Genomic DNA, 115,343 nt, shown 5'->3' with positions numbered 1-115,343 from the left:
GCTCTTCGTGACCGGCGCGCTCGCCGCGCTGGGCGAGGCCAGTACCGACCCCCGCATCGTGACCGCGCTGGGCGTCAATCTCGCCGCGCTCGTCGGCACCCTCGCCAACATCCTCGCCGCCATCCTGATTGCCGTCTTTGCGGTGCGTTTCCGCCGTCCCGTCGGCCAGTTGATCTCGCTGCGCCCGCTGGCATTCCGGCAGGCCCACCCGGCCATCGTGGACCTGCTGCGCCTGGCCGGGCATACCTGGTATCTGCCGATGCTGGCCGTGGTGCTGTCCTCCGTGGTCGGCACCATCATGGCTACCGGGCATGCCGACGAGTTCCTGCGCCGCGCCGTGGTCACGGTGGCGCTGTTCGTGGCGGCGCTGCTGCTGACGCTGGTGGCGGGCCGCTCGCCCAAGGCCACGGTCCGCGCGCCGCGCCTGCGGGACCGCCGGCGCTCCGCCTATATCCAGCGTTTTGCCCGCTTCGGCATCGCGCTGGTGCGCGTCATCATCTGGATGGCGTTCGTCGAACTGGTGGCGCGCGTCTGGAATTCGTCGATCATCCGCCTGGCCGACTCGACCACGCTGGGCCGGCACATCACCGAATCGATCCTCAGCGTGGTCGGCGTGGTGCTGCTGGCGTGGCTGGTCTGGCTGCTGATCGACACCGCCATTACCCAGACGCTGACGCCAGGCCACGGGCGCGGCCAGCAGCCGAGCCTGCGCGCCAAGACCATCCTGCCGCTGGTGCGCAACGCGTCGTTCGTGGGGCTGCTGGTCATTGCGATGATCGCGGTGCTGGCCAATCTCGGCGTCAATGTCACGCCGCTGCTGGCGGGCGCCGGGGTGGTCGGCCTGGCCATCGGCTTCGGCGCCCAGAGCCTGGTGCAGGACCTGATTACCGGCCTGTTCATCGTGATCGAGGATTCGATTGCCATTGGCGATTCGATCGAACTGCCCGACCACGCCGGCGTGGTGGAAGGCATGACCATCCGCACGGTGAAGCTGCGCGACGGCAAGGGCGCCCTGCACACGCTGCCGTACAGCCAGATCAAGGCGGTGAAGAACCTGTCGCGCGGCTATGCGTTCGCCGTGTTCAGCATCGCGGTGGGCTATGAGAGCGACATCGACCGCGCCACCGAGGTGATCCGGGCGACCGGCGCCGAACTGGCCCGCGACCACCGCTACAGCCGCAACCTGCTCTCGGGGCTGGATATCCTGGGGCTCGACCGCTTCGACCCCAACGGCATCGTCGTGCTGGCGCAGTTCAAGACCAGGCCGCTGATGCAGGCCGAGATCACGCGGGGCTTCAACATGCGGCTGAAGCGAAATTTCGACGAAGCCGGCATCCGCATGGCCGCGCCACAACTGACCGTGCGCGTGGATGGCGGGGGGATCAGCCTGGACAGCGCCGGCGGCAAGCCTGGCGAGGAGGCCACGCCGCCGGGCGTCGGACTCGTCACGCGGACTGCCGGGAAATCGGCCTAATGCCCCCCGGTTGTGCAGCATTGTCCCCAGCCGTCACAAAGTTGTCGCTTTTGTGCAATGCAAAGCCGGAACATTCGCCAGGAATGCTTCAAATAACAGGGGCCGCGCATTACTATCACGCGAGCCCGCGCCAGATTGGCCGGGACCGCGCCCTTGCCGGCTCCCTCCCAAGGCGGGATGGCCCGATACAAGGCTTGTGCGGGATCATCGTCGTGACGGCCGGCCAACCCCCGGCCGGCAGTATCCAAACATAAAACAGGGGACCACGCCTCGCCGCAGTGGTCCTGAGGAAAAGGCGTTTGCCACCGGGGGAAATGAAAATGGGCGAACACCCGTCTGCCGACGATGTCTTCCATCGTCTGGTCGATAGCATCTATGAATCCGCCATGGACGTGGCGGCCATGCCAGAGGCGCTCGACCTCTTTTCCCGCTACACCTGCACCGGCAGCCCGCGCTACCTGATCTGGGACAAGCTCGCCGGCCAGGCACGCCTGGGCGTGACGCCGAACGGCTGCTACACCAGCGTCGGCACCATGCCGGACAGCATGCGCGCCCTCCCGGGACACTTCGCCACCGCAGACGCCGTACCGGCATCGGTCGCCATGGCATCCGGTGCCGACACCCAACTGCTGACAAAACCCGTGGCTGCCGGCGGCGGCTATGACTGCATGGGCCTCGCCCGGGGCGTGCGGCTCTTCGACACCTCCGAAGTCTGCGTGCTGATGAGCGCCACACCCGGCGGCTGCGATGACTTCATGCCCGCCGACCACCGCGAGCGCCGCCTGGCGCAGGTAATGCCCCACTGGGCTCGCGCCGCCCGCATGCAGCACCGCAATTTCGAGCTGAGCGGCCTGGCTTCGCTGGGACTGGCCGGCCTCGATACCCTCGACTTCGGCGTGATGGTGCTCCAGGCGGACATGCGCGTGCGCTACGCCAACAGCTGGGCCGAATCGCTGGTACAGGCCGACGCCAACCTGGCGCTCGACAACGGCCTGCTGCGCGCGCGGCCGGAATCCCTGCAAGGCGTGCTGCGCGACCTGCTCCAGGCCGCCGTCCATGGCGGCCGCAACGGCGGCGCCGCGGCGGGATCCTGGATGCACATCACGTCGGGCGGCCAGCCCGTGCCGATCATCGTCATGCCGCTGGTCTCGCGCCAGCCGGTCGAAGGCCCGTGGCAACTGCCGGCGGCCATGATGCTGCTGGGCAATTCCGAGTCCCGCTCGGTGCTGGACGCTGCCGTGCTGACGTCGCTGTTCGGCCTGTCGAAGAAGGAAAGCATCATCGCCATCCGCCTCGCCGCCGGCGAGACGCTGAACGAGATCGCCGAGCGCGAGTTCCTGTCGCCCCACACCGTGCGCGTGCATATCCGCGACACGCTGCGCAAGACCGGCACGCACCGCCAGTCGGAACTGGTGCGGCTGCTGCACCTGCTGCCGGGCGTGGATCTGGACCGGGCCGGGGCGTCGTCGACAGCCCGGCCGAGGGCGGCCAAGCTGCGATAACCCCTCGCACATCAGGCCTCGGCGGTGTCTTCCCGCAGCCGTGGCGCAAGCCACGGCGTCAGCACCAGCAGCGCCACCGATGCGGCAACCAGCACGCCATAGGATGCCTGGAAAGCCCCCGTCACGTCGCGCAGGAAGCCAAAGACAAACGGTCCAAGCGCGGCAACAAGGTAGCCCACGAACAGCATGAAGGCGGTCCATTGGCTCGCTTCATGATGGGACGTGGTGTTGTCCAGGGGCAGCGTCATGGCCAAGGCGAAGCAGACGCCCTGGCCCAGGGCGAGCGCCACCACCGGCATCACCCCGAACATGCCCGGCGACCACCAAAGCACGCCGGCGCCCCCTATCGAGAGCAGAGCCGCCCAGGCCAGCCAGCCGCGACGGTCCAATGACTTGCCGGTGACATAGCCCGACAGGAAGCTGCTGATCGCGATCATTGCGGCGAACAAGCCCAGATTGACACCCGGGCTCAGCGCGTTGATCTGCAATTCCCGGCTGCTCTCCCCTACCCAGGCGAAGCAGGCGTAGCAGATGAACTGACCGATCCCGAAATACATGGCAATCAGCCAGGCCCGCCCCGAGCGCCATGGCGCACGGCTGACCGCGGCTTCCACACGGGCAGCGTGCGACTTCGACGGAAATGCCGATGTCAGGCGGCGCCAGCTCACAATGGCGAGGACGCAGACCACGGCCCAGATGCCGGCGCCCAGCCGCCAGCCGCCACCGGCGTGGGCGATGGCCTCGCTACCCACCGCCGCCAACGTCGCCCCGATACCGAGCCCGGCGGCATAGATGCCCATGAAGAACGCGGCCTCGCCGGAGAAATGGCTCTTGATCCAGCCGCCGAGGAGCGGCCCGGAAATCGCGACCCCAATCCCAACCAGCAGCGTGGCGAACAACAGGCTGCCGGGCGATCCGGCGAATGCCCGCAGGGCCAACGCCACGCCCAACAACGCAAGCGAGAACAGCACCACCCGGTCGCCGCCGAAGCGGCGGCCGATTGCCGGCACGAAGATCGCGCAGATACCCATGCACAGGTCAGGAATGGCGGTCAGCAGCGCCGCCTCCGCGTGTTTCATGCCGAATTCCGACTGAATGGCATGCACCAGCGGCCCCATCGACACAATGCCCGGTCTCAGCGACAGCGCCATGATGAACAGGCCAAGTCCAGCAAACAGCCTGAGCGATCGGTCTTCCTGCGTGGTAGCAACCAACACTGGCTTCTCCTGGTTCTAAAAGGGGGGATCCAGCGTCAGGCGTCAGGCGCCGTCGGTGAACGGGCTGCGCTGGTCTTGCACCGAGCGGGCGCCGTCGAGATACGGGTCCGCCGAGCGGGCGCCTTCGGTGTACGGGTCGCGGGCCGCCGTCGCCGAGCGGGCACCTTCGCTGAACACATCCCGCGCGCTCTGCACGGCGCGGGCGCCATCGCTGTACGGGTCGCGGGCGCCAAGGACGGAAGCTTGTGCGCCGACAGCGGCGGCAGCGAGGGCAACGGCGAGAACGAGGCGGGAGGTGAAGGTCTTGGACATGATCGATTTCCTTGATGGATGCGTGAGCGGGTTGCAGTCGTGTGTGATGCCAAGGCAGCGATCCGCTGTGTCGTTGTCGCGTTGCACTGCCATGGATGCTATTTAAGCCCGCTCACGTATCGCGCTCGTGGCGTATTTGCCCCCTTAGTGTCGCGGCCAGTATCCCGCGCGTGGCCAGATACAAAGGCGTACAAAAGGACGGGGCGACGTGCCGGATCGGCAGTTCGCCCCGTACGGCCTACGCCGTCAGCCGCGCCGCCACAGCCACCTCCAGCATGTGCAGCCGGTCCTGGCCCCAGAACAGCTCCCCGTCGAAGACATACGACGGCGAACCGAATACCCCGGCGGCCACGGCTTCGTCGGTATTGCGCCGGTATATCTCCTGGGTGTCTGCCGAGCGCGCCCGCACAAGCGTCGCGTCCGCGTTGAACCCCTGCGCGGCGAGGATCTCGCGCAGCGTGGCCTCCGACGAGATATCGCGCTCCTCGCACCATTGCGCGCGGAGGATGGCCTTGTACAGCTCCAGCACCGGCAGCCCCTGCGCATCCACGGCGATGACGATGCCCGACGCGAGGTCCGCGTTCGGGCACATGGTTTTCGGCAGCGGATTGACCTGGATGTTCAGGTGCCGGCACCACCGCGCCAGTTCCGTGATGCGGTATTGCTGCCGCTCGGGCGAGCGCTGCCCCAGCAGTACGCCCCCTGTTCGCGCATACACCTCGGGCAGGTTCACGGGCTTGTGCCGGATCTCGACGCCCTGGCGCCGCGCCAGCGCATCGAGCCGATCCGCGCCCAGATACGCCCAGTCCGAATTCAGCCAGAAGTAATAGTCGATGACAGGTCGGTTCGCGCGGGTCATACGTGTCGGCTCCCGTTGACCGCCGCTACCGGCAAGCCGACCAGTGCTGTTTCCCGCATGCAGGCGGCGCTCACGAATGCGATGACACTCAGCGCACCGAGGTACCAGACGATATAGGTCGGGCTGCCGCCGCCGTACTTCAGCAGCGACGTGGCGACGATCGGCGCCAGCCCGCCTCCGATAGCGCCCGAGACCTGCACGGCAATCGAGATACCGCTGTAGCGCACCTCGGCGGGGAACTGCGCGGCAAAGAGGCTGCCTTCCGGTGCATAGAGACAGGCGTAGACCAGCCCGATGGCAATGGAGAGCGCGATGGTGATGTTGCGTGGATCCAGCGACTGCAGCAGGTCGAAGAACTGCGACGAGAACAACAGGATGCCGACCGTACCGGCCATGAACACCCACTTGAAGCCGATGCGATCCGCCAGCATGCCGCACAGGGGCATGGTGAACAGCGCGATGGCAGCGCCCCAAACCGTGGCGTCGAGCATCACTGTCTTGGGGATGCCCAACGTGCCGGTGGCATAGGCCAGCGCGAACGTGACCACCGTGTAGAACCAAGTCACCTCGGCCAGCCGGCCGCCCACCACGGTCAGGACCTGGCGCGGATACTGGCGCAGCACGACCATTGCCGGCATTTCCACCTTCTCGCCCTGCTTCTTCATCTGCTCGAAGTCCGGCGACTCGGCCACCTTCGCGCGAATGAACCAGCCTACCGCCAGCAGGACGACGCTCGCCAGGAACGGCACGCGCCAGCCCCACGTCAGCATGTCCTGCTCCGGCAGCGTCGCCACCATCCCCATCGCCAGCGACGACAGCACCAGCCCCGGCGCGACCCCGGCCTGCGGCAGGCTGCCGAAGAAGCCCTTCTTGCCTTCGGGCGCATGCTCCACGGCCATCAGCACCGCGCCGCCCCACTCGCCGCCGACCGCGATCCCTTGTAGCAACCGCAGCAGCACCAGGGCCACGGCAGCCCAGTAGCCGATGCTGTCGTACGACGGAATCAGGCCAATCAGGATCGTGGGAATACCCATCATGAACAGCGTGATCAGCAGCATCGACTTGCGGCCCATCCGATCGCCAAAATGGCCGAAGACGATGCCGCCGAGCGGCCGGGCGAAGAACCCCACCGAGTAGGTGGCGAAGGCCGCCAGCGTACCCGTCAGGGGATCGAATGACGGAAAGAAGATCTTGTTGAAGATCAGTGCGGCGGCCGTGCCGTACAGGAAGAAGTCATACCATTCGATCGTCGTGCCCATCATGCTCGCCAGGCCCGCGGTGATATACGCGCGGCGTGAGCGCGCGGCAGGAATCTTGTTCATCGTAACGCTCCTTGGATTCGGATAAGCCGTCGGCCATGCGCCGGCGGCAGGCACTCAGGCGGGTGGCAGCGGCGCGATGCCGTGCGTCTGGCGCGCCCAGTACGCGAAGGTGGCGTTGACGATGGAAGGCTTGAGCAGGTAGTCGTGGGCCTCGCGGGCGAGCGCATCGTCCACGGGCGTCAGCGGGCCGAAAGCCTGCGCACGGATCTGCATCCGCGCGGCGCGTTCGAGGTAGACCGAGAGATAGGTGGCTTCCTCGCAGGTCTTGCCCGCGGTCAGGTAGCCGTGGTGCGCCAGGATGATCGACCGTTTGTCGCCCAGCGCTGCGGAGATGATCACACCCTCCTGGTCCGCAATCGGCACGCCGGGCCATTCGCCCAGGAATGCACAATCGTCGTGCAACGGCGTCATGTCCATCTGCGCGATGACCAGTGGCTGGCGCGCGGCGGCCAGTGCCGAGGCCCAGGGCGAATGCGTATGGATGATCGAATTGACGTCCGGGCGCGCGTCGTACACCCACAGATGGAAACGCGTGGCGGGGTTGGGCATCCCATCGCCCGTCAGCGTATTGAGGTCACGATCCACCTCGATGAAGTCGTCCGGCGTCGCCTCGTCGAAACCGAGGCCGAAGCGCAGCGTCCAGTAGGCGCCGGGGCGCTCCGACCGCACGCTGATCTGGCCGGCCAGACCGGCTTCCTGCTCGGTCATCGCCAGGATGCGGCAGGCGTAGGCCATGGTCTCCTGCATGGTGCGCGGCCTGTTGCGCAGGTGTCTCGCCATCTCGTTGGTGGCGCGCGTGTCGAAGTACGACTTGTCTCTGAGGGGGGCGTTCATGTCTTCTCTTCTCCGTGGAATGCCATCCGGCAACCGGTGCGGGGCATGAAGGGAAGTATGAAAACCAGGCGCCTGCCGTGCTATGTAGCCACGCGCATAGCTGCTATCTCACTGCGTCACGGCTTGAGGGTGCGGGCCACCTGCAAGGCCGAGGCGAGCAGGACGTCCGCCAGCGGCAGCGCGTGGCGGGCGGCGTGAGTGACGGCCACCATACGGCGGCGCAGCAACGGGCTGCGGATCTTGAGCTTGTGCAGGCCGTACTCGTGGAGCAGCTTGTCGGGTAGCCGGCACGGCAGAATGCAATCGCCCACGCCAGCAGAGACCAGCTTCAGGATGGCATCGACAGTCTCGGCCTCGGCCACATACGTGGGCTGCAAGCCGGCGCTCTCCACCATCCGGCGTAGCGCGTAGCCGTGCGGAAAGCCGACCAGGCGCAGCGGCTGGCCGCGCAAGTCGAGCCCATCGTCGGGGGCGGCCTGCGGCGCATCGGGCCGCTGCAGCGTGACCAGGCACATCTCGTCCTCGAACAGCGGATGCGTGGTCAGCGTGGCCGTATCGACCGCGGTGTCGTAGACCACACCAAGATCGGCCTTGCCGCTTTCCACCAGCGCCACCACATCGGCCGAACTGCGTCCCATCAGCGAAAGATTGACGTTGGGATGGGCGCTGACAAAGCTGGCCACCACGTCGGCGATGAAGTAATAGCTGACCGTGTGGACGATTGCCAGCCGGACGGTGCCCTGCGTGGTGCCGTGGGCATCGCGGATCGCATCCACAGCCTGGTCGATCGCGCGGTACGGCCCTTCGAGGGCCTCCTGCAGCTTCTGCCCGGCCTCGGTCAAGGCCACGCCACGGCCAGTTCGCACGAACAGGGGCTTGCCGAGCTGCGCCTCCAGCGTGGCGAGTTGCCGGCTGACGCCCGACTGGGTCTGATCGAGATCCTCCGCCGCCCTGGACAGCGACTTGAGTTCGGCAATACGAAGGAAAATGCGGAGAAGACGGTCAGGCGTATCCATGGGGGAGCGGCTGGCTTCCCTGGAAGGGCCAGTTTAGTGATGTGTCGACACGGTACAGCAGCCGCGTGCGGCCGCAATGCGCAGATACCCGGCCCAGCCATGGGGCATGGCCGAGTGCGGGCTATCTGTACAGCAACGTTCGTGCCAGTTTTTTAAGCCGCCTTCCGATGCTGGTGCTTCCGCTCCGGCTTGCACTCGTACTTGAGTTCGCGACGGCCGTCCTCGTAGGCCACCTCGAGCCGCACGGTGAAGCCCCAGAGGCGCGTCACGTGGCGCACCACTTCGTCGAAGCTGTGTGCCAGCGGGCGGCGGTCGCTCTGCAGGTGGCGCAGCGTCAGGGAGCGGTCTCCGCCCACATCCACGTTCGTCACCTGGATATTGGGCTCCATGTTGGAGAGGTCGTACTGGTTAGCCAGCAGCTGGCGAATCGCGCGATAGCCTTCGTCGTCATGGATGGCCGTCACGCGCAGCTTGCCTTCGCGATCGTCGTCGAGGACCGAGAACAGCTTCAGCTCGCGGATCACGCGCGGCGACAGGAACTGGAGCAGGAAGCTTTCGTCCTTGAAGTTGCGCATCGCGAAGTCCAGCGTCTGGCGCCAGTCGCTGCCCGCGATCTCGGGCGCCCAGCGGCGGTCCTCCTCGGTCGGGTTCTCGCACATGCGGCGCAGGTCCTGGAACATCAGGAAACCCAGCGTGTAGGGGTTCAGGCCGCTGTAGTAGGGGCTGTGGTACGGCGGCTGGTAGATGACGTTGGTGTGGGCCTGCAGCAGTTCGAGCATGAAGGCGTCGTTGACGAGCTTCTCCTCGTAGAGCTGGTGCAGGATCGTGTAGTGCCAGAACGTGGCCCAGCCTTCGTTCATCACCTTGGTCTGGCGCTGCGGATAGAAGTACTGCGCGATCTTGCGCACGATGCGCACGATCTCCCGCTGCCACGGCTGCAGCTTGGGCGCGTTCTTCTCGATGAAGTACAGCAGGTTCTCCTGCGGCTCCGGCGGGAAGGCGATTTCCGGCTCCATCGCCTCCTCTTCCTCCTTGAGCAGATGCGACCGGTGCTTGGGCAAGGTGCGCCAGAGATCGTTCACCTGCATCTGGAGGTAGCTCTCGCGCTCGGTCTGGCGTGCCTGCTCCTCGGTGATCGACAGCTTCTTGGGCCGCTTGTAGCGGTCCACGCCGTAGTTCTGCAAGGCATGGCACGAGTCCAGCAGCAACTCCACTTCCTGCTCGCCATAGCGCTGCTCGCACTCGGCCACGTAGTTCTTGGCGAAGAGCAGGTAGTCGATGATCGCGTCGGCGTTGGTCCAGGTGCGGAACAGGTAGTTGCCCTTGAAGAACGAGTTGTGCCCGTAGCAGGCGTGCGCGATGGTCAGCGCCTGCATCGGCATCGTGTTCTCCTCCATCAGGTACGCGATGCACGGATTGGAGTTGATCACGATCTCGTAGGCCAGCCCCATGTGGCCGCGCTGGTAGCTGCGCTCCGAGGAGAGGAAATGCTTGCCGTACGACCAGTGGTTGTATCCCACCGGCAGCCCGGCCGATGCATACGCGTCGAGCATCTGCTCGGCGGTGATGATCTCGATCTGGTTCGGATACGAGTCGAGCCCGAACTCGCCGGCAATGCGGGCGATCTCGCGGTCATAGCGCTGGATCAGCTCGAAGGTCCACTCCGAGCCTGTGGATAGGTAAGCCATGAACTTCCTCCCTTATCCCATGAACGTACGCGGATGCGCCGCCGTGCCGGCGCGCCGCTACCTGCCGGGCCAGGCGGCCCGCTTCTGGAAGAGATCGTGCAGCACCGGGTAGATCTCGTCGGCACCGATGATGCGCTGCATCGCGAAGTGCTCGAACTGGTTCTTCACCGTGAGATATTCCTCCCACAGGTTCTGCGGCTCCTCGGATGCCACTTCCACATAGGCGTAGTACTGCACCAGCGGCAGGATCGACTCGCGCAGCAGCCGGCCGCACAGTTCGGAGTCCCCCGCCCAGTTGTCGCCATCGGACGCCTGCGCGCAGTAGATGTTCCACTGGCTCGCCGGATAGCGGTCGTGAATCACCTCCACCATCAGCTTCAGCGCGCTGGACACTACCGTGCCGCCCGATTCGCGCGAGTGGAAGAAGTCTTCCTCCTCCACTTCCTTGGCCACCGTGTGGTGACGGATGAACACCACGTCGATCCGCTCGTAGTTGCGCTTCAGGAACAGGTACAGCAGCATGAAGAAGCGCTTGGCCAGGTCCTTGCGGCTCTCGTCCATCGAGCCGGACACGTCCATCAGGCAGAACATCACCGCCTGGGCCTGCGGGCGCTTCTTGAGCACGCGGTTGTTGTAGCGCAGGTCGAGCTTTTCGATGAAGGGCACGCGGTCCACGCAGGCGCGCAGGTGCCGCATCTTCTCCATCATCTCCACCGCCGTGTCCGTATAGGGGCCGTGCGCCTCGATTTCCTCGCTGTAGGCAGCTTCGAGTTCGCGCAGACGCTTCTGGTACGGGCTCGACAGCGCGATCCGGCGGCCGAGCGAGCTACGCATCGTGCGCAGGATGGAGAGATTCGATGGGGTGCCGTCGATCGAGAACCCGGCGCGCACCTTGCGCACCTCGGCGATCTTGGCGAGGTGGCGCTTGGCCAGGTCCGGCAGCGCCATGTCCTCGAAGAAGAAATTCAGGAAGTCCTCGCGCGACAGGGTGAAGACGAAATCATCCTCGCCCTCCCCGCTGTCGCTGGCCCGTGAGCCGCCGCCACCACTGCCCTGCTGCTGGCGGTCGAAGCTGTCACCCCGGACGAACTTCTTGTTGCCGGGGTGAATCCACTCGCGCTTGCCGCCCTGGCCGTGATGAAACACCGGCTCGGTGATGTCCTTGACCGGAATGGACACCTGGCCACTTTGCTCGATGTCCATGATCTTCCGGCCGGACACCGCCTTCGCCACCGCTTGCCGGATCTGCTCGCGGTATCGCTTGATGAAGCGTTGCTGGTTGACGGCACTCTTGTTGCCGCCGTTTTCGCGCCGATCGATGACCGTAGCCATAAGCCGTCCGCCCGCCTTGATAAGCCGCAACCGCGAGGTCGCGTGGATGAAGGAGACCGCGTCCGGTTGCTGTTACGACGATTTCCTGACGCGCAGATACCACTCCACCAGTAGTCGAACCTGCTTCGGCGTGTACCCTTTCTCCACCATCCGGTTGACGAAGTTCTCGTGCTTGTCCTGGTCCTCCCGCGTCGATTTCGCGTTGAACGAGATCACCGGCAGCAGGTCCTCCGTGGTGGAGAACATGCGCTTCTCGATCACCATCCGCAGCTTCTCGTAGCTGGTCCAGACCGGGTTCTTGCCACCGTTGTTGGCGCGCGCCCGCAGCACGAAGTTGACGATCTCGTTGCGGAAGTCCTTCGGGTTCGAGATCCCCGCGGGCTTCTCCACCTTCTCGAGTTCATCGTTCAACGCGTTGCGATCGAGGATTTCGCCGGTGTTCGGATCGCGGTACTCCTGGTCCTGGATCCACAGGTCGGCGAACACCACGTAACGGTCGAAGATGTTCTGGCCATACTCGGAATACGACTCCAGGTAAGCGGTCTGGATCTCCTTGCCGATGAACTCCACGAACGGCGTGGTCAGGTACTCCTTGATGTACGAGAGCAGCTTGGCTTCCTGCTCCGGCGGGAACTGCTCGCGCTCGATCTGCTGCTCGAGCACATAGAGCAGGTGCACCGGGTTGGCCGCGACCTCGGTATTGTCGAAGTTGAACACCTTGGACAACACCTTGAACGCGAAGCGCGTGGACAGCCCGTTCATGCCTTCGTCGATGCCGGCGTAGTCGCGATACTCCTGGTAAGACTTCGCCTTCGGGTCCACGTCCTTGAGGCTTTCGCCGTCATAGACGCGCATCTTCGAGAACACGTTCGAGTTCTCCGGCTCCTTGATCCGCGTGAGCACCGCGAACTGCGCCATCATCTTGAGCGTGTTCGGGGCGTTGGGCGCCGCCGAGAGCGAACTGCTGCGCAGCAGCTTGTCGTAGATCTTGACCTCGTCCGACACGCGCAGGCAGTACGGCACCTTCACGATATAGATCCGGTCGAGGAATGCCTCGTTGTTCTTGTCAGCCTTGAAGGTCTGCCATTCCGCCTCGTTCGAGTGGGCGAGGATCACGCCATCGAACGGAATCGCGCCGAAGCCTTCCGTACCCTTGTAGTTGCCTTCCTGCGTAGCGGTCAGCAACGGGTGCAGGACTTTGATGGGCGCCTTGAACATTTCCACGAACTCAAGCAGGCCACGGTTGGCCAGGCAAAGTCCGCCGGAATAGGAATAGGCATCCGGATCGTCCTGCGGGAAATCCTCCAGTTTGCGAATGTCGACCTTGCCGACCAGCGAGGAGATATCCTGGTTGTTTTCATCGCCAGGCTCCGTCTTGGAAATCGCGATCTGCGACAGCACCGATGGCCTGAGCTTGACCACGCGGAACTTGGTGATATCGCCATTGAACTCGTGCAGGCGCTTGACCGCCCACGGCGAGGGAATGGTATTCAGGTAGCGCACCGGAATGCCATAGTCCTCCTCCATGATCTTGCCGTCTTCGTCGGAAGAGAACAGCCCGAGCGGCGATTCATGGATGGGGGACCCCTTCAGCGCATAGATGGGAATCTCTTCCATCAGCGCCTTGAGCTTTTCCGCGAGAGACGACTTGCCGCCGCCCGGGGGCCCGAGCAGATACAGGATCTGCTTGCGTTCCTCAAGGCCCTGCGCCGCGTGCTTGAAGAAGGAGACGATCTGCTCGATCGTGTCTTCCATTCCATAGAAGTCGCGGAAGGCCGGGTAGACCCGGATGACCTTGTTGAAGAACAGTCGGGACAGTCGAGGATCGTGGTGGGTATCCACCAGTTCAGGCTGTCCGATTGCGGCGAGCATACGTTCGGCAGCAGTCGCGTAGGCAGTAGGATCCTTCTTGCAGATCTCCAGGTACTCCTGGATGCTGTATTCCTCTTCCTTGCGTGCTTCGAAGCGCGTGGCGTAGTGGCCAAAAATGTCCATACCTCACTCCCGTCAGAGTCCCACGTCCGAGGCGAAGGCAGTTTGACTCCCCTAAGACATTCGCGGCAATTTTGCGTTCCACCACCCCGGCCTGGCGGAGTTGCCATGTTGCGAAGTCTTTACTTCATCATAGTCAAATAACGGCGTTCATGAGGACAGAGTTGACGTGTGATGCACGTCCGTTCGTTCCTTGCGACACGCAACGCAACACAACTCGCTTCGCGTTTCGCACTGCACGAATCCCTCGCTGTTCTCATCCCGCTGCGACGGGCCATTGACCATGCTTGTGACACACCTTACACCTTTCCGGCGTGAAGTGCACAACGCCGTGTGTAACGATGCATCGAATCCAGTAACGTCTGACACGTCTGTCGGTCATGCACCGACATCGCTTCTGCAGAGCGCTTTCACTATGCCGCGACACGTGGCCATCCGCCATCGTGCAAACGAACGATCCGCGCATGACGTCATGCGCAATGCGTGCGCACAGCCGCATGACGGGCAAGCTTCGCGCCTGCCTTCATGACATAGCTTTCGACCACCGCGCGCATGGCGATGATGACCACGCGGACGTTGGTTTTCACTGCGGCAAGTTGCCGCGTGAAGATTCATGAGGGGCCGTCAGCAGTGTCGACCACCGAGTGCCAATCGGACTTCGCATTGCACGCCCCACTGCACGCCCGACCCGGCGCGCATGCACCGACATTGCGTTTGCTCCCGGTGGCAGCCTGCGCCACGCACCGCGCAAGTGCGCGCGGCGCTGGCCCGCCACCCTGCGGGACGGTACGAGCACTTTGCGTGCCACGGTCCGCGCGCGCGGCGTTTTGCGTCGCAGCAATTTCCGAAGCGGGCGCACACACGATCACACGTGTGGCGCCGCCAACGGCTTGGCGTGGATCAGATCGGATCCCAGTTGATCACGTCGGGCGAGCGATCGAGCGCGAAGAAGCTGCTGCGCATGGCCGGCATGGCGATCTCCGCCACGGTCTCCGGCGTCCAGCCCTCGCTGGTATGCACCGAGCGCACCGGGCGCGGCTGGCTCATCAGCATGATCTCGTTGGCGCGTACGGCGAAGATCTGGGCGTTGACCTCGTGCGCGGCGTCGCTGGCCAGGAACACGGCCACGGGCGAGATCTTGCCCGCCTCCATCTTCTGCAGCCGCGCCACGCGCGCCTTCTCCTCCGGCGTCTCGGACGGAATCGAGCTGGTCATGCGGCTCCAGGCGAATGGCGCGATGCAGTTCGAACGCACGTTGAAGCGCGCCATATCCAGCGCGATGGATTTCGAGAGCGCCGCGATGCCCAGCTTCGCCGCCGAATAGTTGGCCTGGCCGAGGTTGCCGATCAGGCCCGAGGTCGACGTCATATGGACGAACGCGCCGCTCTCCTGGTCCTTGAAGTAGTTGGCCGCCGCGCGGCTGACATAGAACGTGCCGTTCAGGTGCACGTCGATGACCGAGCGCCATTCCTCCTCGTTCATCTTGAAGAACATGCGATCGCGCAGGTTGCCGGCGTTGTTGACGACCGCGTCGATGCGGCCAAAGTGGTCCAGCGCGCATTGCACGATGGCATTGGCCGAACTCCAGCCAGACACGCTGTCGGTGTTGGCCACGGCCTCCCCGCCCGCCGCGCGGATCTCCGCTGCCACGCGCTCGGCCGGGCCGGCGTCGCCGCCCTCGCCGGTCATGCTCACGCCCAGGTCGTTCGCCACCACCTTGGCGCCGGCCGCCGCCATGCCGAGGGCAATCCCGCGCCCGATCCCGCCGCCCGCGCCCGTCACAATCACCACCTTGCCTGCCATCAAACCGCTCATCGTCTCGCTCCTGTTCTGCGCACTGGCGCGCCATTGCCGCCGCACCGGGGAACATCCCCGTTTTATTGCGGCGCAAGATACGATAGATTGTCGGCGCTGACTTTGGAATTCACAAATCACAAAAGTGGCCTTTGGCACGAACGAAACCATGCACTACGATTTGACCGACCTGCGCCTCTTCCTCAACGTGGGGGAGACCGAGAACCTGACGCGGGCGGCCGAACGCAGCTTCCTGTCCCTGCCTGCCGCCAGCACGCGCATCAAGCAGCTGGAGGAGGCGTTCCAGACCCAGTTGCTGATCCGCCAGGTGAAAGGCGTGCGCCTGACACCGGCCGGCGACGCCCTGCTGCGCCACGCGCGGGAGGTGTTCCGTGAGCTGGAGTGCATGCATTCCGACTTGCGGCCCTATGCCAAGGGCGTGAAGGGGCGGGTCCGGCTGCTGGCCAACACCACGGCCACCAACTCCTTCCTGGCCACGGCGCTGTCGCGCTTCCTGTCCGAGAACCCCGATGTCGATGTCGAGCTGGAGGAGCACCTGTCCGCCGAAATCGTCTCGGCCATCGGCGCGGGCGCGGCCGACCTGGGCATCGTGGCCGGCGAGGTGGCCACCCAGGACCTGGACGCGATGCAGCTCTGCAGCGACGAACTGATTGTGATCGCCCCGGTCAACCATCCGCTGCCGGCGTTCAAGACGCTGCATTTCGCCGATCTGCTCGATAGCTGCCGCTTCGTCGGGCTGAACCAGTTCTCGGCGATCCAGTCCTTCCTGGACCGGATTGCCAATGGCATGGGCAAGCGCATCAGCCTGCGGATCCAGGTGGGCAGCTTCGACGCGGTATGCCGGATGGTGGAAGCCGGCGCCGGCATCGCCATCGTGCCGAACAGTTGCGCGCGCCGCTACGCCAGCCGCAAGGTGCTGCGCTTTATCCGGCTGGAGGACGACTGGGCGCGCCGCGAGCTGCGGCTCGTGCGCCGGCCCGGGCGCGAACTGCCCCAGTTCGCCGAAACGCTGATCCAGTATCTGGTGGAGGCGGCGCGGGAGCCTGTCTAGCCGGTCTCCGGCCGCCCCGGGGTCAGCGGGCCGTCAGTCCGCCTTCACCCCGGCTTCCTTGATGATCGGCGACCATTTGTCGATCTCCGCCGCCAGCCAGGTGCGCAGCCCCTCAGGCGTCTGCTTGTCCGCCGGCACGATCACCGCGCCGAGTTCCTGGAGCCGCGCCGCCACCGCCGGGTCCTTCAGCGAGGCGCGCAGCGCGCCGTTCAGCTTGTCGATCACCGCCGGCGGCGTGCCCTTGGGCGCGTAGATGCCGTGCCAGACCTTGACTTCGAAGCCCTTCAGCCCGCCCTCGCGCAGCGTGGGGGTATTCGGCAGCGCGGGAATCCGCTCCGCCGTGGTCACGCCGTACAGCTTCACCTTCTCCGCCTTGATATGCGGCAGCGTCTGCGTGGTCTGGTCGCAGAGTACATCCACCTGACCGCCCAGCAGCGCGGTCAGCGCCGGCGCGGTGCCCTGGTACGGAATCGTCTGCAATTCTACGCCGATGGCCTTCTGGAACAGCATGCCGCATAGCTGCGACACGGCGCCCAGCCCGGCGTTCGCCAGGTTCACCTTGTTCTGGTTCTGCTTGATATAGCTAATCAGCTCCGGCAGCGTGTTGGCCGGCAGGTCGTGCCGGCCCAGCAGCGTCATCGGCACGTCCGCCACCTGGCCGACGAAGCTGAAGTCCGTCAGCGGCTTGTACGACAGCTTGGAGTACAGCGCCGGCGCCGTGGCCATGCCGTTGTGATGGATCAGGATCGTGTAGCCGTCCGGCGCGGCCTTGGCCACGTAGGCGGCGGACACGGTGCCGCCCGCCCCGAGGCGGTTTTCCACCACCACGGTCTGGCCCAGCGACTTCGACATCGCCGCCGCCACCGAGCGCGCCACCACGTCCGTGGGGCCGCCCGCCGCGAACGGCACGACCATGGTGATGGGCTTGGCCGGATACGGGTCTGCCGCGTGGCTGCGTCCCGGCAGGGTCAGGGCCACGGCGGCGGCCATGCCAAGTGCCGCCCACAGCACGTTTCGGCAATGATGGGCGATCACGGCGGTCTTCGGCCTGGATGATTTCATGCAGCGTCTCCTGGGTGCGCGTGTTCCACGCGTCTGGTTTGAGAATCGATGGCCGCAGCGTGGAAGCAATCGCCGCGCGGCACAATTCCGATTTGCCGAAGGCGGAGCACGGCGCCCGTGAAGAGCAAGGGTTCCCCCTAATGGGTCCCCTGATCCCCCCGACCGGCCGGGCCAGATCTCCCAAACCCCCTGGCCCCGCCCCAAAGCCTCGCTTCGGCAAATCCGAATGTCCCCGGCGTGGCCCCTCGGGAATAATGGCCACACTTCGACACGGACCGACATTGCCATGCTTCCCGAACAGGACCAAGACCAGATTTACCCGGAAATCCGCGAAGCCGTGCGCGACCTCTGCGCGGGTTTCGACTCCGCCTACTGGCAGCGGGTGGAGGAACAGAACGCGTTTCCGGAGACCTTCGTCCAGGCGCTGACGCAGGCCGGCTGGCTCTCCGCGCTGATTCCCGAGGCCTACGGCGGCTCCGGCCTGCCGCTGACGGCGGCGTCGGTGATCATGGAGGAGATCAACCGCAGCGGCGGCAACTCGGGCGCCTGCCACGGCCAGATGTACGTGATGGGCTGCCTGCTGCGCCATGGCTCCGAGGCCCAGAAGCAGCGCTGGCTGCCGGCCATCGCCTCTGGCGAGCTGCGCATGCAGTCGATGGCCGTGACCGAGCCGACCACCGGCACCGACACCACCAAGCTCAAGACCACCGCCGTGCGCCAGGGCGACAAATACATCGTCAACGGCCAGAAGGTGTGGATTTCGCGCGTGCAGCACTCGGACCTGATGCTGCTGCTGGCGCGCACCACGCCGCTGGACCAGGTGAAGAAGAAGTCGGAGGGCCTGTCCGTGTTCGTGGTGGACCTGCGCGAGGCCATCGGCAAGGGCCTGACCGTCCAGCCGATCCGCAACATGGTCAACCACGAGACCAACGAGCTGTTCTTCGACAACCTGGAGATCCCCGCCGAGAACCTGATCGGCGAGGAAGGCCGTGGGCTCAAGTACATCCTCGACGGCCTGAACGCCGAGCGCATCCTGATTGCCGCCGAGTGCATCGGCGACGGCTACTGGTTCGTCGAGCGCGCCAGCAGCTATGCGCGCGAGCGCATCGTGTTCGACCGCCCCATCGGCCAGAACCAGGGCGTGCAGTTCCCCATCGCCCGCTCGTTCGTCAACGTGGAGGCGGCCAGCCTGATGCGCTACAAGGCCGCGCAGCTGTTCGACGCCGGCAAGCCCTGCGGCAAGGAGGCCAACATCGCCAAGCTGCTGGCCGCCGATGCCTCGTGGGAGGCTGCCAACGTCTGCCTGCAGACCCACGGCGGTTTCGGCTTCGCCGCCGAGTACGACATCGAGCGCAAGTTCCGCGAGACGCGCCTGTACCAGGTGGCGCCGATCTCGACCAACCTGATCCTGTCCTACGTGGCCGAACACGTGCTGGACCTGCCCCGTTCCTACTGAGATTGCCGAGATTCCCATGTCCGACCAAGCCGCACCGCAATACCCGACGCGCCAGCTTTGCGACTTCCTGGCCCGCCTGACGCTCGACGACGTCCCCGCGCCGGTCATCGAGCGCACCAAGGACCTGTTTCTCGACTGGATGGCATCGGCCATCGCCGGCAAGGACGCGCCCGCCGTGCGCCGCATCCAGGAATTCGCCGCCGCGATGGGGCCGCAGGGCGGCGACGCCGAGGTCTTTGTCGACCGGCGCCGCACCTCGCCCTACTTCGCCGCGCTGATCAACGGCGCCTCGTCCCACGTGGTGGAACAGGATGATGTGCATAACGGCTCGGTGCTGCACCCGGCCGCCGTGGTGTTCCCCGCCGTGGTGGCCGCCGCGCAGGCCGAGGGCAAGACCGGCGCCGAGGTGCTGCTGGCCAGCATCGCCGGCTACGAGGCTGGCATCCGCATCGGCGAATTCATGGGCCGCTCGCACTACCGGGTGTTCCACACCACCGGCACGGTCGGCACGCTGGCCGCCGCTGCGGCGGTGGCCAAGCTGTTCGGCCTGGATGCGGAAGGCATCAACCAGGCGCTCGGCTCCGCCGGCACGCAGGCCGCCGGCCTGTGGGAATTCCTGCGCGACGCCGCCGACTCCAAGCAACTGCACACGGCCAAGGCCGCCGCCGATGGGCTCCAGTCGGCCTGGCTCGCCCGCGCGGGCTTTACCGGCGCCCGGCAGATCCTCGAAGGGGCGCAGGGCATGGCTGCCGGCATGTCGAGCGATGCCAACCCCGCCGCGCTGACCGATGGCCTGGGCACGCGCTGGGCCACGGCAGAGACCTCGTTCAAGTTCTTCGCCTCGTGCCGCCATACGCACCCCGCCGCCGACGCGCTCAAGGCGCTGATGCAGCGCGATGGCCTGCGCGCCAGCGACATCGCCGCCGTCACCGCCCATGTACACCAGGGCGCCATCGACGTGCTCGGCCCGGTGGTGGACCCGCGCACCATCCATCAGGCCAAGTTCTCGATGGGCACCGTACTTGGGCTGGTCGCGTGGTACGCCCATGCGGGCCTGGGCGAGTTCGAGGAGCACGCGCTGCGCGACGCCGAGGTGGCCGCGTTCCGCGACAAGGTCACCATGGAGCTGGACGACGAGATCAACGCCGCCTATCCGCGCCAGTGGATTGGCCGCGTGACCGTGCGCACCAACGATGGCCGCACGCTAGGCGCCCGCGTGGACGTACCCAAGGGTGATCCGGACAACACGCTGTCGCGCCCCGAACTGGAAGCCAAGGCGATCCAGCTCGGGGCGTTCCGGCACGGCGCCACGGAAGCCGAGATGCGCACGATCATCGCGCGCGTCTGGCAACTCGAACAGGCGGCTGACGTGCGCGACTGGCTGCCGTTCGCCCGCTGACAGGAAGGAATCCAATCCCATGACCCAGACCCCCACGCTCGAACAACTGCGCGAATGGATCGGCCGCTCGGCGACGCGCACCGAGACCCTCGCGCCCGAACCAGTCCTCGCGCTGGCCGCCACGCTGGACCTCGATGGCGAAGCCGTCGCCAGCCAGCCCCTGCCGCCGCTATGGCACTGGCTCTACTTCCTGCCGCGCGCCCCGCAACGCGACCTCGGCGCCGATGGCCATCCCGCGCTGGGCGGCTTCCTGCCGCCCGTGCCGCTGCCGCGCCGCATGTGGGCCGGCGGCGAACTGACGTTCACGCGCGGCCTGCGCGTGAACGACACGGTGACCAAGACCTCCACCATCACCGATGTGCAGCACAAGTCCGGCCGCACCGGCGAACTCTGGTTCGTGACGGTGGACCACGTGCTGACCGTTGACGGCGAGACCGCGCTGACCGAGCGGCACGACATCGTCTATCGCGCCATGCCCGAGCGCGGCACCCCCCAGCCGCCGCGCCCACGCCTGCCCCACACGGCGCAGTTCGGCCGCACGCTGCAGGCCGATCCGGTCATGCTGTTCCGCTTCTCGGCGCTCACGTTCAACGGGCACCGCATCCACTACGACCTGGACTACGTGCGTGACGTGGAAGGCTATCCCGGGCTGATCGTCCACGGCCCCCTGCAGGCCATGCTGATGCTGGAACTGCTGCGGCACGCCCGGCCTGAGGCACGGGTGGCGCGCTTCGGCTTCCGTGGCGTGGCGCCGCTGTTCCATCAGGACACGGTGAGCGTAGGCGGGCAGGACGACCCGGAGCGCGATGGCCGGGTCATCCTGTGGACCGGCGACGATGCCGGCGGCCAGGCCATGCAGGCCTGGGCCGAGGTGGCGCGCTGACGCCGGGGGCCCGGCGCCAGCACGGTCAGAGCGGATTCAACGCGTAGAGGTACAGGATGGCGCCGTTCGCGCCCTCCTTGCTGTCGAACTTGAACGCGTTGCCGGACGAGTTGCCACGGATGCAGAACGACACCGTCTCCTCGCCGGCGGCAATGGCCGTCTTGACCAGATTCGTGACGTTGAAGTACCGGTAATGCTTGGCGGTATCCAGGTACAGCGTGGCCGATGTGCCGCCGCAAGTCGGCGCGTTATGGGAGTTGATATGGTCTTCGTGCCAGTGGGTCGCCGTGCTGTGCGCACTGATGATGGCCGTGGCATCCACGCCGCCGCCCCAGATCAGCAGCCGGTACTGCGGCGTGAACTCGGGTGGAATATCCAGGGCGCCCTTCGGAATCGGCATCATGATGTAGATCTTCGATTCCGGCTCGCCGCCGACCGCGCGCTGGGTAAACAGCGATTCCGCCTGCCCGAAGTTGTCGTTCGCGGTTTCGCCGCCGCGCACCGTGGCGTCCGCCGTGGGCCGGGTGAATGCATAGGCCACGGTGCTGCTGCAGGAACGGCTGAGGTTCATGCAGTACTCCACCATGTAGCGCATCGCGTCTTCGGTCCAGCCGTTGAAGAAATCGGCATGGGCGGTGTAGATCGACCCCCAGTTCAGGCTTTCCACGTTTCCGTGCTGGTCCAGCGTCGGGTCCATTGACAGCTGCGCGTCAGTCAGGTCCGTCACGGCGCCGATCTGGTAGGCGAGATTGAAGCTCAGGTGCGGCAGCGGCACCGGATAGTCCTCCGGGCAGACCCCATTGGCATTGGCATAGGCGATGTTGTTCCGGCCGCTGCGGAACGGATGCATGTGCACCCCATCCCAGCAGTTCGGAAACGCCAGCGCGATGTTCAGCTGGACGTTGCCGTTGCCGTCCGGCACGCAATCGTTCGGCGCCGTACGCGTGTAGCCTCTCTTCGACCCCGTGCAGAGGAAATTGACCGCCACGCTGGGCCCCGTGCCCCGGTGGTCGCCGGCCAACATCTGCAGCCCGGGCGGAATCACCGTGACCCGCCGGTGCGTGTTCGCCGGGAAGGCCCGATTCTGGTAATAGGTCTTGTGATACGACGGCGCCACCACGCGCCCATCCGGCAGCTTCAGCGAAGGCGCCCAGTAGGACGTGTTGTCCGCTGCGTTCTCGCAGGTGGAACTGTGCTCCGTGTACAGGTCTTCCGCCGTGGTGTTGCCGGTGGTGGTGGTGTGGCCGAAGAAGTCATGCGACATCGCGATCCCGGGCTTGCCGGGGTAGATGATCGGATCGTCCGGCAGCCGGTGCGAGAACGAGCAGCTGACGTTGGCGGCGCCCTCGCCAATCGCCTGGCCCCGCGCACTTGGGGCACCGAACCACACGGTGGCCAGCAACACGCCCCCGCAGAGCACCGCGATCGAGTAATACAGGCGACTTTTCATGATGGAACCCCCCTCGCTGTGTGGATGCGAAGGATGTTCGCGCCACGGCCCTGCCGGGACAATGGACGATGATGGGTCATCCCTCACCGCGTGCGGGGTCCCCCGCGCGGGTGAAGGATGCCGGTCAGAGCAGAATCAGAGCGCCGCCGCCGTACCCAGCAGCGCGGTGGACTGGCTGGACAAGGTCCCGCCGTTGCCGTGCACGAGCGCGATCTCCGCCCCCGCCACCTGCCGTTCGCCGCACTCGCCGCGCAGCTGCCGCACCGCCTCGATGGTGATGAACATGCCGTACATGCCCGGATGCACGCATGACAGGCCGCCACCGTTGGTGTTCACCGGCAGCCGCCCGCCCGGGGCGATGGCCCCGCCGCTGACGAACGCCCCGCCCTCGCCCTTGGCGCAGAAGCCCAGGTCCTCGAGGAACAGGATCGTGTTGATCGTGAAGGCGTCATAGAGTTCGAGCACGTCCACGTCGGACGGCTTGAGCCCCGCCATCGCGAAGGCCCGGGCGCCGCTTTCCTGCGCCGCCGTCACCGTTACGTCCGGCATCGACGAAATCTGCCGGTGCCAGGTGGCCGTGGCGTTGCCGAGCACGTACACCGGCGGCTTGGCCAGCGACTTCGCGCGGTCGGCCCGCACCATCACGTAAGCGCCGGCGCCATCGGTCACCAGGCAGCAGTCGCGCACCGAGAGCGGGTCGGACACCATGCGGGCGCCCAGCACGTCCTCGATGGAGAGCGGGTCGCGCATCATCGCCTCGGGGTTCATCCGCGCCCACTGGCGCGCCGCCACGGCCACCTCGGCCATCTGCGTGCGCGTGGTGCCGTACTGGTGCATGTGCCGCGCGGCGGCCAGCGCGTAGGAGGTGATCGGCGCCAGCGGCTGGTAGGGGTTCTCGTACGGCTGCGGGTCCAGCACGGCGCGCACCTTGCCGATGCCTGCCCGGCCCACCGTGGACGTGCGCTGGTTGCTGCCGTAGCAGACCAGCACGGCGTCGCAGAGGCCGGCTTCCAGCGCCATCATCGCGGGCAGCATGTGCGAGACGAAGCTCGAGCCGCCGATCATCGTGCTGTCGACGAACTTCGGCTGGATGCCGAGGTACTCCGCCACCGGCATGACCCACATGGTGGCGCCGACGCTGGCCGTGGCGATGCCGTCGATGTCGCGCATCGACAGGCCGGCATCCTTGACGGCCGCCTTGGCCGCCTCCACGAGGATTTCCATCTCGGTCTTGCCATGGGCCTCGCCGAGGCCGGCCTGGCCCACGCCGACAATGGCCACGCCGCCGCGCAGGTGCGATCCGTTGCTTGCCATGGTTCAGCCCTCCCCAACCAGATCGAACACGACCAGCGCCGGTTCGGTATCGCTCTTTGCCGGCGCCACACGCGCCTTGACGCGCATGCCGATGCGCACCTCGGCCGGGGCGATGCCCTCGACCCGGCTCATCATCCGCACGCCTTCGTCCAGGTCCACCAGCACCACGTTGTAGTCGCCGCCCGCGTCGGGCTTGCGGCGCACCACGCTGGTCGAGTAGACCGTGCCGGTGCCGGCGGGGGTGGTCCAGGCCAGCGCATCACCGCCGCAGTGCGGGCAGATATTGCGCGGATAGAAGACATGGCGATGGCAGCCCCCGCAAAGCTGGATGCGGAACTGGCCGGCGGCCAGCGCCTCGGCGTATTGCTTGTCCGGACCGGGATCGGTCACGGCAGGAATGGATTGCGGCATGGGGTCTCCGGAAGGCGGGTCAGATCACCAGTTCGATCAGGAACGGGCCCTTGCGCTGGTTGGCCATCGCGAAGAGGTCGGCGAAGGTTTCCATGTTGTCCGCGCGCGCGGCCTCCACGCCCATGCCGTTGGCCATCTTGACCCAGTCCAGGTCCGGATTGCCGAGGTCGAGCATGTCGAGCGCGGTCTTGCCCGGGTTGGCGCCCACACCGGCCAGCTCACCCAGCAGGATCGCGTACTTGCGGTTGGCCAGCAGCACGATGGTGACGTCGAGCTTCTCGCGCGCCATGGTCCACAGCGATTGCAGCGTGTACATGCCCGAGCCATCGGCCTGCAGGGCCACCACGCGGCGGTCCGGTGCGGCGATGGCGGCGCCGGTGGCCAGCGGCAGGCCGGCGCCGATCGCGCCGCCCGTCAGTTGCAGCCAGTCGTGCGGGGCGGCGTGCACGGTGCCCGGATAGAAGGCGCGGCCGAAGCTCACGCTCTCCTCCACCACCACGGCCTGCTCCGGCAGCAGCGCGGCCAGCGTCTGCGCCACGGCCTCGGAGGTCACGGCGCCCTTGGCGGTCTCGCGCGGCACCTGCGTGGCGGCAGCCGGCAGCGCGGCGTTACGGGCGCCCAGTTCATCGGCCAGCCGGGCCAGCGCCTCGGCCAGGTCTTCCTCGGCACGGGCCAGCACATGGATATTGGCGTCCTCGGGGTACGGGCGCGGCGACTGGCCCGGGTAGGCGAAGAACGTCACCGGCGCCGGCGCACCCACCAGGATCACGTTGCGGATGCCGGCGAGCTTGGCGCGCGCGACATCGCCCGAATACGGAATCCGGTCGACGGCCAGCCGACCCCGGCCACGCGTGACGCGGGCGTTGGACATCGGCGTGATCAGGCGGGCGTCCGTGGCGGCGGCGATGCGGTGGGCATCGGCCAGCGCGGCTTCGCGCAGCGCGCTGCCGGCCAGCACGATCAGCGTCGGCTGGCCGCTGCGCAGCACGCGCGCGGCGTTCTGCACGGCATCCGGGGAAACCTTGGGCACCGGCAGCGCCGGCAGCGGCGCGGCCACCTGGCCGCCGGCATCCCAGCACACGTCTGACGGCAGGATCAGGCTGGCGACACCACCCGGCGCGCCGCGCGCAGCCTGCACCGCCACGGCGGCGTCAGCCCCTACCGAGGCGGCACGGGTGGCCGTGCGCGTCCACACGGACACCGGGCGCGCCCAGCCTTCGGTATCGGCGGTCAGCGGCGCATCGAACGGCCGGTGGTAGGTCGCCTGATCGCCAATGATGTTGACGATGGGCGTCTGCGCGCGCCGTGCGTTATGGAGATTCGCCAGCCCATTGGCGAGGCCCGGGCCGCAGTGCAGCAGCGTGGCTGCCGGCTTGTCGGCCATGCGGGCGTAGCCGTCGGCGGCGCCGGTCACCACCCCCTCGAACAAACCCAGCACGCAGCGCATGCCGGGAATGCGGTCCAGCGCGGCCACGAAATGCATCTCGCTGGTGCCGGGGTTGGCGAAGCAGGTATCCACGCCGCAGGCCAGCAGCGTCTTGACCAGGCTTTCCGCGCCGTTCATCGGGGATTGGGTCGTCTCCATGTCTCGGGTTCCGTTCGGGTTATTTGTTGAGTGGGATCTGAATAATGTGCGGCATCAACCACGTGATGCCAGCAAGTCGAAATCTAGGCAGACGAATTCCGTCGGGAACTCGATGCGCGCGTAGTACACGATCACGTCGTCCACGCAGGCGAAGCGGCGCAACTCCGCCACCGGCGCGCCGACCGGCAGCTCCAGCGCCTTGGCCGCGTCGCCGCCGGCCGCCACGATGGACAGGCGCTGGCGCGCCGCCGAAACCTGGAGGCCGGGAAAGCGGTCCAGCACCGGCACCGAGGCGCCCTGGCGGAATGCCTCGGGCTCGCGCGCGAACACGGCTGCTTCTATATAGACCTCGCCCACGGCGAACGGCCGGCCGTCCAGCCGATGGGCGCGATGCAGGAAGTGATAGGCGGCGGCGCGGCGGGCGTCGCACGGCATGCCGAGGTCATCCGGCAGCGGCACGTCGGCGGTGGATTCGACGATGGCCTCGGTGGACAGGCGGTCGCCCACGGCCACGGCCTGATCCCAATTGGTCGGCAGCGCCAGCGGGCGACGGTCACGCCCTGCCGCCTTGACGAAAGTGCCCCGCCCGCGCGAACGCGCGACCAGCCCTTCGGCATCGAGCTGGGAGATGGCGTGGTGCATGGTCATGCGCGCGACGCCGTATTCGCGACACAGTGCTTCGAGTGACGGAATCTGCTCACCGGGCCGCCATGCGCCGCTCTCGATCTGCCGGCGGAAGATCGTGGCGAGCTGGAGATAGACCGGCTCGCGGCTGCGGGAGAGAAGTTGGGCGGCGGCGTCGGACATGCACGGCGCGAGATGCGCACTAATAAGATAGGGCGACTTTATAAAAGTCTAGTTGGCTAGACTACTAGGGTTTACGGCAAACCCCTTCCTCTCTCCCTTATCTGGCGCCGCTCTCGCGTGTGTTTACCCCTCCACGTCCGCCCATGGCCGGTGACAAAGCCCCGCAGAATGCCTCCATGCCCCGCGCGACGCCGGGGCGGGCGTGGCTGCCGCTTTGCAGCCATCTAAAGGAGTCATTCCATGTTGATGCGAGACGTGATCCCGCAAGTGCTGAACCGCGGTACGGCCCTGCTTGGCCAGGACGTACTGGAGACCCCGCCTCAAAAGACCTTCCACCATGCGATCGACATCTATCTCAAGGATTCGAATGCGTTCATGAACACTTACTTCGCCCGGTACTTCGAATGGCAGGGCATCTGCCGCGAGCGCTGGTTCCACGAGTGCATCCACGGCAACCTGCTGGCCGCCGGCGGCGTGTTCGTGACCAAGCGCGCGCACCAGGAGTACGTGGAGGAAACCTTCCCGTTCCAGCGCGTGGACTGCTACCTGAACACCTTCCAGGTGCGCCAGTGCTCGGCCTACCTGCTGTTCCGCTTCTGCGTGGAGGGGCGGCCGGTGTCGCTGGGCTACCAGCAGATCGTGTTCGCGGACCGGGACAAGCGCATCACGCGCTTCCCGAAGGAAATCATCGACAAGGTGAAGGAATACGAGCTGGTGCTGCCGCCGCTGACTAACTGATGAGTCGCGCGCCGTCGGGCTGGTTCAGCCGGTGGCGCGCGTGGGGAAGGGGCTGTCCGGCTCCACTGTGGCGTGGAAGCACGGCAGCCGCAGCGTGAAGGTGGTGTGCACGCCCGGCACGGACTCACAGTCGATGCGGCCGCCGAACGCCTCGGCCACGCGACGGCAGAAGGCCAGCCCGAGGCCGTTGCCGCTCCCGTGCGCCTTGGTCGAGAAGAATGGGTCGAAGATACGCGGCAGCACATCGGCGGGAATGCCCGAACCCGTATCGCGGCAGCGCAGCAGGTAGAAGCCGCCCTCGGCCGCGCCCGAGATCTCGATCCCGCCCTCGCCCTGCGCCCGCACGGCGTAGAGGCCGTTCTTCAGCAGATTGAACAGCACGTAGACCAGCAGCGTGTCCGAGCCGACGAAGCGCCAGCCGGCAGGCATCGGCGCCAGGTGCACGCGCTCGCGCTCGCCGGGCTGGAACGGGTAGCGCGCCAGCGCCGCCTCCACGCAGGCCGCCAGCCCGTGCGGGGCAAAGCTGCGTCGATCCACACGCTCCAGCGTGACGGAGGCCAGCGCCATGTCGATGACCGTGCTGGTGCCATCCACCTCGCGCGTGATGCCCTCCACCACCGTGCCCATGCGCTCGAGCTGCCCCGGCCGCAGGCGGTCTTCGATCAGCCCGTGCGCCACGGCCAGCCGGTAGCCCTCGATGACCTGCGGGAAGGTCCGCGCCATCTCCTGCGCCTGCATGCGGATGGTGGCCAGCGGCGTGCGCACCTCGTGCGCCACCGTGGCCGCCAACGAGTACGGATGCATCAGGTTGTAGCGCACCACGGTCACGGCGAGGATGCCCAGGCTCAGCGCGATGCACACCACGCCCGGCGGATAGAACGCGTAGCCGTAGTTGACCGCGTAGTCGACCGCAGCCAGCGAATAGAGGGCCAGGCTCACCAGACAGAGATTGAAGCGGCGGCGGCGCTCCACGGTGGCATTGGCGCGCGCCACCCAGAGCAGCCATGCGCACCGGCACGCCAGCACCGTGGTCTGCACGACGTGCAACGGATGCAGCGGCCCGGCCTTCGGATAATCGCCAAAAAACAGGGTGTAGTAGCCGGACACCACCTGGCTCGTGGTCAGCAGCAGCACGGCGAGGATCAGGCTCAGGCCGTATGAGGCCAGCACGGCGGGCCGCTCGCGGCGGCACTCGGTGACCTCGCAAATAAACTGATAGAACGTGGTCGGCAGGAACAGGATGAACAGGTAGCCGACCTTGGCGAGCACCACCGCCACGTCCGGGTGCGTGGCCTGGAACAGGAACGCCCAGGTGCCCTGCCACGCGAAAGTGGTCACGCACATCAGGAAGAACGCCGCCGACACGCGTGTCACGCCCTGGGTCACGAGCACATAGAGCCCATACCCAAGGAAGATCGCGGAAACGAAGGCGGGAAGGATCGCGTACATGCACAGCCGCGATGCGCGCGGCGCAGCAGGAGGGACCGCCATGGTACGGCGTGCGTGATCTGTCCGCACTAAAATTGGCTGTATTCAGACCTAAGCCGCGCTGAATTCGCAACGGTTACGGCCCTGCCCCACCGAAGGGGAATGGTGCTCCGTGGGGAAACAAAAACGGCGGGACTGATCGTCCCGCCGTGCGGAATGCCTGCCGGCATCGCTGCCGGCCCGCGCTGGATTACCAGCGCGTGTCGCGTTCCCAGGCCTTCAGTTCTTCCTCGGTGCGCTCCTTGGTGTAGCCATAGCGCTCCTGGATGCGGCCTGCGAGCTGGTCCCGCTTACCGTTGATGACCGTGAGGTCGTCGTCGGTGAGCTGGCCCCACTTCTCCTTGACCTTGCCCTTGGCCTGTTCCCACTTGCCTTCGATCTGGTCCCAATTCATGTACCACTCCTGTTGGCTATCCGACGGATTGGATTACTTGGCGTACTTGGCCTTCACGTTGGCCTGGCACTTGTCCTTGGCATCGCCGGACATCGCATCGCACTTTTCCTTGTCAGCCTTGTAGGCGGCGTCCACGGTGTCCTTCTTGGCGTCGGCGCGGGCTTCGGCCACATCGGTGCTGGTGCCCGTGGCGGCGGCCTTCTCAGTCTTGGCCGGGGCCAGGTTACGTTCGTGCGTGGCCTTGGCTTCCTTCACGCACACGTCCTTGTCGTTACCCTTCTTGTCGTCGCACATTTCCTTGGCGACGTCGTAGTCACGGTCGGCCTTGGTCTTCATGGCCTTGGCGTGGGCTTTCTCGGTGCCGTCGCGCTTGGCTTCGGCATTGGCCTTGGCCACGTCACGGTCACGCTTGGCTTCGGCCTTGCAGACGTCCTTGGCGTTGGCCTTGAGGCCATCGCACTTGCTGCTGGCCGCCTTGTAGTCCGCATCCGCCTGCTTCGTGGCGGCGTCGTAGTCGGCTTTGGAGCCGGCCTGGGCGTAGGCGACGCCTGCCGGGGCGGCGAACATCATCGAACACATTGCTGCGGCAAGCCACTTTTTGGTCATCATGTCGTGCTCCTTTTCTTGGTGGATCCTTTGGACGGAACCCTGTTCTAGCCACACGCTGCATCACACTCGCTGCGTCATGGCCACGCTGTACTTGCAGGTTACGTTTCCCCACCAGATCGAAGCAGAAGACCGCTGCTGAAATGTACGTAAGACAATTCCGACACTTCACATTTTTATTCAGTGGCGATGGAATAAAGTCGGGCATGGCGGGAATAAGCGCCCATGCCGTTCGTCTTACGCTGCAAGCGGTACAAGAACTTTTCCGGACACTCGCCATGAGCCAGACCCTGACCGACGACGCCCTGCGCGAAGTCATTCCGCGCCTGCGTCGCTTCGCCCTCACGCTGACCCGGCAGGAGGCGAGCGCCGACGACCTGGTGCAGGCGTGCCTGGAGCGCGCGCTGTCGCGCGGCGCCGCCCGCCACCACGACGGCGACCTGCGCGCATGGTTGTTCACAATCCTGTACCGCCAGTTCCTCGACGGCCAGCGCCGCGCCAAGCGCTACGCCGGCGTGCTGGCGCTGTTCGGCGTGGGTGACGATGCCGACATGGCGCCCTCCACCGAGGACGTGGTGCTGGCCCGCTCCGCGCTGCAAGCCTTCAACCACCTGCCGGCCGAGCAGCGTGCGCTGCTCACGCTGATCACCGTGGAGGGCCTGACCTACCAGGAAGCCGCCGATACGCTGGGCGTGGCCATCGGCACCATCATGTCCAGGCTGTCGCGCGCCCGCAAAGCCATGCGCGACATGACCGAAGGCCAACCCGCCCGTCCCACCGTCCAGGTCCTGAAATGACCATCCACAAGACGACCCAACACTCCCTGATGCCCGCCGACGCCGAACTCCACGCCTATGTGGATGGCGAACTCGACACTGCGCGCCGCGCCCAGATCGACGCGCTGCTGCCCACGCACCCGGACCTCGCCCGCCAGATCGACGCCATCCGGGCCGCCGCCCAGCAACTGCGCGCGAGCCTGCCGGAGCCCTCCCCGGCGGACACCCCGGCGCGGCTCGACCCCTTCCGCATCCGCCGCACCCTGCGCGACCGCGCGCAGCGCCGCATGGCCGTGGCCGCCTCGCTGGTGATGGCGCTCGGCATCGGCGGCGTGGGCGGCTGGCAGACCCGCGAACTCGCCATGCGCCAGAACTATCTGCCGATGGCCGACGCCGTGCAGGCCTACCGCATGTTCGCGGCCAGCGAGGGGCCACAGGTGGTGGATGTGAGCGCGACCGATCCCCGCGCGCTCCAGTCCTGGCTCGACCGTCACTTCGTCCAGCCCGCCCCGCTGCCCGATTTCACCCAGTACGGCTTCCGGCCCGCCGGCGGGCGGCTGATGCCGACCGAGCAGGGCACGGCGGCGATGGTCCTGTACCGCAACGACCAGGGCCAGACCATCGTCTATTACGTACGGCCGCCGGGCAACCTGCTGCGCTTCGGCAACGGCAACCGGCAGGACGGCAACCTGCTGGCGCAGTACTGGCGGCAGGGCCGCTACTCCTATGCGGTGGTCAGCCCCACCGATACGCCGGTGACGCGCACGCTTCAGCAGGCGATCGAACCGTCACGCCGCGATGCCACCTAAATAGATACCGCTCGATTCCCCGCTTGACGGGACTTGACGGGGCGCGCCATGCTCAATATTCTTTTTATGAACTCGTCGTTCATATTTGAACATTTCATTGAGCAGCCGGCCGACGCATGACGCATCGGCCACAAGACGGAGCGCCCCCATGGTTTCAGGAAAGATCGGCATCAACGGTGCCGGCATTGGCGGACTGGCCGCCGCCATCGCCCTGCGCAAGCTCGGCATGGACGTCGTGGTCTACGAGCAGGCGGCGCGGTTCGCGCGTGTCGGCGCGGACATCAATCTCACGCCGAACGCGGTGCGCGCGCTGGACGGCCTGGGCGTGGGCGCCGCGCTGCGCGAAACGGCGGCCCGGCCCACGCACCGCATCAGCCGCACCTGGGACACCGGCGCGGAAACCTCCCGCCTCGCCATGTCGGACGAAGCCGAGCAGCGCTACGGTGCGCCGCAGCTCACCATGCACCGGGGCGACCTGATGGCCGCGCTGGAAGCCGCCGTGCCGGGCGCCTGCGTGCGGCTGGCGCATAAGGCCACCCACATCGCGCCGAAGGACGGCGGGCGCGGCGCCACGCTGCGCTTCGCCAACGGCAATACCGAGGAGGTGGACGTGCTGATCGGCGCCGATGGCATCCACTCGATCGTCCGCACGGCCCTGCTGGGCGAGGAGCACCCGATCTTCACCGGCGTGGTGGCCTACCGCGCCGTGGTGCCGGCGGAGAAGCTGGCCGGCGTGCCGAACCTCGGCGCCTTCACCAAGTGGTGGGGGCCCGAGCCGACCAGCCAGATCGTGACCTTCCCGCTCAATCGTGGCCGCGAGATCTTCGTGTTCGCCACCGTGGCGCAGGACAGCTGGCGCAACGAGTCCTGGACCACGCCGGGCCGGGTCGAGGACCTGCGCGCCGCCTACGCCGGCTTCCATCCCGATGCCCGCGCGCTGCTCGACGCCTGCGACGACGTGCTGATCTCCGCGCTGTACGTGCGCGACCCGCTGCCGTCCTGGTCGACCGGCCATATCGCGCTGATGGGCGATGCCTGCCATCCGATGATGCCGTTCATGGCGCAGGGCGCCGGCATGGCGATCGAGGACGGCGTGGTGCTGGCGCGCTGCCTGGCCGAGGCCAGCGACGACACCATCCCCGAGGCGCTGGCGCGCTACCAGGCGGCCCGCCACGACCGCACCAGCCGCATCCAGATCGGCTCGCGCGGCAACGAGTGGCTCAAGGCCGGCGGCAATGCGGACTGGGTGTACGATTACAACGCCTGGAACGTGGCGCTCGGCTGATCCTGCCTGCACCCGTTCCGTTTTTCTTTTCCACGTGCCGATGCCCAAGACCGCCGCGCCAGACGACTCCCTCGACAACCCCAATGCGTTCGATAGCGACGATGCCAGCGGCGCGTCGCAGGCGCTCGTGACCCCGGTCATGCGCGGCCTGCGGCTGCTGCGCTTCATTGCCGAAGGCGGCTCGACGGCCAATCTGAGCGAGGTGGGCCGGCGCATCGACGTGAACCGCGTGACGGTGATGCGCCTGCTGGCCACGCTGGAGCACGAGGGCATGGTCGAGCGGCTGCCGCAGGGCGGGCACACGGTGGGGTTCTCGTTCCTGAAGCTGGCGTCACGCGTGCTGGCGGCGAACGACCTCACCACCTTCGCGCGGCGCGTGCTGGCGCAGCTGAGCGGCTCGCTGCAACTGTCGGCCTATCTGGCGGTACCGGACGGCGGCCACGTGCTCTATTTGCTGCGGGACATGCCCAACACCGGGCTGGTCAGCAACATCCAGGTCGGCAGCCGCGTGCCGGCGCACCTGACCACGCCGGGACGGATGCTGATTGCACACCTGTCGCCCGAGGCGCTGCGCGAGCGGCTGGGCGATGACCCGCTGCCCACCGTGACTGGCCAGAGCCCCGCCACGCACGCCCGGCTGGCGGAGATCCTCGGCGCGGACCTGGAGCGCGGCTGCGCGTGGAGCTTCTCGGCCTTCGAGCCGGGCATCGACGCCTGCGCCGCGCCGGTGATGGATGCCACGGGCGACGTGATCGCCGCAATCAGCGTGGCCGGCCCGCAGCAGCGCTTCGAAGCGGACGGCACGCTGCGCGAACGGGTGGAAAAGGAAGTGAAAGCGGCGGCGAAGGACCTGTCGGCGCTGCTGGGGTATCGGGCGGGCAAGCGCTAAACGGCTTCGGGATACGCCGCCCCTCTCCCCCGGCCCCTCTCCCGCTAGCGGGCCACCGTCAAGCCTCCAGCTTCATCGGCATCGACCTGCGCCGGGCCTTGGTCGCCAAGTACAGCGCGTGCGCCACGGCGGGCGCCACCGGGCCGAGCGACACCTCGCCGCAGCCCTGCGGGGGCCGGTCGCTCGGCACGATCACCACGTCGATCTTCGGCATCTCCGCCAGTTGCAGCAGCGGATAGTCGTGGAAGTTGCTCTGCTGCACCACGCCCGCCTTGAACGTGATCTCGCTCTTGAGCGTGTTGGTCAGCGCAAAGCCGATGCCGCCCTCGATGTTGGCGCGGATCAGGTTCGGGTTGATCGCCCGCCCGCACTCCACCGCACAGACCACGCGCCGCACCCGGAACGCCTTGCCGCTGCGCTCCAGCTCCAGCTCCAGCGCCATCGCCACATAGGTCTGGAACGCCTCGCCCCGCCCCGTGTAGAGGTTGAACGTGAACCCGCGCGACACCCCGGGCGCCGGCTTGCGGTCCCAGTTCGCCGCCTTGGCCGCCGCGTCCAGCACCCGCAGCGCCAGCGGGTTGTGCGCCAGCAGCGCGCGGCGGTAGCGGTACGGGTCCATGCCGGCCGCGTCGGCCATCTCGTTGACGAAGCTCTCCAGCATGAAGATGCTCGACGTGGAGCCCACGCTGCGCATGAAGCTGACCGGAATCGGCTGCTTCACGTCGATCATGTCGACCTTCAGGTTCGGCACGCGGTAGACGCAGTCGTAGATGGCCTCCAGCATGGTCTCGTCCCAGCCGCCGTTCTTCGCCATGCGCTCGGCCTTGATCACGCCGTAGAGCGACTGGCCGGTCAGCCGGGCATGCATCGCGCGCGGCAGGCCCTTGTCGTCGAGCACGGCGCGGAAGCGCCCCGACACCCCGGGCCGGTAGAAGCCATGGCGGATGTCGTCCTCGCGCGAGCGGATGACCTTGACCGGCTTGCCCACCGCCGCCGAGGCCCGCGCCGCGTGCACCACGAAGTCCGGCAGGAACTTGCGCCCGAAGCTGCCACCGAGGAAGGTGGTGTGGACGATGATCGTCTCGGGCTTGCGCTGGTAGAGCTTGCCGAGCGCGTTGCGCACGAAGTCCTGGCCCTGGATCGGCCCCCAGACCTCGATGGCGTCCTCGCGCACGTGCACGGTGGCGTTCACCGACTCCATCGTGGCGTGGACGATGTACGGCGTATGGTAATCGGCCTCGACGAGCTTGCCGCCGGCGGCCAGCACCGCGTCCGGGTCGCCCAGCTGCGTCGCCACCACGGCCTCGGGGGCGCCGAGCGCGGCCTGGCGCGCGGCCAGGATCTGGTCGCTGTCGAGCGACCTGGACGGGCCGGGATCGACCTCCAGCTCCAGCGCATCGGCGCCCTTCTTGGCGAGCCAGTAGCTCGTGGCGACCACGATGGCCGCGTCCGGCGCCTGCACCACGGCCTGCACGCCCGGCATGGCCTTGACGGCTTCGGCGTTGCGCAGGCCGGTGACCTTGCCCGTCACGGTGGGGGCGAACTTCAGCGCGCCGTACAGCATGCCCGGCACCTTCACGTCGATGCCGAATTCGGCGGACCCGTCGACCTTGGCCGGCGTGTCCAGCCGCTGCAGGTCCTTGCCGATCAGCTGGTGCGCGGCTTCGTTCTTGAGGCGCGGCGTGGGGTTCAGCGGCAGCTTCGCCGCCTCTTCGGCCAGCTCGCCATAGCTGAACGAGCGGCCCGTGGCGCCGTGATAGACGCGACCTTTCTCCGTGTAGCACTGGCCCGGGCGCACCTGCAGGCGCTTGGCGGCGGTCATCACCAGTACCTCGCGCGCCTGCGCGCCGGCCACGCGCAGCCGCTGGTAGAACAGCGTGGCGGACATCGACGCGCCAACGAACTGCTGCGGCTCCTCGTACGCGGCGCCGGTGCGGTAGGCGTCCCGGCCGGTGACGAAGGTCACGGCCACCTGCTGCCAGTCGGCGTCCAGTTCATCGGCCAGCACCTGCGGCATGCCGGTATAGACGCCCTGCCCGCACTCGCACTGCGACAGCCCGAGCGTGATCTTGCCGTTCGGCTCGATCCAGATCCAGTCCGTGATCTCGTGCGTGCCGTGCGGGCCGCTGTCCACGGTGCGGGAGGCCAGCGCCGGCAGCGGAATGCAAAGCGCGCCGGCCAGCGCCATGCCGCCCTTCAGGAAGCCGCGCCGCGCGGGGCTGGCGATGGGGTTACTTTGCGGCAGCATGAACGGCCTCCCGGATGCGGTGGTAGGTGGCGCAACGGCACAGGTTGCTGACCGAGGCGTCGATCTCCTTGTCGGTGGGGTGCGGATTCTGCTTGAGCAGCGCCGTCACCGCCATGACCATGCCGGACTGGCAGTAGCCGCACTGCGGCACGTCCTTGGCGATCCAGGCCTGCTGCACCTTGGACGAGCGGTCCGGCGAGAGCCCTTCGATGGTGGTGACCTTGCGGCCCGCCACGCTGGAGACCGGCGTCACGCACGACCGCTGCGCGTTGCCATCCACATGCACGGTGCAGGCGCCGCACGCGCCGATGCCGCAGCCGTACTTGGTGCCGGTCAGGCCGGCGTCATCGCGAATCACCCACAGCAGCGGCGTATCGCCGTCGCCGTCGAAGCGGGTCGCTTTTCCGTTCAACACAAAATCCATGATTGCCCTCGCTCGTGCAAGAAGTCACGCTGAAATGACGGCCGCAGGCCACCCTGCACGGCGCAGGGTGCGGCCAGGTACGACTGGGTTGGAAACTCGGGGAGGGGCGTCTGAGGGACGCCCGGAGGCTATTCCGCCGTGATGTGGTACGTGCGGATCAGCGTGGCCCACGCCGCGGTGTCATCGCGGATGCGCGCGGCCAGGGCGTCGGGGGTGCTGGCCACGGGCTCGAGGCCCTGGCGCTTCAGGTCATCGCGCACGCTCGCGGTGGCAAACAGCGTGCGCACATCGGCGGCCAGCGCATCGACCAGCGGCTGGGGCGTGGCGGACGGCACCAGCAGGGCGTACCAGGAACTGACGTCGATGCCGGGCATGCCCTGCTCGGCCAGCGACGGCACGTCCGGCGCCGCCGGGGAGCGCTTCGACTGGGTGACGGCCAGCGCGCGCAGCGCGCCGGACTGGATGAACGGCGCCAGCGTGGGCCACGTGCCGAACAGCACGGGCACCTGCCCGCCCACCACATCGGTCACGGCCTGGGTGGTGCCTTTATAAGGGACATGAAGCATGGTCACGCCGGCCTTGTTGCGGAACAGCTCGCCGGCCAGATGCAGGCCGCTGCCGACGCCGGGACTGGCGTAGCCGAGCGGCGACTTCGCCTGATCCGCCTGCTTCGCCAGCGCGATCAGTTCCGGCACGGTGCGCGCCTTCACCGCCGGGTTCACGGCCAGCACGTTGGGCGAGCTGGCCAGCAGCGAGACGGGCCGGAAATCGCGCGTGACCTGATAGGACAGCGCGGGGAACAGCGTGGGGTTGATGGTCAGGTTGCCGGCCGGCACCACCAGCCAGGTGCAGCCATCGCCCGCCGCACGGCGCACCGCGTCGATGCCGATATTGCCGTTGGCGCCGGGCTTGTTGTCGACGACCATCGTGGCGGCCTTGCGGTGGGGTAGCTGCTGGAGCCCCTGCGACAGCGTGCGGGCAAGCTGGTCGGCCGGGCCGCCGGCCGGGAACGGCACCACGATCCGCACTGTGTGACAGGCCGGGGCGGCCTGTGCCATACCCGCTGCTCCCATCACCACCATCGGCAGCACTGCCGCCATCCCCATCCACCGTGCTTTCCTCATGCCAGCCCCGTTCCTTCCGTGATTTCGCCATCCGCCGGGGCATCAGCCCGGCGTCATTCGTTGGCCACCCTGCCCTGCAGGGTCGGCCGGTAATCCAGCAGGCGCGACAGCTCCCCTGCCGCCTCGCGCACCTTCTCGACCATCGAATCGAGCAGCGCCGGATCGATCCGGGCTGCCGGGATGGTCGCCCCCAGCGCCGCCACCACGCGCGTGGTGCGGTCACGCACCGGCGCGGCGATGGTCGAGATGCTGGCCTCGAAGAAGCCTTCGTGCAGCACGTAGCCGCGCTGGCGGTCACGCTGCACCATCTCGTACAGCTCTTCCACGGTGCGCGGCGTGCTGTCCGAGTACACCTCCAGCCGTGGCTCCGGATACAGCTCCCGCAGCGCCTCCAGCGAGAGGTCTTCCAGCAGCACGCGTCCCAGCACCGTGGCATGCGCCGGCAGGCGGGTGCCGACGTTCACCGTGCTGGTGAACGGCCGCGCCGCCACCGACTTGGCCACGTACACGATCGACCGGCCATCCCGCACCACCAGGTTGCACGGGTAGTGGATGTCGTCGCGCAGGCGGTCCAGCAACGGCCGGCCCAGTTCGGTCAGCTCCAGCGAGGCCAGGTAGTCGAAGCCCAGCCGCAGCACCGCCATGCCGAGGCGGAACTCGCGCCCGCCGTCGGTCCGCTCCACGAAGCCCATCATCTCCAGCGTGGCCAGCAGCCGGAACACCGTCGAGCGCGGCACCTTCAGCCGCCGCGCCAGTTCCGCCGCCGACAGCGTGCGGTCCTTGCTGCTGAACTCGCCCAACAGCCTGAGCCCGCGTTCGAGCCCCGGCACGATGTACTTATCTTGTGTGTCCTGTACTTCCTGCTGCGTTTCCTGCTGCGTTTCCTCTCTGGGAAGGTCCTGGTTCATGGTCTCTCTCTGCGTAGCGTTCGGTCCTGCCGCCGGCTTTTCGCACTTCAGCCGGCTGGCAACGGATCCGTATAACATGCGGCGTCGCGCACAGCACGAGCCCCCGCACGTCTCCACTCCGAACCCTAGCAGATATGTTTTATCTATGAAACCCGGATTCACATCAGGAACGAATTCAGATTAAGGCGACTTTGTTGATGACTCAACTTAAGTTAATCCCGGATTGACATAGCCCTTGTGATCTGTCGTGTTTTGCTGCGTGGCACAAAGTTGCGGGCCCCGCCAGCTGTGAGACAATCGCCGCCGGTTTCCGGCCGTCTTGCGGCATCCCGCGACATTCCGCGGCATCCTTTCCCGCCTTCCACTTCGCCATGTCCAGCCCCACCTCCGCACACGAACAAGCCACTCCGGCCGCAGATCCCTGGTCCCAACTCGACGAGGCGGGCACAGGACTGACCGTCAACGACTTCCTGACGACGATGTTGAGCCAGCTAGTGACGGCGCTGCGCAGCAGCGTGACCGAGCCGTACGCCACGCAGTTCGAACTGACCGTGCCGGAATGGCGCATGCTGGCGCTGCTGGCGCATGGCAAGGAGCTGTCCTTCGCGGAGATGGTCAAGCAGTCCACCTCGGACAAGGCGCTGGTCAGCCGCACGCTGCGGCTGCTGGAGGACCGGGGGCTCGTCACACTGGAGTCGGAAGGCAGCACGCCGCGCCGGCGCCTGATCTGCCGCATCACGCCCGCTGGCGAGGCGCTCCATGCGCAGGTGATTCCGCTGGCGCAGCGCGGGCAGGCATCGGTGATCCGCCTGCTGACGCCCGAGGAGCGCCACGGCCTGTACACGGGCCTGCGCAAGCTGCACGGCATCTGCACCGGCGCCGGCCGCGACTGACCCCCCTTCAGCGTTGCCGAGGCTAGGCCTCCAGCGCCTCCAGCACCTGACCCCTGGTCTCGATGCCGAGGAAGAACACCGTCACGGCGGCCAGTAGCGGCACCACGGCCAGCCCGTAGAACGCCAGGCTCAGGTTGCCGCTGCCGATGGTGCTGGCGATCAGCCCCGGGGCGAAGATCGCCGAGATCTTGAGCCACGCGCCGCCCAGCCCGCAGCCCATGGCGCGGATGCTGGTGGGGTACAGCTCCGGCGTGTAGACATAGGCCGTGATGAAGCCGCAGGCCAGGAAGCCCATCGCCAGCGCGCAGAACGTGGCCACCACGTAGACCGTGGAGGCGTGGAACACGCCCGCCAGCACCAGCGACACCGCGCACAGCACGAAGGACACGTTGATCACCGGCTTGCGGCCCACCTTGTCCACCACCATCGCGCAGATCAGCGACCCGACCACGCCCAGCACCGAGGCGCCCGCCGCGAGGTTCAGCGCCAGTTGCAGTGGCGCGTGGTAGACCGTCTTGTAGACCGTGGGCAGCCAGGTCGACAGCCCGTACTGGATAAAGCCGCAGGTCGCCCACAGCATCCACACAGCCAGCGTGCGGCCGATATAGACGCGGCCGACGAGGTCGCGCACGCGGCGGCGCGGGTGGCGGGCCGCCATGGCGTCGAACGCCGAGGGATCGCCCACTGGTGGTAGCGGCTGCCTGGCGCGGGCCTCGAAGGCGCTCAGCGCCGCGTCGGCCTCGCCCAGCCGGCCCTTCTCGGCCAGCCAGCGCGGCGACTCGGGAATCAGCTTGCGCAGCACGAAGAACAGCACGATCGGCACCCCACCCAGGAAGTACATCACCTCCCAGCCGTAGCGCGGCACCAGGAAGGCGCCCATCGCGTTGGACACCATCAGCCCGATCGGGAACACCACCTCGTACAGCAGCACGAAGCGGCCCCGGCCATGCGCGCGGGTGACCTCGTTGATATAGGTGGCCGCCACCGGCAGTTCGCCGCCCAGCCCCAGCCCCTGGATGATGCGCAGCAGCGCGAAAATCTCGAACGACGGTGCGAAGCCGCAGGCAATGCTCATCAGGCCGATGATGCCCGCGCTCCAGCCCACCGAACGCAGCCGGCCAAAGCGCTCGGCCAGCGCCGGGAACAGCAGCGCGCCGACCAACTGGCCCACCGAGGGCGCCGCGATCAGGAAGCCGATCTGGCCCGGCGTGAGCGACCAGTTGGCAATCAGCAGCGGCAGCGTGGCCGCGATGGCGATCACGTCGAAGCCGTCGAAGAAGGTGGCGAGGCCGATCAGCAGCCGGGCGCGGATATGCATCGCGTTGCCGGGCATCCGCTCGATACGGGCGATGATCTGGCCGCGCGTAACGGCGCGGGGGTTGGCCTGGGGGTGTGCGGGGGCCGTGGCGCTGGCTGATGCCGCGCCGTCTACGCTATCGATATACATCGGTGGGGGTTTCCTCGGCGGCTCAGAGATCCAGCACGAGCCGCTGGCCCTTGCATCCGGATACGCACACCATCATGGTGTTGTTGGCGGCGCGCTCGCTGTTGCTGAGCACGCTGTCGCGGTGGTCAGGGCAGCCGTCGAGCACGGCGGTCTCGCACGAGCCGCACACGCCCTCCCGGCAGCTGTACTCCATTGCCACGCCGGCTTCCAGCAGGGCATCGAGCAGCGACTTGCCGGACGGCACGCGCACGTTGGCGCCCGTGCGTTGCAGCGTGACGCTGTACTCGCCCTCCTGCACCGCCTCGGTGGCCGGGTCGGCGGCAAAGCGCTCGATGTGGACGTTGGCGTAGCCGTGGGCCGCGCAGGCGGCCTCGAAGGCGTTGAGCATCGGGCCGGGGCCGCAGCAGTAGAAATGCGTGCCGGCCTCCTGCCCGGCCAGCATCGCCTGGAGGTCCGGCGGCGCGCCCTGCTCGTCATCGAAATGGAAGCGCACGGCGTCGCCATAGACCGACAGGGTGTCGACGAAGGCCGCCTCCTCCCGCGAACGGGCGCAGTACACCAGCGTGAACGCCCGGCCGCGCTCGGCCAGCCGGCGCGCCATGCAGACGATGGGCGTGACGCCAATGCCGCCGGCCACGAGCACCGTGTGCGCGGCATCCTCGTCCAGCGCGAAGTGGTTGCGCGGCGTCGCCACGGTGAGCGTGCTGCCCACGCGCAGCTGCTCGTGCACGAAGCGCGAGCCGCCCCGGCTGTTGCGGTCCTGCAGCACGCCCACGGTGTAGCGGTCGCGCGCCTCGGGCGCGCCGCACAGCGAATAGCTGCGCACCAGGCCGTTGGCCAGGTGGAGGTCGATATGCGCGCCCGGGCTGAATTCGGGCAAGGTGGCGCCGCTGGGGTCGCGCAGCTCGATGCTGACCACACCGCGCGCCTCGAACCGCATGGCCTGCACGCGCATCGTCAGGGATTGACTGGCACTCATGACTGCTTCCTTCTCAATGCTTGCCTCGCCAGAGGCAACAGCGACTTCAACACCGATTCAACGCTTTTCCGTGAGGAACTTGCCCTGCGGGCCGCCGGCGTTCTTCTGCCGGCGCGTATTGCCGTCGATGCCACCCTCGATGGCCCATTCGGCGAACACGGTCGGGCCCGGCTCGAACGCGCGCGGCTCCCAGTGGGCGTCGAGCTGGTCCTCGTCGGCGTAGTACTCGATCAGGCCGCCGGCCGGATTCTTGAAGTACCAGAAGTAGGCGGACGAGATCGGGTGGCGGCCCGGGCCGAGCTGGGTGTCCCAGCCCGTGCGGGACATGTGCATGCCGCCGCCGAAGACCTCGTGGATGTCCCGCACCGTGAAGGCGACGTGGTTCAGGCCGCGCTTGGGCTGCGGCAGCTGCAGCAGGAACAGGTCGTGGTGGCCGCCCTCGGCCGCGCAGCGCAGGAAGGCGCCGCGCTCCGGATAGTTGTCCGACTGCACGAAGCCGAACTTCTCCACATAGAAGCGCTCGGTGGCCTTCACGTCCGTGACGAAGAACACCACGTGGCCCACCTCGATCGGCGCGGCGCGCTCGTAGACCGGGCTGCGCTGGTTCAGGCGCGGCTTGTCGTTCCACGTGTTCATCACCGCGCATTCCACCTCCACCTCGCGCTTGCGCGAGACCTGGAAGCGCACGGCCAGCCCGTTCGGGTCGGTGCAGCCCACGCGCGCGCCGTCCTGCTGGCGCACGAAGGTCGGCTCGGCGCCGATGGCGTCGGCAATCGCCTCCAGCGACGCCTGGTCCGCCACGCCCCACACCACCTCGCGCAGCGTGGGGCCGTCCTCGATGGCCGGCGCCAGCGCCGGATCGGCGATCTTGCGCACCAGCACGCGGCAGCCGTTCAGCGTTTCGAAGTCCAGCGCCTCGGCGTCGTCGCGCTTGACCGTGAGGCCCCAGTCGCTGAAGAAGCCTCGGCACGCGTCGAAGTCGTCGGCGCCGTAGGTGATTTCGTCGATTCCCAATACCTTCATCTTGCTTCTCCGTCCTGCCGGTTGATACCCGGGCTCAGTTGGCCCACGGCAGCGGTTGTTCGTTCAGGCCCCAGTACACGGCCTTCTGTTCCATGTATTGCAGGATGCCCAGTCGTCCCTTCTCGCGGCCCAGGCCGCTGTCCCGCCAGCCGCCGAACGGTGTCGAGATCGAGAACTGCTTGTAGGTGTTGATCCACACGTTCCCGGCTTGCACGGATCGTGCCACCCGCCAGGCGCGCTTGTAGTCGCGCGTCCAGATGCCGGCGGCCAGGGCGTAGATGCTGTCGTTGGCCTGGGCAATCAGGTCGTCCTCGTCGTCGAACGGCATCGCCACCAGCACCGGCCCGAAGATCTCCTCCTGGCAGATGCGCGCGTGGTTATCGAGCCCTTCGATGATGGTCGGCGTGTAGAAGTAGCCGTTGGCCAGCCCCGCCACGTCCGGGCGCATGCCGCCCGTGCGCAGCTGGCCGCCGTCTTCCACGCCCGTCGCCACGTAGGACTCGATACTGTCGCGGTGCCGGTCGGTGATCAGCGGGCCCATCTGGGTGCGTTCGTCGGCCGGATCGCCCACGCGCAGCCTGGCGGCGGCGGCGGCCAGACGGTCCATGAACGGCTCGTACTGCGCGCGCGCCACGAACAGGCGCGAGCCGGCGATGCACGATTCACCCGACGAACTGAAGATGCCGTACAGCACGCCGTTCACCGCGTGGTCCAGGTCGGCGTCGTCGAAAATCATGGTCGGGGACTTGCCGCCCAGCTCCAGCGACACCGGCATCATCTTGTCCGCGGCGATGTGGGCGATGTGCTTGCCGGTGGTGGTGCCGCCCGTGAACGACACGCGGCGCACCAGCGGATGCTTGGTGATGGCGTCGCCGATCACCGAGCCCTTGCCCGGCAGCACGCTGATCAGGCCCCGGGGTACGCCGGCTTCCTCGCAGATCGCGGCCAGTTCCAGCGCCATCAGCGGCGTTACCTCGGCCGGCTTGACCACCACGGCGTTGCCGGCGGCCAGCGCGGGCGCCATCTTCTGTGCCTCGCTGGCAATCGGCGAATTCCACGGCGTGATGGCGGCCACCACGCCCATCGGCTCGTAGACGCTCATGGTCAGGCAGTCGCCCCGCTGCGGCGTGATGGATTCCTCCATGGTTTCGCAGGCGGCGGCGAAGAACTGGAACGTGCCGGCGGCGCTGGCGACGAGCGCACGCGTCTCGCTGATCGGCTTGCCATTGTCCAGGCGCTGGCGCTGGGCCAGCGGCTCGGCGCGCGCGCGGATCATCTCGGCCACGCGGTACAGCACGGCGGCGCGCTCATGCGGCTTGCGCTGCGCCCAGCCGCTGGTCAGGAAGGCGCGATGGGCGCCCTGCACGGCTTCTTCCACATCGGCCAGGCTGGCCGCGTTCAGTTCGGCCACGACTTCGCCGGTGGCGGGGTAGCGCGTGGCGTAGCGGTCGCCCGAACCCAGGCGCCAGGCACCGGCGATGCAGATCGGGAGGACTTGTTGTGTGCTCATGTCAGATTCACTTCAGATCGACACCGCGTGGGCGCGGTTGCCGAGGGCGCGCACCACGCTGAACACGGTCAGCGCGGACGTCTTGGGATTGGCCGCGAGCGGCTTGCCGCGCATGGTCAGCTCGAAGCCACCAAACGCGCCGCGTGCTTCCACGTGGTGGACGTTTTCCTCCGCGTGCGGGTCGGCCAGCAGCTTGACCGACGTGCGGTCCAGGCCGAGCCCGGCCAGCGAGACCGTTGCGGCCACGTTGGCGTTCTTCGGATAGAGCCGCGCGGCGTCGCGCGCGGTGCCTTCGAAGATGACCGTGGCTTCGGTCAGGGCGTCGAGGTCGAACAGGTCGGCCGCCGGCGTGCCGGCCCAGGCGCGGGCCGGCTTGCGGCCGGTGTAGATGACTTCGTCCAGACCGCCCACGCGGGCGGCAGCCAGCGCGTCGATGGCGCCGATGGCGCCCGACAGGAGCTGCACCTGCGTGTTGCCACGGCGGGCTGCCGCCTCCAGACGCTCGGCCATGCCCGGCTCGGACAGCGCGCCGACTGACACCACCATGCACGGAATGCCACGCTCCAGCGCCGGCACGATATGCTCCTCCAGCGCGCGATGGCCCGCGCACTCCACGAGCAGGTCCGGGCGACGGTCGCCATCGGCCAGCCCGGTGGCCACGCGCACATTGGGCGCCAGCGCCGACAGCGCGCCGCGTGCCGCGTCCATCGTGCCCGCCGGCACGATCACGACGTCGAACACGACATCCGGGTCCGACTTCAGCAGTTCCAGCACGCCGCGGCCAATCGCCCCGCAACCCACCATGGACACATGCAGCATGGACATTCTCCTGGTTGGCTCAGGCCGCCGCCGCAGCGGCTGCTGCCGCCGGGGTCGATACGGGGCTGGAAGTCGGGCTTGCAATCGGCTGCTGCTTGTTGACCGGCGGGCCGGCGAACACGGTCTTGAAGCTGCCGATGGACAGCATGTCGATTTCCAGCAGGAACGGGCCCGGCTCGACCGTGGCCTCTTCCAGCGCCGCGCCGATGTCGGCGAGATTGCTCACACGGCGGTGACGCAGCGCGAGCGACTTCGAGAGCTGGGCGTAGTCCGGCGTGTGCAGGTCCACGTAGTGGCGGCGACCGCCGTACTGCGCGTCCTGGATGTTCTTGATCACGCCGTAGCCCTTGTCGTTCATCAGCACGATGACCATGTCGGCACGCTCCTGCACCGCCGTGGCGAGTTCGCCCAGGTTCAGGATGAACCCGCCATCGCCGGCCAGCGTGAAGGTCTTCTTGCCCGAAGCCGTGGCCGCCGCGCCGATGGCGGCGCCGATGCCCATGGCCAGGCCCTGGCCGATGCCGCCGCCGAGCGCGTGCACGCCGGCACGCGAGTCGAAGATGTGCAGGTGACGGTTGCCCCAGGTGCTGTTGGACACCGTGACGTCGCGCACCCAGTTGAAGTTGCGGCCCACCGCCTGCTGGAGCGCCTGCACCAGCGCGCTGTACGGGCCGAGGCCGTCCACCAGCGCGCCCACGGCCACGTCGTGGGCACGGCGCAGGTCGGCGGCGAAACCGGCGTCCACTTTCAGGCGGCCTTCAAGCCGATCGGCGAGGCCATCCAGCGCCAGGGCGGCGTCGCCGCTGACGAAGTGGTCGCTCTGGTAGCAGCGGCCTTCCGAGGCCGGATCGGCGTCGATGCGCAGCAGCGGGCGCGGCAGCTTCAGCTCGTACTTCAGGGTTTCATTGCCGCGCAGGCGCGAGCCGACCACCAGCATCGCATCGCACGTCTGGTAGAAGGTTTCGATGGGCTTGTGGAGGTTGTAGGCGCCCAGCGAGCGCGGATCGTCCTCCGCCACGATGCCGCGACCCTGCGTGGAGGTGACCACGCCAAACCCCATGTCCAGCAGGCGCTTGACCTGCTGGCTGGCGTGGCGCGCGCCGCCGCCGAGCCACAGCATCGGCCGGCGGGCCTTGGCGAGTTGGTCGGCCAGCGCGTCGAGCGCATGGGCCGAGGGCTGGTGCTGCGGCACCGGCAGCGGTTGCAGGTCGGCCGGCATCGGGATCAGCGCGGCCTGGATGTCGATGGGGATTTCCACGCTGACCGGGCCGGTCGGCGCCGTCAGCGCGGTCTGCACGGCCAGCTTGATGGTCGAGAGCGCGGTGTCGGCGCTGCGGATGCGGAAGGCGGCCTTCGACACGGCCTTCAGCATGGTGAGCTGGTCCGGGGCCTCGTGGATATAGGCGAGGCTCTGGTCCAGGTACGGCGTTTCGATCTGGCCGGTGATGTGGAGCATCGGCGTGCCGGCCGTCAGGGCCTCGACCATCGCGCCGGCAGCGTTGCCCGCCGCCGTGCCCGTGCTGGTCAGGCACACGCCCAGGCCACCCGTGGTGCGGGCGTAGGCATCGGCCATATTGGTGCCGCCCGCTTCGCCGCGCGCCGGCACGAAGCGGATCTTGCCGCGCTCGCCCATCGCGTCGAGGATGGGCATGTTGTGGATCGAAATCACGCCGAAGGCAGCCTTGACGCCGCACTGTTCGAGGAAGGCCGCGATGGCGCAGCCCACGGTGACTTGTTGTTGTTCGTTACGCATGACGGGAGAGTCCTCCGGAAATATCGATGTGGCTGCCCGTGGTGTACGAAGACAACGGCGAGGCAAGGAACAGGATGGCGCGCGCGGCTTCCTGCGGCAGGCCGAGACGGCCCAGTTGGATGTTCTTCTGGCGGGCCAGACGCGCGGTCCACGCGGTCCAGTCCAGGTGGCGGTCTTCCTCCGGGCGCGCGTCGAAGCGGCGGCGCCACTGGCCGGACTCGACGAGCCCGATCAGGATGCCGTTCACGCGCACGCCGCGCGGCGCGAATTCGGTGGCCAGCGAGCGCACGAGGTTGTGCACGCCGGCGCGCGCCGCCGAGGTGGCGACCATATGCGGCTCCGGCTGGGTGGCGAGCAGCGAGTTCACGCAGACCACGGCGCCCTGCCCCGACTGCTCGAGTTGCGGCAGGAAGGCGCGGGTCGGGTGGATCACGGAGAAGAACTTCAGTTGCAGCTCCTCCATCCACGCGGCGTCCTCGGTGCTGGCGAAGGTCGACACGCGCCCCTGGCCGGCGTTGTTGACCAGCATGTCCACCGGGCCGAGTTCGCGCGCCACGTCGGCGGCGAAGGCGTTGACCTGCGTAGCCTGCAGCACGTCGCACTGGGCCGCGTAGAGGCGGCAGCCGGTAAAGCGCGCGCGCAGCGAGGCCTCGGCCTGGCGCAGGCGCCGTTCGTCACGGCCGCACATCGCCACGGCGGCGCCAGCTTCCAGCAGCAGTTCGACGGTCGCCAGCCCGATGCCGGAGGACCCGCCGGTCACGACGGCCACTTTGCCGTCGAGTTGAATCATGGACATCGTCCTCACTCCCCTCTTTTGCTCATTCCCGATGTAAAGACACGACCTTGCCGTGCCCGTTGGCGCGATGCGGCCGGTAGTCCAGCAGCCGCGACAGCTCGCGCGCGGACTCCCTCACCCGTTCCACCATCAGCCCGAGCTGCTCCGGGTCGATGCGCGACGCCGGGATCGTGGCGCCCAGCGCGGCGGTGACCTTGCCGGTGCGGTCGCGCACCGGCGCGGCGATGGTGGAGATGCTGGCTTCGAAGAAGCCTTCGTGCAGCACGTAGCCGCGCGAGCGGTCTTGCTGCACCATCTCGAACAGCGCGTCCACGGTGCGTGGCGTGCTGTCCGAGTAGATCTGCAACTGCGGCTCCGGATAGATCTCGCGTAGCTGCGCCAGCGAGAGGTCTTCCAGCAGCACGCGCCCCAGCACGGTGGCATGCACCGGCAGGCGCGTGCCCACGTTGACGTTGCTGGCGAACGGGCGCGACGCCGCCGACTTGGCGACGTAGACCACCGAGCGGCCATCGCGCACCACGAGGTTGCACGGGTACTCGATTTCATCGCGCAGCTTGTTCAGCAGCGGCGCGCCCAGTTCGGTCAGCTCCAGCGAGGCCAGGTAGTCGAAGCCGAGCCGGAGCACGGCCAGGCCCAGCCGGTATTCGCGGCCGCCGTCGGCACGCTCCACGTAGCCCGTGGCTTCCAGCGTCGCCAGCAGGCGGAACACCGTGGAGCGGGGCACGTCGAGCCGGCGCGCGAGGTCGGCCGCCGACAGCACGCGGTCACGCGCGCTGAACTCGGCCAGCAGGCGCAGGCCACGCTCCAGGCCGGGCACGATGTACCGGTCCTGGATCTCGGCGGGCAGTGGTTGGGTGCTCATGGCGGATGGCTGGATGGATCGACGATCGGCGCGGTTCAGCGCTTGACCTGGGTGAGCGGATGCTCGGGCGGGTACGTCGGCGTGATCGGCTTCCTGGCGCCGAGCATCACGCACATCAGCGCGTCTTCGTCGCCGATGTTGATTTCCTCGCGGTACACGCCCGGCGGCACCGACACGAGGTCGCGGTCGGTCAGGATGGTCTCGAAGCGCTCGCCGTCCTTCTCCAGGACCAGCTTGATCTTGCCGCGCAGGATGAAGAAGACCTCTTCGACATCGGTGTGCAGGTGCGACGGGCCTTCGTGGCCGGCCGGGATGATCATCGTGGAGAACGTGAAATGCTCCGACGGCACCGTGTTGGTGTCCGCGGCCACGCCGGTGCCGCCCGTACCGAGGTAGCGCATCTGGGCGCGGCGGTACTTCGGGTCGTAGTCGGCCTGGAACTTCAGGGCATCCCAGTCGTACCGGCGGGTGGAGAAGCGCGCCACGCGGCTTTCCATCCACTGGTCGAACGAGGCGTCGGCAGGTTGCTCCCAGCTACGCTTGATGTTTTCCTGTTGGGACATATCGCTCATTGGATCGGGTTCCTTGGTTTCAGTGCATGACAAAGCCGCCGTTCACGGCCAGGGTCTGGCCGGTGACGAAGCGGGAGAGGTCGGACAGCGCGAACAGCACGGCGCCGCAGACATCGTCGGGGACTTGCTCGCGCTGGAGCGCGCGCTGGTTGCGGTACAGGTCGTGGCGGTGCTGCGGCACGTATTCGGTGGCTTCCACCAGCGTGAGGCCCGGCGCCACGGCGTTGACCGTGACCTGCGCATCGCCCAGTTCACGGGCCAGCGAGCGGGTCATGCCGATGATGGCGCTCTTGCTGGCCACGTAGGCCAGCAGGTTGGGCGCGCCCCACAGCGGGGTGTCCGAGGCCAGGTTGACCACGGCGCCCCGGCCGCTGGCGCGCAGCGCGGGCGTGCAGGCGGCGGTCATCAACCAGGTGCCGCGCACGTTCACGTTCATCACGCGGTCCCAGGTGGCCACGTCCAGCGCGGTCAGGTCCCGGCCGCCGGAGTCGGTGACCGCGCCGTTGTTGACCAGGCCGTCGAGGCCGCCGAGGGCCTCTGCGGCGGCGGCGGCGCAGGCCTGCACCGAGGCCGGGTCGTTCAGGTCCAGCGTCAGCGGCACCACGTTGAAGCCGCGCGCCTGCAAGGCGGCGGCCGATTCCTGCACGCGGTCCGCGAGGATGTCGGCCATCGCCACGGCGCCGCCGGCTTCGGCAATCGCGGTGGCGAAGGCCAGCCCGAGGCCGCGCGCGGCGCCGGTGACCAGCACCTTGCGCCCTGCCAGCAGGTTGGCGGTTGCGGCGTCACGCATGGCTGGGGACTCCGCCTGCCGGTTGCAGCATCGCCACCGGTTCGTTGGCCACTTCGGCATCGGCGCGGCGCTTCAGCAGGCGGCGCACGCGGGTGATGCCGGCGTCGTGCTGGTACAGCATCTCGTGGTCGCGCGCGTTCGGCGCCATCGACTCCAGCACCACGCGGTCTTGCTCGAGGACGTCCCAGTGCAGCCCTTCCAGGCGGTTGCGATACAGGAAGCGCCACACGTCGCGCTCCCAGCCCTGCACGTGGCGGGTGCGCCAGAAGAACACCAGGCAGTGATCCTCGTCCACCGGCGTGGCCATGCCGACGATGCCGAACGGGCCGCCGGGGCCGACCTTGTCGCGGTAGGGGATGGACAGGCGCAGCCACAGCGTGCCGGTCTCGCCGAATTCCACCCAGTCGAAGTTCACGCCGCGCTGGCCGGTCTTCTCGAAGATCAGGCCGCTGTCGGTCTCGCGGATCTGCATGACGGCCGACTTCTCGCCGCTGGCCATCGAGTGCGAGACGGCGTGCAGGTAGGCGCCGTGCATCGGGTCCATGACGTTGTCGATCGCGTAGCGGTAGTTGCAGTCCCAGTGGGCCACGCAGAGGAAGTTGGTGTGGTCGTCGCTCACCAGTTCCTCGGGCAGGCGCAGGGCATCGGCTTCGGCCGGGGCGCTGTCGCCGAACCACAGGAAGATCGCGCCGGCCTGCTCCTGCACCGGGTAGCTGCGCACGCAGGTGCGGCCTTCCAGCGGGCAGCTCTCCACGGCCGGCACGCTCTTGACCTGGCCGTCGCCGCCCACTTCCACGCCGTGGTACCAGCAGGCCACGCGGTCGCCGAGGTTCCAGCCCATCGACAGACGCGCGCCACGGTGCGGGCAGCGGTCTTCCAACGCGTGCAGCGCGCCGGCGTTGTCACGCCACACGACGATGTTCTGGCCCAGGCGGGTGATGCCGATGGGCGCGTGGGTGACCTGCCACGACGCCGCCACCGGATACCAGTAGTTGCGCAGGCCGCTGTTCAGACGCGCCTCGGCACGTGCTTGCTTGTTCGATTCCATGTCTTGTCTCGCTGGGGTTCCGGCGTCAGGCGCCCAGGCGGCGCATTTCGGCGAGGAAGGCTTCCTCGGTCCACGGCTGGCCATCGGCGGCCAGGAAATTCGTGCGGTTGAGCGCGCGGACGATGTCGCCCGGGTTCTTGGCGCCGCCCTCGAAGGCCGCCTCCAGCGCATCGGCGAGCGCGTTCTCGTACGCGGTGGGGGCCGCCGCACGGGTCTGCCAGACGATGTTGGCCACCTTGCCCGGCTGCTCGATATGGCCCTTGCCCGCTACGTTGTTCGGCGCGGGGCGCTCCCACGGCACCAGGTTCGGGTTGTACGAGAGGCTTTCCATTGCGCTTTGCTCCATGGCTGGCTTTGTTGGGGACGGCGGCTTCAACCGCGCTCGCGTTCTCAGGCTCGCTTTGTTTTACCTGTGAAACACGAGTTTAAATATTGAACACAGGTACGACTATAGACAACGACGCTTCAAAAATTGACTGGGGTTAACCCGTGAAGCGCCGGTTCGTGGCGGAGAAGTGCTGAAACCCTCGCCTTAGTCGTGCAGCGTGGCGCGAATCCGTTGGGCGACGGCCTGAGGCTGCTCGATGTAGCAGGCGTGGCCGGCGTCGGCGATCAGGTGGAACGGGAACTGGCATCGCCCGGCCAGCGCGGACGAGGCGGCGGGCGTGGTCACCACGTCCTGCGCGCCGCAGCCGACATCCACGGGGCGGGAGGCATCGGCAAGGTATTCATCGATGTCATCGCCACAGAGCAATGCGACCGCCTGGCGATAGCCGTCCGGATGCAGGCGGCGCATATTCCAGCGCACCCAGGCTTGGGCATCGGGCGTGGCAGCCGGGCTGAGCAGGCGGGTGGGGCCGCGCTGGGCGAGACCATCGACGCCGAGGGTGTCGAGCGCTTCGAGGCGCTGGGCCGAGACCTCGCGCGACTTGGCCTCATTACCCGGCGCGCCATAGCCGAGTGCGGGACTCAATAGAAGGAAGCTGGCCGGTTGCATGTCCGGCGCGGCCTGGGCGGCGTAGCCGGCGGCCATCAGCGCGCCGAGCGAATGGCCGACGATCAGGTCCGGGCGGACCTGGAGAGCGGCCAGCAGTTGCTCGAGCCGCGCGGCGTAGTCGCGGGCCGTGGGGGCGGGCATCGGCAATGGGGTGGAATCGCCGTAACCTGGCGCATCCCAGGCAATCACCCGCGCGCCGGCGGCGAGCAGGCTCGCGCAGGGCAGCCAGGATGCCGCGCCGGAGCTGATGCCGTGCAGCAACACGATCACCGGACCATGCGCGCCACCGACGCGGCAGGACACGCGTGTGCCTTGCGCATCGACCATCACGGTACGCGCGGCGAATTGGTTGTCCAACGCCGCCAGCAGGTCGGCGCCCGGTTCAAGTGCTCGATGGGGCGCGTTTTGTTCCATATGTGAAACCTGTATTTATAAATAAAACTCCTCGACTATAGGCCGGGTTCCGGGAGGGGTGGGATCAGGGTAAACAAGTAGAAAAATCCACGTCTGGAGCGCCGTTGCCACGCGCGGTCCGGACGGCCTCGGCATGCCCCGCAACGGGGCATCGTCAGATTTCACCCGAAAGCGGCTTGCTGCCTCGCTTTGCCGAGCGAGGACTGACTTCGCCCGCCCGGCCACTTTCGCAAAGGCGGTGCGCTGCCGTGGAAGCCGCGCACCACAACGATTCCAGGCCTTTGTGGTATCCGCGCCATGCCACGGCGTCGCCATGTCGCCTCACTAGGGTTCCCCCTGATCTACGCCGCAGGCTCTCCTGTCTATATTTCGCTGAACGTTTCCTATATAGTTCATTGTTTTACTAATGAAACGCAAAGACGGATCGGTCCCCCAACATGCCCCGGCCGGACGGAAACGCAGACGAGCCCACGAAAACTAGAGAAGGAAACGGTAGATGAAGATCGGAAAGTACGCGGCAGGCCTGCTGGCCGCAGCGCCCCTGCTGGCCTCGGCGCAATCGTCCGTCACACTGTATGGCGTGGTGGACACCGGCGTCGAGTTCGTCAACAACGTCGGCGCGGCCGGCAACAGCGTGGCCCGCATGAATACATTGACCGGCACCGTGCCGTCCCGCTGGGGCCTGCGCGGCACCGAGGATCTCGGCGGCGGCCTGAAGAGCGTCTTCGTGCTGGAGTCCGGCTTCGCGCCGGATTCCGGCACCGCCAACCAGGGCGGGCGCCTGTTCGGGCGCCAGGCGCTGGTCGGCCTGAGCGGCAAGTGGGGCCAGGTCTCGTTCGGCCGCCAGTACACCATGCTGTTCTGGGCCGTGCTCGATCCGGACATCCTCGGGCCGAACGCGTTCGGCTCGGGTTCGCTGGACAGCTACATCCCGAACACCCGCGCCGACAACGCCATCGCGTACAAGGGCACCTTCGGCGGCCTGACCGTGGGCGGCACGTACAGCTTCGGCCGCGACGTGGCCAACGCCGGTCCGAGCCCGGCCGGCACGAACTGCGCCGGCGAGAATCCGGCCGACAAGTCGCAGTGCCGCGAGTGGTCCGCCATGATCGGCTGGGACCAGAAGACCTGGGGCATTACCGCCGCGTATGACTCGCAGCGCGGCGGTCCGGGCGCCTTCGCCGGCCTGACCAGCAGCAGCCTCCGTGACGACCGCGCCTCGCTGGCTGGCTACGTGTTGCTCGATCGCACCAAGATCGGCGCCGGCGTGATCCGCCGCGAGAACCAGGGCAGCGCCACGCCGATCTCGGCGCTGTACTACATCGGCGCCGCGTACGACATCACGCCCGCGTTCACGCTGGCTGGCCAGGTCTACTATCTGAACTACAACAGCAGTGATAACAAGTCGATGCTGTACGCCATCCGCGGCATGTACAACTTCAGCAAGCGCACGGCCGTGTATGCGACCGCCGGCTTCATCAACAACGACGGCAACCTGACGTTGTCCGTCAGCGGCGCGCAGGCCGGCGCCAACACGAAGCCGGGCGGCCAGCAGTTTGGCGCCATGCTCGGCATCAAGCACATCTTCTAAGAACGGCGGACGCACGCGGCGCCGGGCAGCGTGTCCTCTGCCTTGCGCGCCGCTCGCCACAAGCCCGATGGGAAATCCGGCACAGCACCGTTTCCCCGACTCCTTCGCGCCGCCATGCCCCCGCATCGGGCGCGAACCCTGACAAGAGGTGTTTCGACCATGAAGACTGTCCGCCGCAACGTTCTCGCCGCCATGGGTGCGGCCTTCGGCGCCGCTGCCCTGCTCACCGCCCTGCCCGCGATGGCCCAGGGCGGCTACCCCAACAAGCCGATCACCATCGTGGTGGCCTACCCCGCCGGCGGCGACGTGGACGTGCTCGCCCGCCTGATGGCCGACAAGCTCGGCGCGCGGCTGAAGCAATCGGTAGTGGTGGAGAACCGCACCGGCGCCGCCGGCACCATCGGCAGCGCCTACGTGGCGCGCGCCGCCGCCGACGGCTACACGCTGCTGATGGCGCCCAACACGTTGTCGATCGCCCCGCTGGTGTTGAAGTCCGGCACCGGCGCCACCTACGACGTGCAGAACGACTTCACGCCGATTGCGCAGCTCGGCACGCAATCGCTGTTCGTGGTGGTGGCCAAGACCACCGGCATCACCAAGATGAGCGACCTCGTGGCGCGCGCCAAGGCCGGCAAGCTGGAGACGTACGCCACGCCGGGCAATGGCTCGCCGATGCACATCATGGGCGAGATGTTCAACAAGTCGGCCAGCGTGAAGATCGCGCAGGTGCCGTACCGGGGCACGGCGCCGGCCATCGTCGACGTGCTGGGCGGGCAGGTGCCGATGACCTACGTCACCTACGGCGCCGTGGCGCAGTACGTCGGCAATGGCAGCCTGGTGCCGCTGGCCGTGGCCGACACCAAGCGCTCCCCCTTCGCGCCGAACGTGCCGACGCTGGGCGAGCTGGGCTACAAGGACGTGGAGATTGGCGCGTGGCAGGCGATGCTCGGCCCGAAGAATCTGCCGCCGGAAATCGTCCGCACGCTGAACGGCCATGTGAACGAGATCCTCAAGCAGCCCGACGTCATCGCCAGGATGGCGACCATCGCCGTCACACCAGTCGGCGGCGAGCCCGCCGTGCTCCAGAAGCTGATTGCGGCGGACACCGCCCGCTACACCAAGCTCGTGAAGGAATTCAATATCCAGGCCGATTAGGCGTCTGAATCTTGAAGGTGCCGGCGCCGAAAACACCGGTAGTACTGGCCACCCCGGCATTGCTGCCGGGGTTTTTTTGTTTCTGGTGGAGTTGGTGATGGATCCATACCCTGGACACCGCAAACGCCAGCATGACGCAAACGATGCCAATTGCGAACGCCCGGAGCATCGCCCATTTGTGCGGGCGACGCCGGACGAGCGCGATGAAGAAGACAAGCAGACCCACGATAAGCAATGCGGCGACTGCCAGCGCGGCCATCGCAAGGTAGGCCGCAGCCGGACCGGTATAGCGGTCCCCGGGCTTGAAAGGGGTCAGCACCAGCGCCACGACGTAGGCCACGCCCACGATGGCAAGAAGCCACGCGATGACGTTCATGGTGCGCAGCAACCTTGATCCCGGCGTCATCGTAGGCCTTCCGATGCGAGACGCTTCGCAAGGCCTTCCCACCGACGTGGACTGTCTTTCAGGGCGTGCGCGTAATAGAAGTGTCCCTCTCCCTTTCCATCCAGCATCTGTTTGCCAAGAATGGGCGCCATGGCAACAAGTTCGACCCAGGACATTCCGGCATAGATCGGATCCCCAAACTCCCGCAGATCAATCGTCACAACCTTGCCTATGCGGGGGTGCGTCTGCAGATCGGATAGGAAATCCCTGTCGATCGGGGATCCGATCAGGACAAGATGGTCGATCACGTGGCCTGCGCGTGCATAGGACCAGGCAGTTTGCGCGGCTAGCAAGGAGCCGTAGCTATATCCGATCAAGTTGAACTGCGGGGCCTCCGGTGACATGCCTTTCGTGATCGTCCACTCACTGTCATCACGATAGCGCACGACGAGACCAGCCCGGAGGGCATCCAGGATTTGTCCAACCTCCTTGTAGTCCTCGTTCAGCCCGTGGTTTGCCGAGTTCGTCAGTCCCATGAAACAGTGCTCGATCCCCGCCTTCCGGAACGCCTCCAGCTGCGGCCGCACGTAGTCTCCATCAAGCCCCGCTCCACCCCAGTACAGCGTACCTCGCGGTCGCACCAGGTATTCCTTCATGGCCGGCTTGTCCGCAGTCAAGTGCGCAGCGCCGGCAGCCGGCGTCGTTGCTATTACCCCGCCAGCCCCAATAGCGCCTCGGACTGCGTAATGCGCCAATGCATGGACTTCGATCGAGAAGATGCTCTGCGACGGCAGCACGCGCGGGTGCTCCTTGCACTTGCAGAACACGCGCGCCCCCGAAACCAGAATCTGCTTCCCATGCAGCGAGTATCTTGGATCGCAGTCGTTGTACACCGGCCCGCCGACCTTGCACGCCGGGCAGGTCGCATGGTCGCCTTCCACGCCAACATTGACGCCGTGGTGAATCGTGTACGTGTTGAGCGCGATCAGCACGCCACCTGTCGTGGTGGCGTTCCCGTTCAACAGTGCGTAGCGTATATCCCGCATGATCCTTCCTCCTTATAGAGACGATGGCTGGCACCTTCGCTCCATTCGAGGAAGAAATCTTTGGCGCAAATCAAGGAAGGGATGCGGCGAGATCCGCGGCTTTCGGGGGGGATCCGGAGGGGAATAGGAAGGTTCTGACCGGCTCGGAAATGAAGCGGGGCGTGAGCCGGCTCTGCGGCCGGTCCGCCCCTGTTCCGCCTACCCGCTCCTAGGACTTGGTGATATCGAACACCACGTTCACTGGCGATGGGCCGAACGAGCCGTTCGGGACCACGCCGGACTGGTTGATGCCCGGCTTCGACCAGTCGCACACGCCGTTGGGGAAGATGGCCTGCAGGCGCGTCATCTCGGCGCCCGAGAACATCACCGTGTAGTCAGACGCCGCAATCGGCTTCAGCGTGCACTTGATGATGTTGCCCGCCACCGGTCCGCCCGCCGCGATGCGCGAGGCCGTCCACGAGGGGAACAGCCCGTTGCAGGTGGTGTTGCCGATGGCACTCAGGGTCTGCTTCTCGTTGACGAACGTCGCGGCGTCGCTCCAGCAGCCGTCCACCGCCGTGGCCGGCTTGTGGGTGACCACCTTGTCCTTCTGCGCGGTGGTCGTCACATCGGCCTTGTACGCCGCCACCCACTGGATGAAGGTGTTCCACGCCGTATCGGCCGGCACGGGATTGCCGCGCCACATCACGTGGTTGTTGCTGTCGCCGTTCGCCGCCACCATCCGCTCGCGCAAGGCGAAGTGGAAGTACTGGTAGTGGTAACCCGAGTCGTCGTTGTAGATACCCGTCACGTCGAACACGGGGATGCTCGCCAGCCCGCCGTTGGTGCCGATCTGCAGGCCGCCCTGCTGCGCCCGCAGGATAGCGCCGGGGTCGCCCGCGGTGCGATTGGTCACGTAGTTGGCATCCTGGTCATAGCCGCCAACCTTCTCGTTCAGGTCCAGGAACTGCGTGGTGGTGATCGCCCCGCTGTTCAACGCCGCGAGGCCGTACTGCACGCCCACGTTGTCGTAGGGCCTGAGCGCGAAGCCGGTGGCCTTGTCGACACCGTAGATGTTTTTCGCGGCATCGTAGACCGTGGGACGCACGCCGGTCTTGTTGTTGACCGGGTCATAGCGCACCGACGTCGGCACCACGCTGTTGAACACGCCGGAGTTGTAGCCCGCGTAGTCCACGCGCGCCGGCACCGGATCGGTCCGGCCAGCCTGGTTGGCGGCGTCCTCGAAGGCCTTGCGGCTCTTGTAGCCGGTTACTGCCGCGATCTGCGCGTCGGTCAGCGCCGTTGGGAAGAGCGTGATGTAGTGCGTGATCAGGTGCCCATCAGACCCGGCGAAGGCAATCGAGAGCGGGTCGGGGAAGGTGCACGAGATCAGCACGCCATCGAACAGCCCCGGGATGCGGTCCGCCGGCTGCGTGCTGCCATAGGAGCCGCCCGAGCAACCCGCGCTCACCGTGAACACCGGCACGCCGAAGCGTTCGATCGTGGCTTCCTTCGACATCATCGCCGCCTCGCTGGCCAGCACCGCATTGCAGTTGTTCGACGCATGCTGGAGCGTGTTGGCGAACGTCGCATAGCCCTCGGCCAGCCGCTGCGTGTTCAACAGGCTGAAGTCGAAACCGGCGCTCTGGATGTTGCCAATCGCCCCGCCCTGGATATACCAGCCACCGGGGCAGCCGAAACCTTCCACGGCGATAAGGCGCCGGTTCCAGGCTTTAGGCGGCGAAGTCGGCGTGGGCGCGGATTCCGTCGTCGGGTCATGCAGGACGGCGTTCTGGTAGATACCGCGATCGACGGTGCCCGTTTCCACCCGCACGATGAAGGGCGCCTGGGTGCCGCTGAGCGTGGTGACCGTCGCCACGTCCGCTGGGCGCGTCCTGGTGTCGGTCATCGGCTTCAGCGCCCCGCCCTGCGTGGACTGGTAGAGATAGGTCACGCGCGTGGCCACGCTGCAGTTCTCGTCGAGCGGCGCGCCAAGCGTGGAGCCATCCGGCAACGCAAACGTGCTGGTCTGGCAGACGAACGGCGTCTGCCAAGGACCCGAGATCACCGGACCGGTGATCGGGTAATTGGTCATCGTGATGGTCTTCGAAGCCTTGCCCACACTGGCGGTCACGGAGTTCGTGCCATTCACGAGCCCGGTCAGCACGGCTTGCTGGTGGGAGGAATCGGTGGGGCTGGTCTTGAACTGGGCGCTGACGTCATTGCCGTTCAGCGAAACCTTGAGGGGGCGATCGTTGTTCACCGTGGTGGGCACGCCAATGTCGATCAGCGCATTGCCGCCGGTCACATAGTCGGGTTGCGACGAAAGCAGTTGGACGGTGGGCGCGATGCCCGGGTCATCATCCCCGCCTCCGCCGCACGACGAAAGGCCGATGAGCATAATGCCGGCGAGCGCAACGCCGAGCATTCTCCTGATGGATTTCATGGGGAGTCTCCTAATGTTTTTAATGTTCCAGACAGCCCTGTCATGGATCAGCTGCCTGAGGCCAGCTTAGGAGGCAGTTTTGGGCTTTACAACGGGCGTGCGAATTCGCAACGATGGCTTGAAAGAACTGCGCGCGTCTGTGATGTGAGGCACATTGTCTTGAGGCCTGGTGTGTAAGAACACCAAGAAACGTGATGCGGTGCGGGGTGGAATTCCTGCGCGGGTTGAAGTTTTGGGCGCTGTTTTTTACAACGCGGCGTCGACCATCGCGACAGCCAACCCCACGAGCAAGGCCACGGCCGAGCCGATAAACCAGCGCACCGTCTGCCGATATTCATCGATGGCATCATCCTCGATGCGCAGCGCGCGAAACAGCGCGACGATCTGCAGCGCCACCGCGATCAGCAGTGCCGCAGCGGCGAGAATCGCGAGCGTGCCCCATCGCCCCGGTGTCTCGAGCCCCCAGAATTTCCAGAACGCCAGCGAGAAGCCAAGTAGGACCGTGATGGCCGTGATGATGCCTTGTCGGAATCCGGAAGGAACGACTTGCGGCGTGGGAGGTTTGGGCGGGTTGGACGCGGCGTCTTGCTGGGCGGGCGGTGGCAGGGTCATAGCTTGCCTTGTCTTCTGGGGCGCCCGTCGAGTATAGGTGCCGGGATCCACAGAATGCGAATCGTCTCATGGACTGGCGGGGTGGGATGGGGAAGACTGATCCGACTGAACAGCCCACCTCCCAGATCTAAGATGCGTATGTCCGAATCTAAACTGCCTTCGCCCGCCGGGACGACAACCGGTCCATCGAGCCGCGCGGCCAATGCTGAGGCCGTGCTGGCCGGCCTCGACGGGGTGCTGGAATTGCTGGAGAAGCAAAGCGAGACGTCCGAGCCTTCGTATAACGCTTACTGTTTGCTGGGACTGGTGCGGGGGAAGTTGGCGGAGGTGTTGCGGGAGGGTGGCCAGCGGTAGAGATGGGGCCGCCCTCACACTTTCGGCCTGTTACCCCATTTCGGCAATCAGTTGCTGACGGCGACGCCGGATGTCTCGGCCGATATGGTCTCCACGCCCAGCAACGGGGCGCCGGTCAGCTTGACCGGACCCGCGCCTGGCGCAAGCCAGACCGTGCTTTCGAGCGTGGGAACAGGCTGTCTGCTCGCTCGTAGCGCACCTTCACCTTGCAGGCATTTGGATAGGCCTTGCCCATGGCGGAGACATCTTCCCGGCCCAGGTACTGGATCGTCAACTGCACGGTTCGACTAGGCGTGGTGGAAAAGGCCGGTTGTGGGTTGGTCGACAAGGCGGACTTTTGGAATTCGCTCATCGTCACGGTGCGGGTTTCGTTCGGCAACATCCCGACCAGATTCGGCGCACCGGATGCCCCCGACGTCACATCCGAGTAGGAGAACCGGCGATATTTGGTGTAAGTCGTGCCGGTGCCATCAAACACGCTGCCTCCAACGGCTGCTCGCCTTGGGACCGTTATCCGTCGGTGCGGCGGATGTACCGGCGCTGCCGGTGTCGTCCGACCCACCACCACAAGCGGCAATTGCCACCGCTGCGGAAACCATTGTCAATACGAGTGACTTCTTCATGAATGACCCATCCATAGGAGATTGAAAAGAGAACGGTCTGATGCCGTCTTCAGGGGCGTTTTAGTACTGATAGACGAGTTGCATCCCGCCCGTGACGCCTGCGGTATGGAACGCTTCAGGCTTGTACACAGGTGTTCCAACAAAGACGTCATAGGAAACACTGCCGAAACGGGAGCCGAGACCACCACGGAGACCGACAACCGCGCCCGCGAGTTGTGTCCCGACCAGGGCGGCGGTAGTGGGTCCATATACCCGCCCATAATCGATGCCGGCATAGATGGCCTGCCCAGTGCCGCCGAGTGGCGCCTGCAGTTCATTGCGCCAGTAGAAGCCGCGTTCGCCAGCCAGCTGGCTTTCACCATCGAAGCCGCGCACGGTATAGCGGCTGCCGATCGTCAGATCGTCAACGTAATAGAGTCGATCATTGGTGAATTGCCCGCGAACCGTGGTCACATAGCGGAAGCCCTGCTCTGCGATCTTGAAGGGCACTGACAGGTTGGCGTCCAGCACCATCATCCGATAGCGCCACGTGGGACCGTCTTCGGCGGCCAACGCATCGGGCTGGGCACCCAAGGCGCCGATGCCTTGCCGAAACCCGAGTGACGCGTCTAACTGCGATTGGCCGAAGTAATGACGATCTGTTACGCCAATCTCGAGGATCGTGTTGTTGCGGCGCTGTTGCGGAATCTCCGTGTCCTCGATATAGCTTTTGCCAAAGCGCCGCGTTAGCCGGACCTGCATACCGAATACATCGTTCTGGTTACGATGCAGGACGCGATGCAGCTTCAGATCAACGTTCTGTGATTTCCCGCTCGATATGAACGTGGTATTCACCCCCGCGATCTGCTGGAAATAGTTGCTGCTATAGGCGGACACCGTGGCCGTCCAATAGCCCCAAGGTACCGAGTAATAGCCATTCCAGCCCCGCGTGCCATGCTCCTTGTTGCTCAGCATCAGGTCCTGGTTATAGCCGACGTTGAACATGTCGTTCAGGCCGAGCGGATTATCGATTCCCAGGCTCAGATTCCCTTGCCACCGCCCGGTGCCACGCGAGCCGGAGTTGTCGATCGACGCCACCACCGTCCACGGCTTGTTGCGCTTGATCGCGATCACGACGTCGCTGCGCCCCGGCGTGGCAGTCGGCACGATCTGCATATCCACATCCTGGCTGGCGACGCGCTTCATCTGCTCGAGGCCCTGCTCCAGGTCACGCAGGTTCAGCAGTTCGCCAGGGCCGGTCGGGAACGCGGTTCGCCACGTGCCCCATAGATCCGGCTCCGCGAAGCGAATCTCGCCGACCACACCGGGAATCAGCGCCAGCTTTAGCGTGCCGGTGGTCAGGTCCTGCTCCGGCACCAGCACCCGCGTTGTGACGTAGCCCTTCGACAGGATCGATTGCGAGACACCTTTGACCAGCAATTCCACGCCAGCCTTGCCGATGCACGCGCCGGTGTAGTGGTCCAGCCATTGCTGCGCGAAGGCGAACGGGTCCATCGGCAGCGCGGAAGCGCCGCTGACCTGCAGATCGGCGGGCAGGTCCTGCGGCACTTCGAGCAGGATGAGGCCGATGCGGAAGCACGGCGCTTCCTCGGGCAGCGTCGGAAACTCCGCTGTGGCGATGGCTTCGGCGCGTACGGCCGGCGCTTGTACGATCGCGGCGCGCTCACGGGCTTCCTGTTGCTGGCGCGTACGCTGGTCTTGTTCGGCGTTGGTTAGGGCGGCGGATTGGCCGGGGGTGGGCACCTGAGCGTTGGCGGATAGCATTGATAGCGTGCCAAATGCAATAGCCGCCGCCAAGGCGGTGTGCTGGAGTCTGTAAAACATTGGAAATCGGTTGCTGGCGTCCCCATAAGGGTCACCGTGAAGGTCAGAAAGAAGGCGTCAGAACTGTGGGCCGCCGTTACCCTCAATCGGCAGTCGTCGTTCTCTTAGAAGATTCATCGCGTCCGACCAGTAACGAACCTAATCCGAAAACACCGAGCGCCAGTAACAGAACGGAAAGGACGTTGAATTCCACGGTCAAGGCAATCAACTGGATGGCAATCTGCATCACCTAAAACTGAAGGCACTTTCATTTCTTCCATTATGACGACACACTGCCATTCACTCGAGGCAGACAAATCGGAAAGCCGTCTTTGCCAGGTTCCCGCGCGATGCCACGTCCATCAAACACCACTGTCCGATTCGCCATCCCTTAATGAACGACCGCAGTTCCTGCAGATTTTTGGCACAAGATCGACGTACGGAATCGGATATCCTCGCGGTATCGCATTACGGTAAGGGCATCGATAGAACACTCCAACCAATACAAGGATTACAATCACTACGCACAACATATACACAAGAGAAAGATACTTGTATTCAATGCGAGCTGTTCTGGCGATGCTCCTTGCGAGAGACCCGGATTCCTCCGCTCCGCTTCAGTTGCTGCAAACAGACTCCCGCCGTTTGTGGAAATGTACTCAGTAGCAACTGCATTCCCACCGGGCGCCCTACTGGCGGCAGCGTCGACTATTCGGTAGCCCGTCGATAGTAGAAGGGCTTCCGCGTCCTGAACAGAGATCTTGTCACCCGTTTTCTTCTCGTAGATGCCTGCGAACTTTTCGGCATTATCTTTTGCCCACTGCCGTTCATCCTTATGCAACTGCCGGTTGTAAGCATCCGCCATCCCAGCCGTCGCCGCAGTCGCATTGCCACCAACAATCTTGGCAATCGCCATACCAACAACCTGAAGCATCTTGTCACGGGTCCCAGGTTCCACTCCCAGGCCGCCAAGGTTATCGTCCAACAACATAATCGCCGCCGTAGCCGCCGCAACCCCTGCCGCTCCAGATCCAAACTCGCCGCCCAGTGCCTTGCTCACCAGCCCACCGATCAGCCCGTGGACAGCCACCTTTACCGGCTCCGGCGCCCCCTTCAGTTGATCGCCCACCACGTCATACAGATAGGGCGCAGCCTGTTGCAGCGTCTGCTGCTTCAGTTGGTCGTAGGCCTGCTGTTCCTTGATCTTCTCCGCGTCGAATATCTTGCCGATGCTCTCGTTGGCGTTCTCCGTATCGCGGTTCAGGCTGGCAATGGTCTCTTCCGCAGTCTTGCCCGTACGCGCCTTCTGACCTTCGGCGTCCGTGATCGTTACCGTACCCTCCGCAATCGCGCTCCGGGTTGTTCCAGCGGCGTTGCCCTTGATCGGCGCACTGCTATTGCCGGCCAGCGTCGCGATTGCCGTCGCGGCTGCGGCGCCCATCACGTCGGTGTTGCCCCAGTTGGTATGCGCCTGCTGGACCGGGCCGTCCATCGGATTGCTCGCTGGAACGCTGCTGCCAGCCGTAAAGCTCCCCGCAATCGTCGACGTATCGCTCTTGTACTCGGCCTTATTCTCGATATCGCTCGTCGTCAACGTGCCGGTAGTCAGCGTGTTCTTGTCCTTGTCTGCCGTGCTGGCGATCACCGCGCCCTTCAGATCGGTGTTCCCCTCCACGTTGATATCGAACCCGCCCTTGCCGGCATAGAGCCCGGTTTGTTCCACCACGGATGCATAGGTGCTATCCGTCTTGCCGCTGCTCACACTGCCGCTGGCGCTCACCGTGGTGCCGTAACAGATCGGCGGCACACAGATGCTGGCCTGCATGCCCGATGACGATTCGCGGCTGTGGTAGTCGTCCGTGTCCTGACGGCTTTCGATGCGATGGTTTATGCGTGTCGAAATGAAAGCCGCCCCGGCGGATGCGTCAATGAAGTCTTCAGGACTTAGGAATACCACGATGACTCGGCTAGAAATCGGAACTAAAAGGTAATGCAGGCAAAGCCTTTCTGCCTTGGCTCCGTGCGCTGCACCGCAAGCCGCTGGGCATCGCCCTCTTTCGTTTCATCGAGAATCTCGATATGGCAGTGCCCGGTGTTCGCGCTGATCGCGCGCTGGAATACCGATGTCTGGTGCGCTGTGTCATCGCGGCCAGGAAGGCCATGCACGACATACTTGTGACCGGCTTGCGGCTTGAACTTGATCATATCCCTGCAGCGATACATCCCCACCGAGCCGTCAATCGCGATAACCAGCGATTTGTTTGCCCGAACCTGCAAGGGCTGATTCTCGATCCGGATGTTGGTTTGGTAGCAACCTTTGGGGTCCATGACCGGGCTGGTCATGGAAAAGTTGCCTGTGCCGTAGAGTTCGGCTACGGGTTCGTCGGGACCTATGGGTAGCGGGGCGTAGGTAGAACAGGCGGTCAAAGAGAGGACCGCGACGATTGTGGCGAAACATTTATAATGACCCATATTTAATCTATTTTATACTCGAATTCCACTGCATTGTCCGCCCCCGAGAGGTGTTTTTCGCCACCGGCGGCACGACGTTCATCTGCTTTGAATTCTAAATTTTAATTAGCTACGAACTCCCGTTAAATACTTTCCCATTGCTGCCTTGATTCATTCCACACTTGCTTACTCCCGAAAATATCCACGACCCGCTTCTCGTCGCGGAACTGATACCTGTCAGGGTAAGAATATCGCTGCGGAAGAGGAGGCCATTCCCAGCGATCATCGGCGATACCCTCGATCTTTTCACTAGCCACCTTTACCAGATCCTCTTTGATGTCCCAGAAGAAATTACTCAAGTTATGAGCAAATATCTGCGCCTCCACGAGGGCGCACCTTGCCGTTAAAAGGTCGCCCTCCGCCATTGCTTCGTCATATACACGCATCAATTCAGATAAACTTACTACGTCACTTGTAAAACGCTGATCATTATCTCGTGAATAGTTCAAATTGAAATCATCATCGATTTTCTGGGGAGACAATCCTCTTGCACTAGCGAAATTCCACAAAGAGTCTCTAATTTTTCGAAAAATTTTTATCATTTCAATGTCCTACCTTTAGCAGCTTGCGTTTTCTCCGTATTCATCGTTCCATCCAAATTCATCACGAACGTAGACTTTCCGTTTCTATCGAAGACTTCCAGATGATTCTTGTGATCGCCATCGAGATACACCTGATCGCCTTTCTTCAGATACGGCCCAACGTCATCCGTCACTCTGTAGACACTTTGACCGTCATAGATCTTCGATGTCTTCCGAATTGACTCGTTTAACTTTGCTCCAAAACCATCGCCGGTCAAGTATTGTTTCATGTTACCGACTGATCCCGCATTGGGCGAATACTTGCCTGTTGCAGCGCCAAAGCCAGATGCAGCGCCTATCCCGACGTCGGCAACGAGATCGGCGATTTCCGGTGATCCAAGCCCTTCACCAACACCAAACCGTGCGGCGTTCGCTAGGGCGATACTTCGGTTTTGGTTGATACTAGTGTCGCCAAGGCGCAAGTCCGCGTACTCTAGTCGCTCCGCCTCGGTCCAGTTAGTAGGCCCCTTTCCCTGCAGTTCCGCGATACGCTGCCCTTGAGCATTCTGCTCTGCTCGGAGTTCCTGCGCCAGGCTCGTGCACTCTGCGTAGCTCGAGCAGTTCGCAACGTCTTCGCGATTCTCGGTCCACTTCCTCGCGTACTCGTCTCGCACTTCCTTTTCGCACTGGTCATCTTTACAGTCGGCTAGAGCCTCGGCTCTTTCACGCTTTTGCTTATGGTTCAGGTAGTTGTTCTCCGTCGCCACCTTGCCTACGTTTGCGCCTGCTGCTGCATCATTCGGCGACCCACCAGCTACGGCACCCGCCACCCCACCTACGAAAGCCCCTGCTAGTTGAACCAGGGCCTTCCGATCGGCATCGCTCAGTCCGTCCACATCTAGCAACGCTTCGCCAAACGTCTCCATTGCCAGAGATGCGGCACCGCCTGCTGCGGCGCCCGCCGCAAAGCTGCCCCCCAGTGCTTGCGAAATCAGACCACCCACCAAAGCGTGTACAAGGGCCTTGGTTTCAGGGGTGGAGTTCTCCAAAGCACTGCCCACTTGGTTGTAGAGCATGGGCGCTGCCTGTTGAACGGTCTCGCTCATCAACCGTTTGAACGCTTGCTCATCCTTGACCTTTTGTTCATCGAAGATCTTGCTGACGCTCTCATTCGCTGCGGCAGTATCACGATTCAGCGCAGCAATCGTCTCTTCTGCCGTCTGCCCGGTCTTCTCTTGTTGTCCAGTCGCGTCTTTGATCTTGATGGTCCCATCAGCAATCGCACTCCTTGTGGTCCCTCCGGCGCCCCCTTCTGTCGGCTTCTGAGCGTTCCCAGCGGCCGTCGCCGCCAAGCTATCCGCAAGGTTCTGGAGAACACTCGTGCCGCCTTGCCCGCCACTGAAACTCCCCGCAATCGTCGACGTATCGCTCTTGTACTCGGCCTTGTTCTCGATATCGCTCGTTGTCAGCGTGCCGGTGGTCAGCGTGTTCTTGTCCTTCTCCGCCGTACTCGCGATCACCGCGCCCTTCAGGCCGGTGTTCCCCTCCACGTTGATATCGAACCCGCCCTTGCCGGCATAGAGCCCGGTTTGCTCCACCACGGATGCATAGGTGCTATCCGTCTTGCCGCTGCTCACACTGCCGCTGGCGCTCACCGTGGTGCCGTAACAGATCGGCGGCACACAGATGCTGGCTTGCATACCCGATGACGATTCGCGGCTGTGGTAATCGTCCGTGTCCTGACGGCTTTCAATGTTCAGGTCACGTCCGATATCAGCCTTGATGGTGTCGCCGGTAGCCGTGGCGCCTTTCAGGTTCGTGTCACGGCCGCTGGCGATGGTCAGCGTGTCGCCAGCCGTGACATGCGTGTTCTGGTTCGTGACTGCGGTGCCGTCAGCCTTGGCCTTGTTCTGTGCCGCCGCCAGCTCAATCGTGAAGCCGTTCTGGGTGCCGCCCAGGGACAGGCCCACGCCAATACTGGCGTTGCTGCCGCTGCTCTTGCTGTTCTGGCTCGCGGCATCCTGCGCGCTTTCCAGGTTGATGTCCCGCGCGGCAGTCAGGGAGACGTTCTTGCCGTTGATCTCCGCGCCACGCGCGTTGATATCGCCATCGGTGAAGTAGCCTTCAGCATCTTTCTCACCCGAGCCCGTCGCAATGATGTTGACTGAGCCGCCCGCATTGACCGTGGTGCCCTGGCTGCTGCTTTGTGCGTTGTGGACTTCGGCCTGCTGGCTGCCGCCACCGATGCTGACCGTGGCCTTGATGATCGACCCGCCGCCGTTGCTATTGCCCGGATTGCCCGTTGCCGAGTTACTGACGGGGGGCTTGCCCTGGCCTTGCAACGCATTGACCGCGCCCACCGAATTGGCCGCCGCAATGCCCGCCTGCACCGCATACAGCGCAGCCGACTTGCCGTCACCGCTCTCCATTGCCCGTGCTGCGTTCTCTGCCGCCTGTGCCGCCTGCACGGAATAGCCCGAGAAGGCTAGCGTCACGCCATATTGGCTCGACTTGTCCTTCTGGTTCATCGTGCTGGAATCCTCGCCCGGATCGAGCACGACGTTCTTGCCGATCAGGGTCACGTCCTGCCCTGCGGAGATATCGGCGCCGCGCGCGGTGAGGTCGTCCTTGGCGGTGATGCTCACATTGCCACTGTCGCTGACCACCTGGCTGCGCACAGTGTTCTCGCTCGTGCTGTTTGCATCAAGATGGTGCGATTCAGACCGTACGCCGAAGGTCCCTGCATCGCCGTTGCCACCCAGGTCGCCGATGGCCTTGCTGCTGCTGTCGCTACGCTGCGACTTGGTTTCCTGCCCCGAGAGGATGTCCACCCGACCCTGCTTGGCCGAGATGGCAATGTCATGCTCTGCGGCCACGCCGCTGCCTGCGATCCGCACGTCGCCGGTGCGGCTGGTAATCGTGACGGAATCGCCGGTGATCGTGCTGGCGTTCTGCTGGCTGGCGGACAGTTCGCTGCTGGAATTGGCCTTCTGGCTGCCATACGGCACAACGGTCACGCCGCTGCTGTTGGCACCGCCGTTGATGCTACGGCCGATGTCGCCCAGCGTAGCGCCGGCCGTGCTGATCTTCCAGCCGCTGCTCTGCGACGAAGACGACTCGCTGTACGTATCCGTCGATGCCTCGATGTTCACGTTGCGTTGCGCGTCCAGCACCGCCTTGCCGCCCGCGCTGACCATGCCGCCATGCAGCAGGATGTCACCATCGAGCGCTTTGCCGGCATCGTCCTTCGCCCCGCTGCCGGTGGCGCGCAGGATGATGTCACCCGCACCGGTCAGCGTGCTGCCGCTGTTGGTCACGCTTTCGGAATGAAACTCGGCGCTGCTGGAGTTCCGCCCGTAAGTCACCGCGATCTGCGGCGCCGTTCCCGCCGAATGGCCGATTTCGCCCGCCACCTGCTTTGTGGCCGTGACCTTGCTGTCGGCTTGGCTGTTGGCCTGGATGTTGCGTACAGAATCCAGCGGCGTGCCGACGACGGCGACGCCGAAGCTGCTGGACTTGCTACTCTGGCTGCTGTCCTGCACGACCCGGTCGATGCCGGTAGTGATGGCGATGTTCTCGGCCTGGATGTCGATGTGGCCGGCGCTCTCGTTGTCGCCGCTCCGACCTGCGATCAGGTCGCTACCGATGATGACAGCGTCCTTCCCCGCTGTGATGGTGACGCTGCCGTTGGTGGCACCCACTGCGGAGCGTGCGTCGCTCTGGGTCACGGCCACGGTATGCGACGACGATTTGGCGTTGCTGCTGCCAGCCGACACGCCGATTCCACCCTGCCCCGCCGAGAACTTAACGCCGGACGAAGAGCGCTCATGCGTCTCGGTCACTTCGCGAACGTTTTCGCCGGCCGTGATCACGACGTTTCCTCTGGCTGCCGTCAGGTCAACGGCATCCGTTGCCGTGACAGTGCTCTGGCGGATGAGCAGGTCGTTGCCAGCGACTGCCTGGACCGTGTCGCCGCTGATGGCGCTACCCACGCCCACGTCCGCGTAGCTGGTGATTGCATCGTGGCTCGACGAGCGCGACAGGAACCCGCTACTGCGCGAACGTTGCTCCGCACTGGATGCATGCACCTCACGGCCCTCGGCCACGATCACGTCTTCCGTGGCGACCATGGTTACGCCGCCACCGGACGCACCCGTGCCGGCCGTCACGCTTGAGCCGATGACCGCCACGCTGCCTGCGCCTGACGTCTGCGTCGCCTCGATGCCGTTGGCGGCAAGTACCGTACCGACCAGCGCCGTCTGTCCGGCCGCCAGCTTGGCGTTGCCGCCCGCTTCGATCTCGCTGCCGCGCACCGTCTCGTCATAGGACGACTTGGTGTAGGAAGCACTCTTGCCGCCCAGCGATGCTTCGGCATGGACCTGCGAGTCCGTCGTGTTGAGTACGACCAGGTTCTGGCCCGCCACCAGCGTGGCATCCGTGCCTGCGCTGACGGCGGCATTGGCCAGGACTACGTCTCGCCCGGCGACAGCCGTCAAACCCTTGCCGGCCGTGACATCGCTCCCCTGGTAGGTGGTCGCGGCATCGTGGCTGTAGCTTTGGCCGTTGCGCGTGTCCTGCGTTGTGCCAAGGGCCACCGTGCCCATGTTGATGTCGCGGCCCGCACCAATCAGTGCATCGCCGCCTGCAGCCAGCGTCGATCCGGCCAGCGTCACATCGCGGCCGGCAAGCACTGCGACATTGCCCTTGCCTTCGATGACCGCCTGCGCACCCACGGCCGTGGCGCTGGCACTGGATCTGTCGACCGATTGCACTGCAGAGATCGTCTGCGTCTCGTTGATGACATCACGCCCAGCTGCGACGACCACATCCTGCCCACCAATCCGGCCGCCCAGGTTGCGCACATCCTGCGCGGCCTGGACCAGCGCCGTGCCGGTGGTGCCGCCGATGGCGCCCCGGTTCACGATATCGGTGCCGAGCACCTGCGTGGCCACATCGCCGACGATATTGCCGCTGTTGTTGACGTTCCCCGTGGCGTTGATCGCCACGGCATTCCCCGCCACCAGCGCACCAGTGGCGTTGAGGTCCACGCCGGGGCCCTGCGCGAGATAGACCTTGGGCACGAGCACTGACTGCGTCGTTCCGTCCGGCAGGGTCACGTCCTGCGACACCATCCACACCATGTCCGTGGTGAGCTGCCGCATCTGCTCCTCGGTCAAACCCACCCCCGGCGCCAGGCCAAAGGCCTTGCCGTAGGTCACGCCGTTGTTCATCAGCGCCTTGTATTCCTCCATCTGGTCGGTGTAACCCGTCAGGAAGGTTTTTCCGGTCAGCGCCGTTACCTGGTCGCGGATCAGCTTTTCTTCATAGAAACCGTCGCCAAGGCGTTTCTGGGTACGCTGAGGATCCAGTCCGAGCGCGCCGAGCATATAGTCGCTCGAGATGAAGTTGTTGTACTGGGTGAAGCGCGAATCGGTGGCGACCAGGTAGGTATCGCCCGGCGCGCTGCGATAGGTATAGAGCCCGTTGGTCGGCAGGTGCAGGTTCGGAATGCCGCCACTGGCGGTACCCAAGGTCTGCGGACGCGAAGTCTTGCCGGCCGCACCATCGATGTGCGCGCCGCTACCGCCACCGCCGGCCACGCCGCTGCTGCTCACATCCACGCCGACAGCGTTCACCGCACCCACGGAGACATCCCGGGCGCTCGTCTGTACGGTCTGATTGGACGTTACAACGCTCGGGAGCGCTGCCACCGTGGTCGGGGCCTGCGGCTCGGGGGCATAGACCACAGTCTGCTGATCCGAGTTTCCGCCGCTCTTCTGGTGCCAGTAGAAGGTCGAGGTACTCGTTGTGGTAACCGTCTGCTGCAGGACCGTACCGACATCGTCAATGGTGCCGCCCGCGGCACGGCGCGAAAGGTTGCCGCCCGCCGCCATTGTCGATGACTGGTTGAGGATGGCGCCACCGTCCGCATTGATGCGAATGGCACCGCGTGCCTGGATTTTTCCGGCGTCCGTGGCACTGATCAGTCGGTCAGTAGCCGTCATCGTGACAGTGGTACGCGCGATTTCGCTGTAGTCGTGTACGTCCGGCCCGAGGTCGTAGCGGACGATCTGCTGGTCCGGCCGGATCTGCGTAGCAGGGTTCCAGTTCGGCCAGAACGTGATCTTATAGCCGGCGCCCGTGTCTTCGATCGCCTGATAGTACTGCACGGGATTTGACGCGATTTTCCTGTCTACAAGCAGGTTTCCGCAGAAATCACCGTTCTCCGGGCACAACCACTGCCCCTCATATTGGTCTATCGGCGCCTTGGAGAACGATAGCGTCTTGTTACTGGTGTCGACGTAGACAACGTCTGACTTGGGGACCTCGACGGTAATCGGGTTCCTCAGCGCATTCATCATGTCTGCGCTGATGGGCGCCTCGTTCGAATTCCAGCGCCACTGCGGAAACACAAGGCTGTTGTAGCCCCCTCTGCCATCGCCCTCGAATCCGGCCATCCAAGCCGTCAACGTCTGCCGCGCCGTCTCCACCGGCGTTCCACCCTCCGTCACGATGCTCGTGCGCTTGTTCACCACCGAACGCGCTGCGATGTCGATATCCCCATCGGCCTCGATGGTTGCCGAACTATTGACCAGCGCGTTCATCTGGTTCGCCAGCATGCCGCCGCCGTCCCGCGTGCCATCGCGAGCGATCTGGAGGTTGCCCATGCTGTAGATCGTGGCGCCGTCGGTGTTCGAGACGGCATTGCTGGCGTAGATCTTCACATCCGATGCGCCAGCGATGATCGCGGCCGCCCCGGCGTTGGAAACATCGCTGGCTTGCACCTGGATGGCGTTGCCGATGATCGTGCCCGTGTTACCAAGCGCTGCGCTATTGGTCATTACAGCGTCACCGTCGATCCGGCCAGCGTTGCTGATCGTACCGCTGGCGCTGACGTTAGTCGTGGCGCCCGTCATGGTGGCGCCGGCGGCGTTGACCACGTTGCTGCCTTGAACCGTCAGATCCTCCCGCGCAGCCAGGCGCCCGGTGTTGGTGACAGCGCCCGTGGCCGTCACACGGAGGTCGCCATTTGCTGCCAGCCGGTTGGCGGCGTCATTGACGTAGTCCCCGTTGACGTCGAGGATCAGGTTACCTCCGGCGGTCATCTCGCCACTGCCGGCCAATGCACCGCCGACGCCGATATCCTGGTTGGCACGTACGCTGCCCCCAAGGTTGTTCATCGCACTCATGTTTAGTGCGATGCTCTTTCCACCCAGCAGCGTGCCATCGCTGTTATCCATGTAGGCGCCGGCCTGCTGCATCGTCAGCGCCTGCCCGCCGTAGATTCTGCCGCCACGGTTGTCCACGCTGTTGCTGACGGATAACGTGAGCGAGCCCCCACCGGCGACATTGCCGCCGCCGGTGTTGATAAGATCGCGGGCGGCGAGCGTCGTGTTTCCGTTCCCTCCCAGCGTGCCCCCCGTGTTGTTCAACGAACCTGCGGTGCTGACTGAGGTTGCGCCGGCCCCCGCATTGGTGAGCCGGCCACCGGTGTTATCGACCCCGGCAGCCGTGACGCTTACGGTGGAATCCGCGCCGTTGGCGGAAATCGTTCCACCATTGTTGGACAGGACCCCTGTCGCACTCAGCGTCAGATCGCCGCCGGCCTGCAGCGAGCCCGCCGCGTTGTCAATTTGGCGAAGGGTTCCGACGCTCAGCGACTTGTCAGCGTAGACGGCGCCCTGATGGTTCGTGATGCCGTTCCCCGCGACGAGGCTCACATCGCCCTGCGCGGAGATGACGCCCCTGGTGTTGTCCAAAGCGAGGAGGCGAGCATCAATGGTGCCGTTCGATTGAATGCTGCCGTCCGTGTTGTCGGCAGCGCCCCTTTCGCCAAGTACGGTCATTCGGCCAGCACCCGCGTGGGCGATCTTCCCGCCTTTGTTGGTCAGCGTGCCAACATCGAGGGTCCCACCGCTTCCATTGATGGCGACGGAGCCGCCAGTGTTGTCGAGCGTACCGCCAGCGACAATCGTCGTATCGGAAGGCCCATATTGCGCAATCGTTCCACCCGCATTGTTCAGGTCGCCGGTTGTGCGGAGTGCAAGGCCGTCTGCCTCGATCCGGCCGCCGCGATTGTCGATCGTGCCGCCATTGAGATCCACCGAGGCACTGGAAATCATGCCGTTGCGATTCGATACCGCGCCGGACGCGGAGATGTCGGCGGCACCGCCCGCGATGACCGCGCCGGCATCATTGTCAAGCCTGTCCGCGTGCAGCTTTGCGCCGCTCCCGGCATTGATCTGACCGTGATTGACGAGCACGTCCGCATCGATCCGCACGCTGCCGTTGCCACCGATGACCCCACCCTGCGCTCCGCTCGCGGTGGTGCCAGTAGTGTTTTCGATGGTGCCTCGTGCGGCGATCGTCAAGTCATCGCCATTGAGCGAGACCACACGCCCTGCCTGATTCCCGAGCGACGCCGTGTCCATTGAGAGTCCACCGCCCGCCTGCATCACACCGCCGGCGTTGTCGACCGCGCCTGCCGAACGGATGTCGATGGCACCGTCCGCGATCAATTGCGCGTTCCGGTTCGAGACGCTTGCGGCCGTCACATTCGCGCTTCCGCCGGCGCGTAGTGTGGCACCTGACGCATCAAGGGCGCCGCTTGCATGAGCGCCGAGCGCACCGCCCGCCGAAAGCGTGGCGCCGTGCAGATCAATCTCGCCTTGACTGGCCTTGATCTGCACGGCGCCAATGGCCGATGTCTCGCCGCCGGCCAGATTCACCGAACCACCTTGCACCGTAGCGTCCGCCCCGGCGAGCACCTTGCCGCTCGCCTGCACCGCGCCGCTGGCATTCAGCGCCAGCGTCCCGGCCTGCGAAACGGTGCCGTCGGCGCCCACGCCGGACGCCAGCGTGCCGCTCGATGCAATCGACGCTGCGTTCGCCGAGAGGCCGCCGCCCGCCGCGAGCGTGCCACTGTTGGTCAGCGCGCCCTGCGTGCCGAGTGCCAGCCGTTGGCCGGCATAGGTGGTACCGCTGTTATCGACCCCGTCCCGTGCGCTGACGGTCATCGCGCCGGTCGTATTGGTCTGCCCCGCAAGTTGCAGCCGCCCCTGCGCCGTCAGCGTAAGGTCGCCAGCCTGCGCCGCCACCACGCCGCGCGTGGAAACCCCCACGCCCGCCTCGGTGGACGCCAGCAGGATCTTGTTGGCATACATGCCGCCGAGTTCGCTGACGTCGATGCCCACGGATGGCGCCGGACCACTGCCCGCAATGGCCGAGGCGGAGAGCGTCGCGCGATCCACCTGGGCGGCACCCGCCACGACGTTCAAGTTATTGGCATACAGGGCGGCATTCGCCTTGACGGCTCGCGCAATCAGGTCCACCTGATCCACGCCCGTGGCATGCAGGCCACCGCCTTCGACGAGGATCTGCCCGCCGGTCACGCGGAAGGCATCAAGGCTGCCACTGCCGCCATAGACCGGAATCCCGGTCGTCAGCGTCGCGCGGCTCGTGTTGATGAATCCCGCGCCATCAACCAGGATCCCGTTGGGATTGGCCACGATGACTTCCGCACGCGGGCCGGCCACTTCGAGGTAGCCACGCAACTGGCTGGGCAGCGTGCTGGTGACCTGATTGACGATGATCCTTGCTGACCCGCCGGGCTGCAGGTTGGGATTGCCGTTGATGTAGCCCGCCTGCTGCGTCGCCACGATGCCCGGCGAGTTGTTGAGGATGGCACCGGCCTTGTTGACGTCGAACTGGTTGTAGTGATTGACGGAGACGCCTGCCCCCGATGGCCGCGTGATATTGACCTGCGGCAGGCCGTTCGCCGTCTGGACAACCCCGGGGCGGCTTGCGCCCGCATTGGGGTCGGCGACGATCTGCGCGCCGGCCACCATCGGCACCCCCATCGCCATCCACGCTGCCAGTTGCAGCACGGGCACGCCAACGCAGAGGCTTCCCGTCCAGACCCGCCGCGTCTCACCCCCCACACCCTTCCGGCCCGCCCGCCGCCCGGACCCGGTACCGCTTGCGGTTTCCTGCACGGCCATCAGCATGGCGCGTGTCTTGTTGAAAACGAGACGGTAACAAAGACGATTCATTCTGGACCCCGGCTGCTGGCGCACGCGTGGCCGCCGTCAGCAATTCGGGTCCTACTCGCACAGAAGATGCGCGAAACGCCGTACTACTACCGCGAGCCTACTTGTAACCAGTTGTAAGTTTTTTATAAGCGAGGCGGAGCGTACGGCACTACGCAGGTCCGGCATACCCCACTTTTTTCTGATTCCATCGCCAGCCCAAGGCACAAATCTGTTCCGCCCGAAAGTGGGGTCCGCCCCAGCAAACGGTTTCCGGGAAAACCGGCAGCTTTTACGATTCCGTCAAATCTGAGTCATAAATGATATGAATCATTTTTAAATCAGATTTCAATGACGTGCCCTGACAACGCATGTTCGCCGTCCCGTTACAGTCCGCGAGCAAACAAAAACGGCGGCCGTCGTTGCAACGGCCGCCGCCTATCCAGCCAGCAAACGCTCAGCTCAAAGCGCCCCACCCACTCCAGTCCAATACGGATCCCGCCCGTAGTACTCATGGATCGTAGTCGCCCACTGCGGATCGGCCATGCCGGGCCAGCTGTCCTTGTTGAAGCCTGGGGCGTCCTTGATGCGGTCCGCGGTCAGGCCGAGGCGGAAGCATTTGGCGTCGGTGTCCATGACCAGGGCACTCCAGGGAATGGCGTGGAGGGTGTCGCCGATACCGAGGAAGCCGCCGGTGCTCAGCACGGCGTAGGCCACGCGGCCGCGGGGGACATCGATCATGATTTCCGAGATTTCGCCGACGTGCTCGCCGTCGGACGAATAGACCTTGGTGTCGTCGAGGCTCGATGCGGCCATCACCTCGGGGCCGGGGCCTTCGCCCACGCCGGAGCCGACGATGCCGGCGCCCTGGCCGGAAGTGAGGGTGGGATCAGCGGTGTTCATCTGCAACTCCTTGCGTGGGGGTGTGGGACCCGTGATCCGCAACGAGCGTGCCGAGGGAGCGCCCGCCTTGCCGGGCGCGTGCAGCGGTCCGGGGCGGCGTGTCGCGCACCCTTTGCCGTCGCGGACAAATTACAAGCACCGGTAACTTGCCACGGCGTTTCTATATTAGAGAGCGCGCCGCACGAGTGGGGTGGCGGCGCGTGTGCTGGTACGGAACCTGCGCAGGCATGTGTTGCATCGACTTTCCCGCACCTTCCCCCGCACCTTCGCACTGCCTGACAGGAGACACGCATGGATCCGAACAACCTCAATCCACAGAACTCGAGCGCCGATGCATCCGCCGCGCGAGCCAACCTGCGCGCCGACACCAACCAGCTGGCCAAGGATCTCGACGATCTGCTCTCGCAGTTGCCGAATCTGACCGGCGAGGCCGTCGACGCCGCCAAGAAGACGTTTCTCTCCAAGGCGGAGCGCGGCTCGCAGGCGCTGGACTCGATCAAGTCGACGGTCAGTCACAACTGGCAGCAAGGCCAGGAGTGCGTGACCGAGTACGTGAACAAGCAGCCGATGCGCGCCATCGGCATGGCGCTGGGGATTGGCGTGCTGCTGGGCGCGGTGCTTTGCCGGCCGAGCCGGCACCGCTACGACGACTGACTAGCCGCCCGCGCTTCCCGCAACGACGCCAGCAGGATGTCCGCCAGCCGCTCCACCTCGGGCGGCATGGTCGGCGCCGCCCGCAGCATGACCAGCGGTAGCGACGGCAGCCCGGGCAGGCCGGCCTCCCCGGCCGGCACGGCGCGCACGTTGGCAGGCAGGCCGTAGCGGGAACGCACGGTCAGCCCCAGGCCCGCGGCGGCGGCGGCCCACAGCCCGCCGAGGCTAGGGCTCGAGAACGCCAGGCGCCATGGAATGCCGGCGCGATCCAGCGCAGCCGTGGCTGCGGCGTGGAACTGGCATGGGCGGTCGAAGGCGATCAGCGGTAGCGGCTCGCCCGGTTCCCAGGTCATCGGCGCCGTCGCGGAGCCGACCCAGCACATGGGCGGTTCGTCGATGGGCTCGACTGCGCGCTGGCCCAGCGCGTAGCCGGGGATGCCCGGATCGGGCGATCCCAGACCGCCATCGGACCAGATCAGCGCGAGGTCCAGCCGCCCGGCATCGATCCGCGCCAGCAGTTCGGCGTTGCGCGCCACCACCGCCTCGATGCGCACCTTCGGGTGCGCGCGGGTGAACCTGCCTAGCACGTCGGGCAGCAGCCCTTCGCCAAATTCCTCCTGCAAGCCCAGTCGGATGCCGCCCGCCAGATCCACGCCGCGCACCGCCGCCGCGGCTTCGTCGTTCAGGTCCACCAGCCGCCGGGCGTAGCCGAGCATGGCCTCGCCGGCCGCCGTCAGCGCCAGTCCGCGTCCGGATTTGCGGAACAGCGCCGTGCCGGCCTGCTCCTCCAGCTTCTTGATCTGCGCGCTGATGGCGGACGTGGAGCGCCCGACGCGATCCGCCGCCCGTGCGAAGCTGCCCAACTCCATCCCCGCCAGCAGGCTACGCAAGGTGGCGACGTCGAAATTCGTGCGTGACATCGATCATCCTGTTTTGTCGAACGATTATTGAAGTATTTTCTGATATTCAGGATGAATTGTGGGTGAGAGACTCGGTCCGGTCAAATCATCGATCGGAAACCAGCCATGTCATCCCAGACCCTTGCCTCGGCGCCCGCGTCGACAAATCATCACTTCGGTGCAGGCCACCGCTGGAAAGTCCTCGGCGTGGGCGTCGCCGCCAATGCCAGCGTGATGGCCGGCGCCAGCGGCATTCCCACCACCGCCGTCTGGCTCCGGACGGGGTATCACTTCGACAACGCCGAGCTGGGCCTCGCCCTCGGGGCGCTCGGTTTCGGCGTCGCCCTGTCCGAACTGCCCTGGGGCGTGGCGGCGGACCGCTGGGGCGACCGCCCCGTGCTGCTCGGCGGCCTCGCCTCCACCGCCATCGCCCTGCTGGCCATGGCGCTGTGGCTCGCTCCGGCCGGTGGTCATGCGCCGCCGCTGGGCTGGCTGATGAGTGCGATGGCGGTCGTCGGGCTGTTGAGCGGGAGTGTCAATGGCGCGAGCGGCCGAGCCGTGATGCGCTGGTTCCGCGAAGGCGAACGCGGGCTGGCCATGAGCATCCGGCAGACGGCGGTGCCGCTGGGCGGTGGCATCGGCGCCCTCACGCTGCCGTGGCTCGCCTCGACGGTCGGCTTCACCTGGGTCTATGGATGGGTAGCGCTGCTGTGCGGCGTGTCGGCGTGGCTGACGTGGCGATGGCTGCATGAGCCGCCGGCGGCAGGCTGCGTGGCGTCACCGGCGTGCCGGGTTCCCACGGCGAATCCCCTGCGGCAACCGGGCATCTGGCGCATCGTCGCGGCCATCGGCCTGCTCTGCATGCCGCAGTTCGCGGTGCTGACGTTCGCGTCGATATTCCTGCACGACTTTGCGCACGCCGGGCTCGGCGTCATCACCGCCACCATGGTCGCCGTGCAGGGCGGCGCGATGGCAATGCGCGTGTGGAGCGGCCGTTGGACCGACCGCCGTGGCAACCGTCGCGCCTATCTGCGCGGCTGCACGCTGGTGTCGGTGGCCGCCTTCCTGGTACTGGCGGCCTGCGTCCAGGGCAGCGCCGGCAACGCCCACGGCCTGTGGATGGCCCTGCTGCCGGCGATGATCGCGCTCGCCGGAGTCTGCGTCTCAGCCTGGCATGGCGTGGCCTATGCGGAGCTGGCGGCCATGGCCGGGGCCGAGCGCGCGGGCACGGCGCTCGGCATGGCGAATACCGCCGTGTTCCTCGGATTCTTCCTCACGCCACTAACCCTGCCGCACTGGCTCGCGGCCACCTCATGGCCGGTGGTCTGGGCCGGCACTGCTGTGATCGCGCTGATGGCGTGGCCGCTGTTTCCCGGAGCAAAGCCCAGAATGTGAAACGCCCCCGGGGGGGCCGGGGGCGTTTCACGATGCTGCGGGCTTACGATGCCAGCGAGGGCGAGATCCGGTTGTGGTCTTCGTCCTCTGGCTCCTCGTCCGGCCAGGAGCGTCCCACCATCCACTCGTACAGCGTCGGCAGCACGATCAGCGTCAGCATCGTTGCCGTAATCAGGCCGCCGATGATCACGATGGCCAGCGGGCGCTGCGTCTCCGCGCCAATCGCGCGCGAGATCGCCATCGGGAACAGGCCCAGCATGGCCAGCATCGCCGTCATCAGCACGGTCCGCAGCCGATCCATCGAGCCAGCCAGCACGGCCTCGCGCACGGAGAGCCCTTCATCGCGCAACTGGTTGAAGTACGTCACCATCACCACGCCGTTCAGCACGGCCTGGCCGAACAGCGCGATAAAGCCGATCGCCGCCGAGACGGACAGCGGAATCCCGGTCAGGAACAGCGCGAACACGCCGCCGATCAGCGCGAACGGGATGTTCGAGATGATCAGCGTGGCACTCTTGAACGACTTGAACGCGTTGAACAGCAGCAGGAAGATCACCAGCACCGACAGCGGCACCACGATCGACAGCCGCGCCATGGCGCGCTCCTGGTTCTCGAACTCGCCGGACCAGCTGATTTTCACGTCCTCGGCGTTGACGTTCTTCTTCACCAGCGCCTGCATGTCCTTCACCACGCTACCCATGTCCCGGTCGTGGATGAAGATGCCGATCGACGTGGTGCGCTGGCCGTTCTCGCGGCTGATGTTCATGGCGCCCGAGGCGGCCCGGAACGTCACCAGTTGCGACAGCGGCACCTGCGCGCCATCGGCGGTCTGCATGAAGATGTTCGGCAGGTTCGGCAGTTCGCGCTCGCCCGCCTTCAGGCGCACGGCCACGCTGAAGTGGCGCTCGCCCTCCCACAGCTCCGTGGCGGCCTTGCCGGCCAGCGCGGTTTCCATCAGGTCCTGCACGTCAGCCACATTGATGCCGTAGCGCGCCGCCTGGGCCCGATCGAACTCCAGCACGTACTGCGGCAGTTCGCCGTCGCGGTCGATGAACGCGCGCATCACGCCCTTGACCGACTGCACGTTCGCCAGGATCTGGTCCGCTACCTGCTTGTTCTGCTGCAGGCTGTCGCTCTGCACCTTGATCACGATCTGGCCCTTGATCTGGGAGATGCTCTCAAGAATGTTGTCGCGCACCGGCTGCGAGAAGTTCGGCTCGATGCCGGGCATCTGGCGCAGGTTGCGGTTGATTTCCTCGATGATCTTGCGCTTGTCGTAGCCGGCCCGCCACTTCTGGTCCGGCTTCAGGTCCACCAGGATTTCGACGGTGTTGATCAGCTTCGGATCGGTGCCGTCGTCCGGGCGGCCCACCTTGGAGATCGTGGTGTTCACCTCGGGCGTGCGGCGGATGACGGTGCGCAGCTTGCGCGCCTGGTCGCGGGCCTCATCCAGCGAGACCGACGCCGGCAGGTCGAAGCTGACCCACATCGAGCCTTCGTCCAGCTCCGGCAGGAACTCGCTGCCGAGGAACTTGCCCACGCCCACGGTGGCGACCAGCAAACCCAGCGCGATGCCAACCACCATCTTCTTGTGGTCCAGCGCCCACTTCAGCATCGGCTCATAGAGCCGCTTGCAGTGGCGCACCATGAAGTTGTCTTCGTGCGCGATGTTCTTCTTCAGCAGCAGGTGGCACAGCAGCGGCACCAGCGTCAGCGAGATGATCAGCGAGCCGATCAGCGCCCCGGTCACCGTATAGGCCATCGGCGCGAAGATTTTGCCCTCATGGCGCTGCAGCGTGAAGATCGGAATGTGCGCCGCGATGATGATCACCATCGAGAACACGGTCGGCCGGCCCACCTCGGTCGTCGCCAGCAGGATGGCGTTGAGCCGCGCCTTGTTGTCCTGGATCTGCTGCTCCTTCAGCTCGCCCAGCCGCTTGAAGATGTTCTCCACCACGATCACCGCGCCGTCCACGATGATGCCGAAGTCCATCGCGCCGAGCGACAGCAGGTTGGCCGGAATGCCCACCCAGGTCAGGCCGATGAAGGTGGAGAGCAGCGCCAGCGGAATCACCAGCGCCACGATGGCCGCCGCACGCACGTTGGCGAGGAACAGGTACAGCACCGCCATCACCAGCAGCGCGCCTTCCACCAGGTTGCCGAACACCGTGTGCAGCGTCTTGTCGATCAGCGTGGAGCGGTCGTAGTACGGCACGATCTTCACGCCCTTGGGCAGGATCGTGCTGTCGAGCAGGTCGATCTTCTGTTTCAGCGCGTCCAGCACGATCGACGGGTTCTCGCCCTTGCGCATCACCACGATGCCCGAGACGATATCGTCCTCGTCGTCTTGCCCCATCAGGCCCTGCGGCGGCGCCGAGCCCACCTTCACCTCGGCGATGTCCTTGACCAGGATCGGCGTGCCGTTCTTCTCGCTCACCACCACGTTGGCGATGTCCGCCGAGGTGCGGAAGCTGCCCAGCGAGCGCAGCAGGAACTGCTGCCGGCCATGCGCCACCGCGCCGCCGCCGGCGTTCGAGTTGCCACGCTGGAGCGCCGTGAACAGTTCGGACAACGAGATCCCCGCATCGCGCATCCGCGCCAGGTTCGGGTTCACCTCGTACTGCTTGATGCTGCCGCCAATCGTCACCAGGTCGGCCACACCGGGCACCTGGCGCAGGTTCTTCTCGACCACCCAGTCCTGCAGCGTGCGCAGTTCCTGCGGCGAATAGCCCTTGCCGGTCAGCCGGAAACGATAGATTTCGCCGATGGCCGTGGAGAGCGGCGCGAGGTCCGGATGCACGCCGTCGGGCAGGTCCACGCTGCGCAGCCGCTCGATGATCTGCTGGCGCGCGGTGACGTCGGTGGCCTTGTCGTTGAACGTGACCATCATGAACGACAGGCCGAACTGGGTGTGCGAGAACACCCGCACCGAGTTCGGCGTGCCGGCCAGGGCGGTCTCGATCGGAATCGTGACCTGCCGCTCCACTTCCTCGGCCGCACGGCCCGGGTAGAGCGTGATGATGTTGACCTGGATGTCGGAGACGTCCGGGAAGGCCTCGATCGGCAGGTTCTTGAAGGCGGCCAGGCCGCCGGCGACGAAGATGATCAGGCCGAGCCAGACGAACAGCTTCTGGTGCAGCGCAAAGTTGACGATACGGGAGATCATGTGTCCGCCATTCCCTTACTTGGCGGACGCGCGCGCCGCATTGACCGCCGTGGCGTCACGCAGGATGTCCTGCAGATAGAGGTTGCCGTCGGTGACCACCACCTCGCCGTCGGCCAGCCCTTCCAGCACCTCGGTCATGCCCGGCAGTGACACGCCGGTCTTCACCAGGCGCCGCTCGAACGTGTTCGTGCCCTTGCGGACGAACACGTAGTTCTTGTTGTCAGCCAGGAACACGGCCTTCGACGGCACCGCGATCCCCTTGAACGAGGCCGCCTGGAGGCGCGCCGTGACGAACATCTCGGCCTTCAGGCGGCGGTCCGCGTTCGGCACGGTCAGCCGCACCTTGATGCTGCGCGACGACGGATCCACGTAATCGGCGATCTTGACCACGGTGCCCTGGAACGTCTCGCCCGGATAGGCGGCGCTGGTCAGTTGCACCGTCACGCCCGGCTTGAACAGGCCGAGGTCCGCCTCGGCCGCGTCCACCTGGGCCCAGAGCGTGGTCGGGTCGGTAATCAGGAACAGCGGCGAGCTGGGCGCCTGGTCCGGGCGCAATTCCATGCCCGTGTTGATATTGCGCTCCACCACCAGGCCCTCGATCGGGCTGCGCAGCGCGAAGCGCTGGTTCACCGCATCGCCACCGGCAGCCGCGCCGTACATGCGCAGCGCCGCCTGCGTGCGTTGCTGGTCGGCGGCGGCACGGGCGCTATCGGCCTGCGCCTGCTCCAGTTCCTTCTGGGCGACGATGCCGGCGCCATACAGCTCGCGCTGGCGTGCCAGGGACTTGGCGGCCACGGCGCTGTCGGCGGCGGCCTTGCGTGCATCGGCCTGGGCGAGGCCATAGTCGGGCGAGGTCAGCGTCGCCAGCGGCTGGCCGGCCTTCACGGTCGCGCCGGGTTGCACGAGGATGTCCATCACGCGGCCCGCGAACGGGGTGGTCACGCGCACGGTCTTGTCCTCGTTCCAGACCAGCCGGCCCGGCAGGCTCAGCATGCGGTCGCCGCCCAGCTTCACCGGCTGGCCGACGATGCCGGGCAGGGTCTTCACCGACTCCGGAAACTGGATGGTCTGGCCGCTGACCTTGGGGTCGTCATCGGCCACGGGTGCCTCCTTCTTTCCGCAGGCGACCAGCGCCAGCGCGCAAAGTGACCCGACGGCTGCCAGGCGGAGAGGACGGAACCACTGGGACGAAGACAGCATGTTATGGACGCGACGCATCGGTACGGACCTGGGGAAGCTTGTTGATATCGGAATTGGTAGCTTGCAGCGCGGTGCGGTAGGCGGCCAGCGCCTTGGCGTAGTTGCCCTGCGCCTCGACGGCGTCCACGCGGGTCTGGCGCAGCGCGCGGCGCGCGTCGAGCAGGTCCAGCACGCCCGTGGCGCCCTTCGTGTACGCGAATTCGGCACTGTTCGCGACGGACTCGGCGGCCGGCAGCACGGCGGCCTGCATCTGTTGCAGCGTGGCGCGCGCGGCCTCCAGCTGGCTGCGCAGGCGCTCGATGTCGTTCTGCGCCTCCAGCAGGATGCGGTTGCGGTCGTCCAGCGCGGCGTAGTAATCCACCTCCGCGCGGCGGGCCTCGCCGCCATTGCTGTGCCGCACAAACAGCGGGATCGAGATGAACACGCCGTAGCTGTTGCCATCGCCATAGGTATTAGTGGGCGATTGCGGATAGTGCTCGGCCTGCGCGCCCACCGTCACATCGGGCACGCGGCCGGCGCGGGCCAGGTCGCGCGAGGCGGCGGCGGCGGCCAGCCGGGCTTCGGCGGCGGTCACGTCCGGGCGGCGTTGCAGCACGTCGGGGTCCACCGGTGGGACCGGGGTGTCCAGCGCCGGCCAGTCCGGCACCAGCCGGTTGTCGATCAGCGTGCCCGGCACACCGATGGCGGCGGCCAGGGCGGCCTTGTCGCTGGCGTGGTCAGCCTGGGCGTTGCGCAGGTCGCTCTGGGCGCGCAGCGTTTCCAGCTGGAGCTTGGTGACGTCGGCGCGGGAAATATCGCCGGCCTTCAGCCGGGTCTCATTGGCTTGCTGGGTGCGGGAATAGAGGCCGACGGTCTCGGTCAGCACTTCCAGCCGGGTCTGGCTGACCACGGCTTCGTACCAGGCCTGGTCCACCGCGCCGAGTTGCTGCGCCACGATGGCCTGGGTGGTCTCCCCGGCGGCGGCGCTGGCCTTGCGGGCTGCGTCCACGCGCAGGTTGCCCTTGTTGGCGGTTTCGATGACCTGATCGATGCGCAGCGTGGAATCCACCGTCTTGCTGCGCAGGCTGCCCGATCCCACCCCCGCATGCGGATTGATATTAGTGACACCGAGGCTCAGGACCGGATTCGGCCGTTGCGAGGCAATCTGGACATCGGCCTGGCTGGCTTCCTCGCCGCGCCGGGCGGCAATGATGTCGCGATTGCAGCGCTGGGCGTCAAGCCGCGCCTGGGCAAGTGTGAGCGTGGCCTTGGCCGGTGGCGGCACACAGGGGCCGTCTGGGGGCATCGGCTGGCTGGCGGCGTGGCCAGCAACGGCTGCCACGGCCAGCAGCACGGCCATGGCGGCGCGGGAAACTGAAAAATGCACGATCGGTCTGGCTCAATGTCACTTCGGTCTGACGTAAACGACCGTGCCAGCCGAACGGTGCACCGGGCGGGCGATTTTCTTTCATCGCTCCCCGGGAACCCGCTCTTTTAGCCGCGCTGCCTTGCCACGCACGATCTCCCGTGCGCATTCAATCGCAATCTCATTACAAACGGCTTTCATCTTGTCGGCATTCCCACCCAAATTCGCCCAACGTGTGGGTCGGGAAAACACCGATTGGCGCTGCGCCCGGTTCAGGCGGAGGTGGCGGATGAGGCGGATGGCGCCGCTGGGCCCGGCGCTGCGGCGACGATCCGCAGCGCACGTTCGAGCACCGGGCGGTCCACCATCTTGCCGTCCACGGCGATGGCCGCGCCCTGCGCGGCGGCGGCCTGGTCCACCACGCGCCGTGCCCACGCCACTTCCTGGGCAGACGGCGCCAGCGCCGCATGCACGCCCGCCACCTGGTTCGGATGGATCAGCAGCTTGGCGCCGAAGCCGAAGCGGCGGCCCCGGGCGGTGTCGGCCGCCAGCGCCTCGGCATCGCCGATGGCGGTGCAGACCCCGTCGACCGGCGCCGGCAGCCCGGCCGCGCGCGAATGGAGTACCAACTCGCTGCGGAAGTGATGCAGCGGCTCGCCATCGTCGGCCACGTCGAGATCGAACATCAGGTCGATGCTGCCGAACACCAGCCGGGTGACGCCGGGCGCGCGCGCCACGTCGTACAGGTCGGCAAACCCGGCGGCGGTCTCCAGCAGGGCATGGCAGTGGGCGTCCGGCAGCTCGGCGTGGAGGGCGGCCAGCGCGGTGGCATCGGCCTTCGGCAGCATGATCTGGCGCACCTGATGCGCCCGACACCAGGCGAGATCGTCGGCGAACCATGCGGTATCGGCGCCGTTCACGCGCACAAAAAGCTTCACGCCACCGACCTGGGCGGCAGTCCGCAGGCCGCTCCAGGGGTCGGACAGCCCCGCGCGGGCCTCGGCCTTGGCATCGGGGGCGACGGCATCCTCCAGGTCGACAATGACCGCATCGGCGCCGGCCGACAGGGCCTTGCCGATGCGCTCGGGGCGGGAGGCGGGAACGAACAGGTAGCTGCGCGGGACGCGGGGGGTAGTCATGGTCGGCTCCTGATCAAACCACGCCATCGGCGTGAAGTTGGGCCACTTGCGCGGCGGAACAGCCGATTTCCGACAGGATGGCATCGGTATGCTCGCCGACTGCGGGAATCGGATCCATGCGCGCATCGGTCAGGCCCGGCGGCAGCAGCGCCGGGATCTCGCCGACCGGCGACGCCACGGTGCGCCACCGCTCCCGCGCGGCCAGTTGCGGGTGATGCCAGACATCGGCCATGGTATTGACGTTGGCGTTGGCGATCTTGGCCTCCTCGAGCCGCTCCACCACCTGCTCCGCCGTCATGTGCGAGAACGCTTCGACGATCCTCGCCCGCAACTGGGCCCGGTTGGCGCTGCGCAGGCTGTTGGTGGCGAACGCGGCATGCGTGGCCAGCGCCGGCTCGCCCAGCACGGTCTTGCAGAAGACCGACCACTCCCGCTCGTTCTGCAGCCCCAGCATCACGGTCTTGCCGTCGCCGGTCGGGAACGGCCCGTAGGGGTAGATGGTGGCGTGGGCGGCGCCCGCGCGCGGCGGCGGCTCGGCGCCATCGAACGCGTAGTACATCGGGAAGCTCATCCACTCGACCATCGACTCCAGCATCGACACGTCGATCCGCTTGCCGCGCCCGGTCTGGCCGCGCTCGATCAGCGCCGCCAGGATATTGCTATAGGCGTACATGCCGGCGGCGATGTCCGCCACCGAGGCACCCGCCTTGACGCCCTCCTCGGCCGTGCCGGTCACCGAGACGAACCCCGACTCGCTCTGCACCAGCAGGTCGTAGGCCTTCTTGTCCCGGTAGGGGCCGTCGCCGCCGTAGCCCGAGATGTCGCAGACAATCAGGCGCGGATAGCGGGCCGAGAGCGTCTCGTAATCCAGCCCGAGCCGGGCCGCCGCGCCCGGGGCGAGGTTCTGCACCAGCACGTCCGCGCGCTCCAGCAGCCCTTCCATCACCGGCGCGGCGCCGGGCGCCTTCACATCCAGCGTCAGGCTTTCCTTCGAACGGTTGGTCCAGACGAAGTGCGAGGACAGGCCGCGCACGCGCGTGTCGTAGGCGCGGGCGAAATCCCCCGGGCCGGGCCGCTCGATCTTGATCACGCGTGCGCCGAGGTCCGCCAGCTGGCGGGTGCAGAACGGCGCGGCAATCGCCTGTTCGAGGGAGATGACGGTAATGCCGGCTAGGGGTCGGGTCATGGCGATGGGTCCGGGGGTGCTCGATGCCGCCAATCTACCCGCGCGCCCCGACTATGTGAAATAGGGATTGCCGAAGCCTCCATAAGTAGAATCAATACCCTCAACGAGACGACACCCGGCGAACGGGGCAGGAGGCAGCAGCGATGGATATCCGGGCAATGCGGTATTTCGTGGCGATCGTCGACCACGGCAGCCTGACGCGCGCCGCCGAGGTCGTGTGCGTGGCGCAGCCGGCGCTGAGCCAGCAACTGGCCGCGCTCGAGGAGGAATTCGGCGTGCCGCTGGTGCATCGCGGCGCCAAGGGCGTACGGCCGACTGAGGCCGGCAAGACACTTTATCGTCACATTCGGAATATCCTGCGCCAGGTCGAGATTGCCGGGGCGGACGTCCGGGTGGCCGGCTCGGAAATCTCCGGCAACGTCGCCATCGGCCTGCCGACCACGGCGGCGGCGGCCTTCGGCATGCCGCTGGTGCGGGCCGTGCGGCAGCGCTATCCGCAGGTGCGGCTGCAACTGTTCGAGAGCATGAGCGGCTATATCTCCGAGCTGCTGAACCAGAACCGGCTCGACTTCGCGATCCTGTTCCGCGACACGGCGTCGCGCGCTGTGGAGCCCGAACCGCTGGCCAGCGAACCGCTCTACCTGATCGGCACGCCGCCCGGGCGCGCCACCCGCTCGGCCACCATCGCACTGAAGGCCCTCGACGGCATGCCGCTGGTGCTGCCCAGCGGCTCGCAGGGCCTGCGCGAGGTGGTGGAGCGCAGCTTCGCCAAGGCCGGTATCGCCCTGAACGTGGTGGCGGACCTCGATTCGCTGCCCTTCCTGCTGGCCGCCGCCCGCGAGGGGCTGGCCTGCACGGTGCTGCCGGCGTCGTCGCTGGGCGAGAGTCCGGGCGCAGAAGGGAATGGGGATGGGGCTGGCGATGCCGAGGGGGGCATCGGGCGTCGCCTGATCCTGCCGGAGTTGCGCCGCACGCTGTCCCTGTGCTGGCCGCGCGCGCTGCCGCGTTCGAATGCGGCCGAAGCCGTCGCCGACATCCTGCGGGAGATCGTTGCAGCGCGCATCGCCCAGGGCGGCTCGCTGGCGCCGCCGCCCGCCCCTACGGCACCTGCCAGCCGATAAGAAATCCTTATGGCCATAGTCGGCGATTGAATTTCTCCTGCGCACCGGCCTCGGCTAGAGTGGGCGCCAGCATGGGCGGGACCGACATCCCAGATAACCGCCCGCCATAGGAGACAACAATGCTTCGCACCCTTCCCGCCCTCGCCGGCATGGCCGTGGCTCTCACGCTGGCCGCCGTGGGCAGCGCCCACGCCGACACCTATCCCAGCAAGCCCATCCAGATGATCGTGCCCCAGGCGCCGGGCGGCACCAACGACATCGTCGCCCGGCTGGTGGCCGCCGATCTGTCGCAGCGCCTGGGCCAGCAGGTGGTGGTCGAGAACCGTCCCGGCGCCGGCGGCAACATCGGCACCCAGGCCGCCGCGCGCGCCACGGCCGATGGCTACACGCTGCTGATGACCATCAGCAGCACGCAGGCGATCAACCCGTCGCTCTATCGCCAGATTCCGTTCGATCCGATCAAGGACTTCGAGCCGATCGCCCCCGTGGCGACGGTGCCGAACGTGCTGGTCGTGAATCCCGCGTTTCCGGCCAAGTCGATGGCGGAACTGATCACGATGGCCAAGGCCAAGCCGGATTTCTACCGCTATGCGTCGGCCGGCAATGGCACGCTGAACCACTTGCTCGGCGAGATGCTGAACAGCATGGCCGGCATCAAGCTCGAGCACGTGCCCTACAAGGGTGTGGCGCCGGCGCTGAACGATGTGCTCGGCAACCAGGTGCCGATGGCCTTCGCCAGCCTGCCCTCGGTGCTGGCCCATATCAAGGCCGGCAAGGTGCGGGCGCTGGGTGTGAGTTCGGCCAAGCGGTCGCCATTCGCGCCGGACATCCCGGCCATCAGCGAAACCGTGCCCGGCTATAGCGGCGATCTCTGGGTTGGCCTGTTCGCCGTGCGCGGCACGCCGAAGGCGGTGACGGAGAAGCTCGCCAAGACCTTGCAGGCCGCGCTGGCCGACGCACCGCTGCGCGACAAGCTCGCCGCGCAGGGCGCCGAGGTGCTCACCGCCACGCCGCAGCAGTTCTCGACCATGTTGCGTGCGGATATCGACAAATGGGGCAAGATCGTCAAGGCCTCGGGCGCCCAGGTGGACTGAACGGCGTTAGCCGTAGCCCCTCAGTCGCGGTCCTGCACCGCGCGCAGCAGCGTCAGCCGGGTCTTGCCGTCAGGCATGAAATGCGTGCCGAAGCGCACCAGCCCGGCGCGGCGCAGGTGGCAGGTCATCGTGAAACTCAGCAGCATCCCGGGCTCGGTATCGTCGATGTCGATATCGATGCCCCGGAGCCTCGGCTCGTAGCGCAGCAGCGTGGTTTCAATCTCCCGCTTGAGCGTGTGGGCCGACGCGGGCAGGTGCCGGTAGATGCGCGACAGGTCGCCCAGCCCATAGTCCGGTAGATGGGCCAGCCCGCCGCGCCGACTGTTCAGAACGCGCTGGATATTGTCCTGGACGGACAGGAAGGTCTGCGTCGCCAGATCGAATTCCTCGACCGGCACCCCATTCGCGAAATGCCCTGTCACGGCCTCGAACAGGCCCGGACCGCCGGCCATTACTGGCCAGCCTCATCGAATTCCAGCCCGATGCCGTCTGCGTCCGAGAAGGTCAGCCGGATCGTGGCCGGGGCGCTCGTCTCCGCTGTCTTGTTCCCCATTCTTATTAGCAGCTCGCGGGCCAGCACCGGCAGGATCTGCTGGTCGAGCAGGCTGTCGATATTGCGCGCGCCGGTGTCCGGCAACAGGCAGGCGGCGACCAGCGCGTCCACCAGCCCATTGTCGTAACGCAGCGGCACGCCGAACCGGCGCGCCACCCGCTCGCTCACCTTATCCAGCTTCATGCGTACGATCGTCGCCATCGGCCCGGCGACCAGCGGCCGGAACACCACGGTCTGGAAGCGCGCCAGCAGCGCGGGCTGGAAATGCTCGACCAGCGTCGGGCGGATCGCTTCCATCAGCATGCCGGGGGTCGCCGCGCCGCCGGCCTCGGTCACGGCGTCCGTGGCGGCCAGGATCTGGTCGCTGCCCAGGTTCGACGTCATCACGATCACCGTGTTGCGGAAATCGATCACCCGGCCTTCGCCATCGCGCATAAATCCACGGTCGAACACCTGATAGAACAGGCTCAGCACGTCGCGGTGGGCTTTCTCGACCTCGTCGAGCAACACCACGCTGTAGGGGCGCTGGCGCACCGCCTCGGTCAGGACGCCGCCCTCGCCGTAGCCGACGTAGCCGGGCGGCGAGCCCTTCAGCTGCGACACCGTATGCGCTTCCTGGTATTCGGACAGGTTGATGGTGATCAGCGCCCGCTCGCCGCCGAACATCAGGTCGGCCAGCGCCCGCGCCGTCTCGGTCTTGCCGACGCCCGAGGGCCCCACGAGCAGGAACACGCCGATCGGCGCGTCCTCGGCCTTGAGCCCCGCCTTCGCCGCCCGCAGCCGCTTGCCGAGCGCTGCGAGCGCCTCGTCCTGACCCACCACCACGCTGCCCAGGTTGGCCTCCAGGTCCAGCAGCGTGGCCAGTTCGCTGGCCAGCAGGCTCTCGGCCGGCACGCCGGTCCAGTCTGCGATGACTTCGGCAATCGCGTGCTCATCCACCTCGGCGCGGATCAGGGCGGCCTGCCCGGCCGAACCCACCGCGCGGTGGGCGGCTTCGATCGATGGGGAGAGGTCCTGCCGCAGCGCCTCGTCCGCGGCCTGCCATTGGCGACGCAGGCCGAACAGGGTTTCCGTGGCGGCCTTCTGGGCGGCGAGCGTCTGCGTGAATCGGACGAGGTCGCCGTCCAGCGCCTCCAGCCGGCTGTCGATGGCGCCGATCCGTGCGGCGTCACGGATGCCCGTGGTGCCCGCGTCCTGCGCCAGCGCAGCCCGCTCGGTCTCCAGCGCCGCGCGCTCGGCCTCGCACCGGGCGAAGGCAATCGGCGTGGCGTCCTGGCTCATGCGCACCCGCGCGGCGGCGGTATCGAGCAGGTCGACCGCCTTGTCGGGCAACTGGCGCCCGGTCAGGTAGCGGCGCGAGAGGCGCACGGCGGCGACGACCGCCGCATCGGTGACATGCACGTCATGGTGCCGCGCATAGCGCTCCTTGAGGCCGCGCAGCATCAGGCACGCGGCCGCGTCGTCGGGCTCGTCCACCTTCACCATCTGGAAGCGGCGTTCGAGTGCCGCGTCCCGTTCGAAATACTGCTTGTATTCGGACCACGTGGTCGCCGCGATGGTCCGCAGCTCGCCCCGCGCCAGCGCCGGCTTCAGCAGGTTGGCCGCGTCGGCGCCGCCAGCGCGGTTACCTGCCCCGATCAGCGTATGGGCTTCGTCGATAAACAGCAGGATTGGCGTCGGCGACTGCTGCACCGCCTCGATCACCTGCTTGAGCCGCTGCTCGAACTCGCCCTTGACGCCGGCACCGGCCTGCAACAGGCCGAGGTCAAGCGTCCGCACACTGGTGTTGGCGATGATCGCCGGGACATCGCCCTCCGCAATACGCAGCGCGAGCCCTTCGACCAGCGCGGTCTTGCCGACGCCGGGCTCGCCCACGAGGATCGGATTGTTCTTGCGGCGCCGCGCGAGGATGTCGATCATCTGCCGGATCTCGACATCACGGCCAAAGACCGGATCAATCTGCCCGGCACGGGCCTTGGCGGTGATGTCGATCGTGAAGCGGCCCAGCACCGGATTGTCGGGGAGGTGCGCCACGGCCGGGGTGTCGGTCGGAAGGGGAAGGATCTCGGGCAGCCTGTGCGCCTCGCTCGATATCTGATCCAGCTCCGGCATCAGTCGTTCGATCTGCGCGGCGGAGATGCTGAGCAGCGGCCAGGCATCCGGCGCGCGCAGCCAATGCGGCGCTTCCACCAGCGCGGCGAGCAGGTGCGCCGAGCGAATGTCGGTGTCACCCGGTGCCGTCGCAGCGAGCGACGCACGCATCCATGCCGCCTCCAGCCACTGCCCCACGCGCGGCGAGAGCCCGGGCCGGCCGCGCAGGTCATGCGGCAGGCGGTCGATGGCGGCGAGCAACGCATTCCAGATGGCATCGACATCGATTTCATAGCGCCTCAGGATCGCCAGCAGGTCGCCCTCGCCCAGTTCGAGCAGCTTGATCAGCCAGTGCTCGACCTCGATGTCCCGGTGGGCGCGGGTTTCGCAAAGGCTGGCCGCCTCGGTCAGCGCGCGGGCGCAATGGGGGTTCAGGCGGCGCAGGAACGGGGAATAGTCGCGGGCAATCATGAGGGAGGGATGGCGATGGGCGGGAAGAATGCGGGGTCGAGGGATGGGGCGGCCGGCGGCGCGGCCGAGGGGCCGAGGGGCCGGCGCGAGGCCGGCCCGACCTTACTCAGGCACGCTCGTTCCAACTATCGGCGTGGATGATGTTGCCGTCCTTGTACGACCAGGTGATCTTCTCGTAGCGCAGCTCGATGCTCTCGAGGTGGTTGTGCTTCTCGAAGGCCGGGCTCTTGATGTCGTGCATCTTCGGCGTGACGCCGACCACCTTGACGTTCTCGAGCTTGGTGTTGAAGTACTCCTTCTCCTTGCCGGCGTCGTCGATCTTGTACCAGCGAATCTCCACCGCCTTCAGCGTCTGGCCGCTGGAGACGGCCTTATAGAGATACGGCGTCGAGGCGTCGGTCTCCTTGGTGAAGACGATCGGCTCGTGCACGCGCGTGCCGGTCAGCTTGCCGGTGTTGGCGTCCGTCGGGATCTTGACCGCGTGATCGAACGCCACCACTTCGACGCTGCCCTCGCGGCCCGAAACCGTGACCGAACCCTTGATGTCGGCGCCACCATCGTCCTTGATCCACATGTATGCGGGAATTGCCATTTACTTACTCCTTCTGCTGAAATGAACAGGCCGACTGGCCAGAAGTGGCCCGATCGCCGTCACGGCAATCGGGAACAAGGGTAATTTCCACACGGCGATTGGCGGCGCGGCCCGCCTCCGTGTCATTGCCCGCCTTCGGGCGGGTGTCGCCGTAGCCTTGCGTCGCGAAATGCGTCAACGGCAAGCCGGCGGCATCGGCCAGCCAGTTGCGGACGGACACCGCGCGGGCCTCCGACAGGCGCAGGTTGCTGCGCGGGTTGCCGGTGGCATCGGTATGGCCGGCCACCAGCACCCGCTTGTCCGGATGCGCCCGGATCATCTCCAGCGCACCGATCAGCACGCGATTGGAGCCGGGATTCAGGGTGGCGCTGCCGCTGCGGAACAACGACAGGCTGTCCAGCTCGATCGCGGCTGGCGGCGGAGGCGGCGGGCGGTAGCCGGCGATCAGCGCGTCGATTGACGCACGCAGCGCGGCCCCGCGATACAGACCGAGGCCGAGCCGCAGCGGCACGCCGTTGCGGGCGTGGCGGTCGAGTTCGTCCCGGTCGCGTTTGATGACCTTGAGCGCATCGATACGCGCGGCGTCCTGTGCCGGCGCCAACGCGCGATAGCGGTCCATATTGCCGGTGACGCGCGCCACCAGCGCCCGGTTCTGCCACGCCGAGGCGGCCGCAGCCGCGCAGAACGCCACCGCGAGCCACGCGAAGCCATGCGCCAGCGCACGTGGCAGCGCGCGCCGCACCGGCTGTCGACCGATGCCACGGATCAGCGGGTCCGGCAGTGGGTAGCGACCGCTGCCGCCCTCTTGTGCCGGGCGGGCTCCGACCAGACCGGTGATGCGGGCCACGGCACTGGCAAACAGCGAGTTGTCGGCTGGCGTGCCGCGTACCGCGATCGCGCCGACAGCGGCCACCTGCACCGGCCTTCCCGTACGGTGGCCGTCGCGGCTGTCGTCCCGTAAGCGCGGCAACAACGTCGATTGCGCCCATCTGGCTAGCGCGTGCAGCCGATTAGCGCGATACCAACGTGCGGCGCGGTCGGCCGGCTTGGCGGCGCGGGCGTACTGGTCGAGGCTCGCCGCGACTTGCGCGATCCATGCCTCGTCCGCCGGCATCGCTTCGCCAGACATACCGAACCATGGGCTTTCGTCCGGCGGACCCGCGGCGTCCTCGCCGTAGACCGCGATGCACACTGGCAGCGGATAGCCGACGGCGCGGCTCGCCTCGCCAATCGCGTGACGCAAACGGCCGAGGCGCGCGCTCAGCGTTGCGGCGTCATAGATCCGGTCGGCGGCGGTCAGGCATGCCACGGCGTCCGGGCCCTGCCCGTCGCGCCAGCGCTTCAGGGCATCCGCCACGTGAGCCAGCCGCGACGGGTCGCCCACACGTACCCAGATCGCGGACTCGGTGATACGGACCAATTCGTCGCCGAATGCCCGCACCAAGGCGCCGTCCGGCTCACCAACGGCGAGCACGAGCGGCGTATTCCGGCGCATGTCGCCGGGCAATGCATCGAGTGACGCGTTCACGGCGACCAGCACCGCCTGCGAGGCCTGACGGCCAGCACGCCCGCGCCGCGTGGCGACAATCATCGCCACCAACATCAGCGCCACGACGAACAGCCCCAGCAGCAGATTCCACGTGGTCGACCCCGGCGAGCTGAATCCGAGCCACGCCAGACAAAGCGCCGCGATCCAGCCGGCCAAGGTGCGATAGGGATAACCGGTCACGTCGCGCCCTTCAAACAGCCAGCCGCGCGATGGCCGCGTCGAGCCAGCGGTCCAGCGCCAGATAGACCAGCCCGGCGCCAACGAGCGCCAGCACCACCCATGCAATCGGCGAGATGCGCCAGCCGGCGCGTGCCTTGCCGTGGGTGACAATGACCGGCCCGTTGCCCTGGTCGAGCCCCGCGCGCGCCAGTCGCTCATCGAGCGTGCGCAGCAACGCGGCGCGGTCCGTGGCGCCGTTCAGGGCGAATCGCCCCTGGAAGCCCAGCCCAAGCACCACATGGAAGACCGCGAGCAACGGCAGCACCGGTTGGGGCGCTGCGAGGCGCCGTTCGATGCGGTCGATCAGCGCGTCACCCGCGTCGTGACTCTGGAACTCCTTGACTTGCAAGGGCTCGTGCTCCCACTCGTCCCGGCTCGCCCCTTCCAGGTGGCGGAGCGCGAACTCGTCGAGCAGCGCGCATTGCGCATAGATCGCGTCCTCGACGACATCCGGGGATTGCCCCGCCGCCCGGAGTTCCTCACGCAGCCGGGCGATATGGCCCAGGCACGTTTCACGGAACGCCGCGAAGGTCACGGGCCTGTCCCCGCCGGCCAGCGAAGCGACAGTCAGGGCCGTATCGCGTAGCGCGAGCGGAAAGATCGGAAGCGAAGTTGTCATGCCGGCAATACCGCGAAGAGTTCGAGCGAGACGTCCGGCACGGAAGCCGGCACATAGAACTGGCACGCCCGCGCGTCGAGCATGCGCCGGAACGCCGGGTGGGCACTGTCAAGCGCGAAGTACTGGTTTTCGATCCGCACGGGAATGGCGGCAGGCAGGCGCGACATCGTCCGCAACGGAATGCCGGGCAGCGCCGAGTTGACGATCTGCGAGACTTCATCCGGCGCCCCCGCCTTGCAAAGGCGTGGCAGTTGTTCGAGCAAGGCGTGCGCCGGCATGCCAGCCTGCACCGACAGGTAGTACTCGGTACCTTCGACCAGCCGCTCATCGAGGATCTTGCCGTCCCAGATCGTGGGCCGCAGCCGTTCAAGCGCCACGGGCACGACGCGCGACGGCACCACCGCATCCACCAGCCTGCGAATCATCGACTCCAGTTCCGCGAACACGGGCTCCGGCGCCATGTGGTCGTAGGCTGGAATGGCCTGCAGGGTCTCCGTGGTCGAGAACGTCAGCAGCGCGCCCGCCAGCCGGGCCAGCACACGGTAGAGTTGCTCGGGATGCTGCTGCGGGGCCGCGCGCAGCCGCGCCAGCTCCGGCCAGGCACTGTTGACACTGTGCAGCAGCCAGAACAGTGCCACGTCGGCCACCGCGTAATCGGCCATCTGGTCGGAACGCTCGCGCCGGCGCACGCCCAGGCTCGCACTCTTCGCGCTGAGGATGGTCGACAGCCGCGCCATGCGGGCGGTCAGCTGCTCGCTTGCGGACAGGAACAGGCTTGGCGGCACGTAGGCCGGATCGAGTTCGATCTGGCCCTGCGGCGTCCGGATAAGCCGAGCGATCGGGCAGGTCACGTAGTCGCCTTGTGCGTCGCCGTCGAACAGCAGGGCCAGTGCGTGACGTTCGACGCTGATTTCCTCCTTGCCCTCACCGTGCAGGTCGGCGACCTCCAGGTACTCACGCACGAAGCGGCGTGGCCGCGCCGGCCGTTCGCCATCGTCGACGCAATTGCCACCCAGCGCGTCCATCAGCGGCAGTCCGATCAGGACCACCGCCGAGTCTGCACCGGCCGGCAGATCGGCCAGATCGCGCGCGGGAGGCGTCCGGTCGGCCGTCTCCGTGTCGATCACGGTGCCATCCGGCAGGCGTGCGGCAAGCGAACTCACCGCCAGTCGATTCACTGTCAGTGCCTGGGAATCGATGACGACGCGCACGACGCCCCATGGTTCCGGGGTGGCGATACGCGCAATCTGCTCGCCGGCGTGGCGCTCCCATAGCGCCTGCTGCTGGAAATGCTGCGGCGTCATAAAGATGCCCTGCGCCCACAGCGGTCTTGTGATCTTCATGGTATCGGGCCGATTCCGCTTCAGTTCTTCGCCTTGGGCATCTGCGAGACGAGCGACAGGTTGATGTCCATCCCCTCGATCTGGAAATGCGGCACGATGAACAGCTTCACGCGGAAGAAGCCCGGGTTGTCTTCGATATCCTCGACAATGACCCGCGCGTCGCGCAGCGGGTGCGATGCCTGCAGTTCGTCGCCCGGATCGGTCATCTCGGTCACGAGCGTCTTGATCCAGCTGTTCAACTCCAACTCGAGGAGGCGGCGGTCCTTGGTGGTGCCGATGTTCTCGCGCTGGATCAGCTTCAGGTAATGCGCAATGCGCGACAGCAGGAAGATGTACGGCAGGCGCGCGTTGACACGGCTGTTGGCGGTAGCCTCCTTGGTGTCATACAGCGCCGGCTTCTGGGTCGAATGCGCCGAGAAGAAGCACGCGAAATCGTGATTCTTGTAGTACGACAGCGGGATGAAGCCAAGGTTGGCGAACTCGAACTCGCGCGTTTCCGGAATCAACACCTCGGTCGGGATCTTGGCCTGGTTGCCGGTGCCCAGGTCATAGAGGTGAATCGGCAGGTCCTCGACCAGACCGCCAGCCTGCGGGCCCCGGATCTGCACGCACCAGCCGTTCTTGATGAAGCTCTGCACCATGTTCGCGGCGAACGAGAACGATGCATTGGCCCAGAGGTAACGGTTGTGATCCGGCCCCTTGACGGCTTCCGTATAGTTGAACGCCCGGACCGGCACGGTTTCCGGACCGTACGGCAGGCGCGCCAGGAAGCGGGGCAGCGTCAGGCCGATGTAGCGCGCGTCGTCGGACTCGCGGAAGCTCTTCCACTTCAGGTATTCGGCGCGGTCAAAATAGTTGCCGATGTCGCGGATCGCGGCCACGTCCTCCATCGACGTCTTGCCGAAGAACTCCGGCGCCACCGCGCCGACGAACGGCATGTGCGCGGCCGCCGACACCTTCGAGATATTGCGCAGCAGGGCGATGTCCTGCGGGCTGCGGTCGAACGCGTAGTTCGAGATGATCGAGCCGATCGGCTCGCCGCCCGGCGTGTCGTACTCCTGGATATAGGTGTGCAGGTACAGGCCGCTCTGGATCACCTCGGGGGTGTCCTCGAAGTCCTGGCGCAGCGCCTCCTTCGAGACATCGAGCACCTCGATCTTCACGTTCTTGCGGAAGTCAGTGCGATCGACCAGGAACTTCAGGCCGCGCCAGGCCGATTCGATCTCCTGGAACGTCTCGTGATGCATGATCGCATCGAGCTGCCGGCTGATCTTCTCGTCCAGATGGGCGATGTGGAAGTCGAGCAGGCTCTTGTCGAGCCGGTCCACCTGCTGTGACGAGTCCTGAATCATCTTCAGGAACACGTGCATGGCCTGCGCCACGCGCTCGTCGAGCGACGATTCGGACAACGCATCGGCGCTCTGGAACGACTCCACCGGCCGCGTGCTGCGGACCGGCGACAGGTTGATCTTCTCGCAGAGCGCCTCATAGACGCTCTTGCCCGGTGCGTCGAGGACGGCGGCAGCGGCGGCGCTATCGGCGGCGCTATGGGTACGTGCGGACAGTTCGTGCTTCTTTTCCATGGGGAAAATCCTCGGGTAACGGGTTACTGGGCGGAGGCGGGAGCCGGGGCAGCCTGGCCGATCTTCTGCAGATCGGCGCGCAGGCGTTCGGACAGCCCGGGGTCCTTGAGGATCTTCTCGAGCTCGCGGCGAAACATCGCGTTGTCGAGCAGGTTCGACTTGAGATCGCGCAGCAGATTGCGCGCCGCCATCAGCGCGCGCAGCTCGGGCACCTTGCCGGCGACTACCTCCGGCTTGAAGTCATCCATGGAATGGAAGTCGAGATCAACGGGCAGCTCGGAGCCATCGGCGGCGAGCGTGTTCTCGACGGCAATCTTCGCCCGCGGATTGAAGTCCGCCAGGACCGCATTGAAGTTGTTCTTGTTGATGGAAACCTTCTCCCGCTCCGCCAGCGCGCGGGTGTCCTGCCCATTACTGTAGTCGCCCATCACCAGCAGCTTCAGTGGCAATTCCACCTTCTTCTGCGCGCCGCCGGTATGCAAATCCAGCTTGATGTTGACCCGCGCCTTGGGCACTTCGTTCTGGAAGCTCTCTGCCATTCTCGATTCCTTCTCCAACAGGTTTTCAATCCGCACGGCACTCGATTCGTCGATCGCCGCATGGCCGGTAGACACGCAAGTGCGGGAGACTATCTTTTTTATTTCCCACTGTATTTAGGTGACTTCCTAAAATTCATCGGATTTTTGATCTTTTTTATCTAAATCAATAATTCGATCCAGTCCTATTTTCCTGAAAGCCACAAGACGGTAAGGTGCGGCGCGCAGGAGCATGTCGCTTGCGAAGCGACACGCCTGACCTGTTACGCCGGATTGCCCGGCCTTGGAGAGAGACGATGTCGGCTGGGGTAGCAACACTGAAGGCATACGGGGAAGCGCTGCTCAAGGGACTGGGCGGCGGCCAGCAGTCTTACTTCCTGAAGGTGCCGGGCGCGGAGACCGCAGTGGGTCTGTCGGTGGTGTCGTTCGAAGCGGTGGAGAAGCTGGGGGCTCCCTATGTCGTCACGGTTCAGCTCACGCATCCGCTGGAACTCGAACGCGCCAGCTACCTCGGCAAGCCCGCAACGTTCGAGATCGACCCCGGCGATGGCACAGAGCCGCGCAAGTTCGCGGGATGCATTACACAGTTCTCCAAGGCCGCGCGGACGCAAGACTTCCACGGCTACCAGATGGTGGTGGAGCCCCTGGTGGCCCGGCTTCGGCTCACCCGCTCCACCCGCATCTACCAGCACCAGACCGCGCCGCAGATCATCGAAGCCATCCTGCGGCGGCATGAACTGGTGGGGCATCAGTTCGCTTTCAAGCTGCGACGCAAGTACCCGCAGCACCCGTTCCGCTTGCAGTACCAGATGTCCGATTGGGACTACATCCGCCTGCTGATGGAGCAGGAAGGGCTCTATTCCTATTTCCTTCCGGGGAAATTCGGCGAGATGGTGGTGTTTGGCGACGACATCGACCACTACCTCTACAAGCCCGAATTGCGTGTGCCCTACCGGGAAACGGCCGGGCTTGAGGCTGGCATCGAAGCGGTCTTTGGCATTCGTACTAATGCTAAAACGGTCCCCGAATCGTTCCTTGTCGCGGACTACAACCCCGATCTGGCCTGGGAGCCCTTGAAGGGCGAAGCCAACATCGCGCGCAAGGACAAGACCACTTACGGGCAGCCGTACGTTTTCGGTACGCATCACCTCGATTTCGATGGCGCCAAATGGGAAGCGCAGCTTCGTCATGAGGCAGCGATGGCGTCCCAGGTCGAATACGAGGGCGAGAGCAACGTCCTGGAACTGCGTCCGGCGCGGATCCTGCGAATGGATCTCGACCTTCCCGACGCACCCAATGGGCAGGTCATCACCGAGGTCACCCACACCGGCGCGCGCGATGCGGCGTATCGCAATTCCTTCAAATCGATCCCATCCGATCGTCGCTTCCGGCTGCCGCTGGATGAGGCCAACTGGCCAAAGATCGCAGGCACGCTGAGCGCCCGCATTACCTCCCCCAGCCAATACACGTACGCCTACCTGACGCAGCAGGGCTACTACACCGTCCGCTTCGACTTCGATTTCGAGAAATGGCCCGGTGGTGGTGAGTGCGTGCCACTGCGGCTGGCGAAACCATTCGCCGGGGCATTCCAGACAGGCTTCCACTTTCCACTAATCGACGACACCGAAGCCGCCATCGCGTTCCGGGACGGCAACCCGAACAAGCCCTACATCGCTCATGTTCACCACAACAGCCGCCAGACGGACCTGATCACCAATCAGGACCGGTGGCTGTCGCGCAACGTCATCCGCACGCAAAGCGACAACAAGCTCGAGTTCGAGGACTGGGAGGGCCAGGAGCACGTCAAGCTGTCCACGGAGCATTCCGGCAAATCGCAGCTGACACTTGGCCATATGGTGGATGGGAAGTGGAAGAAGCGGGGGGAGGGGTTCGAGCTGCGGACCGATGCGGCGGGCAGCATCAGGAGCAAGGGACTCCTGCTGAGTGCCGACGTCCGCAAGCGCGGTACCGGGCATCAGCTTGACATGCAGGAGGCGCTGTCCGAACTGCGTCTGGCGCTAGACCGAGTATCAGCGCTGGCGCACGCGACGACACAGGCTGGCGCGACACCGGCGGACAACACCACCCAGTCGGAACTACTTTCGGCCATGGACCAACTTAAGGGCGCAGGCATTCTCGCGACTGCACCCGGTGGAATTGCTTTCCTTACGCCCGAATCGATTCAGCATAGCGCAAGTGGAAACGTCATCTTGACATCCGGCAAACAGATCGATGTGAGCGCCGTGAGACGCTTCGCTGTCGCAGCCGGCGAATTAATCTCGTTATGCGCCCACAAGTTGGGGGTCAAGCTATTTGCTGCAAAGGGAAAAGTCGAAATCCAGGCGCAGACCGACGCGCTTGACTTGTTTTCCGCCAAGCGGTTGCACATTGCCAGCGCAGACGACGACGTCGTTGTGTCTGCACAAGGAAAACTCACCCTAATGTGCGATGGCGCCTACATCAGACTGGAGGGCGGAAGCATTGAAATCGGATGCCCGGGCGACTTCAACATCAAAAGCGCGTCCTTCAGCTATTCCGGGCCCGACAGGCTGGATGCTGTCTTACCTGTCTTGCCGATCAGTGAGCCGTTGTCCATCGGCAAATACCGCTTATCCGTCTAACACGCCATGATCATTAGTCCTCCGTTTCTACCTCTCACCGACAGTGCATCGGACCTGATGGATTGGGCCGATCGCCGCGAACAGCTTCATGGAACATATCCGATCTGCTCCGACCGGCGTTGGCACGGCGGCTGTCACTTGGCACCCGAACATCAGAACGATCCTGTGAGAGCGATTGCAGATGGGGAGGTTGTGGCCTATCGCGTCTGCCAGCACCCCGAAGGGCACGAGGGAGAAATCAGGGACACCAACACCGGATTCGTGCTTTTGCGGCATGAGAGCGAGACCGGTGAAGGGCGCATGCTCCGATACTACTCCCTCTATATGCACCTTCGTCACCTCGGTGGATATGGCGGCAACTGCGATCCAGCTCGCCTGCCCGACTGGTTGCGCATGCCAACGGAGGCGAAAGCAGGCAAGGGCAAGCGAGTCCACCGAAAGGAGATACTAGGCTGGACAGGGCGATGCGATGGAGCCATGTATCTTCATTTCGAGATCTTCATGACAACGGCGGATTTCGAGACCTATTTCAGTGGCACGCAGCTTGGTCAGGCAGCGCCGACGACGCCATCTGGGACGGACTATTGGGGAAACAGCTATTACGTTTTGCCCAGAGGCACTCCGATTCTCCCGCAACCACCCGGCACGATAGGAAACAGGTTAAAGGGCATTGATTTTCCTCCGCTGAAGGGTATTGCGGCGACCGAGCGGGAGCTTTACATCGAAGTCTGTTTCCATCTCGGGAAGAAGGTTACTCGCGTATGGCGCGATAACGGAAATGGTGTGCGTACGCTCCTGACCACAGCCCCTATTAAGGAGACAGACTACGAGTACAACATGCATCAGCGTGCCTCCTCGTTATACCCGGCCTGCCCTAGCGACGGGTACGAGCTGTTGCGCTTTGGAAGAATTTTAAGCCGGCCGGCAACGCTACCATCGGCTGCGAGGACAACTTGGTTTCGCGTTGCGTTCGATGAGAACGCGGAAGGGTATGTTGATGTCAACGATCCACGTATCCAAAAACTCTCTGACGCAGATTTTCCTATATTCGCGGGATGGCAAACGGTACGCGAGACAACCGGTCCGTTCACACAGGATGGCCTGTGCGATATCGAGTCACTTAAGGCACTACTTAAGCAAGGAAACCCTGAACACAACCCGTATATAGGAACGTCCGCGGACAAGGAACTGCGCTACTACGTGCACATGGGCGACGACGTAAAAAGGAAGCTAAAAAGGTTAGTTTGCGAAATGCCATCGGAGTGGGACGGCACGAACAACGACGCACGCTATCGCAAAATCAAGGAAAGGGGAGAGTTCTACGCCGGCAATGAAAGCGGCTACGAAAGGTTCATTAGACTACATGAGAAGTGCCAGTTTTGGGGTAAAACAGGCTTGCCACCTACGGCGTCGGATCGGCTTTGGTTCTTCCACCCCCTAAGCTTTATCAGACATTTTCGCAAATGTGCGTGGCTTGGTTCAAAAGAGTTCGCTCAGATATATCCGAACAAGTCCCATCCGAAAACGGATTTGGAAAGCCTCCGCGCAGAGTATCTCACTCCCCTCAATTTCGCAACGAGGAAGTTTGGCATTACCACGCCTACGCGGCTAGCGCATTTCCTTGGACAAGGCGCAGTGGAAAGTGCACATCTCACGCAGATGCAGGAACTCAGTATGACCGGGGATATGAAGCCCGACGGTTTATATGGCAGCGAATTGAATCGCCTCTCGCGATCACGTGAATCTGACCTCGGCCATTGGTATGGAGAGCACCCAGCAGAGCACGACCCTTGGTATGGGTCAACAAAGTTCAACAGCAAGGGAACACGTATTGCTAGCTCCTACGACTGGAGGAATGGAAACTGCGATTTCGAGGATGCACAGAAGTTCCGAGGCCGTGGATTCAAACAGCTTACCGGGAGGAGTAATTATGCCGACTACTGGGTATTTCGAGGATGGAATTCCGAAGAATTCTCTCGCAGTTGGTGGACCGACCCCTCGTTCAAAGCAAAAAATCGAACAGGGATGAAATTGAAGCCAATCGTTATAAATAACCCACACCGGGTGGCCCTGCCGGAAAATTGTATAGATAGCGGGGCTTTCTATATGAGATTTTGCCGTCCCAACGTCTTTATTAATATCGACAAGGATAGATCTTCTCTCGCATTCTCTGCCGTGGCTATTTCCGCTGAGAAGAAAATTTCCACCGCGGTCACAGTATCCATTAACGGCGGAAGACTCGCTGAAGACGAACGTTTTAAATTTACTCGTGCCGCAAAATTGATACTGGGTTGATATGAGCGACGCATTCCTTACCTCCGTCATTACAACATGCCTTCTGATTCCAGCGCTTTCATGCGCAGCCACTGAATATGAGGCCTCGGGGGATAAAATCACCATACGTACTGACGGCTCGTCCCAAACATGCTTGTTGTCCGATTCAGCAAATTTCGCTACGACAAGTCACGACGGATCAGCAGTGATTATTTCCGCACGAGGGTACCTGAGCCGAGAGAATTTGGAGAACTGCGAGATTGATGTGCCTGTCCGTGTGAACACGATTCCGGAAGGGGTTGGATTTCTGACGGACATTAACTTAGAAAAGGAAATCTATATTTCCTTGGATTTCGTAAGTGTGCGACCGTTCTTATATCTAGCAACGGTCGCTCGCATCGGCACGACCAAAAATCTCGTATCAATTGCGGGATCATATTCACCCAACAAGCGAATGTCTGAGTTGACAAAGCATGCCTTTCAGAATGATGGAATTGCAGGGTCTTCGATCATATCTCCGAGCGGAGATTATGTTGCCCCATCGGGTTCAATCGACTGCGATCCGCAGGCGTTTCCGGGAGTGTGGGACGTCAAACACAACAAACGTGTGTTCGCGACACCTGAGGTTTGTAGCGAGTTGTTTAGGAAATCGAGAGGAAGAGATTAATGCGCGGAGCAGTCAGAGTCAGCGACAAACTCGAGAACGGCGGAACGGTGTTAGCCGGTTCCAGCGCCATGGTGTTCATGGGTCGTGGCATCGCACGGCAAGGAGATCCGGCGCGATGCAACGTTCATGGCGACACCTGTATCGCGGAAGGCGATCGCGCCTTCACCGATAAAGGCAAACCCATCGCGCTGCATCTCCATAAATGCGCGTGTGGCTGTCGCCTGATCTCGTCGCTTATGACGGCAGGGAAGGGGTAAACCATGCCAATCGACTATGCCAAAGCCGGCTCCGACATGATGTTTCCCGATCGAACCCGTCCACGGCAATGGGTATTGCTCTGGGCATTTTGCACGGCAATGGGAGCGGCAGTCGTCGTGCTCTTGTGGCCAACCGGGAGGCCCGCACAGGGCCCCCAATTCTGGTTCGCCATCCTCGCTGCGCCCCAGATCGTTTTTGCATTAGTGCTGGGATGGTTTCGTCACAGCTATGAAAGCGCGTATCTGGCGGCGCTGTATCACAACCAACATCGGGAGGAATACCTGCACCGGTTGGTTTCACGCTCGCAAGTGCCGTTGCATATTATCGCATCGTCTCACTGTGTGCCGAGTCCGGACCTGTCCCTTGTCGACGTTCTGCACCCGGGTAAGGTGCAACTCGCAGCGCGGCCCGTGCGTATGGGTGCCGATTTGGTACGTCATAGCCCGTTGCCAGAATGGGACGAGGAATTGAATGTATCCAAGCAAGAGGGCGCCGATGCGACCGTGCTAGATCGCTTCGATGTGCTCCTGGAGAAGCTCCTGAATCCTGTCTTGGATACCCTCGTAGCATTGCATCGGCATGGTGGTCGCTACGCCCCCGAAATCCGGCTGGTCAACGGCACGTCAGCGACAGCAAAGGACCGTTTGCAGCAACTGCGGCGCGTCTTGGACGCGAATGGCTTGACGGATCTCGATGCGCTTGTTGTCGACACCACGAGTATCCAATCGCTCCTGCTCGCGGATGAGTGGCTGGACCGCGAACCATCGACGCCCTTGCTCTTGCTCGCCACACAACTGCATGAATTCCCCCCGAAAGAGAGCGCCGAAGCGGGCGCAGCGCTGCTGATGGTTCCAGACAGCCTGGCACTTCCGAGTGATGTGCATTCAGTCGGCAGGCTCCATCGCCCCGTGACATGCCCATTGAGCGCACTGACGGAAGGGTTCGCCGAGGCACTCCGTGCAGGCTCCACCTCCCCAAGTGCGATCAAGCGCCTGTGGATCGCTGGCGTCGAAAGCGATGCGGATGCGGCCGTCGCGAGGGGCTTGGCGGACGCCGGTCTCACCCAACTATCAGACCCCGGCAGTCAGCATCACCTTGATCGCATTCTCGGTCATGCAGGCGCGGCGGCGGGATGGATCGCCGTTTGTGGTGCGATCGAATCGGAGGACACCGGCCCCCAGCTGGTATTGACCGAAGGGGGCGACATGCAGCTCGCCGTCGTCTATTCAGTGGCAAGGAAATTGGAATCAGATGTCAATGTCTAGCGATGTACCGCACCAAGGCACTGCAGGGGCAGCGCCGATCCTCTCATGGGGCTTCCTGTTGGTCGTGGCGTCGTTGGCCATATTCGGCTTGGCCGCAATCTGGCTTTGGGGCGATGACCTGGGCTGGCCGACCACTGCGTCGAAGAAGACGGCCACGCTGTGGCTCGTTGCGATCGTGACATCGGCGATGGCGATTCATGCGCTCGCTTCTCGCGTGGGTGCCTATCGGGCCGCAGGTTGGCTGTTTCGACAGCGGACTAACATCGGTCGGACGTCAGACACCAAGACGAGTGCAAGCCCGGCTTCGCGGCTGCGTGATCTTCGGAACGAGCTATCCCGCGACCACGGATACCGTTGGCGGCATCGCCAGCCCTGGCTGCTGCTGACTGGAGATGATACGGCGATTGCGCGACTCGTTCCCAATGCCGAGGAACGCCGCTGGACGGTCACCCCCAACGCGGTACTGCTGTGGCATCGGCCGACCGAGGCTGGCCAAGCGGACGCCGACTGGCTGAAGCAAGTGTGCCGGCTGCGACGCCATCGCCCGGTGGACGCAATTGTGCTGATTACTGATGGCGGGGAGGAAGGGAAACCGTCATCACAAGGTGGCACACATCGGCACGTCGCTTCATTAACCCACATCGGGAGGGTGCTGCGCTGGTCTGCGCCGGTCTACGCGCTTGACATTACGCAATCGCATGCCACGGCCAAGCCCGATGCAGCGGTGGTCGCTTGCGAATGGAGCCAATTTGCGGATGCCGAAGCCTGCAAGAGATCGTTGGAGACCCTACGCCACACCCTCGCCCGTCGCGGCACCACCCAACTGATGGCCGATCCCGCAGACAGCTACATCGCAACGCTGTCCCAGCAACTCGACAAGCGCATCAACGACCTGACCGAATGGGCGACAGGGTTGGCAAATTCCCGCAGCAGCCCTGTTCCGCTTGCCGGGATGGTGTTTTCTCCCTATCCAAACTCCGATACCACCACCCACCTCCCCCTCTGGCAACACATCGCCGATTCCGCCCGCCGTCATCCCGGCCGGCGTGTCGGCTTCCATCCCGTTACCGTCTCTTCGACCATCGCCCTCGGCGCCATCGGGCTATGGACCGCCGGGATGCTGCTGTCCGGCTTCCAGAACGCCCGCAACATCCACGCCGCGCAGTGGGCTATCGATGCCAACGCATCCGAGTTGAGTCCGGCCGGCCGACTCCGCTCGCTTGTGGCGATGCAACACCAGATCGCACGCTACGAACCCCGCGCTGGCCATCATGCGCCGTTGTCTACCCGCTTCGGGTTGAACCGCGATGCTGCCCTGCTCGCGGCCATGTGGAAGCCCTACGGGACGGCCAGCCGCGAGCTTCTTGTCAGCCCGATCCAGCAGGATCTCGAGGATGTGCTCGTCGATCTCTCCCAGATGCCGGTGGATGGGCTCGACGCGCAGGCCAGCCAATGGGCGCTGGACGGTCACCAGACGCTCAAGACCTATCTGATGCTGGCCAACCCGGAGCGCGCCGAGCCGGACTTCCTCGCGCCGCAGTTGGTCCGGCACTGGCAAACGGAGGCTCGCATCACGCCCGGCGAGCGGGACGATCTGGCGGAGCGGCTGCTCACGTTCCATGCCGCCCGCGTCAAGGCCCATCCCGACTGGCGCATCGAGGCGAGCCCCGAGCTGGTGGCCGGCGCGCGGCGCACGGTGCTGGCGGTCATCGGCCAGCGCAACGCGCAGGACACGATCTACCGCCAGGTGATCGATGGCATCGGCAACAAGTACGCGGATCAGACGCTGGTGTCGCTCACCCCCGGCACCGACGCGCGCGGGCTGGTCCGAGCCAATGCGCTGGTGCCCGGCGCCTACACCCGGCAGGCCTACGAGGGCCACGTGGCCGAAGCCATCGCGTGGGCCGCCAAGCGCACGGAAGTCGCCAGCGATTGGGTGCTGTCAGACGGCAATGCCCAGCAGTCGGCCAGCCACAACGACTTGCTGGCCACCCTCACCGCCCAGTATTTTGCCGACTACGCCGAGCAGTGGCAGCGCTTCATGAACAGCCTCCAGTGGGAGCCCGCGCCCACGTTGCCGGCAGCCATCGACCAGTTGAAGCTGATGGCCGATGCGCGCCAGTCGCCGGTGATCGCGTTGATGAAGTCGCTCGATTACCAGGGCGGCGCGGGCGCGCGGAAGGACTCGCTGTCAGACACACTCGTCGCCAAGGCGCAGGACATGCTCGGCAAGAAGGCTGCCAGCGCCGGGATCGTCAAACCCGACACCGCCGGCCCGCTGGGCCCGACCTTCGGGCCGATCCAGCGGCTGATGGCCGTTGGCGAAGGTGCTGGCGGCGACATGAGCCTGCAGCGCTTCCTCGATCGCGCGACGGCCCTGCGGTTGCGGCTCCAGCAGGTCAGCCACAGCCCGGACGCCGACGCCCAGGCCCGCCAGATGGCGCAGGCGCTGTTCCAGGGCAAGGGCTCGGAATTGGCCGAGACACAGGCGTACGCGCAACTGATCGCCGCAAGCCTCGGCGCCGAGTGGGCGGGGATGGGGGAGACGCTGTTCGTGCGCCCTATCGCACAAGCGACCCAGACCGTGCTCCAGCCGGCGCAGGCCAGCCTGAACGCCGCCTGGCGAGACAGCATCGCCATGGCATGGGGCCGCGCCTTCGCCGGCCGCTACCCGTTTGCGGATACCGCCAACGACGCCTCGCTGCCGGAACTGGCCCGCTTCCTGCGTCCGCAGGGCGGGCTGATCCACGGCTTTCTCACGGCCCAACTCGCCGGCGTACTCGAACTGCAGGGCGATGCGTGGCAGCCGGCGGCGTCGGGCGGGCACGCGCTCGCGTTCGATCCGGCCTTCCTTGCGGCGATCAACCGGCTCCAGCGCATCGGCACGCGGCTGCTCACGCAAGGCGAGCCCCGCTACCAGTTCGAGATGAAGCCGATTCCCACGCCGGGCCTGACCGATACGCTGCTGACCCTCGACGGCCAGACCCTCCACTACTACAACCAGCGCGAACACTGGCAAGCCATGACGTGGCCGGCGAGCAACCTCGAGAACCCCGGCACCCGGCTCCAGTGGCAGACCGAGACGGCCGGCACCAACAAGCACTATGAGTTCACCGGACGATGGGGCCTCGTCAGGATGCTCGAACGGGCCAGCATCGAGCCGATCGACAGCGCCACGTTCCAGCTCACGTGGCAGGGCCAGCCGGATAGCCCCGCCGTGGCGCCTGCGCCGGACCCCGACAGCCTGACCGCGCGCCCGGCCATGCAGCCGCCGGCCAAGGACGTCACCTACCCCATCCGCTACCAGTTGCGCACCGAGCTTGGCCATGGGCCGCTCGAACTGCTCTCGCTGCGCGATTTCGTGCTGCCGTCCCGGATCTTCCTCGACAAGCCCCAACCATCCACCACCAAGGGGAACGATGTTTAACCAGTTGCTCAACGCGCTGTTCGGCACGCGCGCGCCGTCGGATCTGGCCCGGGCGGCCATCGCGCGATGGGAACCGTGGCTGCGGCCCATCCGCCCCGACGCGCCCGCCGGGGACGACCCCGGCTACGACGACGACTTCCTCGCCATCAAGGACGAAGTCGCCAAGCTGTCCGATGTCAACGACACGCTGATTGTCGAGACGGCGGAGCGTCTGCTCCAGGGCACCGCCAAGGATGCGCGGCTCGCCGCCTACTATCTCTACGCGCGCATGCGGCGGGACGGTGCGGAGGGCATCGCGTCCGGCTTCGAGCTGCTGGCGGCGCTGGTGGACCGCTTCGGCACGCAACTGCTGCCCGTCCGGGCCGAAAGCCGCAAGGCGTCGCTCGAATGGCTCGCCAGCGCAACGTTCACGGATCGGCTCGACCGCGTGCACGGGCTGACCGGGCTGCCGCTGGAGCGCACGCTGTCGGCGCTGGCGCTGATCCTCGAGCGCACCGCGCAGTGGCCGGAGGCCGCCCGGCCGGCGCTGGACGCCCTCTTCCGGCGCTTCGAGGGCCGCGTGGAATCGCCCGCCGCCCATGACTCCGGCGCCGAGCCCGCGTCACCTGCGACGCCGATGGCGCTGCCCGCAGGCGACGTTTCCTCCTCGCGCGACCTGCTCGACCGCGCGCGCCAGATGGCCACGTTCCTGCGCGAGCAGCCGCAGGGCTATCTGGCCGCGTACCGGCTCATGCGCTGCGTCCGTTGGGACACCCTGACCGAGGCGCCGCCGCACGAGCCCAGCGGCAAGACGCGGCTGGTCGCCCCGCGCGCCGAGCTACGCGCCCAGCTCAAGCGCCTGCTGTTGCAGAAGCAGTGGCCGGAGTTGCTCGATCGACTTGAACGCGCCTTTGCGGAGGGCGCCAACCATTTCTGGCTGGACCTCCAGTACTACGCCTTCACGGCGCAGGATCAGGCTGGCGGCGACTACGCGCGCGTCCGGGACCTGCTGGCCACGGACTGCGCGCTGATGCTGGAGCGGCTGCCCGGCATCGAGCAACTGAGCTTTGCCGATGGCACGCCATTCGCCGACGACACCACGCTCGAGTGGATCGCGCGCCACGCCACCGTGCGCGATGTCGAGCGAGGCGAGGCCGTCGCGCCGGTGTCGGTCTCTTCCGCCAGCACCGACTGGGCGGAAACCGAGGCCCAGGCCATCGATCTCGCCGCGCAGCAGAGTCTGGACGTGGCGTTCGCGTGGCTGCAAGGGCTGCCTTTGCCCGATGGCGAGCGCGATCGCTTCATCCGTCAACTGGTGATGGCGCGCGTGGCCGCCCGCGCGGACCGCGCCGATACGGCCCTGCACCTGCTCGCCACGCTGGAAGCCACCGCCGCGCGTTTCCAGCTGGCCGCGTGGGAGCCGGGCCTGGCGTTCGAAGCCAAGCAGCAACTGCTGCGGCTGCTCCGGGCGCGGCTGTCGCGCAAGGACGCCGACAAGCCCACCATTGCCCATCGCATCGACACCCTGCTGGCCGATCTGATCGCCATCGACCCGGCGCGCGCCATCGCCACCGCCTAGCCTTTCCGAGACATGAAGCACCCGACCCAAGACAACGAGATCCTGCGCTACTACGAAGCGGAGATGCGCTACCTGCGCGAAGCGGGCACCGAGTTCGCCCAGGCCTACCCGGACCGCGCGCGCATGCTGAACCTGGACCGCATCGGCGAGCGCGACCCGCACGTCGAGCGGCTGTTCGAGGGCTTCGCCTTCCTGATGGGCCGCCTGCGTCACAAACTGGACGATGAACTGCCGGAATTGACCGAGGGCCTCGTCAGCATGCTGTGGCCCCACTACCTGCGCATGATCCCGTCGCTCTCGATCATTGAAATGGCGCCGGCCATGGGCACGCTGCAACGCCACGAGGTGCTGCCGGCCGGGCTGGAAGTCGTCTCCGACCCGGTTGCGCTGGGCGCGCAGCCGGGGCAAGGCCAGAGCAGTCAGGCCGATAGCGTTGCCTGCATCTACCGCACCACGCAGGCTGTAGACCTGTATCCGCTCCGCCTGACCGAAGCGGCCACCTACACCCGCGAGGACGGCCGCTCGGTGATCCGCCTGCGGCTGGCGCTGCAGGCGCAGGCCAAGATCGCGCTGCTGGAGGTGCCACGCCTGCGGCTGTTTCTCCATGCCGACCGCCCCTTGGCGCTCGCGCTCTATGCCGCGCTGACCGCCCAACCGGTGGCGATGCACGTCCGGGTGCCGGGTCACCCGGCCGACCGCCCCGGCACGCCCCTCCCGATGCCGGGCCTGTCGCTGCGGCCCGCCGGCTTCGCGGCCGACGAGCGGCTGTGGCCCAAGCCGGACAACGCCTTCGGCGGCTACCAACTGATGCTCGAGTACTTCACGTTCCCCGAGAAGTTCATGTTCGTGGACCTCTTCGGGCTCGACCTGCCCGCCATCGCCCGGCTGGCGCCGGAGACGGAACAGTTCGATGTCGAGGTCGTGCTCGCCCGGCCGTTCCCGGACGACCTGCGCTTCTCCGCCGAGAATGTGCGGCTGCATTGCGCGCCGATCATCAACCTGTTCGAACTCGAGGCTGACCCGGTCACTCTTACGCACTGCGAGACCGAGTACCGCGTGCGGGCGATGGCGCAGCATGGCCGGCATGTCGAGGCGTACTCGGTGGACACCGTGCGCGGCTTCGAGCCCGCCAGCGGCGAGCGCTTCGAGTACGCACCATTCGCGGCGTTCCGGCATCGCGGCGGCATGCTGCGGCACGAGATGCCCGAGCGCTACTTCCACACGCGCGTGCGGCGCGGGCCGTCAGGCCGGGTGGACACCTGGCTGGTGCTCGGCGGCCATGCCTGGGAGCAGCAGGACACGCTGCCCGAGGAAACGCTGTCCCTGTCCGTCACCGGCACCCACGGCATGCTGCCGCGCAAGGGCCTGCGCGAGGCTGGCATCACGCAGATGCGCGGTGGCTTCACCAACGTGGCGTCGATCCGCAACCTCACGGCGCCGACGCTGCCCGTCTATCCGCCCACCGGCGACCGCTTCCACTGGCGCGTGCTCTCGCATCTGGCGCCGAACTACCTCTCGCTGCTCGACGCGGAGGTGCTGCGCGGCACGCTGGCGCTCTATGACTGGACGGACGGCGAGACCAACCGGCAACGGATCGACGCCATCGCCGAGGTGCGGCACCGCCCCTTACAAAAACTGGAGAGCGGCGGCCTGCTGCGCGGCGTGGAGATCGAGGTCTGGCTGGACAGCACGCGCTTTGCCGGCGCGGGCGACCTCGAACTGTTCGGCGAGATGCTGAACCGCTTCCTGTCGCTGTACGCCACGCTCAATCTCTACACGCGTCTCGTGATTGTCTCGCAACCGTCCGGACAGCGGCTGACGTGGCCGGACAGCAAGGGCCAGGGAGCGCCGTTTTGAACGCACCGGACAACCGGGCGCCCCGCCCGCTGAGCGAGGCATTGCTGGCGGATGCCCCGCGCATGAACTTCTTCCGCCTGTGCGAGTTGATCGAGCTGGCGGCGCCAGGCCACCCGCCGCTCGGCACCACCGATTCGCCGGCCAATGAATCGGTGCGCTTCCGCTCGAACGGCCGGCTCGGCTTTCCGGGGCGCGAGATCGACGCCGTGGAGCGTGACCCGGACCACCCCGGCGCCCCGCCCGTAGTGCGCACCAACTTCCTGGGGTTGTATGGCGTCGATGCCCGTATGCCATCGTATTTCGTCGACGAAGTGGCCCAGCGGCGCGATGGCGCGGAGCCGCTGGCGGCCTTCCTCGACCTGTTCCACCACCGCATCGTCACGCAGTTCTATCGTGTGGCGCGCAAGTACCGCTACCCGCTGGGCTTCCGGCGCGACGGCGGCGACGAGGTATCCCGCTACCTGCTGAGCCTGCTCGGGCTCGGTCTTGGCGGGTCCGCCGTCAGCAACACCGTGCCCACCCAGAAGCTGCTGTCGATGCTGGGGCTGGCCAGCCAGCGCACCCGCACGGCCGAGGGCCTGGCCGGCGTGCTGCAACACGCGGTGCCCGACGCCGGCGTGCGCGTGGATGAGTTCCATCCGGTCTGGACCCGCCTGCCGGCCGGCGCCGACGAACGCCGGCCGCTCGGGCAGAACTGCGTGCTCGGGCGCGGTTTTTTCGATCGCGCGAATGCCGTGCGGGTGGTCATCACGCCCCGTACGGCGGACCTCGTGCAGGGCCTGATGCCCGGCCACGCCCAGCACCGGGAGGTGATGGCCCTGTTGCGCTTCTACCTTGGGCACACCGCGCATGCCTGTATCGAAATGCACGTGCGCACGTCGCTGATGCCGGCGCCGGCGCTGAACGACGGGGCGGTGCGGCTGGGCTACTCCACCCAGCTGCCCGCGCCCGAGGAAGCCGTGACCCGGGTGCAACTGGGCATCTGGAACGGCATCGTCCAGCCCGCCGCCCGCCCCGAACGCCACTCCTCCAGCCACCACTAATCATGAAGACAAACACGATGAGACAGCCGTTCCGCACCGGGGCGATGTGCCTGTTCGCCACCCTCGCCACCAGCCTTGCCGGCTGCGGCATCGGCCAGGCCGTGAAAGACAACACCGTGGACGCCGCGAAGTGGGCCTTCACCACGCAGGTCAAGACGATGAATCTCGACCTCGCCAGCCGGTCGTCGCTGAACGCCACCGACGCCGGGAAATCGTTGTCGACGGTGGTCCGGGCCTACCAGTTGAAGACGCCCGACGCCTTCCGCGAACTGAGCTACGCCCAGCTCCAGACCAACGACCTGGCAGCGCTGAAGCCCGACCTGCTGGCGCAGCGCGATGTCGTCCTGCGCCCGGACGAGCGGGTCAGCCTGGCCGAGCCGATGCATGCCGATGCCGAGTTCGTCGGCATCGTCGCCCTGTTCCGCAACCCGGACGAGGCAGCCGGCTGGAAGCTGGTGGTGCCCCGGCGGCAATGGAAGCAGACCGATCCGGTCAGGGTGGAAGTGCGCGCCAATACGCTGGCGCTGACTGCGCCGGCGAAGGGGTAGTTAGCGGATCGCTAAAGGGTAGCCCCCGGGCGGCGGCCATGTATCCCCCAATGTCCGCGTATCATCGACGCTCTTCGCCCCCCTGATGCCCCCGGATTCACCATGCCTGACCATTCGTTGCTGTCTGCCCTGCTCATCTTCGGACTTGGAGGGCTGCTCGGCGGGGTCGGAGGCTTGTTCGGCATCGGCGGCGGGCTGATCGCCATTCCGGCCCTCGGCCTGCTCTACGGGATGGACCAGCAGCTCGCCCAGGGCACCTCGCTGGTGATGATCGCGCCCAACGTGGTCATCGGCTTCTGGCAGTACCGCAAGCGGGCCGATATCGAACTGCGCACCGCCATCGTGCTCGGCCTCTCGGCCGTGCTGGCCACCTACTTCTCCGCCCGGCTGGCCACCGCCATGGACGCCCAGCTCCTCCGCCGGATCTTCGCGATCTTCATGATCGGCCTTGCCCTGTATTTTTTGTGGCGCCTGATGCCCGGCCGGGCCGTGACCCAGCAGCAGGCGCGGCTGTCATCGCGCTGGATTCCGGCTGTGGGCGTGGTGGGTGGGCTCTTCTCGGGCTTCTTCAGCGTGGGCGGCGGCGTGGTGGCCGCGCCGGCGCTGGTCGGCCTGTTCGGCATGCGGCAGGCCGCCGCGCAGGGGCTGGCGCTGGCGCTGGTCACGCCGGGCGCCGTGGTCGCGCTGATGACCTATGCCCAGGCCGGGCATGTCGACTGGACCAGCGGCATCCCGCTCTC

Annotated in this window: 91 protein-coding genes (1 of these 91 running past the window's edge); 29 read left to right on the top strand and 62 right to left on the bottom strand. The window is 65.9% G+C overall.

The window, feature by feature from the left end; translation table 11 throughout:
- Together AC1DP9_RS23005 and AC1DP9_RS23000 are read left to right on the top strand one after the other, a co-directional pair.
- Positions 1-1,474, top strand: partial view of a mechanosensitive ion channel family protein gene (locus AC1DP9_RS23005; protein WP_477108596.1) — the 3' portion only. It extends 887 nt beyond the left edge of the window; the window shows 1,474 of its 2,361 coding nt (coding positions 888-2,361); its start codon lies beyond the left edge, outside the window; it ends in the stop codon at positions 1,472-1,474.
- A gap of 320 nt (positions 1,475-1,794) precedes the next feature.
- Positions 1,795-2,976, top strand: coding sequence for a helix-turn-helix transcriptional regulator (locus tag AC1DP9_RS23000; protein WP_477108595.1), 1,182 nt, complete (start codon positions 1,795-1,797; stop codon positions 2,974-2,976).
- Between the two features lie 11 nt (positions 2,977-2,987).
- On the opposite strand, the gene AC1DP9_RS22995 is transcribed toward AC1DP9_RS23000, so the two are convergent.
- The 10 genes from AC1DP9_RS22995 to AC1DP9_RS22950 all read right to left on the bottom strand — a co-directional run bounded on the left by AC1DP9_RS22995 (position 2,988) and on the right by AC1DP9_RS22950 (position 15,363).
- Positions 2,988-4,193 (bottom strand): MFS transporter, encoded by a 1,206-nt coding sequence (locus AC1DP9_RS22995; protein WP_477108594.1) that lies wholly within the window; start codon positions 4,191-4,193, stop codon positions 2,988-2,990.
- A gap of 42 nt (positions 4,194-4,235) precedes the next feature.
- Positions 4,236-4,505, bottom strand: coding sequence for a hydroxyquinol 1,2-dioxygenase (locus AC1DP9_RS22990; protein WP_177219892.1), 270 nt, complete (start codon positions 4,503-4,505; stop codon positions 4,236-4,238).
- Between the two features lie 238 nt (positions 4,506-4,743).
- Positions 4,744-5,364 (bottom strand): DsbA family protein, encoded by a 621-nt coding sequence (locus AC1DP9_RS22985; RefSeq protein WP_477108593.1) that lies wholly within the window; start codon positions 5,362-5,364, stop codon positions 4,744-4,746.
- Positions 5,361-6,686, bottom strand: coding sequence for an MFS transporter (locus AC1DP9_RS22980; protein ID WP_441645305.1), 1,326 nt, complete (start codon positions 6,684-6,686; stop codon positions 5,361-5,363). Before AC1DP9_RS22980 ends, AC1DP9_RS22985 begins: the two co-directional genes overlap by 4 nt.
- A 54-nt stretch (positions 6,687-6,740) precedes the next feature.
- Complete coding sequence (locus AC1DP9_RS22975; protein ID WP_092293374.1) at positions 6,741-7,520, bottom strand: aldolase; 780 nt, start codon at positions 7,518-7,520, stop codon at positions 6,741-6,743.
- Positions 7,521-7,636: 116 nt separating this feature from the next.
- Positions 7,637-8,536 (bottom strand): LysR family transcriptional regulator, encoded by a 900-nt coding sequence (locus AC1DP9_RS22970; RefSeq protein WP_477108592.1) that lies wholly within the window; start codon positions 8,534-8,536, stop codon positions 7,637-7,639.
- A gap of 152 nt (positions 8,537-8,688) precedes the next feature.
- Positions 8,689-10,224: a SpoVR family protein gene (locus tag AC1DP9_RS22965; RefSeq protein ID WP_092293378.1), complete on the bottom strand. Its 1,536-nt coding sequence runs from the start codon at positions 10,222-10,224 to the stop codon at positions 8,689-8,691.
- A 57-nt stretch (positions 10,225-10,281) separates the two neighbouring features.
- Positions 10,282-11,556, bottom strand: coding sequence for a YeaH/YhbH family protein (locus tag AC1DP9_RS22960; RefSeq protein ID WP_092293380.1), 1,275 nt, complete (start codon positions 11,554-11,556; stop codon positions 10,282-10,284).
- Between the two features lie 72 nt (positions 11,557-11,628).
- Positions 11,629-13,551 carry a PrkA family serine protein kinase gene (locus AC1DP9_RS22955; RefSeq protein ID WP_441593671.1) on the bottom strand — a complete coding sequence of 641 codons (1,923 nt, stop codon included), beginning with the start codon at positions 13,549-13,551 and terminating at the stop codon, positions 11,629-11,631.
- A gap of 897 nt (positions 13,552-14,448) precedes the next feature.
- The gene (locus AC1DP9_RS22950; RefSeq protein ID WP_477108591.1) at positions 14,449-15,363 is read right to left on the bottom strand and encodes an SDR family NAD(P)-dependent oxidoreductase; all 915 of its coding nucleotides are present in this window, start codon (positions 15,361-15,363) and stop codon (positions 14,449-14,451) included.
- Positions 15,364-15,511: 148 nt separating this feature from the next.
- Between AC1DP9_RS22950 and AC1DP9_RS22945 the strand changes: the two genes are divergently transcribed.
- Positions 15,512-16,414 (top strand): LysR substrate-binding domain-containing protein, encoded by a 903-nt coding sequence (locus AC1DP9_RS22945; protein ID WP_144197788.1) that lies wholly within the window; start codon positions 15,512-15,514, stop codon positions 16,412-16,414.
- A gap of 33 nt (positions 16,415-16,447) precedes the next feature.
- Here AC1DP9_RS22945 and AC1DP9_RS22940 read toward each other — a convergent pair whose 3' ends face one another.
- Complete coding sequence (locus tag AC1DP9_RS22940; protein WP_477108590.1) at positions 16,448-17,476, bottom strand: tripartite tricarboxylate transporter substrate-binding protein; 1,029 nt, start codon at positions 17,474-17,476, stop codon at positions 16,448-16,450.
- A 286-nt stretch (positions 17,477-17,762) separates the two neighbouring features.
- On the opposite strand from AC1DP9_RS22940, the gene AC1DP9_RS22935 reads away from it, so the two are divergent.
- From AC1DP9_RS22935 to AC1DP9_RS22925, 3 genes are read left to right on the top strand one after another with little or no spacing between them, the layout of a single operon-like run.
- Complete coding sequence (locus AC1DP9_RS22935) at positions 17,763-18,932, top strand: acyl-CoA dehydrogenase family protein (RefSeq protein WP_092293388.1); 1,170 nt, start codon at positions 17,763-17,765, stop codon at positions 18,930-18,932.
- A 16-nt stretch (positions 18,933-18,948) separates the two neighbouring features.
- A complete protein-coding gene (locus tag AC1DP9_RS22930) occupies positions 18,949-20,331 on the top strand; it encodes an MmgE/PrpD family protein (protein ID WP_477108589.1) in 1,383 nt (460 codons plus the stop codon).
- Positions 20,332-20,350: 19 nt separating this feature from the next.
- Positions 20,351-21,214 (top strand): HTD2 family dehydratase, encoded by an 864-nt coding sequence (locus AC1DP9_RS22925; RefSeq protein WP_477108588.1) that lies wholly within the window; start codon positions 20,351-20,353, stop codon positions 21,212-21,214.
- A 25-nt stretch (positions 21,215-21,239) separates the two neighbouring features.
- Here the strand turns inward: AC1DP9_RS22925 and AC1DP9_RS22920 are convergent, their stop codons facing one another.
- The 5 genes from AC1DP9_RS22920 to AC1DP9_RS22900 form a co-directional block, all read right to left on the bottom strand.
- Positions 21,240-22,664: a DUF1996 domain-containing protein gene (locus tag AC1DP9_RS22920; protein WP_477108587.1), complete on the bottom strand. Its 1,425-nt coding sequence runs from the start codon at positions 22,662-22,664 to the stop codon at positions 21,240-21,242.
- A 135-nt stretch (positions 22,665-22,799) separates the two neighbouring features.
- Positions 22,800-23,978 (bottom strand): thiolase, encoded by a 1,179-nt coding sequence (locus AC1DP9_RS22915; RefSeq protein ID WP_477108586.1) that lies wholly within the window; start codon positions 23,976-23,978, stop codon positions 22,800-22,802.
- A 3-nt stretch (positions 23,979-23,981) separates the two neighbouring features.
- The gene (locus AC1DP9_RS22910) at positions 23,982-24,389 is read right to left on the bottom strand and encodes a Zn-ribbon domain-containing OB-fold protein (RefSeq protein WP_092293398.1); all 408 of its coding nucleotides are present in this window, start codon (positions 24,387-24,389) and stop codon (positions 23,982-23,984) included.
- A gap of 19 nt (positions 24,390-24,408) precedes the next feature.
- On the bottom strand, positions 24,409-25,953 hold the full coding sequence (locus AC1DP9_RS22905) for an acetolactate synthase large subunit (RefSeq protein ID WP_477108603.1): 1,545 nt from the start codon (positions 25,951-25,953) through the stop codon (positions 24,409-24,411).
- A 75-nt stretch (positions 25,954-26,028) separates the two neighbouring features.
- Positions 26,029-26,781, bottom strand: coding sequence for a GntR family transcriptional regulator (locus AC1DP9_RS22900; RefSeq protein ID WP_477108585.1), 753 nt, complete (start codon positions 26,779-26,781; stop codon positions 26,029-26,031).
- A gap of 240 nt (positions 26,782-27,021) precedes the next feature.
- Between AC1DP9_RS22900 and AC1DP9_RS22895 the strand changes: the two genes are divergently transcribed.
- Entirely contained in the window at positions 27,022-27,519 is a 498-nt protein-coding gene (locus AC1DP9_RS22895) for an acyl-CoA thioesterase (protein ID WP_092293404.1), read from the top strand.
- 24 nt (positions 27,520-27,543) lie between these two features.
- Here AC1DP9_RS22895 and AC1DP9_RS22890 read toward each other — a convergent pair whose 3' ends face one another.
- The 3 genes from AC1DP9_RS22890 to AC1DP9_RS22880 form a co-directional block, all read right to left on the bottom strand.
- Positions 27,544-28,968, bottom strand: coding sequence for a sensor histidine kinase (locus AC1DP9_RS22890; protein WP_477108584.1), 1,425 nt, complete (start codon positions 28,966-28,968; stop codon positions 27,544-27,546).
- A 229-nt stretch (positions 28,969-29,197) separates the two neighbouring features.
- Positions 29,198-29,401: a CsbD family protein gene (locus AC1DP9_RS22885; RefSeq protein WP_092293408.1), complete on the bottom strand. Its 204-nt coding sequence runs from the start codon at positions 29,399-29,401 to the stop codon at positions 29,198-29,200.
- Positions 29,402-29,434: 33 nt separating this feature from the next.
- Entirely contained in the window at positions 29,435-30,007 is a 573-nt protein-coding gene (locus AC1DP9_RS22880) for a hypothetical protein (protein WP_092294329.1), read from the bottom strand.
- Between the two features lie 278 nt (positions 30,008-30,285).
- On the opposite strand from AC1DP9_RS22880, the gene AC1DP9_RS22875 reads away from it, so the two are divergent.
- The 4 genes from AC1DP9_RS22875 (at position 30,286) to AC1DP9_RS22860 (ending at position 33,766) form a co-directional block, all read left to right on the top strand.
- Positions 30,286-30,804: a sigma-70 family RNA polymerase sigma factor gene (locus AC1DP9_RS22875; protein WP_441593667.1), complete on the top strand. Its 519-nt coding sequence runs from the start codon at positions 30,286-30,288 to the stop codon at positions 30,802-30,804.
- Complete coding sequence (locus tag AC1DP9_RS22870) at positions 30,801-31,592, top strand: anti-sigma factor family protein (RefSeq protein ID WP_092293412.1); 792 nt, start codon at positions 30,801-30,803, stop codon at positions 31,590-31,592. Before AC1DP9_RS22875 ends, AC1DP9_RS22870 begins: the two co-directional genes overlap by 4 nt.
- Before the next feature lie 148 nt (positions 31,593-31,740).
- Positions 31,741-32,877 (top strand): FAD-dependent monooxygenase, encoded by a 1,137-nt coding sequence (locus AC1DP9_RS22865; protein ID WP_477108583.1) that lies wholly within the window; start codon positions 31,741-31,743, stop codon positions 32,875-32,877.
- A 40-nt stretch (positions 32,878-32,917) separates the two neighbouring features.
- Positions 32,918-33,766, top strand: coding sequence for an IclR family transcriptional regulator (locus AC1DP9_RS22860; protein WP_441593665.1), 849 nt, complete (start codon positions 32,918-32,920; stop codon positions 33,764-33,766).
- 58 nt (positions 33,767-33,824) lie between these two features.
- Here AC1DP9_RS22860 and AC1DP9_RS22855 read toward each other — a convergent pair whose 3' ends face one another.
- From AC1DP9_RS22855 to AC1DP9_RS22840, 4 genes are all read right to left on the bottom strand, one after another.
- Positions 33,825-36,014: a xanthine dehydrogenase family protein molybdopterin-binding subunit gene (locus tag AC1DP9_RS22855; protein ID WP_477108582.1), complete on the bottom strand. Its 2,190-nt coding sequence runs from the start codon at positions 36,012-36,014 to the stop codon at positions 33,825-33,827.
- A complete protein-coding gene (locus tag AC1DP9_RS22850) occupies positions 35,998-36,438 on the bottom strand; it encodes a (2Fe-2S)-binding protein (RefSeq protein WP_092293420.1) in 441 nt (146 codons plus the stop codon). The genes AC1DP9_RS22855 and AC1DP9_RS22850 overlap by 17 nt, the downstream gene beginning before the upstream one ends.
- 128 nt (positions 36,439-36,566) lie before the next feature.
- Positions 36,567-37,520 (bottom strand): tripartite tricarboxylate transporter substrate binding protein, encoded by a 954-nt coding sequence (locus AC1DP9_RS22845; protein WP_477108602.1) that lies wholly within the window; start codon positions 37,518-37,520, stop codon positions 36,567-36,569.
- Between the two features lie 95 nt (positions 37,521-37,615).
- On the bottom strand, positions 37,616-38,470 hold the full coding sequence (locus AC1DP9_RS22840) for an IclR family transcriptional regulator (RefSeq protein WP_092293424.1): 855 nt from the start codon (positions 38,468-38,470) through the stop codon (positions 37,616-37,618).
- 371 nt (positions 38,471-38,841) lie between these two features.
- Between AC1DP9_RS22840 and AC1DP9_RS22835 the strand changes: the two genes are divergently transcribed.
- Positions 38,842-39,363 (top strand): MarR family winged helix-turn-helix transcriptional regulator, encoded by a 522-nt coding sequence (locus AC1DP9_RS22835; protein WP_092293426.1) that lies wholly within the window; start codon positions 38,842-38,844, stop codon positions 39,361-39,363.
- Between the two features lie 22 nt (positions 39,364-39,385).
- Here AC1DP9_RS22835 and AC1DP9_RS22830 read toward each other — a convergent pair whose 3' ends face one another.
- From AC1DP9_RS22830 to AC1DP9_RS22770, 13 genes are all read right to left on the bottom strand, one after another.
- Complete coding sequence (locus AC1DP9_RS22830; protein WP_477108581.1) at positions 39,386-40,810, bottom strand: MFS transporter; 1,425 nt, start codon at positions 40,808-40,810, stop codon at positions 39,386-39,388.
- Positions 40,811-40,832: 22 nt separating this feature from the next.
- Entirely contained in the window at positions 40,833-41,789 is a 957-nt protein-coding gene (locus AC1DP9_RS22825; protein WP_477108580.1) for a PDR/VanB family oxidoreductase, read from the bottom strand.
- 57 nt (positions 41,790-41,846) lie between these two features.
- Positions 41,847-42,812, bottom strand: a complete 966-nt coding sequence (locus AC1DP9_RS22820) for a VOC family protein (RefSeq protein WP_441593661.1) — start codon at positions 42,810-42,812, stop codon at positions 41,847-41,849.
- Between the two features lie 34 nt (positions 42,813-42,846).
- Positions 42,847-44,322 (bottom strand): aldehyde dehydrogenase, encoded by a 1,476-nt coding sequence (locus tag AC1DP9_RS22815; RefSeq protein WP_441593660.1) that lies wholly within the window; start codon positions 44,320-44,322, stop codon positions 42,847-42,849.
- Between the two features lie 12 nt (positions 44,323-44,334).
- A complete protein-coding gene (locus tag AC1DP9_RS22810; RefSeq protein WP_092293435.1) occupies positions 44,335-45,141 on the bottom strand; it encodes an aspartate dehydrogenase in 807 nt (268 codons plus the stop codon).
- A gap of 19 nt (positions 45,142-45,160) precedes the next feature.
- Positions 45,161-46,894, bottom strand: a complete 1,734-nt coding sequence (locus AC1DP9_RS22805) for a thiamine pyrophosphate-binding protein (protein WP_477108579.1) — start codon at positions 46,892-46,894, stop codon at positions 45,161-45,163.
- Complete coding sequence (locus tag AC1DP9_RS22800; RefSeq protein WP_477108578.1) at positions 46,887-47,690, bottom strand: SDR family oxidoreductase; 804 nt, start codon at positions 47,688-47,690, stop codon at positions 46,887-46,889. The genes AC1DP9_RS22805 and AC1DP9_RS22800 overlap by 8 nt, the downstream gene beginning before the upstream one ends.
- Positions 47,691-47,712: 22 nt before the next feature.
- Positions 47,713-48,552, bottom strand: a complete 840-nt coding sequence (locus tag AC1DP9_RS22795) for an IclR family transcriptional regulator (RefSeq protein ID WP_477108577.1) — start codon at positions 48,550-48,552, stop codon at positions 47,713-47,715.
- Positions 48,553-48,587: 35 nt separating this feature from the next.
- A complete protein-coding gene (locus AC1DP9_RS22790) occupies positions 48,588-49,124 on the bottom strand; it encodes a cupin domain-containing protein (protein WP_441593657.1) in 537 nt (178 codons plus the stop codon).
- A 19-nt stretch (positions 49,125-49,143) separates the two neighbouring features.
- Positions 49,144-49,914 carry an SDR family oxidoreductase gene (locus AC1DP9_RS22785; RefSeq protein WP_477108576.1) on the bottom strand — a complete coding sequence of 257 codons (771 nt, stop codon included), beginning with the start codon at positions 49,912-49,914 and terminating at the stop codon, positions 49,144-49,146.
- On the bottom strand, positions 49,907-50,962 hold the full coding sequence (locus AC1DP9_RS22780) for an aromatic ring-hydroxylating dioxygenase subunit alpha (RefSeq protein WP_477108575.1): 1,056 nt from the start codon (positions 50,960-50,962) through the stop codon (positions 49,907-49,909). Before AC1DP9_RS22780 ends, AC1DP9_RS22785 begins: the two co-directional genes overlap by 8 nt.
- Positions 50,963-50,987: 25 nt before the next feature.
- Positions 50,988-51,308, bottom strand: a complete 321-nt coding sequence (locus tag AC1DP9_RS22775) for a recombinase-like helix-turn-helix domain-containing protein (RefSeq protein ID WP_092293449.1) — start codon at positions 51,306-51,308, stop codon at positions 50,988-50,990.
- A gap of 186 nt (positions 51,309-51,494) precedes the next feature.
- Positions 51,495-52,373, bottom strand: coding sequence for an alpha/beta fold hydrolase (locus AC1DP9_RS22770; protein WP_477108574.1), 879 nt, complete (start codon positions 52,371-52,373; stop codon positions 51,495-51,497).
- A gap of 496 nt (positions 52,374-52,869) precedes the next feature.
- Here AC1DP9_RS22770 and AC1DP9_RS22765 point away from each other — a divergent pair, with 496 nt between their 5' ends.
- Positions 52,870-53,964 carry a porin gene (locus tag AC1DP9_RS22765; protein ID WP_092293453.1) on the top strand — a complete coding sequence of 365 codons (1,095 nt, stop codon included), beginning with the start codon at positions 52,870-52,872 and terminating at the stop codon, positions 53,962-53,964.
- A gap of 159 nt (positions 53,965-54,123) precedes the next feature.
- Positions 54,124-55,119, top strand: coding sequence for a Bug family tripartite tricarboxylate transporter substrate binding protein (locus AC1DP9_RS22760; RefSeq protein ID WP_477108573.1), 996 nt, complete (start codon positions 54,124-54,126; stop codon positions 55,117-55,119).
- On the opposite strand, the gene AC1DP9_RS22755 is transcribed toward AC1DP9_RS22760, so the two are convergent.
- The 12 genes from AC1DP9_RS22755 to AC1DP9_RS22700 all read right to left on the bottom strand — a co-directional run bounded on the left by AC1DP9_RS22755 (position 55,100) and on the right by AC1DP9_RS22700 (position 76,330).
- Complete coding sequence (locus AC1DP9_RS22755) at positions 55,100-55,495, bottom strand: hypothetical protein (protein WP_477108572.1); 396 nt, start codon at positions 55,493-55,495, stop codon at positions 55,100-55,102. The two genes, AC1DP9_RS22760 and AC1DP9_RS22755, sit on opposite strands and share 20 nt — an antisense overlap.
- 26 nt (positions 55,496-55,521) lie before the next feature.
- Positions 55,522-56,550, bottom strand: a complete 1,029-nt coding sequence (locus AC1DP9_RS22750; protein WP_477108571.1) for a PAAR domain-containing protein — start codon at positions 56,548-56,550, stop codon at positions 55,522-55,524.
- A 208-nt stretch (positions 56,551-56,758) separates the two neighbouring features.
- Entirely contained in the window at positions 56,759-58,975 is a 2,217-nt protein-coding gene (locus tag AC1DP9_RS22745; RefSeq protein ID WP_477108570.1) for a DUF6351 family protein, read from the bottom strand.
- A gap of 246 nt (positions 58,976-59,221) precedes the next feature.
- A complete protein-coding gene (locus AC1DP9_RS22740) occupies positions 59,222-59,587 on the bottom strand; it encodes a hypothetical protein (RefSeq protein ID WP_477108569.1) in 366 nt (121 codons plus the stop codon).
- Between the two features lie 469 nt (positions 59,588-60,056).
- Positions 60,057-60,419 carry a hypothetical protein gene (locus AC1DP9_RS22735; RefSeq protein ID WP_477108568.1) on the bottom strand — a complete coding sequence of 121 codons (363 nt, stop codon included), beginning with the start codon at positions 60,417-60,419 and terminating at the stop codon, positions 60,057-60,059.
- 205 nt (positions 60,420-60,624) lie between these two features.
- Positions 60,625-62,328 (bottom strand): ShlB/FhaC/HecB family hemolysin secretion/activation protein, encoded by a 1,704-nt coding sequence (locus AC1DP9_RS22730; protein WP_477108601.1) that lies wholly within the window; start codon positions 62,326-62,328, stop codon positions 60,625-60,627.
- 142 nt (positions 62,329-62,470) lie between these two features.
- Complete coding sequence (locus AC1DP9_RS22725) at positions 62,471-62,614, bottom strand: hypothetical protein (RefSeq protein ID WP_477108567.1); 144 nt, start codon at positions 62,612-62,614, stop codon at positions 62,471-62,473.
- A 273-nt stretch (positions 62,615-62,887) separates the two neighbouring features.
- Positions 62,888-64,324: a hypothetical protein gene (locus AC1DP9_RS22720; RefSeq protein WP_477108566.1), complete on the bottom strand. Its 1,437-nt coding sequence runs from the start codon at positions 64,322-64,324 to the stop codon at positions 62,888-62,890.
- Between the two features lie 23 nt (positions 64,325-64,347).
- Positions 64,348-64,710 carry a hypothetical protein gene (locus AC1DP9_RS22715; RefSeq protein ID WP_211943501.1) on the bottom strand — a complete coding sequence of 121 codons (363 nt, stop codon included), beginning with the start codon at positions 64,708-64,710 and terminating at the stop codon, positions 64,348-64,350.
- A 251-nt stretch (positions 64,711-64,961) separates the two neighbouring features.
- Positions 64,962-65,420 carry a DUF6853 family protein gene (locus AC1DP9_RS22710; RefSeq protein ID WP_211943502.1) on the bottom strand — a complete coding sequence of 153 codons (459 nt, stop codon included), beginning with the start codon at positions 65,418-65,420 and terminating at the stop codon, positions 64,962-64,964.
- Complete coding sequence (locus AC1DP9_RS22705) at positions 65,417-75,451, bottom strand: hemagglutinin repeat-containing protein (protein WP_477108565.1); 10,035 nt, start codon at positions 75,449-75,451, stop codon at positions 65,417-65,419. Before AC1DP9_RS22705 ends, AC1DP9_RS22710 begins: the two co-directional genes overlap by 4 nt.
- A 438-nt stretch (positions 75,452-75,889) precedes the next feature.
- Positions 75,890-76,330: a PRC-barrel domain-containing protein gene (locus AC1DP9_RS22700; protein ID WP_092293471.1), complete on the bottom strand. Its 441-nt coding sequence runs from the start codon at positions 76,328-76,330 to the stop codon at positions 75,890-75,892.
- Between the two features lie 291 nt (positions 76,331-76,621).
- On the opposite strand from AC1DP9_RS22700, the gene AC1DP9_RS22695 reads away from it, so the two are divergent.
- Entirely contained in the window at positions 76,622-76,984 is a 363-nt protein-coding gene (locus AC1DP9_RS22695) for an ElaB/YgaM/YqjD family protein (protein WP_092293473.1), read from the top strand.
- Here AC1DP9_RS22695 and AC1DP9_RS22690 read toward each other — a convergent pair.
- Positions 76,972-77,904: a LysR substrate-binding domain-containing protein gene (locus AC1DP9_RS22690; RefSeq protein WP_477108564.1), complete on the bottom strand. Its 933-nt coding sequence runs from the start codon at positions 77,902-77,904 to the stop codon at positions 76,972-76,974. The two genes, AC1DP9_RS22695 and AC1DP9_RS22690, sit on opposite strands and share 13 nt — an antisense overlap.
- A gap of 105 nt (positions 77,905-78,009) precedes the next feature.
- Here AC1DP9_RS22690 and AC1DP9_RS22685 point away from each other — a divergent pair, with 105 nt between their 5' ends.
- Complete coding sequence (locus AC1DP9_RS22685) at positions 78,010-79,278, top strand: MFS transporter (protein ID WP_477108563.1); 1,269 nt, start codon at positions 78,010-78,012, stop codon at positions 79,276-79,278.
- A 43-nt stretch (positions 79,279-79,321) separates the two neighbouring features.
- On the opposite strand, the gene AC1DP9_RS22680 is transcribed toward AC1DP9_RS22685, so the two are convergent.
- From AC1DP9_RS22680 to AC1DP9_RS22660, 5 genes are all read right to left on the bottom strand, one after another.
- Positions 79,322-82,444 (bottom strand): efflux RND transporter permease subunit, encoded by a 3,123-nt coding sequence (locus AC1DP9_RS22680; protein WP_477108562.1) that lies wholly within the window; start codon positions 82,442-82,444, stop codon positions 79,322-79,324.
- Between the two features lie 15 nt (positions 82,445-82,459).
- Positions 82,460-83,644 (bottom strand): efflux RND transporter periplasmic adaptor subunit, encoded by a 1,185-nt coding sequence (locus AC1DP9_RS22675; RefSeq protein WP_477108561.1) that lies wholly within the window; start codon positions 83,642-83,644, stop codon positions 82,460-82,462.
- 1 nt (position 83,645) lies between these two features.
- Positions 83,646-84,983, bottom strand: a complete 1,338-nt coding sequence (locus AC1DP9_RS22670; RefSeq protein ID WP_092293483.1) for a TolC family protein — start codon at positions 84,981-84,983, stop codon at positions 83,646-83,648.
- A 278-nt stretch (positions 84,984-85,261) separates the two neighbouring features.
- Entirely contained in the window at positions 85,262-86,128 is an 867-nt protein-coding gene (locus tag AC1DP9_RS22665) for an HpcH/HpaI aldolase/citrate lyase family protein (RefSeq protein ID WP_477108560.1), read from the bottom strand.
- Between the two features lie 13 nt (positions 86,129-86,141).
- Positions 86,142-87,314, bottom strand: a complete 1,173-nt coding sequence (locus AC1DP9_RS22660; RefSeq protein ID WP_477108559.1) for a CaiB/BaiF CoA transferase family protein — start codon at positions 87,312-87,314, stop codon at positions 86,142-86,144.
- Between the two features lie 143 nt (positions 87,315-87,457).
- Between AC1DP9_RS22660 and AC1DP9_RS22655 the strand changes: the two genes are divergently transcribed.
- Both AC1DP9_RS22655 and AC1DP9_RS22650 read left to right on the top strand, forming a co-directional pair.
- Positions 87,458-88,435 (top strand): LysR substrate-binding domain-containing protein, encoded by a 978-nt coding sequence (locus AC1DP9_RS22655; protein WP_477108558.1) that lies wholly within the window; start codon positions 87,458-87,460, stop codon positions 88,433-88,435.
- 119 nt (positions 88,436-88,554) lie between these two features.
- Positions 88,555-89,529, top strand: a complete 975-nt coding sequence (locus tag AC1DP9_RS22650) for a Bug family tripartite tricarboxylate transporter substrate binding protein (RefSeq protein ID WP_477108557.1) — start codon at positions 88,555-88,557, stop codon at positions 89,527-89,529.
- Positions 89,530-89,549: 20 nt separating this feature from the next.
- On the opposite strand, the gene tssE is transcribed toward AC1DP9_RS22650, so the two are convergent.
- The 8 genes from tssE to tssB form a co-directional block, all read right to left on the bottom strand.
- Positions 89,550-89,981, bottom strand: coding sequence for a type VI secretion system baseplate subunit TssE (tssE, locus tag AC1DP9_RS22645; RefSeq protein ID WP_477108556.1), 432 nt, complete (start codon positions 89,979-89,981; stop codon positions 89,550-89,552).
- Positions 89,981-92,644: a type VI secretion system ATPase TssH gene (tssH, locus tag AC1DP9_RS22640; protein ID WP_477108555.1), complete on the bottom strand. Its 2,664-nt coding sequence runs from the start codon at positions 92,642-92,644 to the stop codon at positions 89,981-89,983. Before tssH ends, tssE begins: the two co-directional genes overlap by 1 nt.
- Positions 92,645-92,750: 106 nt before the next feature.
- On the bottom strand, positions 92,751-93,236 hold the full coding sequence (locus AC1DP9_RS22635; RefSeq protein ID WP_092293497.1) for an Hcp family type VI secretion system effector: 486 nt from the start codon (positions 93,234-93,236) through the stop codon (positions 92,751-92,753).
- Between the two features lie 4 nt (positions 93,237-93,240).
- Entirely contained in the window at positions 93,241-94,965 is a 1,725-nt protein-coding gene (locus tag AC1DP9_RS22630) for an OmpA family protein (protein WP_477108554.1), read from the bottom strand.
- A gap of 10 nt (positions 94,966-94,975) precedes the next feature.
- Positions 94,976-95,623, bottom strand: coding sequence for a DotU/TssL family secretion system protein (locus AC1DP9_RS22625; protein ID WP_477108553.1), 648 nt, complete (start codon positions 95,621-95,623; stop codon positions 94,976-94,978).
- Positions 95,620-96,966: a type VI secretion system baseplate subunit TssK gene (tssK, locus tag AC1DP9_RS22620; RefSeq protein WP_477108552.1), complete on the bottom strand. Its 1,347-nt coding sequence runs from the start codon at positions 96,964-96,966 to the stop codon at positions 95,620-95,622. Before tssK ends, AC1DP9_RS22625 begins: the two co-directional genes overlap by 4 nt.
- A 20-nt stretch (positions 96,967-96,986) precedes the next feature.
- On the bottom strand, positions 96,987-98,549 hold the full coding sequence (gene tssC, locus AC1DP9_RS22615) for a type VI secretion system contractile sheath large subunit (protein WP_092293503.1): 1,563 nt from the start codon (positions 98,547-98,549) through the stop codon (positions 96,987-96,989).
- A 23-nt stretch (positions 98,550-98,572) separates the two neighbouring features.
- The gene (gene tssB / locus AC1DP9_RS22610; RefSeq protein ID WP_441591374.1) at positions 98,573-99,088 is read right to left on the bottom strand and encodes a type VI secretion system contractile sheath small subunit; all 516 of its coding nucleotides are present in this window, start codon (positions 99,086-99,088) and stop codon (positions 98,573-98,575) included.
- Between the two features lie 293 nt (positions 99,089-99,381).
- On the opposite strand from tssB, the gene AC1DP9_RS22605 reads away from it, so the two are divergent.
- The 11 genes from AC1DP9_RS22605 to AC1DP9_RS22555 all read left to right on the top strand — a co-directional run.
- Positions 99,382-101,706, top strand: coding sequence for a type VI secretion system Vgr family protein (locus AC1DP9_RS22605; RefSeq protein ID WP_477108551.1), 2,325 nt, complete (start codon positions 99,382-99,384; stop codon positions 101,704-101,706).
- 57 nt (positions 101,707-101,763) lie between these two features.
- Positions 101,764-104,001, top strand: coding sequence for a peptidase M23 (locus AC1DP9_RS22600; RefSeq protein WP_477108550.1), 2,238 nt, complete (start codon positions 101,764-101,766; stop codon positions 103,999-104,001).
- Position 104,002: 1 nt separating this feature from the next.
- Complete coding sequence (locus AC1DP9_RS22595) at positions 104,003-104,647, top strand: hypothetical protein (RefSeq protein WP_477108549.1); 645 nt, start codon at positions 104,003-104,005, stop codon at positions 104,645-104,647.
- Positions 104,647-104,904 (top strand): PAAR domain-containing protein, encoded by a 258-nt coding sequence (locus tag AC1DP9_RS22590; protein ID WP_477108548.1) that lies wholly within the window; start codon positions 104,647-104,649, stop codon positions 104,902-104,904. The genes AC1DP9_RS22595 and AC1DP9_RS22590 overlap by 1 nt, the downstream gene beginning before the upstream one ends.
- A 3-nt stretch (positions 104,905-104,907) precedes the next feature.
- Entirely contained in the window at positions 104,908-106,170 is a 1,263-nt protein-coding gene (locus tag AC1DP9_RS22585) for a hypothetical protein (RefSeq protein WP_477108547.1), read from the top strand.
- Between the two features lie 778 nt (positions 106,171-106,948).
- A complete protein-coding gene (locus AC1DP9_RS22580; RefSeq protein WP_477108546.1) occupies positions 106,949-109,597 on the top strand; it encodes an ImcF-related family protein in 2,649 nt (882 codons plus the stop codon).
- A complete protein-coding gene (gene tssA / locus AC1DP9_RS22575; protein ID WP_477108545.1) occupies positions 109,590-111,155 on the top strand; it encodes a type VI secretion system protein TssA in 1,566 nt (521 codons plus the stop codon). The genes AC1DP9_RS22580 and tssA overlap by 8 nt, the downstream gene beginning before the upstream one ends.
- A gap of 12 nt (positions 111,156-111,167) precedes the next feature.
- Positions 111,168-113,012 (top strand): type VI secretion system baseplate subunit TssF, encoded by a 1,845-nt coding sequence (tssF, locus tag AC1DP9_RS22570; RefSeq protein ID WP_477108544.1) that lies wholly within the window; start codon positions 111,168-111,170, stop codon positions 113,010-113,012.
- Positions 113,013-113,074: 62 nt separating this feature from the next.
- On the top strand, positions 113,075-114,055 hold the full coding sequence (tssG, locus tag AC1DP9_RS22565) for a type VI secretion system baseplate subunit TssG (RefSeq protein WP_477105218.1): 981 nt from the start codon (positions 113,075-113,077) through the stop codon (positions 114,053-114,055).
- Between the two features lie 17 nt (positions 114,056-114,072).
- Complete coding sequence (gene tssJ / locus AC1DP9_RS22560) at positions 114,073-114,603, top strand: type VI secretion system lipoprotein TssJ (RefSeq protein ID WP_477108543.1); 531 nt, start codon at positions 114,073-114,075, stop codon at positions 114,601-114,603.
- Positions 114,604-114,705: 102 nt separating this feature from the next.
- Positions 114,706-115,343: sulfite exporter TauE/SafE family protein (locus AC1DP9_RS22555; RefSeq protein WP_477108542.1), on the top strand; the 638-nt coding region annotated here is incomplete at its 3' end.

Source organism: Cupriavidus sp. 01L43, from assembly GCF_056399925.1.
The sequence above is the reverse complement of the archived record's forward strand: the minus strand, read 5'-3'. Positions and strand labels throughout refer to the sequence as shown.

Coding starts and splice junctions, on each gene's coding strand:
- AC1DP9_RS23000 (WP_477108595.1), top strand. CDS start 1,795: ATGGGCGAACACCCGTCTGCCGACGATGTCTTCCATCGTCTGGTCGAT.
- AC1DP9_RS22990 (WP_177219892.1), bottom strand. CDS start 4,505: ATGTCCAAGACCTTCACCTCCCGCCTCGTTCTCGCCGTTGCCCTCGCT.
- AC1DP9_RS22985 (WP_477108593.1), bottom strand. CDS start 5,364: ATGACCCGCGCGAACCGACCTGTCATCGACTATTACTTCTGGCTGAAT.
- AC1DP9_RS22980 (WP_441645305.1), bottom strand. CDS start 6,686: ATGAACAAGATTCCTGCCGCGCGCTCACGCCGCGCGTATATCACCGCG.
- AC1DP9_RS22975 (WP_092293374.1), bottom strand. CDS start 7,520: ATGAACGCCCCCCTCAGAGACAAGTCGTACTTCGACACGCGCGCCACC.
- AC1DP9_RS22970 (WP_477108592.1), bottom strand. CDS start 8,536: ATGGATACGCCTGACCGTCTTCTCCGCATTTTCCTTCGTATTGCCGAA.
- AC1DP9_RS22965 (WP_092293378.1), bottom strand. CDS start 10,224: ATGGCTTACCTATCCACAGGCTCGGAGTGGACCTTCGAGCTGATCCAG.
- AC1DP9_RS22960 (WP_092293380.1), bottom strand. CDS start 11,556: ATGGCTACGGTCATCGATCGGCGCGAAAACGGCGGCAACAAGAGTGCC.
- AC1DP9_RS22955 (WP_441593671.1), bottom strand. CDS start 13,551: ATGGACATTTTTGGCCACTACGCCACGCGCTTCGAAGCACGCAAGGAA.
- AC1DP9_RS22950 (WP_477108591.1), bottom strand. CDS start 15,363: ATGAGCGGTTTGATGGCAGGCAAGGTGGTGATTGTGACGGGCGCGGGC.
- AC1DP9_RS22945 (WP_144197788.1), top strand. CDS start 15,512: ATGCACTACGATTTGACCGACCTGCGCCTCTTCCTCAACGTGGGGGAG.
- AC1DP9_RS22940 (WP_477108590.1), bottom strand. CDS start 17,476: ATGAAATCATCCAGGCCGAAGACCGCCGTGATCGCCCATCATTGCCGA.
- AC1DP9_RS22935 (WP_092293388.1), top strand. CDS start 17,763: ATGCTTCCCGAACAGGACCAAGACCAGATTTACCCGGAAATCCGCGAA.
- AC1DP9_RS22930 (WP_477108589.1), top strand. CDS start 18,949: ATGTCCGACCAAGCCGCACCGCAATACCCGACGCGCCAGCTTTGCGAC.
- AC1DP9_RS22925 (WP_477108588.1), top strand. CDS start 20,351: ATGACCCAGACCCCCACGCTCGAACAACTGCGCGAATGGATCGGCCGC.
- AC1DP9_RS22920 (WP_477108587.1), bottom strand. CDS start 22,664: ATGAAAAGTCGCCTGTATTACTCGATCGCGGTGCTCTGCGGGGGCGTG.
- AC1DP9_RS22915 (WP_477108586.1), bottom strand. CDS start 23,978: ATGGCAAGCAACGGATCGCACCTGCGCGGCGGCGTGGCCATTGTCGGC.
- AC1DP9_RS22910 (WP_092293398.1), bottom strand. CDS start 24,389: ATGCCGCAATCCATTCCTGCCGTGACCGATCCCGGTCCGGACAAGCAA.
- AC1DP9_RS22905 (WP_477108603.1), bottom strand. CDS start 25,953: ATGAACGGCGCGGAAAGCCTGGTCAAGACGCTGCTGGCCTGCGGCGTG.
- AC1DP9_RS22900 (WP_477108585.1), bottom strand. CDS start 26,781: ATGTCCGACGCCGCCGCCCAACTTCTCTCCCGCAGCCGCGAGCCGGTC.
- AC1DP9_RS22895 (WP_092293404.1), top strand. CDS start 27,022: ATGTTGATGCGAGACGTGATCCCGCAAGTGCTGAACCGCGGTACGGCC.
- AC1DP9_RS22890 (WP_477108584.1), bottom strand. CDS start 28,968: ATGTACGCGATCCTTCCCGCCTTCGTTTCCGCGATCTTCCTTGGGTAT.
- AC1DP9_RS22885 (WP_092293408.1), bottom strand. CDS start 29,401: ATGAATTGGGACCAGATCGAAGGCAAGTGGGAACAGGCCAAGGGCAAG.
- AC1DP9_RS22880 (WP_092294329.1), bottom strand. CDS start 30,007: ATGACCAAAAAGTGGCTTGCCGCAGCAATGTGTTCGATGATGTTCGCC.
- AC1DP9_RS22875 (WP_441593667.1), top strand. CDS start 30,286: ATGAGCCAGACCCTGACCGACGACGCCCTGCGCGAAGTCATTCCGCGC.
- AC1DP9_RS22870 (WP_092293412.1), top strand. CDS start 30,801: ATGACCATCCACAAGACGACCCAACACTCCCTGATGCCCGCCGACGCC.
- AC1DP9_RS22865 (WP_477108583.1), top strand. CDS start 31,741: ATGGTTTCAGGAAAGATCGGCATCAACGGTGCCGGCATTGGCGGACTG.
- AC1DP9_RS22860 (WP_441593665.1), top strand. CDS start 32,918: ATGCCCAAGACCGCCGCGCCAGACGACTCCCTCGACAACCCCAATGCG.
- AC1DP9_RS22855 (WP_477108582.1), bottom strand. CDS start 36,014: ATGCTGCCGCAAAGTAACCCCATCGCCAGCCCCGCGCGGCGCGGCTTC.
- AC1DP9_RS22850 (WP_092293420.1), bottom strand. CDS start 36,438: ATGGATTTTGTGTTGAACGGAAAAGCGACCCGCTTCGACGGCGACGGC.
- AC1DP9_RS22845 (WP_477108602.1), bottom strand. CDS start 37,520: ATGGTGGTGATGGGAGCAGCGGGTATGGCACAGGCCGCCCCGGCCTGT.
- AC1DP9_RS22840 (WP_092293424.1), bottom strand. CDS start 38,470: ATGAACCAGGACCTTCCCAGAGAGGAAACGCAGCAGGAAACGCAGCAG.
- AC1DP9_RS22835 (WP_092293426.1), top strand. CDS start 38,842: ATGTCCAGCCCCACCTCCGCACACGAACAAGCCACTCCGGCCGCAGAT.
- AC1DP9_RS22830 (WP_477108581.1), bottom strand. CDS start 40,810: ATGTATATCGATAGCGTAGACGGCGCGGCATCAGCCAGCGCCACGGCC.
- AC1DP9_RS22825 (WP_477108580.1), bottom strand. CDS start 41,789: ATGAGTGCCAGTCAATCCCTGACGATGCGCGTGCAGGCCATGCGGTTC.
- AC1DP9_RS22820 (WP_441593661.1), bottom strand. CDS start 42,812: ATGAAGGTATTGGGAATCGACGAAATCACCTACGGCGCCGACGACTTC.
- AC1DP9_RS22815 (WP_441593660.1), bottom strand. CDS start 44,322: ATGAGCACACAACAAGTCCTCCCGATCTGCATCGCCGGTGCCTGGCGC.
- AC1DP9_RS22810 (WP_092293435.1), bottom strand. CDS start 45,141: ATGCTGCATGTGTCCATGGTGGGTTGCGGGGCGATTGGCCGCGGCGTG.
- AC1DP9_RS22805 (WP_477108579.1), bottom strand. CDS start 46,894: ATGCGTAACGAACAACAACAAGTCACCGTGGGCTGCGCCATCGCGGCC.
- AC1DP9_RS22800 (WP_477108578.1), bottom strand. CDS start 47,690: ATGTCCATGATTCAACTCGACGGCAAAGTGGCCGTCGTGACCGGCGGG.
- AC1DP9_RS22795 (WP_477108577.1), bottom strand. CDS start 48,552: ATGAGCACCCAACCACTGCCCGCCGAGATCCAGGACCGGTACATCGTG.
- AC1DP9_RS22790 (WP_441593657.1), bottom strand. CDS start 49,124: ATGAGCGATATGTCCCAACAGGAAAACATCAAGCGTAGCTGGGAGCAA.
- AC1DP9_RS22785 (WP_477108576.1), bottom strand. CDS start 49,914: ATGCGTGACGCCGCAACCGCCAACCTGCTGGCAGGGCGCAAGGTGCTG.
- AC1DP9_RS22780 (WP_477108575.1), bottom strand. CDS start 50,962: ATGGAATCGAACAAGCAAGCACGTGCCGAGGCGCGTCTGAACAGCGGC.
- AC1DP9_RS22775 (WP_092293449.1), bottom strand. CDS start 51,308: ATGGAGCAAAGCGCAATGGAAAGCCTCTCGTACAACCCGAACCTGGTG.
- AC1DP9_RS22770 (WP_477108574.1), bottom strand. CDS start 52,373: ATGGAACAAAACGCGCCCCATCGAGCACTTGAACCGGGCGCCGACCTG.
- AC1DP9_RS22765 (WP_092293453.1), top strand. CDS start 52,870: ATGAAGATCGGAAAGTACGCGGCAGGCCTGCTGGCCGCAGCGCCCCTG.
- AC1DP9_RS22760 (WP_477108573.1), top strand. CDS start 54,124: ATGAAGACTGTCCGCCGCAACGTTCTCGCCGCCATGGGTGCGGCCTTC.
- AC1DP9_RS22755 (WP_477108572.1), bottom strand. CDS start 55,495: ATGAACGTCATCGCGTGGCTTCTTGCCATCGTGGGCGTGGCCTACGTC.
- AC1DP9_RS22750 (WP_477108571.1), bottom strand. CDS start 56,550: ATGCGGGATATACGCTACGCACTGTTGAACGGGAACGCCACCACGACA.
- AC1DP9_RS22745 (WP_477108570.1), bottom strand. CDS start 58,975: ATGAAATCCATCAGGAGAATGCTCGGCGTTGCGCTCGCCGGCATTATG.
- AC1DP9_RS22740 (WP_477108569.1), bottom strand. CDS start 59,587: ATGACCCTGCCACCGCCCGCCCAGCAAGACGCCGCGTCCAACCCGCCC.
- AC1DP9_RS22730 (WP_477108601.1), bottom strand. CDS start 62,328: ATGCTATCCGCCAACGCTCAGGTGCCCACCCCCGGCCAATCCGCCGCC.
- AC1DP9_RS22725 (WP_477108567.1), bottom strand. CDS start 62,614: ATGCAGATTGCCATCCAGTTGATTGCCTTGACCGTGGAATTCAACGTC.
- AC1DP9_RS22715 (WP_211943501.1), bottom strand. CDS start 64,710: ATGACCAGCCCGGTCATGGACCCCAAAGGTTGCTACCAAACCAACATC.
- AC1DP9_RS22710 (WP_211943502.1), bottom strand. CDS start 65,420: ATGATAAAAATTTTTCGAAAAATTAGAGACTCTTTGTGGAATTTCGCT.
- AC1DP9_RS22705 (WP_477108565.1), bottom strand. CDS start 75,451: ATGAATCGTCTTTGTTACCGTCTCGTTTTCAACAAGACACGCGCCATG.
- AC1DP9_RS22700 (WP_092293471.1), bottom strand. CDS start 76,330: ATGAACACCGCTGATCCCACCCTCACTTCCGGCCAGGGCGCCGGCATC.
- AC1DP9_RS22695 (WP_092293473.1), top strand. CDS start 76,622: ATGGATCCGAACAACCTCAATCCACAGAACTCGAGCGCCGATGCATCC.
- AC1DP9_RS22690 (WP_477108564.1), bottom strand. CDS start 77,904: ATGTCACGCACGAATTTCGACGTCGCCACCTTGCGTAGCCTGCTGGCG.
- AC1DP9_RS22685 (WP_477108563.1), top strand. CDS start 78,010: ATGTCATCCCAGACCCTTGCCTCGGCGCCCGCGTCGACAAATCATCAC.
- AC1DP9_RS22680 (WP_477108562.1), bottom strand. CDS start 82,444: ATGATCTCCCGTATCGTCAACTTTGCGCTGCACCAGAAGCTGTTCGTC.
- AC1DP9_RS22675 (WP_477108561.1), bottom strand. CDS start 83,644: ATGCTGTCTTCGTCCCAGTGGTTCCGTCCTCTCCGCCTGGCAGCCGTC.
- AC1DP9_RS22670 (WP_092293483.1), bottom strand. CDS start 84,983: ATGGCCGTGCTGCTGGCCGTGGCAGCCGTTGCTGGCCACGCCGCCAGC.
- AC1DP9_RS22665 (WP_477108560.1), bottom strand. CDS start 86,128: ATGACTACCCCCCGCGTCCCGCGCAGCTACCTGTTCGTTCCCGCCTCC.
- AC1DP9_RS22660 (WP_477108559.1), bottom strand. CDS start 87,314: ATGACCCGACCCCTAGCCGGCATTACCGTCATCTCCCTCGAACAGGCG.
- AC1DP9_RS22655 (WP_477108558.1), top strand. CDS start 87,458: ATGGATATCCGGGCAATGCGGTATTTCGTGGCGATCGTCGACCACGGC.
- AC1DP9_RS22650 (WP_477108557.1), top strand. CDS start 88,555: ATGCTTCGCACCCTTCCCGCCCTCGCCGGCATGGCCGTGGCTCTCACG.
- tssE (WP_477108556.1), bottom strand. CDS start 89,981: ATGGCCGGCGGTCCGGGCCTGTTCGAGGCCGTGACAGGGCATTTCGCG.
- tssH (WP_477108555.1), bottom strand. CDS start 92,644: ATGATTGCCCGCGACTATTCCCCGTTCCTGCGCCGCCTGAACCCCCAT.
- AC1DP9_RS22635 (WP_092293497.1), bottom strand. CDS start 93,236: ATGGCAATTCCCGCATACATGTGGATCAAGGACGATGGTGGCGCCGAC.
- AC1DP9_RS22625 (WP_477108553.1), bottom strand. CDS start 95,623: ATGACAACTTCGCTTCCGATCTTTCCGCTCGCGCTACGCGATACGGCC.
- tssK (WP_477108552.1), bottom strand. CDS start 96,966: ATGAAGATCACAAGACCGCTGTGGGCGCAGGGCATCTTTATGACGCCG.
- tssC (WP_092293503.1), bottom strand. CDS start 98,549: ATGGAAAAGAAGCACGAACTGTCCGCACGTACCCATAGCGCCGCCGAT.
- tssB (WP_441591374.1), bottom strand. CDS start 99,088: ATGGCAGAGAGCTTCCAGAACGAAGTGCCCAAGGCGCGGGTCAACATC.
- AC1DP9_RS22605 (WP_477108551.1), top strand. CDS start 99,382: ATGTCGGCTGGGGTAGCAACACTGAAGGCATACGGGGAAGCGCTGCTC.
- AC1DP9_RS22600 (WP_477108550.1), top strand. CDS start 101,764: ATGGATTGGGCCGATCGCCGCGAACAGCTTCATGGAACATATCCGATC.
- AC1DP9_RS22595 (WP_477108549.1), top strand. CDS start 104,003: ATGAGCGACGCATTCCTTACCTCCGTCATTACAACATGCCTTCTGATT.
- AC1DP9_RS22590 (WP_477108548.1), top strand. CDS start 104,647: ATGCGCGGAGCAGTCAGAGTCAGCGACAAACTCGAGAACGGCGGAACG.
- AC1DP9_RS22585 (WP_477108547.1), top strand. CDS start 104,908: ATGCCAATCGACTATGCCAAAGCCGGCTCCGACATGATGTTTCCCGAT.
- tssA (WP_477108545.1), top strand. CDS start 109,590: ATGTTTAACCAGTTGCTCAACGCGCTGTTCGGCACGCGCGCGCCGTCG.
- tssF (WP_477108544.1), top strand. CDS start 111,168: ATGAAGCACCCGACCCAAGACAACGAGATCCTGCGCTACTACGAAGCG.
- tssG (WP_477105218.1), top strand. CDS start 113,075: ATGAACTTCTTCCGCCTGTGCGAGTTGATCGAGCTGGCGGCGCCAGGC.
- tssJ (WP_477108543.1), top strand. CDS start 114,073: ATGAGACAGCCGTTCCGCACCGGGGCGATGTGCCTGTTCGCCACCCTC.